The sequence below is a fragment of the Paenibacillus sp. y28 genome (genome assembly GCF_037137075.1).
Taxonomy (GTDB): Bacteria; Bacillota; Bacilli; order Paenibacillales; family NBRC-103111; genus JBBBNV01.
This window is the reverse complement of the sequence record NZ_JBBBNV010000021.1, coordinates 1-87,087: the sequence shown is the minus strand read 5'-3', so window position 1 is coordinate 87,087 and position 87,087 is coordinate 1. Positions and strand designations below refer to the sequence as shown.

Genomic DNA, 87,087 nt, shown 5'->3' with positions numbered 1-87,087 from the left:
CTGGCCTGGTAGGCCGCGATCCGCTCGCTCCATATGGCTTGCAGATTCATTTCCAATTTAGAATCCATCCTCTCGTTAGCATGATGGATTCATTATGAGGGATTGCTTTGCCTACGAACAGGTGGGATTGGTTTGACGCTTACGTACTTTCTCATCTATCGTCTGGGGAATCTTCATCTCCTTCATCGTCTGACTAATGAGATTCAGATAGCCTGCTGCATAAATCGATTCGATCTGGATATTCGGGTTCATCTCGTTTCCTCCGTACGTTATAGACTCTACAGAGGTATTCGACATCTTTTCTCGTTTTCTTTTATTTCTTTTTCACATTGCTCAAGGGTGCGAAATGTCAGATCGACCGGATCGCCACGAGTGAATTTGAATCCAACGAACTCGATCTGCTGATCAAGTTGTTGGCCTATAACTTGTTCGAGCGCTTCAAACGCGATTGCTGCGAACCGGTGCATCGGGGATATACGATTGCCCGATTCCGGCTGGAATTCTTTCATTGCGCGGCAACGCTCGTTCGGCATAGTCGCACTGTCGTGCTCAAGCTGGTCAAGGATTTCGCAAGCCGCCACGCTTGGAAGCGAATCGAAGCCAGAATCGAAGCCAGAATCGTTCAACTGGAATGAAAATTGCTAACATTTTACATGGAAAACGACCGCGCTCCTTCACTGGGGAGGGGGAAGTTATATCCATGTGGACAATTCTCCGAATTATCGTTGGCTATAACCCCACTTATTTACAGTCAATCCACCGCTCTTGGACGGCTACCACCACGTTCTTATGAGCTTTCGAAATTCAGGTTTAATTATATTATATTGAAACAGCAAGAAATCTGGGTAGCCGTTATTATCCCCGGGCGGTGGGGATTATACAGATCATTGGAGCAGGAGGATTTTTTCGGTTACCTTCAAGCACTAGGGAAATTGACGGACCTTTATCACCATTTATACAAAAATATTTACGAGGGGCTGGAATCGAAGCGCATAATAAAATTTCTTTATTCAAGCTTGCATGGGATTTGATAGGGAGTCCGCTTGCTTCCCGTCATGAATTATATGAACGTTTCTACGCAGGAGATCCTGCAAGAAATTTGGCGAATCAATATATAATTATAAACTCAGACCAGCAAAAGTTTATTCAAAAAGTAATGGCGGCAATGAATTAATATAGGGCTTCCGCAAGAAATTCCTGCCGCATCCACGAATAGTCCCTGCCTGTTCAAGTTGATGATCGGTCTCATGTTAGTTGTGCTGACCAACTGGCTGGTAAAAGGCGAAAAAATTCGGCTAAGAGGGCGTATTTTGACCCCGTGCTTCCAGGAGCGCTTATTTCAAGCCTTTAGCTATATGCTGCTTGGCCTGATGACTGACTGCCGTGAAAATCGCCGTCGTTCAGATTCGTATTGTGTACCTGTTTCGCCAGAAGCATTTTGCCAAGGGTGCTATGGTCGCTTCCATTAAAGGATACAACGGGATATGATGCAGGAAAGCTCTCATTATGCTATAGTTTAGGGAACAAAGAAGGAATCCCATTTTGGTTGGTGAGTAAAATATACTTCGAGGTATATCCTCTCCCTCCCCTCCGCATACTACTGTAAAAAGGAACATTGTGGAGGTATGGCCATGATGAAGCAGGATGAGGAAATGCATCAGGAAGAGCCGCTGGCGCCTGGGCGGGGAATTATGCTAGGGCTCGTGGTAGGTACGCTGATGTGGGCAGGAATTATTGGCGGGGTTGTTTATTTGATGAAATAGATCGTTCTTGATGTAAGCTTTAATGAAAATTCGGTCATTGACCTATTTATATCGGTACAAAAAAAGGATGTTCTTCGGAATGTCTTTTTTTATTGAATGGAGGAATTTTATTTGTGTATTCGAAGTGACAGGGTTCCGTCAAGTGTAAGCATAGGTACGAATTGTTCCTGTTGTCGTCGTGTGCGGCTCCAGCTCGCAGCGTGCTGTGGCTTCGCCATGATGAAAACCGGTCGGAAGAAGAGCGTCCATGTCCATTGTATGGAAGCGGGGAACTGTTTTCAAACTGCTCGTCACTCTTGTCTGCATATTTGGCCAAGTCCTCTCATAGACATTACCAATCGGTGAAAATGCTTGAGAGGGGATGCGAGGATGAAGCGGCTCACGTGGTTGCTGTTGGTGGTGATGGTAGTGGGAACGGTTTTGGCTGGCTGCGGGAAGAAGAGTGCGGATGATGTGGTGAATGCACTGGATGGGGTTGTCGGCAAGATGGAGAGCTATTCGGCGGTAGGCCGGATGACGCTGCAGACAGGGCAGGAGCCGCAGGAGTACGGGGTGGAGGTTTGGTATCAGAAGCCGCACTATTACCGGATTGCGCTGACCAGCGAGCAGAAGGACATTACGCAAATTGTGCTCCGAAATGATGATGGGGTGTTCGTGCTGACACCGCATCTGAATAAAATGTTCCGTTTCCAAAGCGATTGGCCGGAAAATTCCGGACAGGTATACTTGTACCAGTCTCTGGTGCAGAGCATTTTGCTCGATTCCGAGCGGCAGTTTACGGTGGACCAGGACAAATATGTGTTTGATGTAGCGGCCAATTATCAGCATGGCATGCTGGCCCGCCAAAAAATATGGCTGGACCGTAAAACGTATGCACCATCTCATGTCGAGGTGTCCGATGATCAAGCGCAGGTGGTGGTCAAGGTTGATTTCACGGACTTCCAGTTCGGGCGAAAGTTTGATCAAGATTCGTTCGACATGGAGCGCAATATGACAAGCTCGCGCTTGCAAATGCTGCCGGCGATGGCTGCAGCCGGTGTGGAGCCGGTCCAAGCGGAGGCGGGTAACGCTGCTGCCGGCGGTACCGGTGCCGGGGCGGCAGGGACTGCAGCCGCAGGAGCTCAGGCTGCTAACAGCCAGACAGCTGCGTCCGCAGCAGGAGGCGCTTCGGCCGGCACGCAAGCAGGCGGTAAAGCGACGGCTCCGTCAGCCGGAGGGAGCAGCCAATCGGCAGTAAATGGCCAGGCGGGCAAGGACACGGCCGCAGGAGCTGCAGCCGGCGCTATGGGCGGACTGCAAACAGGCGGTTCGGGCGGCATACAAGGCACGGGAGCAGCTGCAGGCGCGCAAAACGCCGCTTCGAGCGGAGTAGCTCCAGGCCAAAGCATCGGAGTAGGAACGAATCCGCCTAGCGCGGCTGGGATAGGAGCAGGGGCTGCTGCCGGAGCCGTCTCAGGTTCCAAAGCGGCTGCGGCCGGTGCGTCGGCCGCACAGCAAGGCTTCGGTGTCATTGATCCGGCCTACATTCCGTCAGGCGTGAAGCAGGCCCAGATTTCGGACATTAAGTTCGGTGAAGGCAGCGGTGTTCTGCTGCGTTATTCCGGCAAATACAATTATTCGTTGCTTGAATCTCGCCCGAAGGATCGAATGGTGATGTCCCAGTACGGCGAGGGTGTAGATCTTGGCTATACGGTGGGGGTTTTGACGGGAGAAGAGCAGAAAACGCTGGTTTGGACCTTTGACGGAGTAGAATACCGGCTGTCCTCCAGTGATTTGCCGATAAGAGAAATGATTAAGGTGGCGCAATCGGTTCAAGGGCAGGTTGGGAAATAACCGGAAGCAGCGAGTGAGGATTTCCTCGGCATTGACGGAAAAGTATAAACTCAGGCTGGATGAGGTGAAAGCGAGCCGCATCGAACTAGCGTCTGCGATACACGCAGCTTGCAGCGCCAGCCGCACGCAGTTCCAGGCGCGCGGTTGCGGCGTTACGGCGATTGGCGAACGTATCCCAGGGGCGTTACGGCGCAAGCTCATTTATAAGAGGTATTGGATGGATGCTCAGCCGGGCGGCATTGAATACGATGAGGCATTGTGCGGTGGAGAGGAATGCACCCTAAGTATGCTCGACACTGCGCAGCAGCAGCTTATTGGTGCAGACCGGCCAAGAAAAAGCGCCTAATACCGCGCAAAGCGGAGTCCGGGCGGGCTGGGCGCTGATATGTAAATGATGCCAGCCTGATAAACCTCTCTCCTTCATTGACAGCCTGCTGGGAACGGATTAACATAATCTTATTATAGAAGAAGGAATCCCATCGTGCGGCGCAGTTGGCCGAGGCGGTGGGATTCCCGAATTTTTGAAGAAGGTGACGGGAGTGGAGCGGTTTTATCGCGCGACACGGGTGGAGGTCTCACTTGATGCGCTGGCGGGGAATTTGCGGGCGTTTCGGGAAGTGCTGCCGGTCGGGATGAAGACGATGGCAGTGGTAAAGGGGAATGCATACGGGCACGGAGCCGTGAAGGTGGCGGAGGAAGCGGTCGCCTGCGGCGTTGATTATTTGGGGGTCGCTTTTTTGGATGAAGCGCTGGAGCTTCGTCAAGCGGGGATTACGGCGCCGGTGCTGGTGCTCGGATTCACCGGGCCCGAAGGGCTGGATGTGGCCCGCGATCACGATGTAACACTAACTGTCTTCACGGACGAGGTGCTGGCAGCTCTACAGCAGATGCCGGAAGAGTCGCATAAGCTGAAAATTCATGTGAAGCTGGATACCGGCATGGGCCGGATTGGGCTGCATGAAGAAGCTACGGCGGTTGATTTTATACAGAGGGCGATTGCGTGCCCGGGGGTAGAGGTCGAAGGCCTGTTCACGCACTATGCCTGTGCGGATGAGACCGACAAAAGCTACACGCTGGAGCAGCACCGCCGGTTTCAGGCCATTGTGGACCGGTTTGCACAGCACGGCCGCAGGTTCGCGCTCCTGCATGCAGGCAACAGCGCGACAGCGATTGATATGCCGGAGCTGTCTTTTAATATGGTGCGGCTTGGAATCAGCATGTACGGCATGTACCCGTCCGAAGAGGTGAACAAGAGCCGGATTGAGCTTCAGCCGGTGCTCTCCTACAAAACGCGGGTAGTGATGGTGAAGACCGTGCCGCAGGGGACGGCCATTAGCTACGGGGCCACATACCGGGCGGCGGGGGAGGAGAAAATTGCAACGCTGCCGGTCGGATATGCGGACGGCTTCTCCCGTATGCTCAGCGGCAAATGTGAGGCGATTGTGCGCGGGCGGAGAGTGCCGGTAGTAGGTCGAATCTGCATGGACCAATGCATGCTGAACGTGAGCGGCGTGCCGGATGTTCAGCCGGGTGACGAGGTTGTGCTGATTGGCCGTCAAGGGGATGCGGTTCTTGCAGTCGAGGAAGTGGCCGCTGCCCTGGGAACGATCAATTACGAGGTGACCTGCATGGTATCGAATCGGGTACCCCGGGTATATATCCGGGACGGCGCTACGGTACAAACGGTCAATGGGCTTTGGAAGTGAGCGGGGAATTTGAACGATGATATAGAAGCTCCGAATGCAGGCTTTGCCGTCGCGGGGGGATTGAGGTGCTTCCTCGGCGCGGTGAAGGCTGCTTTTTCCTTTTCCTGCGCTTCTGTGATGTGTTTCCGCAGGCTGAATCGGTTTTTGTATATCTGTGCTGAAGAGCCGCAGGACAAGGGGGAACATTTTCCACGAGGGAAATAAAATTTGTAAAAAGGATTTCCAAAACCGACAGCGAATAGATATACCATAAGGAAAAGGTGTCGGAAAATGGCACATTCCCTCGAATTCTGCTTCGGGGTGAAATGCAGCATATCTGCTATACGCAGCGCATAGACTAATTTTGTATAAAATGGTTGGCCTAACAGCATAATGTTACTAACGGTTGGGTAAGTTCTGGGGGTGCGAGATTGGTGTCCAATGTGCATAATACGAAACGGATCATGATAAGTCTGCCCGAATATCTTCTTCAAGAAGTGGACGGCATTGTGGAGAAGGAGAATTCGAATCGCAGCGAGTTTATCCGCCAAGCGATGAAGCTTTACTTAATGGAACGCAAAAAGCGGTTCTTGCGGGAGTCGATGCAGCGCGGGTATATGGAAATGGCCAAAATTAATCTGCACATGGCTTCGGAAGCGTTTTTGGCGGAGGAAGAAGCGGACGATACCCTCGATCGCTTGGTTAGTGGGGTGTGAACTTTGATTGTAAAGCGTGGCGACGTGTTTTTTGCGGATCTTTCCCCGGTGGTCGGTTCGGAACAGGGAGGCGTTCGGCCTGTATTGGTTATCCAGAACGATATTGGAAATCGGTTTAGCCCAACAGTGATTGTGGCAGCGATTACGGCTCAGATCCAAAAAGCAAAGCTGCCAACGCATGTGGAGATTGATGCCGAGACGCATGGGTTTGACCGCGATTCGGTCATTTTACTTGAGCAGATTCGCACGATCGACAAGCAGCGGCTGACGGACAAAATTACTCATTTGGACGAAGAAACAATGCGCAAGGTTGATGAGGCTTTGCAGATTAGTGTCGGTCTGATAGAATTTTAATTGAAGAGCGATGAAGGCAGACGAGGGTGAGACAGCTCTCGTTTTTTCGTTGCCGGATAAGCTGCTGCCAGATGCTTGTAATCTTGATTCAGTACCGCTGTCGGAAGGGAAGCTAAAGGCCAAAGGGGATGAAGCTATGTCGGAGAAAAATATCGCGAATACGCCGGATGAAGCTGTTGCTGTTATAGAGGAGCTTACACCGGGGCTGAAAGCGGCGCTCGAAGAGCGGATTATGAAGCAAATCGCCGCGGAGCTGAAGCTGGCTGCCGGGAAAGTGAAGACGACCGTCGGTCTTCTGGATGAGGGCAATACCATTCCGTTTATTGCCCGGTACCGGAAGGAAATGACGGGGGAACTGGACGAGAATCAGCTGCGGGATATCGAGGAGCGGCTTCAATACCTGCGCGGGCTGGAGGAACGCAAGCGTGAAGTGATACGGCTCATCGGCGAGCAGGGGAAGCTGACGGAGGAGCTGCGGGCGTCGATTGAACAAGCGGTGAAGCTTCAAGCGGTGGAGGATTTATACCGGCCGTATCGGCAGAAGCGGAAAACGCGGGCGAGCGTGGCGAAGGAGCGGGGGCTGGAGCCGCTTGCGGCATGGATGATGACTCAGCCGCGGTCCGGAGATCTCCTGGCGGAAGCGGCAGCCTATGTCAATGAGAGCAAGGGCGTGGCGTCGCCGGAGGACGCCGTACAAGGCGCAATGGACATCATCGCCGAGAATATTGCTGACGATGCCAAAATCCGGACCTGGGTGCGCAGATATACGCAGGAGCAGGGTACGCTTGTGACGGAAGCGAAGGATGCGGAGCAGGAATCGGTTTACGAGATGTACTACGCGTACCAGGAGCCGGTGCGCAAGCTTCCGCCGCATCGGATACTGGCAATTAATCGCGGGGAGCGGGAGGATGTCCTGAAGGTCAATTTAACGGTTCCTGCGGATCGAATTCACGAGTACATCGGCAAGCAAGTATTGAAAGGGCCGTCTATAACGAAGGATACGCTTACGGCGGTTATTGAGGACGCATACAAGCGGCTGATTGCCCCCTCCATCGAACGGGAGGTTCGCGGAGAGCTGACAGAGAAGGCGGAGGAGCAGGCGATTGAGATTTTTGCGGAGAATCTGCGAAATCTGCTGCTGCAGGCGCCTGTCAAGGGCCAAACGGTGCTTGGCGTAGACCCGGCTTACCGGACGGGCTGTAAGCTGGCGGTTATTGACGATACCGGCAAGCTGCTGGAGGTGGCGGTCAGCTATCCGACCCCGCCGAACAATAAGGTTGCCGAGGCGGAGGCGCTGTTTGATAAGCTTATTGGCTCTTATCAGGTGAGTCTTATCGTAATCGGGAACGGTACCGCTTCACGGGAGACGGAGCAGTTCGTGGCCGGAGTTATCGCGAAGCAGAAGGCGAAAGGGCGCTCCTTGCAGTATTTGATTGTCAATGAAGCCGGTGCAAGCGTATATTCGGCGTCCAAGCTGGCGCAGGAGGAGTTTCCGAAGCTGGATGTGGCGGAGCGCAGCGCAGTTTCGATTGCCCGCAGGCTGCAGGACCCTCTGGCCGAGCTGGTCAAAATCGATCCGAAATCTATCGGTGTCGGACAGTACCAGCATGACGTGTCGCAAAAACGTTTGGAGGAAAGCTTGAAGGTGGTGGTTGAGTCGGCGGTCAACCATGTCGGCGTCGATCTGAACACAGCTTCTCCGTCACTTCTAGCCTATGTCTCGGGCGTCAATGCAACGATTGCCAAAAATATTGTAAAATACCGTGAAGAAAACGGAAAATTCGTCTCCCGTCAGCAGCTGCAGAAGGTGCCGCGTCTTGGCGCCAAAACCTTTGAGCAGTGTGTCGGCTTTATGCGAATTCCGGAAGGGGACAACCCGCTGGATAAGACGCCGATTCACCCGGAATCGTATCGCGTGGTGGATCAGCTGTTCAAGGAATTGAAGCTGCAGCTGAACGAGCTCGGGTCGAAGGATCTGAATGACCGCTTGAAGCAGCTGGAGCCGGAATCGCTGGCTGTGCAGCTTGGCGTTGGTGTTCCGACGCTTCGCGACATCCTGGACAGCCTTATGCGTCCGGGCCGCGACCCGAGGGAGGAGCTGGAAGGGCCTATTTTCCGGACGGATGTGCTGCAGCTGGAGGACTTGAAGCCGGGTATGGAGCTTAAAGGAACCGTTCGCAATGTGATTGATTTCGGAGCTTTTGTCGATATCGGGGTCAAAAACGACGGTCTGGTCCATATTTCGCAGCTGAGCAGCTCGTTTGTGAAGCATCCCCGGGATGTGGTTTCCGTCGGGGATACGGTAACGGTCTGGGTGCTGAGCGTGGATATGGGCAAGGGGCGCGTCAGCTTGACGATGAAGCAGCCGTAAGGGGTAGCTGGAAATAACAATAAGCAGCGCTTCCGGTATAAACGGGGGCGCTGCTTATTTTGTCAGCAGATCAGCTGTATTAACGGTTGGTGTAATTGACCGGATGACCTTCACCGTCTCGAAGGCTGGATTTGGTGCGGTAAAAAAACCAGCAATCGTTCAGCAGGCGAATTTGCCGGCGGTCTTTTTTCAAGAATGCCTGGGTCAGCTGGTTGCACAGCCATTTTGGCATAAGCCTTATCCCCTTTCCCTCTGGATGCCGTTAATTTCATCATATGGGCATCTGCGGAAACGGGTGCAGGTCCTACTCGAATTTTGTCGTCCGGTCAGGCTGGCTCAGGCGCCTGGAGGGGTATGCAGGGCAGGCTCATAGCCCCCTCTGATGCAGCTATTCTAGAACTTATCTTAAAAATCTGCAGATGATGTACGGCACCAGGCACATCACATCATGCTGCTGTGAGCAGGGCTTGTTATAAATGCAGTTCCTCTTCATACCACTGCTCCAGCTGGGCCTGCAGCGCCCGGATTTCCGTCAGCAGGGAGATCAGCGGATAAGCGGGCTCCTGAATGGAAGCGAAGGAACGCTCCAGCTCATTAATGTAGTCCAGGCCGTTTTGAATGTGCAGTGCTTCATCATGGAGCTCCAATTCATCACATTCGGCAATAATGTGCGGAAGCTGAGGGACACGTTCAGCTGTCAGCTTGCCGATTTCTTTGTGCAGCCGTTTAAACAGCGCGCTTAGCTGGTAAGCATGGGTGGCTGGCATTTCAACAAAATCGATACGGCTTCCTAGCTGAAGCACGTTGTAGCGCATAGTGGGCATTGTGGGTCTTTCTCCTCTCCAAGTGCAAGTGACACAGAACTTCTACTTGACAGTGTAGCGGATTGTACGGTACAAATTCAAGTGAAGAATTGTGTAGGAAAGGGGACTGGCCGTGATGGCGGATCAAATGGATGACCGGCAGCTGCAGGAGTGGGTAGAGCGAGTCTCATTGGAGTCGTTTGGTCGGCCTTTTCTGCACCGGGCAACCTTTAACCGGCGGCTTCGCTCGTCGGGAGGGCGGTATTTTACAAGAAGCCATAATATTGATATTAGCTGGCTCCAGTATGTTACCCATGGAGCGGAGGAAGTCGAACGCATTATTAAGCATGAGCTGTGTCATTATCATTTGCATCTGGCCAAGGGCGGATACCAGCACCGCGATTCGGATTTCAAGGAATTGCTTGCAATTGTAGGCGGCAGCAGATATTGCCAGCCCATCGCCGCCGTAAAGCGGACCGAGCCATACCGGTACAGGCTGGAATGCACGAACTGCCAGATGGTATATATGCGCAAGCGCAAGCTGGATATTAAGAAATATGGCTGCGGACGCTGCCGCAGCAGGCTGCGTCTTATTCCGCTATCCCCCCAGGATGGAACATCGGGCCCCGATGTGAAATCGGGTAAATGCGCCAGCGACCAAGAAAGGGCGGGTCAAGCTAGGAGCGCCAAGTAAAAGATTTGGATAATCTCCGCATGTGTATGCTTCATCGGGAGCAGGAGCGTGGAGCCGAGTGTACCAAACGTACAAACGTACAAACGTACAAACGGCGGCACCTTGCCCTAACACTGGGTGGAAATTAGGTGGAGGTTAGGTGGAGATAGAAGACTTGACGAAGAAATTCCTTCATGATAAAATCGTAAGTGTTGTTCCCTGATAGCTCAGTTGGTAGAGCACTCGACTGTTAATCGAGTTGTCACAGGTTCGAGTCCTGTTCGGGGAGCCATTTCTTTTTCTTGGAGAGATACCCAAGTGGCTATAAGGGGACCCTCTGCTAAGGGGTTAGACTGCGTAAGTGGTGCGAGGGTTCGAATCCCTCTCTCTCCGTATGATGTAAGCATAAACCGCCAAGAGCGGTTTTTTTAATGCCTCAAATTCAGGGGCAAGGCGCGCGCAGCTCCCAGTGCGCGGTGTTTCGCTGCATGACGGCGGTCGGTCGACCACAGCAGCGGCGCGATTGTTGAAGCACAGCGTTTCACCCCGTTATGTCAAAAGGGGCTATCGTGTACAATCCGAAGCAGTCTGGCTTTATATTTTGATGCCGGCAGCACCCTTGCTTATGGATTCGGATAGGGTAAGGCTCCCGCTCAACGAAGAGGCCTTGAGTGAATTGCTAGCAGACGTTTTCGGCTATTTTTACCACTTGCCAAGCCTAATTTCATACGCTATAATAACACTTGTCGCCTTAAGAGTTGTATGTTCTGAATAAGGCCCGTTGGTCAAGGGGTTAAGACACCTCCCTTTCACGGAGGTAACAGGGGTTCGAATCCCCTACGGGTCATCAATATTGTTACGACTTTGAAGCTACGAGCCATTAGCTCAGTTGGTAGAGCACCTGACTTTTAATCAGGGTGTCGTAGGTTCGAGTCCTACATGGCTCACATTATATACTGTGCGGTTGTGGTGGAATGGCAGACACGCTATCTTGAGGGGGTAGTGGGCTTACGCCCGTGGAGGTTCGAGTCCTCTCAACCGCATCATGATGAAAGACAAAACAGTCTCGCTTCGGCAGGGCTGTTTTTTTGTGCCTATACATCAGAACCCAGAGCCTCTATCGCTATGTACAGGCGTGTGCGGCGAACGGATCGGATGGGAGCTTGGATACCATAGCCGGCGGCGTTCCCTGCGGAGTGATGATTGATGCCGGGAGACAATCGGATCACGGTTCGATATTACTCCATAACGAGTCCGATGATGATGAAAGGCTGGGTGGGCACAGGAACGGTCAAGCTGTTTGGCGTTATTGCCGAAGAGGCAGGAGAAGGACTGGCATTTAATTGCATTGCTGTGCACAAATAGAAGACGCTGCAGGCTCAAGGGGGATGGCTGATGCAGTAAGGACCTCCAGCGCCGCATTCAATGCGGACATTCTGGAGGATTATTTGGTTTATTTGGTTGGTGTGGATTTGTGCGGATTATATTTTTGTAAAATGGACAATCTTGAGTTATAGTGACCTTCAAGAGGAAGATAAAGGGGTAAGCAAGCAAAACAATACAAGCCAAAAAGGTTTCGACAAAATGAATGAATCCTCGATTCAATGGATGTCGTACAATTCGTGTTGTTCGACACAGACAAGGGAGGTATACAGACAAATGACTTTGCCGGTAACATCACTCTATCTCTCCGAAAACCTAGACTTGGACCTTAAAGACGTAGACCTGAAGAAGTTTACCGATGAGCAGATTATTAGTATGTTCCTCAGCATCTGCGAACGTTCAAAATATACACTGCGTAATTATACGAATGCGATTCATCAGTTCCAGCAGTTTATTGCTCCCAAAACGCTGCAGGACGCGACATGGCGGGAGATCGAGGCTTTTAAGATTGGGCTTATGAAAGGCTTCTGTAGCAAAAGCAGCCGACCGCAGGCACCAGCGACTGTATCGAATCTGATCGCCCCGCTGCGTTCATTGTACCGATGGGGGAGCGATCCCAACATTGGGCTGTTTGCGCACAATCCGACAACGTGTATCCGAAGCCCAAAGGTGCGCGTGAACAGCAGCCAGCATTATTTGACCAAGAAAGAGGTGGTGCGGCTGTTTGAGCAGCTTTACTTACAAGGAGAACGGGATTATCTGGTGGGAGTTACCTTGGTTTTATTAGGCCTGCGGGTGTCCGAGCTGGTTGCTATCCGGGTCGGAGATTTTCATACGGACCCGCTGGAAACGTCGATGTGGCTTACCGTGGTTTATGGAAAAGGGGGGAAACAACGGGAAGTGAAGGTGCCGCAATCCTTGTGGAACATTCTTCACGGCTTTATTCTTAAAACCCGGAAAGGGCGACAGCAGCGTCTATTCCCAATCAGTGTCAGACAGGTGGAACGAATCATTCAGACAGCACGGGAACAAAGCGGCCTGGAGAAGAAATTGACACCTCACTGGCTGCGGCATACGAATGCAACGTTAGCTCTGCTTAACGGGGCTTCTATTCAGCAGGTACAGGAGATGCTTGGACATGCCCAAATCAATACGACCCAGCGGTACATACATACAGTAGAGCAAATCAAGAAAGCGGCTTCCGATTATGTTGAAGATTGCCTGAAGGAATATATCCTTTAGCACTTTATTTTCAAATATATGGTAGTGTGAACCTAAACATTATGGTAGTATGGGAATCAGATATTGTCGAAATACATCGTTTTTTTATATAATCATGTCGAACAACACGAATTGTACGACATCTATTGTACATGAATATTTATTTGCTCGCTTGACTTATTGTCAAGAGGGGAACGATCCACCTTCCTCCGTTTTAGGAGGGCTTTTGTATCATTTTGACTATGACATGGGGGTGAAGGTGGAAGGGGAGCGCTTCTTTATAGGCGAATATGGATTCACTCGGTTTCATGGCTTAGAGGCAGACGCAGTACAGAATATGACAACGGGGTGGGGAATATGTGGTTTCTTAATTTGAAAACATCAGTAAAGTTGATTTCTTCGTTTGTCTTGTTGGCGATGATTCTGGCTTTTGTCGGTGTGTTTGGACTGAGCAATATGGATAAATTGAATCAGAGCATGGATAAAATGTACAGAAATAATTTGGTTCCGATTCAAATGATAGCGGAAGCCCAAGTTTCGTACCAGCGAATCCGGATCAATCTGCGTGATATGAATATGGCCGATACTGCGCAGGAAAAGAAAGGATATCAGGAAAGAGCAATCATGTTCCGCGATCAGACGGAATCGAATATCAGTCATTATCGCCAAACGGAGCTGACTCCGAAGGAGGATGAGAAGCTGAAGCAGTTTACTCCGGCCTGGCAAGCATATACAAAGGCTCTGGACAATGCCATTCAGGTGAGCAATGCGGGAAATGAGGCGGAATTCAGGGCGCTGCTGAACGGGGAATTGAAGGAAAAGGGCGACATTGTCAATAACCTATTGAATGAGTTAATTGAGATAAACAATCAACTGGCTGAAGCTGCCAATCAAGCTTCCGACAAAGAATATGAGTCTACCCGGAATGTGACCCTGACCATTATTGTCATTTCGCTTCTATTTAGCATTGGCTTTGGTTATTTCATTGCACAGGTGATTTCCCGTCCATTGAACCGGATCGTGGAGTTGGTCGCCAAGGTGTCGAATGGCGAGCTGCGGGAGACGACGGATATCCGTACGAAGGACGAGGTAGGGCGTCTGGCTGTCTCGATTAACGATATGGTGCTCAAGCTCCGCGCGACGGTCAGCGGCATTACGGGTATGGCCCAAGGCGTGGCTGCGGCAGCCCAGCAAATCTCTGCAAGCACGGAGGAAATCGCCGGTGTCAGCACGAGTCAGGCTACTGCCGCCCAAACCATCAATGAACTGTTTAAGGATTTGTCCATTGCGGTTAATTCGGTCGCCCGGAGTGCGGAGCAGGCTGCGGATTTTTCCAATTCAACGGTCAAAATCGCCCAGAACGGCGAAGAGATCGTCCGGACGTCTGTGGAGGGCATGAATCAGGTGAACGTTCAGATGGCCCGTTTGGAAGAGGATTCCCAAAAAATTGGGGATATCATCGAGGTAATCGATGATATTGCGGACCAGACGAATCTGCTCGCGCTGAATGCCGCGATTGAAGCTGCTCGGGCCGGGGATCAAGGCAGAGGCTTTGCTGTTGTTGCCGACGAGGTGCGTAAGCTGGCAGAACGGAGCAGTGAGGCCACCAAGCAGATTACACTCATCATTAAAGGAATGCAGGAGAATACCCGTCAAAGCGTCAAATCGGTAAATGACGGCGCGTTATCCACCCGCCAATCCGGAGAGGCGTTTGGGAGCATTGCCGCTATGGTGAATGAGACTGCTCAAAAGGTGATGGAGATTGCTGCGGCCAGTGAAGAGCAGGCGGCACAATCCTCAGAGGTGCTGATTGCCGTCGAAAGCATTTCCGCTGCAACAGAAGAGTCGGCGGCTAGCAGCGAGGAGACCGCGGCGACGGCCCAGTCATTGGCGGAGCTGGCGGAAGGGCTGAACCAATCCGTCTCGTTCTTCAAAATCAATTGATCTTCGATCGAAAAAAAGAAGGTGCTCGCATGAAAGTGACTCCTCAGGATCAATATGTTGAGGTGGGGCTAGACAACGAACGCTATGCGATTCCAATTGGCGATGTCCGTGAAATTATTCGAATGATGCATATTACGGTGCTTCCTCGCAGTAAAGCGTATTTGAAGGGCGTTATTCACTTGCGAAACCAAATCATTCCGGTTGTCAGCCTGCGTCTCCGACTAGGCCTCCAGGAGCACGCGGCAACCAAGGCAAGCCGGATTGTAGTAGTGAACTTCCGCAATGAGCTGGCTGGACTTATTGTGGATCAGGTGCATCGGGTCTCATTTATTCCTGATGTCGGGCCGCCGATGGATGGATACGGCCGCTCCGGAGAAGGGGGGGGCTTTGGGATGGCGCGGACCGATGCAGGGCTGGTGAGCATCCTGAGTCTGGACCGTATTCTGGGTGAGTAAACAAGAACCTGCCTCCAGCGAGGCATGGGGATATTTCCGGTAAGTGTAATCAGACCAAGGTCTCCAACACCACGGTACACGTGGGAGTGGAGACCTTGTTTTCTATCCCCTGCTCTCTTGCCAGAGAGAAATGCTGTTCCTGCCTGGCATACCGGCGTCCTTCTGATTCTCTAGTCAGAGGAGGGGCCTTTGCCCAGCGCAGCAAAGCGATTTGTCTGGGCGCGCGGTGCTGTTTTTGTTACAATAGCCATATATGTTTCTTTGCAAGCTAAGCCTGTCCGGCCAAGGAACAACCAAGCGAGGCGGTCATGCCCGGAACAGCAGCGGAACAGTAGTGGCGGAAGCGGGACGGAACAACACACGCCCGTGCGAAACGAAAAGGAGAGCGGCAATGAAAGAGATTTATCATGCGTACCAGCATGGGTATGAATTGTATGTAAAAAGCGGCGGCAACGGATTTCACGTCGTACATGTGCCGTTTGCCTCAAGCCGGGGGGAGACGGTGCTTCACGTATTTCCGACCGCTGTGGAGGCGGTTGCCGCGGCAAAGCGGTTTCCTGAGCTGGAGCAGACAGCCAGAATAAGAGGCTTTGTGCTGGAGGGGGGACGGTTTGCTCATTCGGATGGCCGGTCAGTGGACGTGTCTTTCGCCATGGACCCCAGACTCACCGTAGAGCAGTTCAGAGCACTGTTCTCGCAATGACCCAGATGTAAAATGACAAGCCCTGGCCGGCGGCCGGCTGCATCGGAAACGATGACGTCGGTGTTCGGGCGCAGGGCTTCTTTTTTGTAAACAGCGTTATTTTTCCAGCAAATCCCGGTAGGGGGTATAGTCGATATTCTCGCGGTTCAGAAACTGAATCAGGCTTTTGTAATCACGCTTGGGCGTTGCCAGAATGTAGCCTTGAATGCAGTGCTCCCGCGTAACCTCCGGGTCCCCGCTTTCCAGTGCCACCTGGCCGATTTTGGCGGCGATGGAGTGACGGGCGATGTCCCGAAAAGCGTTCGGCACCGGAGAAACAAGCTTCTCCAGAAACGCTTTGCTTTCATCCGTCCACATATGCCGTGACTTGTCCACGTAGTAGTTTTGCCAGTCCAGCTTGGACTTCCCGTCCGCCATGGGGAGAACCTTGAAAAATTTGCGGAACATGAAATAACCGCCGATGGACATGAAAAAAAGCAGCACACAGCCCCAAAATATTAGAAACAGCATAAAGCCGCCAGATGCTTCCATGGATAAAACTCCTTTCACTCGCACTCCTCCAAATTATACCGCATTTCTAGATTTATTTCGAGTTTGCAGGTACAATGAGACGTATGGCTATCAGCATGTCGTATAGCTATCTTACGATAAGGAAGGAAGTAAACGATGCTAAAAATCGGTTCGCACGTTTCGTTTTCGGACAAGGGATTGCTGAATGCGGCAAAAGAAGCGGAGTCTTACGGCTCCAGCACATTCATGATTTATACCGGCGCGCCGCAAAACACCCGCCGAAAACCGATCGAGGATCAATATATTGAAGAAGGCCGGGAAGTAATGGCCGGACAGGGCATTGATGAAATTGTCGTGCACGCGCCTTACATTATTAATCTCGGTTCCTATAAAGAGGATACGTTCGAGCTGGCGGTCCGGTTCCTGCAGGAGGAAATCCGCCGCACAGCCTTTCTCGGGGTACAAAATATTGTGCTTCACCCGGGCGCTTATACGGATAAGGATGCCGAGTACGGCATAAAACGTATTGCAGAGGGCTTGAACGAGGTTATCGCGGGGACGAAGGAATGTGATGTCAACATCGCGCTGGAGACAATGGCGGGGAAAGGGACGGAGATTGGGCGAAGCTTTGAGGAGATCGCCTCCATCATGGACCAGGTGGAGGATAACCGCCGGTTGACCGTCTGCCTGGACACCTGCCACGTTCATGATGCGGGCTATGACATCGTAAATGATATTGACGGCGTACTGGCCAAGTTCGACCGGACGGTAGGTCTGGACCGGATAGCGGTTGTCCATTTGAACGACAGCAAGAACATGCGCGGCGCCGGCAAAGACCGTCATGCGCCGATTGGATCGGGCTGGATTGGCTTTGAGGCGATGCACCGTATCGTTCACCACGATGCTCTTCAGGGCCGCCCGTTTATTCTGGAAACACCGTGGATCGGCAAGGAAGACAAAACGGTCCGTCCGATGTACGAAGCGGAAATAGCGCTGCTGCGCGGCGATGTTGAGAAGCGGTTCGGCGGTGAATTTCTGGAGGATGTTGAGCGTTTGCAGCATTTCTTTACGAAGCAGGAAGTGGATTACCGCCAGTTCGTGCTGTCTACCTGGGAGCTGCTGAAAACAGACGCCAAGGCTAAGAAGGCGGACGGGCGCGAGCCGATGGAGCGTTTGTATGATCTCGTGGCAGAGCACCGGGTGCTGGCGGAGCGCAGCGAGGAGCAGATTAATCAGCGCTTGACCGCCTGGTTTGCAGGCAAGCAATTATTTCAATAGGACGTTGTTCATGGAGCAGGACGATTTGATGTCCGAATGGGCATCGATCAGTGCCGCGTCTCGGACGTATTCCCGATGCGCGGCAGGCTTCACGGGCTTGGCACAGAAAGGATAGAGACAGATGAGCGAGAAGAAAACGAACGGAGCCGGGGAAGAGCGGGCACGCATGCTGCTTTCTTGCCCGGATCAGCCGGGAATTGTGGCAAAGGTGTCACGCTTTTTATTTGATGCAGGGGCCAACATTGTACAGTCCGATCAGTATACGATGGACCCTGAGGGCGGCATGTTCTTTATCCGCATTGAGTTTGATCTGACGAATCTTGCAGACCGTCTGGAATCGCTCGAACGTGATTTCTCCGTCGTTGCGGGGGATTTGAAGGCGGAGTATACGATTTCACCCGCGGCACGCCGCAAGAAGCTGGCCGTTCTCGTGTCCAAGGAGGATCACTGCCTGCTGGAGCTGCTCTGGCAATGGAAGGCGGGCAATCTTCAAGCGGATATTGCGATGGTCATCAGCAACCATGAAGACATGCGTGAGGCTGTGGAAGCCTTCAACATCCCGTATCATTATATTCCGGTAACCCCGGGAACGAAGCAGGAAGCGGAGGCGCAGCAGCTGGAGCTGACCGTCGGGCAGGTGGATGCAGTGGTGCTGGCCCGGTACATGCAGATTATTTCCCCAACCTTTATCGAAGCGTTCAAAAATCGCATGATTAACATCCATCATTCCTTCCTTCCGGCGTTTGTAGGCGGCAAGCCTTATGCGCAGGCCTATGACCGCGGGGTCAAAATTATCGGAGCAACGGCACACTACGTCACCGAGGAGCTGGACGGGGGACCGATTATTGAGCAGGATGTGCAGCGGGTCAGCCACCGTGACAATGTCACCGACCTGAAACGCATCGGCCGCCATATCGAGCGGATCGTACTAGCCCGCGCTGTTGCATGGCATGTGGAAGACCGGATTATTACTCATCATAACAAAACCGTTGTGTTTAATTAAAAGCGGTATGCGGACAGCGTTCGGTTGAGCAGGGGACGGGTAAAAACCGAACCAAAACCGAACGTTTGTCTTTTATAAATGTTTATTGTATGGATTGTAAAATATCTTTATGATGTTGTTTCATGGAAATGGTGGAAAAGCGGGTTTTCAAATGGTACAATAGGGCAATGAATTGAAAATCTCATCATTTGCACACGTGAACAATTTTAGGAGGAATTATAAGAATGACGGTAGCTAATAAAACGATCGATCAACTCTCCATCGACACCATTCGTACGCTTTCTATTGATGCTATTCAAAAGGCAAACTCCGGTCACCCGGGCATGCCGATGGGCGCAGCTCCGATGGCATATGAATTGTTCGCAAAATTCATGCAGCACAACCCATCCAACCCGAACTGGATTAACCGCGACCGTTTCGTTCTGTCCGCAGGACACGGCTCGATGCTGTTGTACAGCATGCTGCACCTGAGCGGCTATGACCTGTCCCTGGATGAAATCAAAAACTTCCGCCAATGGGGCAGCAAAACTCCGGGTCACCCGGAAGTAGGCCACACCGCGGGCGTTGACGCTACAACCGGACCACTCGGTCAAGGCTTCGGTATGGCTGTCGGTATGGCCATGGCAGAGGCTCACCTGGCTGCAGTTTACAATAAAGAGAACTACAACATAATCGATCACCACACTTACGTCATTTGCGGCGACGGCGACCTGATGGAAGGGATCTCCTCCGAGTCGGCTTCCCTGGCCGGTCACCTCAAGCTCGGCAAGCTGGTTGTATTGTACGATTCAAACGATATCTCCCTTGACGGCGAATTGAACCTTTCGTTCTCCGAGAACGTTCAAACCCGTTTTGAAGGCTACGGCTGGCAAGTTCTGCGTGTAGAAGACGGCAACGATCTGGAAGCTCTGCACAAAGCGATTTTGGCGGCTCAAGCGGACTATCGCCCGACACTCATCGAAGTAAAAACGGTTATCGGCTACGGCAGCCCGAACAAAGCAGGTAAAGGCGGACACGTAGGACCGCACGGCTCCCCGCTGGGCGAAGAAGAAGTGAAGCTGACGAAGCAGGCTTACGGCTGGGACGAGAACGCTCATTTCCACGTGCCGGATGAAGTTCGCGCTCACTTTGCGACAATTAAAGAAGCAGGAGCCAAACAAGAAGCCGCTTGGAACGAGCAGTTCGCAGCGTACAAAAAAGCATATCCGGAGCTGGCACAGCAATTCGAAACAGCCATCAACGGCGACCTGCCGGAAGGCTGGGACAAGGATATTCCGGTTTACACGCCTGCTGATAAAGGCATGGGTACCCGGAACTCGTCCGGTATCGTGCTGAACGCAATTGCAAACCATGTTCCATCGCTGATCGGCGGTTCCGCAGACCTGGAGTCCTCCACAATGACTCACATGAAAGGCCTGGGACAACTGACTGCGAAGGATTACAGCGGCCGCAACGTATACTTCGGCGTGCGTGAGTTCGGAATGGGCGCTGCAGTGAACGGTATGCTTCTTCACGGCGGTCTGAAAGTATTCGGCGGTACGTTCTTCGTATTCTCCGACTACCTGCGTCCGGCAATCCGCCTGGCCTCTATCCAGAACGTGCCTGCAATTTATGTCTTTACACATGACAGCATCGGCGTAGGCGAGGATGGCCCGACTCACGAGCCGATCGAGCAGCTTGCTGCGCTGCGCATCATTCCGGGTGTCACGGTTCTTCGTCCGGCGGATGCGAATGAAACGGCTGCTGCATGGAAATATGCGGTCAGCAACAAACAAGGTCCGGTTGCTCTCGTCCTGACACGTCAAGCTGTTCCGAATCTGGAAGGCACAGACAAGCTGGCTCATGAGAACATTTCCCGCGGCGGATATGTGATCTCCGATGCTGCTAATCCGAAGGCGCAAATTATCGCTACCGGCTCCGAGGTTTCCCTGGCTATCGACGCTCAGAAGAAATTGGCTGAAGAGGGCATTGCTGTCCGTGTTATCAGCTTGCCGAGCTTCGAGCTGTTCAACAAGCAATCCCAAGAATACAAGGATTCCGTCATCCTGCCGGGCGTTAAAGCACGTCTCGGTGTGGAAATGGCCCACTCCTTCGGCTGGGATCGCTTCGTAGGCGACCAAGGCGCGGTGCTTTCCATCGACAAGTTCGGTGCTTCCGCTCCAGGTCCGGTTGTTATCAAAGAGTACGGCTTCACGGTTGAAAACGTAGTGGCGAAGGTTAAAGCACTGCTGTAATCGCGGCTTGAAGCGTTTGTATATTTAACATAGAAAGGCCCGAACTACCGTTCGATAGCTTCGGGCTTTTTCTTTACATATTTTAAAGGAGCTGTCGTTGATGTCTCAATTCGATCAAGTATCCGTTGTTACGAAAGCGAACATTTATTTCGACGGAAAAGTAACGAGCCGCACGGTATTGTTCGCAGATGGAACGAAAAAAACGCTTGGTATCATGATGCCGGGAGAGTATGAATTCGGTACGGATTTGAAAGAGCTTATGGAAATTCAAGCCGGTGAACTGAGCGTACTGCTGCCGGGCGAGAGCGAATGGAAGCAAATTAGCGGAACCGGGGAGTTCATTGTTCCGGCTAATGCCAAGTTCAAGCTGAAAATCGAGACGGTTACCGACTATATTTGCTCGTATTTGGCGGAGTAATAACGTTCCTCCGGACCGAAGGCGGCATCGTTGGCAGCCATGATAGCTGCATGACAGTATGGACCAAGGCAAGGGCGGCGGCTGGTATGGCCGATTGCAATAAGCAGTCTCAGGCTGTGATTCTAGCTTCAGGGGATGTCAAAAGAGGAAGCGGCTGGCTCAGCCGCTTCCTCTCTCCTAAGGACGGAATTATGCTCAGGCAAGCTGCTCAAGATGCAGTGCGATGTACTGCTCCAGCTTGCTGCGGTATACTGGCGGCAATCCGGCGATAATACAACCATAATGAAAACCATCGGCCTCTGACTCAATCCGGATGATTTTGGCTGTAATGGGCGGAAGCTCAGCCTCGGACGGGAAATGGATGACGATAAACATGTCTTTGGCCAGCGGAAACGTTGAGGCGATCTGAATGCCGCTTTCGGACAAATCGTGCAGCACGCCGTCAATGTTTTGGCCGGAAAAGGCGCCTTCCTTCTCCCATTGGTAGACAGACAACTGGAGCTGAATGTTCAAAGTGACGCGCATATTGCGGCGCCGATCTGTCACATTGGAGGGATAGCTGCTGTTGACCTTGGCGGCGGCCTGCTCGACCCGGGCCCCCATCCATTCTTCATAGCATTGGATGACCCCGCACAAATCGTCAGCCGGATTGGACTTCGTGAAGCCCATGGAGAAAATGTTTTGGGCCAAATTCAGAAGCGGCGTCGTTACTCCCATTCCGGAGTTGAGGATGCTGGCCAGACGCAAGTCCTTATGCATCAGCTCTAAGGAAAACTGGGTGCTGAAGTCGCGGTTGATCATTTTCTCGCCCTTCAGCTCGGCCTGCTTGCTGGCCGCACCGCCGGACTGGACAATTTCCAGGAAATCAACCGGATCAAGCCCGGCTTTGGCCGCCATCGACATGCCTTCACATAGGGCCAGCGCGTTGATACCGACGATCGTGTTATGTGCCAGCTTGGCGTAGGAGCCGGAGCCTGAAGGACCCATATAGATGACCTTTCGGCCCATGGCTTGCAGGTAAACCTCATTGTCCTCCAGAACCTCACGGTCACCGCCGACCATAAACAGAAGCGTTCCGCTTTCGGCAGCCGGCTTGCTGCCTGTTACAGGAGCATCCAGGAAGTCGACGTAGTGGGCTTGCAGCTCACGATACAGCTGCTGGCTTGTTTGCGGGGCGACGGTGCTGCTGTCGATGATGGTCAGGCCGGGATGCAGGCCTTCCATAATGCCTTGCTCGCGGTGAAATACATCCAGCAGGGAGTCGTCGTTGCTGAGCATCGTCATCAACAGCTGTGACGAACGGGCGGCATCTGCAGGGGTTGCGGCGATTTTGGCGCCCATGCTGACGAGTTCCTCCGCTTTGGCGGCGGTGCGGTTGTATACCGTTACTTCAAAGCCGTTTTTAAGCAGGTTGCGGGCCATTGGCAAGCCCATGACACCGAGACCGATAAATGCGATGGTTTTCATTGCTTCACCTCATTAGCTGTTTTATTTCTTCATCTTACATGAATCGATGGCGCTTTGAAAGCTGGAGCCTGCCAGCATGAACCAGTTTTACCTATAGACCAGTCTGATAACCGGAAGGAGTTTGAGTAGAATGAGTTTGTTGAAATTTGATTACAGCCGTGCGCTGACATTTGTAGGCCAGCATGAGGTCGATTATTTTGGTGCGCCGGTGCGCCTTGCGCATGATCAGCTCCATCAGGGGACAGGTGCAGGCAACGACTACCTTGGCTGGATTGACCTGCCAACCAATTATGACAAAGAAGAGTTTGTCCGTATTCAAGAGGCGGCAAAACGCATTCAGTCCGACTCGGACGCGCTGGTAGTTATCGGAATCGGCGGCTCATACCTTGGCGCCCGCGCAGCGCTTGAAATGCTGACCCATTCGTTCTACAATGTCCTGCCTAAAGGACAACGGAAAACGCCGGAAATTTATTTTGTCGGCAACAATATCAGCTCCACCTATGTGACTCATCTGCTGCAGGTGCTGGAAGGCAAGGATGTGTCCGTGAACGTCATCTCCAAATCCGGTACGACGACGGAGCCGGCAGTCGCATTCCGTCTGTTCCGTGACCTGCTGGAGAAAAAATACGGCAAAGAGGCTGCACGCAAGCGTATCTACGCGACAACGGACAAAGCGCGCGGCGCACTGAAAACATTGGCTGATGCGGAAGGCTACGAATCGTTTGTAATCCCGGATGATGTAGGCGGCCGTTATTCGGTGCTGACTGCTGTAGGTCTTCTGCCAATCGCAGCAGCAGGCATTGATATCGAAGCGATGATGCAGGGCGCTGCCGATGCGTCCCGCGCGTATGCGAACCCGAATCTGGCTGAGAATCCGAGCTACCAATATGCGGCTGTTCGTAATGCCTTGTACCGCAAGGGCAAAGCAATCGAAATCATGGTCAATTATGAGCCATCGCTGCACTTCGTATCCGAATGGTGGAAGCAGCTGTACGGCGAAAGCGAAGGCAAGGATTTCAAGGGAATTTACCCGGCCTCCGTTGATTTCTCGGCAGATCTGCACTCCATGGGACAATTCATTCAAGAAGGTACGCGCAACCTGTTCGAGACCATTATTCAAATCGATCGCGTTCCGGAAGAAATCGTCATTGGCCAAGACGCAGAAAACCTGGATGGACTGAACTTCCTGGCGGGTAAAACAATGGATTTCGTGAACAAAAAAGCGTTCGAGGGTACGATGCTCGCGCATACAGATGGCGGCGTGCCGAATCTGATCGTAACCCTGCCGGACATTTCTGCGTATTCGTTCGGTAACATGGTGTATTTCTTTGAAAAAGCGTGCGGCATCAGCGGCTACCTGCTGGGTGTGAATCCATTCGACCAGCCGGGCGTAGAAGCGTATAAGAAAAACATGTTCGCGCTGCTCGGCAAACCGGGCTTCGAGAAGGAAAAAGCAGAGCTGGAAGCACGCCTGAAAGGCTAAGCTCGCTCGATATATACGAATACCAGCCGGATTGCTGCAGCTGCAGCCCGGACCCGGACCGGGGAGCGGAGCGCAGGTGTGCGCAGGCTCCCCGGTTATTTTTTCAGGAAAACGAATGTGGAAGGGAGGAGAAGATATGCTTCAGGAGTATAAAACCGTCAAGCAGCAAGCCTCCGATGAAATTGTGATTAAAAAATCGCGGTTTATCGGCCATGTAAAACCGGTAGTCACTGAGGAAGAGGCGATCGCCTTTATTGAAACCATCAAGAAGGAGCACTGGTCGGCCACTCATAACTGCTCCGCTTATGTCGTGGGGGAACGGGATCAGTTTCAGAAGCAGTCGGATGACGGGGAGCCGAGCGGTACAGCAGGCAAACCGATTCTTGAGGTCATCAAGAACCAGGGCTTGAAAAATGTCGTTGTGGTCGTGACCCGCTATTTCGGCGGCATTATGCTCGGCGCCGGCGGACTCATTCGGGCGTACACCGACGGCGCCGTCGCCGGCTTGGCGGCGGCTAAGCCGATTCGGCAGGTGCTGCATCGGGAGGTGCGTATCGCTATCGATTACACCTGGCATGGCAAGGTCGACAACGAGCTGCGCGGACGCGAAGTGCTGACCGGTCCGACGGAATTCACGGACAAGGTTACGGTCCTCGCGCTGCCGCTGGCAGCGGAGGCGGAGCGGTTCGCCGCCTGGATGACGGACTTGACGCAGGGTCAGGCTCAAATTGAGCTGGGCGAGGTGAAGTACGTCGAGCATCCGGTGGAATAAAATCGAAGCCTGCCAGGCGCACGGCTAATCTTACCCGGTTTTTTCGGCAAGTGCCATGCGGGTCGCCCTCCAATCCTACAGCGGAAGCACTGTGCATTGGAGGCTGCTCTCGTGGAATGTCCCACATGCACTGGACATTCCACGAATGGAATGATGTCATGATGTACATGTACCACTGAAGGATTACTGCATCAAAAGCCAAGGCCCGGGAAGCATTGTCCCGGGCCTTGGCTTTATTTTTCTAACCTTCTTCATATTGTCACTATCAATCTCTCTAACGTCGGCTGGAAGCTCCAGCCGGATGCGTAAAGTGCTGCCTATTCATCCTGCTCCATCCGCAAGTAATGGTCGTGCTGTAAAGGAATCGGAATACTTTGAAGCAGGGACGGGAAGGAATGGGGATTCATTCATTCCTTCTTAAAGGCGGCTGTTTGTATACAAACGAACATAGGCTCTGACTGCTTCGTTCCTCGGCGGCACTGCCTTTAGGTTTAGAATCAAGCTGCAATCAGACGACGAGCAGCCGGTTATTTTTTTGTGCTCAGGTAGCTGTCGAATTGTTTTTGCTTCTCGGCAATAATTTTGTCTTGGCCGGAGGCCTTCAGCTTCTCCATGTATTTCGGCAGCACGGTATCGGGCTCTACCGAACCTGTATCCAGACCCGGATCGAACTCTTTGACAATGTTCGCTGCGGCGGCGACTTCCGTCTTGACCGGTTCGGCATTGAAGGTGAAGCCGAGGCCCGGCGATTTTTTGGCATCCTTATTAAACGCGCGGAATTGTTCCCATTTCTTCGGGTCCTCGTTATCCCAGATGTAGTTCAGGAACTGGCTGCCGAACTGCCATGCTGCACCTGGGGAGTAGCCTTTGTACTGCGGGCCTGCTTTAATGATGTCCCCCGAGGTTTTGACATAGTGCGTGCCCTCAATACCGAAGTTGAGCAAGTTGTTCAGCTCTTTGTCGGTGTGCAGCAGATTGATAAATTGCATCGCTTTGGCCGGATCGGCGGAAGCGCTGGAAATGCCAAGCATGGAGCCTGCGGTTTCACCGGTCGAGATGGTGCGCTCGGTCATGTCGATTTGCTTCAGCTTGCCCTGCAAGCCGATCACGCTGGCCATTTCGGCATCCTTGCCCGGCTTCAACGAACCGGTAATCATGAAGACGTTGCCGGCCTTCATCGCATCCTGCCCGGAAAGCGGAGTGGTGGCGGCATCCTTGTTCACGAGTCCCTTTTTCATCAGGTTACGTGTGGCATTGACGATCTCCTTGTAGCGCGGAAGCTCATATTTCGGCACGACCTTGGTGCTGGTATCATCCTTCAAAATCACGCCGGGAATTGTCGAATCGCCGAGATAATCGTACTGGGAGAAATAGTGGGAGTTCAGGTTATCCCCGTCCCGCAGGAAAAGCGGAGTCAGCTCGGGCTTTTTCTCTTTGACGGCGCTCAGCACCGCTTCGAGATCTTCAATTTTTTTCACCTTGGACATGTCAAGGTTCAATTCCTTGGCGATATCCTCGCGGTATATGACACCGCCCTGTGCAGCCAGCTCTTTGTTGGTTGGTACGCCGTAGTTTTTACCGTTGATTTTGGCTCCTTCCAGGAAGATCGGATCGAGGGAATCGGTGATGCCTTTGCCGTACTGTTTCAGCAGGTTCCCGTGTTTCGGGAGGCTGTCGTCATTCAACGGGAGAAAAGCACCCTTGGATACATTAATCGCATGACCATTCCACTGGGCGGTAAAAATAATGTCCACCGGCTCGCGTGAGGCAATCATGAGGTTGATTTTGTTTTCCCATTGGCCCCAGTCAATCGGCATAATGTCCAGCTTCGCATTTAAGGTCGACGCCAGCTTCTGGTTAATGGCTTCTTCGATTTTGGCCTCATCGGCCTGGGGGCTTCCCGGGTACACAAGCTTGATGGTCGCCAGCTGTTTATTTCCATCGCCTGCAGCCGCCGGCGTGCTTTGGCTGCCTGTGGAGCTGGTGGAGGTGTCGCAGGCGGACAGCATCATGGAAGCGGTAAGCATCATAATGCAGGATAACGTTCCGATGCGCATGGTCTTTTTCACAGAATAAATCCCCCTATCACAAAGTGAAATATATGCATGACACCGGCGTAGCCGGGTGCTGCCTCAATGGATGGACTGCTTCGCATCAGCCTTTGACGGCCCCGACGGTCAGGCCTTTTACGAAGAAGCGCTGGAAGAACGGATAAGCGAACACAATCGGGCCGATACCGAGAACCGCCATCGCCATACGTACGGTTTCCGTCGGCAGATTCATGATGCCTCCGCCCTGGCTCATGCCCTGCGCGGCCTGGATGTTGGTCGTCAGGAACTGAATATCCAGCATCGTTTTATACATGAGAAATTGCAGGTTGACGTTTTTGCTGCCTGTAATGAAGACGAGGCTGAGAAACCAGTCATTCCAGTAGTTCAGCATTTGGAATAACGCGACTGTAGCGAGCACGGGCATGGATAACGGCAGGACGATTTGGGCAAAAATCCGCAGCTCGCTGGCGCCGTCAATTTTGGCTGCCTCCAGCAGCGGGACCGGAACTGTCGTTTCGAAGAAGGTCCGCAGGATGAGCACGAAGAAGGCCGACACGAGCAGCGGGATGACGAGCGCCCATAACGAATTTTTCATATCCAGCAGCTGGGTGTATACGAGATACCACGGCACGAGACCGCCGTTGAACAGCATCGTGAAGAACATGAAGAAGGAAAAGAACCGGCGGTGCGGGAAGTCGGTCCGTGAAATCGGGTACGCATACAGCGCCATCATCAGCAGACTGAGTGCGGTGCCGCCTACGGTGATAAGCACAGAGATGCCGAAGGAGCGGACGATTTGCTGCCAGTCCTTAAACAGAAACACGTAAGCGTCGAGGCTGAAATTGCTCGGCCAGAACGTGTAGCCGTCAATGATGATATCCCGCTCAGAGCTGAAGGAGACGGCGACGACGAGCAGCAGCGGCAGGATGCAGCAGGCCGAATACAGCAGAAAGAACGAATTGACGACCAGATTGGCCGGACGTGACAGCGCATTCGGTCCTGCGCTTGGCCGGGGGGATGCTTTTACCGCGCTGCGCTTGGTTTGTGGTTGAAGGGTGTTCAAGCGTTTCTCCTCCTGTTGAAAGGTTGGTGAATCCTCCGGCCTTGTTTTTCTCCGGACGTTTAAAACAGGGCATTTTCTTTGCTGACTCTGCGGACCAGCAGGTTCGAGCCCATGACCAGCAGGAAGCCGACAACCGCCTGATACAAGCCGGCTGCAGAGGACATACCGATGTCGCCCATGGTGAGGAAGGTTTGATACACATAGGTGTCAATGACCTGGGTTGTCGGATAGATGGCGCCTGCATTCCGAGTGACCTGGAAGAACAAGCCGAAGTCGGCATAAAACATCCGGCCGATTTGGAGCAGTGTCATGACGACCATGACGGGCACAAGCAGCGGGACGGTTATGCTTTTAATCTGCTGCCATTTGGAGGCGCCGTCGATCAAAGCGGCTTCGTAATATTCCTGATCGATGCCGATTATGGCTGCCATGTAGATAACGGTGTAATAGCCGATGGATTTCCACGTGTTGACGATCGGAAGAATGTAAGGCCAGTACTTCGGATCGGAGTACCATTCAATGATATCGCTGCCGAGCAGCGGCAGCAGCGTTTTGTTCAGGTAGCCGTGCTCCGGGCCAAGGAAGCCGAATACCAGATAGCTGACCACGACCATGGAAAGGAAAAACGGCAGGAACATGGCGCTTTGATGAAATTTGGATAGCCATTTGCTGCGCATTTCATTGAACATGATGGCGAAGGCGACGGCCACCACCAGGTTCAGCACAATAAAAATAAGATTGTAGCAAATCGTGTTGCGGGTAATGATCCAGGCTTTCTCGGTGGAAAACAGATAGGTGAAATTGTCCAAACCAATCCACGGGCTGTTCCAAATGCCCTGAGCGTAGTTGATGTTCTTGAAGGCGATGATGACTCCGAACATCGGCAGGTAGTTGTTGAAGAGAAGAACGAGGGAGGCTGGCAGCAGCATCAGATAAAATATCCAATATTTGCGGATCGTTCTTTTCCAAGATAGGTTCATCGTGCCTGTCTCCTTTTTGTCTATCCCCGGATTGCAGAGGATAGCTGCTGAACGGATATTTCCTTGGGGATGCCGGGCAAGCCGGAGGCCTGGGAGAATGCCTGCCTTATACACAGCCTGCCGCATCCGTATATTCATTGTAGCTGCCTGGGTCACCCTTTTTCTGCCAGTGTCGTGACCTGATGAACACGAATGTGACTTTCTCAAAGAACAAAAAGCTGCATACCGGACGATTAGTCCTGATGCAGCTTCCGGTAATCCTGCGGAGAGAGGCCGGTAACCCGTTTGAACATTTTGGCGAAATGGGAAAAGTGTGTGTAGCCGACCGCTTCGGCAATGCTGCTAATTTTATCGTGGCTGCCGGACAGCCGCCTGCGTGCTTCCTCCATCCGGGTTTGCAGTGCAAACTCCGAAAGCGAGGCACCGGTTTCCTTCTTAAACAGCCGGGACAAATACGCCGGATTCAAATAGACCCGGGAGGCCAGCTCCTCCCGGCTTAGCTCGGTATGCAGCTGCTCGGTAATCAGCTGCTTCACCTTGGCGATTACTGCTGAATCGCTTTTGGCGCAGCTGCCGAGATAAGCGGTGAACGCTTCGGCCAGCCGGATGACCCAGACGCGCAGCTGCGGCACGGAGCGGGCCGGGGCCGGACTGTCCGGCTTCAGCTGATCGGGGAGCAGGCCCCGTACGGACAGTCCTTTTTTGAGGGCGACTTGGTACACGGCATGGAGCAGGCTGAAATACAGCGCCTCCAGCGATTCGGCATCCCCGTCTCGTTCAAGGATGTCCATATGGCTGTCGAGGCGGGCCAGCACCTCGGCAGTCTGACCGGATTCCAGCAGCGGAATCCAGTCGGTAAACAAGGGGAAGGGGGCCGGTGCCGCGCTGCCGCCGGTTTTCTCTTCTTGCAGGCAAACGACGTCGGCTGTGCCCGAGATGTTGCGGCGCTCGGCCTCCAGCAATCTATGGACCGCCTCCGGCAGTCCGGCCGCTGTGGCGGATTCGCCGATATAGCATGAAATTCCGCAGTAGAAGTAGCTCCGGCACGCTTCGATGTATTCCCGGCAGCGCCTCTTCAGAACGTCCTGCGGCAGCAGCGCTTCAGGTGCATCCGGCAAATACAGCAGCACCAGATTGTAACCGCCGCTCCGGTGCGGGAACACACAGCCCGGATACTCATGCAAAATAAGCTCGCCTGCCGCCTTGCGCAGGGCGTATTCCATAATGTCCTCATCCTTGGCGCTCCACTCCGCCTGCCATGCCTCCACACTAAGCAAGATGGGCAGCAGCTTGCTGCCGGCAGACAGCGGCAGCTCGTATGTGCCGTAATCGCGCTCCAGCCTTTCCTGCAGCGGCGGAATACGACCCTCCAGCACATCGAGCCAGAACCGCTCGACCAAGGACGGCAGCTGATCCTGCCACTGCTTGTAGTAGGACTTGTACATTTCATTCCACTGCTGCTGCTCCCGCTCGGCCTGCAGCTTCTGAATGGCGCCGGCGACAATCTGCTTCAAGTGCGCGTGATCGACGGGCTTCAGAATATAGTCGTAGCTGCCGAGCTGAACGGCTTTCTGAGCATAAGCGAAGTTGGCGTGGCCTGTCAGGAAAATCGTCTCCGTACCCGGAGAGTGCTGCTTCACCCACGACAGCAGATTCAGTCCGTCTTCTCCGGGCATTTCGATATCGGAGATTACGATATCCACCTGCTGCTCCTTCAGCAGCAGCTTGGCTTCCTCTACATCCAGCGCCTCCAGGACCAGACCTACATTTAGATCATTCCAGTTAATGCCCCGGGTAATTCCGCGCACGGCAATCGGTTCATCATCCACGACAAGCAATCGGTACATACGGTATCCTCCTTAGGCTATTCAAGACGATACGGCCTTGTCTGCTTCAAGCGGCACAGCCGGGAGAGGAAGCAGCAGACGGACCTCTGCGCCCCCGCCTTCCCGGTTGCTGAACTGCACCTCTGCGGCCTCGTCAAACTGCATTCTCAGCCGGTGCAGCACATTCCAAATGCCGATATGGTGCTCTGCGGACTGGTCGTAGTACGCCTGCGAATTCAGCTCGGCCAGCAGCTCCGGCGGGAAGCCCGGCCCGTTATCCGTGACGCAAATGAGCATAAACGGCGCGGGCAAATCCGGCGCGGGGCCGGCTGTAATCTCGATACGGAACGGACGGCGGCGGGATTTGAAGCCGTGTACCACCGCGTTTTCTACAAAAGGCTGGATGAGCAGCGGCGGAATGAAGAAGCCTGCATAGTGATCGGGCATCTGTACGTCATAGGACATCATGTCGGGAAAACGCAGCAGCTGGATGTCCAGATAGTTGCGGATATGCTTCAGCTCGTCGGCCAGCGTGACGGTGCTCCGGTTGGACAGCATAATAAACCGGAAATAATCCGCCAGATGCAGGGACATGTGCTGCACGGCCTTGTAGTCCTGCAGGGCGGCCAGATTATAGATGATGTTCAGGCAGTTCATATAAAAATGCGGGTTGATTTGAACCTGCAAATGCTTGAACTCGGCCTTCTGCACCCGCAGCTTTTCTTCATACACGCTGATTTTGAGATTCTCGATGTGGCGGGCCATCTCATTGAAGGTGCTCAGCATGAAGTCAAACTCAGAGGAGGAAGAGGTGCCGGGCGCTAGCCGGACATCCAGCCGACCCTGCCCGATCCGGCGCATGCCGCGTATAATTTGCGCCATGGGGGTCAGCAGCACCCGCTGCAGAAAGGCCAGAAACAAAATAAGCACAAAGCCGACGACAAGCGGAATGATGTAAATCGTCTTTTGCAGGTAGGGCAGGTTGCGCAGCATGTTGTTCTCGGCCACGATGAGCGTATACCGGATATCCGCATAATCGGACGTTTGGCTGACGAGCAGGAAATGCTCCTCCGTGTCCGAAGCCTGAGCCATTTGGTAAGGCGTATCGGGGGCTTCAAGCTTGTATTGCAGATGATCAAACCGCTCCGGCGGGAAAAACTGCGTGGTCAGCGGGGTACCGTTCAAATCGGTAATCAGCACGCCGCCCCCTTCTCCGACATCCCAGCTGCGAAGAGGCAGGGCCAGACTGTCGAGCCGGATGAAAGCCCCGGCGACCATACCTTCGCCCATCTCCATAAACTGGGTGAGCAGCTTCTGATCGCCTGACTGCAGAATCAGCCACTTTTTACGGAGCAATCCGGCTTCACTGGAAGGAAGGGCCTGGTCCACCAGCCGGCGCAGCGTATCCGTACGCTCGTAATAGAAGTTGTTTTCCTGTGTCGCCAGCAGGATGTCCTTGTTGGTCCGGGAGTACAGGAAGAGGGAATTGACGGTGCTGTAGTAGCCGATATCGGTCAAATATTTATTTAACAGCCGCTGTTTGGCGAGCACATAATCGTCCGAACTCGGAGGAAACGCTTTCATGACAATCAGGTCCGGATCGCGCTCGAGCCGGAACAAGTAATAATCAAATTCACGCAACATGTTATCGGTTCCCTTTACATATTCGGTGAGCAGCTTGCTGTAGTTTAAAGAAATTTGGTCCCGCACTACACCGGTTGCGTACATGTTGTGGTAAAGCAGGAACAATACCAGCGGACCGATAACGAGCAGAAAGCCGATGACAATCTTGAAACGGACAGAGCGGCGGACGTTCATGATAACCCTCCCGATGGCAGACGGGATGCCTGCTGTTAGCTGCTGATAAGCTTGACCAGGAACTGTCTTTGGCGAGGGCCGTCGAATTCGCAGAAATAAATGCCCTGCCAGCGGCCCAGAACGAGCCGTCCTTGGTCGATAATCACCGTTTGCGAGGAGCCGGTCGTAATCGCTTTTAAATGAGCTGCGGTGTTCCCCTCAGCGTGGCGGTAACGCGGATGCTCCCAGGGGTATACTTCATCCAGGCGCAGCAGCACGTCATGCTTGACATCCGGATCGGCGTTCTCGTTAATCGTAATGCCGGCTGTCGTATGCGGGCAGTACACGACGGCGATGCCGTCGGTGACACCGCTCTCACGAACGCAGGCGGCTATCCGGCTCGTTACATCGATCATCTCATCTCGGGTATGGGTGGATAGTGAAAATGATTTTAACATGGATACGAGTCACCTCTTTCAAAACAATAGTAACCAATTTCATCAAAATAATCTAATATTTTGTTGGAGCGGCGCTGCTCTGGGGATTATCAGGTATGCCCTAATGATTATGAGGAGCGGCGGGCAGGCATGTCTGGACGCAGGTTTGCTCTAGAAGAGTACTTCTGCCTTCAGGATTGTGGACGGTCATGGGGGGAGAGGTTATTTTAGAAAATAGGGAAGGGAAGCTGGAAGCAGGGCCTCGTTCCGGTTCGAAATGGAAGCAGGCCTGAATCGAAAGGCATGTCTACTGCGGGCTTCTAGTTTATCAATGATATCTTGAACTGAATTCATGAAGGAGGGGCTGAAGCGTTGGCACAGACAGCGTACTATCCGCCGATGGGCTGGAACAGCTGGGATTGCTTCGGGGCCAGTGTGACCGAGGAGGAAGTGAAAGCAAACGCGGATTATATGGCGGCGCACCTGAAGCCGTTCGGCTGGGAGTATGTGGTGGTTGATATCCAGTGGTACGAGCCGGATGCGGATTCCGCGCAGTATCGTCCGTTTGTCCCGCTGCAGATGGATGCTTACGGGCGTTTGATGCCTTCGGTCAAGCGGTTTCCGTCGGCTGCGGACGGTAACGGCTTTAAGCCGCTGGCGGACTATGTGCACGACAAAGGATTGAAATTCGGCATTCATATCATGCGGGGCATTCCGCGCCAAGCGGCCCATGCGGATACTCCGGTGCTGGGCACGGCATTCACGGCTAGGGCCATTGCCCATACCAATTCCATCTGCCCATGGAATACGGATATGTATGGCGTTCATCCTTTCAAGCCCGGAGCGCAGGAATATTACGATTCCTTGTTCCGGCTCTACGCGGCGTGGGGTGTTGATTTCGTCAAGGTGGACGACATCGCGCAGTCAAAGCTGTATGGCTACCACCGCAAAGAGGTAGAGCTGATTCGCAGCGCCATCGACCGGTGCGGCAGAGAGATGGTTCTCAGTTTGTCGCCCGGCCCGGCTCCGGTTGAAGAAGGGCTGCATTTGCAGCAGCATGCCAATATGTGGCGGATGACCGACGACTATTGGGATGATTGGGAAGACCTGTACGCGATGTTTGAGCGGTGCCATGCATGGGCGCCGTTTGCAGGACCGGGCCACTGGCCGGATGCGGATATGCTCCCGCTCGGGCACATTGCGCTGCGCTCCGGGGAGCGGGGCGCAGGCGACCGCTTTACCCGGTTTACCCCGGATGAGCAGCGGACGATGATGACCCTGTGGTGCATCTTCCGTTCGCCCCTGATGTTTGGCGGCCATCTGCCGGACAACGATCCTTGGACATTGTCTCTGCTCACCAACGGGGAGGTGCTGCGGCTGCTGAAGCACAGCTATGGGAACCGGCAGCTGTTCCGCCAGGGGGATCGGATTGCTTGGACGGCCAAGGATGAGGATGGCGGCACGTACGTGGCGTTGTTCAACACCGGAGCTGCGGAAACCGAGGTCGCTGTGGAGCTGGACTGGCTCGGTCTGGGAAATGCGAAGCCTTCCGCAGTGCGGGATTTATGGAACCGGACCGATGAGCCGGAGCTGCCGGGAACGAAGCTGGCGGCGCTTGTCCCGCCGCATGGATGTAAACTGTATAAGGTGATTCCTTAATAACGAGAGCGAGATCCGGGGGATCAGGAGACTCTGGCCGATGCCGGCCGATGACGGAGAAGAACATGCAAGGAAGGGGGCGGACAGGCTTAATGCGGTCTGCCCCTTTTGATTAAAGGATAAACGAAAGGAACTGATGCGCAAATGTACGTGTTCTCTTATTTCAAAACCGATGATGAGGCTATGTATTTGGCAACCAGCAGCGATGGGCTTGCCTGGCAGGAGCTGAATGGAGGCAAGCCTGTTCTTCGCTCTGTGGTCGGTACCGGCCAGCTCCGGGACCCGATGGTGTACCGGGATGCCGAAGGGACCTTCCATGCCGTTTGGACCGATGGCTGGCGTTCCCAGTCTATCGGTTACGCCCGCTCCGCCGATCTGCTGAACTGGACCGAGCAGCGGCTGCTGCCCGTCATGGAAGCCTTGCCCGGCACACAGAACACATGGGCTCCGGAGGTGTTTTGGGATGCGGCTCTCGGCAAGCACCGGATAATCTGGTCCTCGACAGTGCTGAAGGAAGGGGAGGCGCCCCCAAAAGATCACCGGATTTGGTCTGCCGTCACAGCTGATTTCCAGGAATTTTCCCCGGCTGCCGTTTTCTTCGATCCTGGCTATAACGTCATTGATGCGAACGTAACGGACATCGGAGACGAATATGTGATGCTGTTTAAGGATGAACGGGGCACGAACACCCCGGATACGGATTATAAAGCGCTGCGCTCATGCCGTTTTGGCAAAAGCGGTCTGGACCGCCCCGAGATGACGGCGATATCGCCTCTATTGACGCCGCGGCTTACCGAAGGGCCGGCCTTGTTCCCTTTGACAGGGGAAGGAGAACGGGGGTGGGTCCTGCTGTTCGATTATTTCGAGTCCGAGCATTACGGCGTATGGTTTACCCCGGATTTGATTCATTGGGAGGATTGGTCGAAGCGGGCCTCGCTTCCCACGGCCCCCCGGCACGGCCATGTGCTGACCATGAAGCCTCAGTGATAATCCCCAAGGATTATCCTATCTTCCGTATGGATTATCCGGCGGCGAAAAAGGCGGAGAAGCGAGTCCTGGCGCGGCTTGTCCGGCGATTATCTGCCGCAGGGATTGTAGACGCGCATCCCTCCGGTCCGGTACGTTAGAGTTACCACAGAAAAAGAACAACACAGATGGATATTGGGGAGGGATGAGAGATGCAAGCGGTTTCGACGAAGAAGCAATCGCTAACGCAATCCAAACGAGCTATTTTTAACCGCAGGCTTAAAAAGCATAAATGGTTTTACTTCATGCTGGCGCCCGGTTTACTGTATTTCATTATTTATAAATACATCCCCATGTGGGGCATCTTAATCGCCTTCCAGGATTATCAGCCGTTTCTTGGCATTCTTCATAGTAAATGGGTTGGCTTTAAGCACTTTGAGGCTTTTTTTACGGATGAAACGTTTTGGACGCTGTTCCGGAACACCTTCCTGCTGGCGGTCTATAACATTTTGTTCTTTTTCCCGCTGCCCATTATCATTTCCTTAATGCTCAACGAGGTCCGCAAGGAAGCGTTCAAGCGTGTGGTGCAGACCTTCGTTTATATTCCGCACTTTGTTTCGTGGGTGGTTGTGGTCGGGATTAGCTTCCTGTTCCTCTCTTCCGAAAGCGGCATTGTGAATTCGATGCTTACCGGCGCAGGCAAGGAGCCGATTAACTTCCTGCTCAGCGGGGAATGGTTCCGGACCCTGATTACATCACAGGTCATCTGGAAGGAAACCGGATGGGGAACGATTATTTTCCTGGCGGCCTTGGCCGGGGTTGACCCGCAGCTGTATGAGGCCTCCAAGATTGACGGCGCAGGGCGCTGGCGCCAGATGTGGCATATTACGCTGCCGGCGATTCGCAGCACGATTATCATTTTGCTTATTCTCCGGATCGGGAACTTCCTGGACACCGGCTTTGAACAAATTTTCCTGATGGTCAATCCGATGAACCGCGAGGTTGGGGAAGTATTCGATACGTATGTGTACAGTATGGGGATTTCACAAGGGAAATTCAGCTATAGTACCGCAGTCGGGGTATTTAAATCGATGATCGGCCTGATTCTGGTTATTGGGGCCAACAAGCTGGCCAAACGCTTTGGGGAAGAAGGCATTTACTAACGGAAGGAGGCCCCTTTATGGTAGACAAAAGCATATCAAGCCGGGTGCTGGATATCGTCAATTATACGCTGCTCACGCTCATTGCCGCCGCGTGCGTGCTGCCCTTCATTTACATTCTGGCTTCGTCCTTAACCGCTCCAGAGGAGCTGATCAAGAAGGGCTTCATCTTATTCCCGACCAAATTCTCGCTTGTCGGCTATGAATACGTGCTGTCGACCGATATTATTTTATCCAGTCTGGGCGTGTCGGTGTTTATTACTGTCGTCGGGACGCTGATGAATCTGCTGTTTACGGCTCTTATGGCTTATCCGCTGGCCCAGCGGGAATTGATGGGGAACAAGCTGATTATGAAGCTGATCGTGTTCTCGATGCTGTTCAGCGGCGGCATGATTCCGACCTATCTGGTCGTCCGATGGACAGGGCTGCTTGATAGCCTTGCCGCCCTGATTATCCCGGGCCTGGTCAGCGCGTTTAACCTGATTATTATGCGCAACTTCTTCCAGCAGCTTCCTGACGGGCTGGAGGAGGCGGCCCGGATTGACGGCTGCAGCGACATCGGCATTTTGTTCCGCATCGTGCTTCCGCTGTCCGCGCCGGTGCTTGCTTCGTTATCCCTGTTCTATGCGGTAGGCCACTGGAATGCATACTTTAGCGCCGTGCTGTACATTAATGAGAATACATTATGGCCTATCCAGGTTTGGCTGCGGCAAATTGTTATACTCTCACAAGGGGGGATTGGAGATTCGACGCAGTTCGGTGACGACTTTGTGCCGCCGCCGGCCGAGACGGTGAAGATGGCGGTTATTGTACTCTCCACGTTGCCGATTCTGATTGTTTACCCGTTTTTGCAAAAGCATTTCGCCAAAGGCGCGCTGCTGGGGTCTGTGAAAGGCTAATTCCATGAGAAAGAGGAGATTTCGTATGAAAAAGAAAGCACCGCGTATGACGACCAAATTGCTCACGCTTGCTTGCGTCACTTGCTTGACCGCCTCCCTGCTGGCCGCTTGCGGTCCTAAAAAGGAAGCTGCCGACACCCAGGCTGATTCGAGTAAGCCGCTTGAGCTGAATATTATGATGATTCAACAGCTGGCGGAGCCTCCCAAAAAGGACAACGCCTCGATTAAGAAAATTGAAGAAATCACCAACACCAAGCTGGATATTACATGGGTGCCCGGAGCAGGAAGCGCCTATGATGATAAAGTAAGCGCAACGATAGCTTCCGGGAAAATGCCTGATGTGCTGCTTATCCGTAAAAATAAAGAGTCCGCCATGCTCAATGCCCAGATGTCCGGCGTATTCTGGGATTTGGCCCCCTTCTTGAAGGAGACGAAAAATTTAAGCAAAATGAGCACGGTCGCTGTTGAAAATGCCAGCATCAACGGGCAGCTGTTCGGGATTCCGCGGGAGCGTGTCCTGTCGCGGTACGGCATGATTTTCCGCAAGGACTGGCTGGATAATCTCGGACTGCCGGTGCCGAAAACGGCGGAAGACATCTACAATGTCGCAAAAGCATTTACGAACAATGACCCGGATAAGGACGGCAAGAACAATACATTCGGTATCCAGGAAGACAGCGTGATGGAGCTTCTGAAGCAGCTGACGATTATGAACGGCGGTCCGAATGCCTGGGGGCTGAAGGACGGCAAGGTGACCCCGGACTTCATGTATCCCGAGTTCAAAACCGCGCTGGATTTATACCGTAAAATGGTGAGCGAGAAGCTGATTAGCTCGGACTTCCCCATCGCAAAAAAATATGAATACTTCAATCAGGGCAAAGCCGGGATGTACTTCTCCGTTATCGACGATGCGGCAACCCGTCATATCGATATGCTGAAGCAGGACCCGAAAGCGAAAATTGATGTAACGCAAAATTTCGAAGGAGCACAAGGACTTCGCACGCGGGCAACCTTTGGCTATGATTCCCTGATTGCCATTCCGAAGCAAAGCGTGACCAGCGAAGCAAAAGTGAAGCAAATCATTGCCTTCCTCGATCAGATGGCGGAAGAGCCGATTCAATCCATGCTGATGTATGGTATTGAAGGCACGGATTATACCGTTGAAAACGGCAAGGCCAAAATAATATCCGGTGCTGCGGGCAGCGGAGACCTGAAGAACTTCAAGTGGAATGACCCGATGGTGGGGATGTCGATTACGAAGACCGAATTGGAGCAAAAAATCGATAAAATTTTTGTAGACAATAAAAATAACGCGGTGGTCGATCTTAGCGCCTCACTGTTGTCTGACACGAACACGCAAAAGGGCAACGACCTCAAAAAAGCTATGACCGACGCGATTACACGGTATGCCTTCGGCGAGCTGGATGAAAAAGGCTGGAACGACGCCGTAGACAAATGGCGCAAGAGCGGCGGAGACAAAATTATCGAGGAATTTACGGCCGATTACAACAAGAATAAAGGCAAATAACCTGCAATGCAACAGGAAATCCGCCCGGCCTCACCGGCGGGTTTCCTGCCTTTTCATTCATCCCGCAATCGCCAAGCTGTCCGCCTCATCCGGGAATCGGGTGAGCATGGGGCGGTTTTTTGGCCTATCTCCGCGCTGTCCTTGCTTGATAAAGCCCGTAACCACGCTTCAGAATCAGCATCTGCCCTAATGATTATAGACGATATTTATGGTGCAAGCTAAGCTGGGATACAGGACACGTGTTTGTATTCTGTTCCTGTATTTTTTATAATAGCCCAAACAACCAAATTAATGAGGGATCACGATGTGGAAATCCAAATACTTGCGCAAATTGATGATATTCAGCATGATCCTTGTTACGCTTCCGGTCTTTTCTCTCGGCTTTCTTTCATATTACAAAGCAAATCATATCATCCAAGACAAGGTGATCCAGGGGAATATGCAGGTATTGGAGCAAACTCAGCTGAAGGTGGAGCAGCTGCTGCAAAGCATTGATGCCTCGATGATGCAGTTTATGAATACCTCGCTCATCACGCTAACGATAGGGTCGGATCTGGATTACAGGGATTTTGCCAAAATATATGAAGTGGCGGAGGGCGTGCATAAGCTGCAATCCTATGATTTGGGGATTGAGGAGGTTCAACTGGTCAGCTTTGCCGGGCAGTGGTATTTCAATCGCACTGGCTATAACCGCTTGTCGACGAATGAGGAATTGAAAGGGTTTACAAGCATGGCGTCTATTCCGGTCACCTCCCAGTGGCAGTCCGATCAGGAAGCCTCCAAGGTCCGGTTAATCAAGAAGCTTCCGCTTAATGTAATGAATAATCCAGTCGGATTACTGGTAGTTACAATACCGAATTACCGTTTGCAAAAGCTGGTCCCGGCTGTAAACGGAGACGTTCAGACCGTCATTCTGGATGAGGACTACCGGCTGCTTACCGCCGTGGATCAGCCGGTGTTTCCGGCCGCCGTGATGGACCGGATTATGGCGCATTTGAAGGCAACTCCGGGTGACCAAGGCTTTGAGATGCTGGACATCAACAAGCAATCCATCGGAGTAAGCTACCGCACGTCCTCCTATAACGGCTGGACCTACGTTTCGATTGTTTCCATTGCCGAGATTACGAAGGAGTCCCGGGCTATCGGCTGGTATACGGTATGGATTTGCACCGGCATTTTTGTTGTGCTGCTGCTGCTTTCACTTGTAGGGCTGCGCAAAATCTATATGCCGATTCGCAGAGTATTTGAAGTGGTCGTCGGTGCCGACCGGTCCGGTCCGGACAAATCGCAGGACGAGCTGGTTGTCATCGGTGAGCATATCCGGACACTGCACCATTCCCAGACCCAGCTGCTGGATCAAATTCAGGGCCAGAAGCGGCAGCTGAAGGAGTTTTTCATCAGAAAGCTGCTGCTCGGCGAGATCGGAACGAAGGAAATTGAGGAAAAAGCGGGCCAGTATCATTTTACACTGGATGGCGAAATGTTGTGCATCGTTACGGTGCAGATTGACACATTTGCCGGAACCCGGTTCCGTGAGACCGACCGGGATTTGCTGATGTTTGCGGTCTCCAACATCGTGATGGAGCTGTTCCCGGAGCAGATCCGGTTCGATCCGGTCGTTCTGGGAGGCAACCAGGTTACAATCTTTAAGCTGAAGGAGGAATCGCCGGAGGCTGCAAAAAATGAAGTGTTTACCTGGGCGGAGATGCTTCAGTCGACCGTAAAAGGGATTTTGGGCCTGAGCATCAGTATTGGCATTAGCCGGTTTCATTCGCGTCTGCCCTTGGCGGAGTCGGCCTACAGGGAGAGCCTGGAGGCATTGAAATACAGAATCCGCTTCGGCGAGGAGGCGATTCTGTTCCTGGAGGATGTGCTGCCGGATTTCAAAGTGATTACGATGTATCCGGAGTGGATTGAGAAGCAGCTGATTGAGGCCTTGAACGTGCCGGACCTGGACAAAGCGAGCGGTCTGCTGCACGAGTTTCTAATCATGACCTTGAAGGAAACGACGAGCCATCAGGAATACCAGATGCTGCTGTTCAGGCTGTTGACCGATTTAATCCGCGAGGTCCAGAACGCCGGGGAGCAGCTGCCGATGACCAAAGGAGATGACCGGGAGCTGGTGGAGCAGCTGTTCAGTCTTCGGACAGTAGAAGATGTGGAGCACTGGTTTATGGTCAAGGTGCTGGAGCCTATCGTTTCGGTGCTGGGCAAAAAGTGGGATTCCCGCAACAAGAACATTTCCGAGCAGATGAAGGATATTATTCATGCCGAATTTGAATCGGAGCTGACACTGGATGTGTGCGCGGCTCGCCTCAATTACCATCCCAATTATTTGAAGGCGGTGTTCCGCAAGGAGCTGGGCATCAATTTCAGCGATTATTTGTCGCAGGTTCGGATGAACCAAGCTAGGAAATGGCTGCTGGAGACGGATATGAAAATTGTGGAAATTGCAGAACGGCTGCAATATCAAAACCCGCAAAACTTTATTCGCTCATTCCGTAAAACAGAGGATATGACTCCAGGCGAATACCGGAAAAAATATGCGCAGCTTCCCTGAGGATTATGCCATGCTGCTCTTGTGATTATACAGGACTGCAGCCTGCACGACCCGTGCAGGTTCTGCCGATCGGATTGTATACGGCCACGCCCTGAATCCTTAAAGTAGGTGTCGGAGCTTCTAAGAAGCTTTCTGACGAAAGCTTCCTTGTTCAGACCATGCTTGCATATACAGGGCAAGGCAACTACAGATCCGCCCGGCAGCCGGCGATCAAGCGATTTAAGGCCCGCTGCTCCGGCTAGGAGGAGATTAATCCGATGTTTTGGACGACGGAGAAACTGGAGAAGCAAATTGGGGAGCTGCAGGAATTACGATATCGCGATGAGAGGCCGATTCCATCCTTCCGCAGCAAGCTCGATGTAGGCGGTGACCTCGGCGCTTATCCGTCAGAGGATGGCGTATGGGAGGAGCTTCGTCCCGGGGACCGCTGGAAAGGCCGGGATCATTATCTATGGCTGGCAGCAGATATCGCGCTGCCGCTGGAATGGAAAGGCCGGCGCCTTGTAGGCCGCTTTCAGTTCGGGGATACGGTCGGGGGCAATATCGGCGGGTTTGAGTCGCTGTTGTTCCTGAACGGGCGCCCTTATCAAGGGGTGGACGCGTTCCATCAGGAGGTGCTTCTGCCCGCTGAACTGGCCGGGAGCAATGTTTCTTTGCGGTTCCGGCTCTGGTCGGGGTTAAACGGCTACGGGAAGATTCAGGTGCTGGAGCATCAGCTTCAGCAGGCAGCGCTGTGCTGGCTGGATGAGGATACCGACGATTTGTTTTATACAGCCTCGGCCATTATTGAGACGGTGAAGCTTCTGGCAGACAGCCGCCCGGAGCGGCATGATTTGCTGGCAGCGCTGGACGGGGCATTCAAGCGGCTGGACTGGTCACGCCCAGGCTCGGAGCAGTTCTATGCTTCGGTCGTCCAGGCACTGGCGGCGCTCAAGCGGCGGCTGGCGGACATGCCCAAGCAGCATGCCGTTACGGTCCGTTGCATCGGACACACGCATATAGACGTAGCCTGGCTGTGGCGGCTGAAGCATACCCGCGAGAAAGCGGCGCGGTCGTTTTCCACCGTCCTGCGGCTGATGGAGCAGTTCCCGGAATATGTTTTTCTTCAGACTCAGCCTCAGCTGTATGAATATATAAAAACAGACTATCCGGAGATTTACCGTCAAATCCGGGAACGGGTGAAGGACGGGCGCTGGGAGGCCGGAGGCGCCATGTGGCTGGAAGCGGATTGCAATTTAACGTCCGGTGAATCGCTGATCCGCCAAATTTTGTACGGGAAACGCTTTTTCAAGCAGGAGTTTGGTACGGAGTGCATGTATTTGTGGCTGCCCGATGTGTTCGGCTACAGCTGGGCGCTGCCGCAAATTTTGGTGAAGTCCGGTATTAAGGCCTTTATGACGACCAAAATCAGCTGGAACCAGTACAACCGGATGCCGCATGACACGTTTTATTGGCGCGGAATGGACGGAACCCGGATTTTGACCCATTTCATCACAACGCCGGAGCCGGGTCAGGATAACGGGGCGTTCTACTATACGTATAACGGCAAGGTGACGCCGCGTTCCGTGCAGGGGATTTGGGAGGCTTATCAAGATAAGCCGTTAAACAAGGAGCTGCTGCTGGCCTACGGTCACGGCGACGGGGGCGGCGGGGTTAACCGTGAGATGCTGGAGATGCGCCGCAGATTGGCGGAGCTTCCCGGACTGCCGCATGTTACAACCGGACGGGCGGACGATTATTTTGAAGAGCTGGCCCGGCGTGTGGAATCGACCGAGGAGTATGTGCATACCTGGGATGGTGAGCTGTATCTGGAGCTTCACCGCGGAACCTTTACGAGCCAGGCCTTTATCAAGCGCATGAACCGGGAGCTGGAGCTGCTGTACCGGGAAGCGGAATGGCTTGGCATGATGGGAAGCCTGCTGCAGGGGGATTGGCTGATTTACAGGCAGAAAGATCTGGATAAGGGCTGGAAAATCATTCTGCGCAATCAATTTCATGATATCATTCCCGGCTCCTCCATCCGGGAGGTGTATGACGATTGCCGGGAAGAGTATGCCGAAGCGGAGCGCATAGGGAGGTCCCAGCGGGATTTGGCCTCAGAAGCGGTTGCCTTCCACCCGTCCGCCACCGGTGTGACCGTATTTAACGGAGCTGCGTGGGAGCGCACGGAGCAGATATGTGTTCCCGCGCTGGACGGGCAGGAGACGGGGGGCTGGCTGGACCGCGAGGGGAAGCGGCTGGAAGCGCAGCTGGAGAACATGCAGTGGCATATCCGGGTGCCTGCCGTACCGGCTATGGGCTACACGGTTATCACATTTGCCGAAGGACAGGCGGCAGGGGAAAGACTTGCTGCCGCACCGTTCCAGCTTCGGGACAATGGAATTTCGACTCCATACTATGAGGTGGCATGGAACAGCTGCGGGCAGCTAACCCGCCTTTACGACAAAGAAGCCGGCCGGGAAGTGCTGGCTGCGGGGGAAGCGGGTAACGTTTTCCAAGTGTTCGAGGATAAACCGAAGAGCCGGCATGAAGCTTGGGATATCGATATCTACTACCAGCAAAAAATGAGGGTGATTCAGGATCTGTGCCGTGTGGAGGTGCTGGAAGCGGGATTGCTGCGTGCGGCAGTCCGGTTCGAGTGGCAATACATGAGCTCTACCATCGAGCAGACCATGGTCTGGTATGCGGATTCCAGACGAATTGATTTCCAAACGAAGGTGGATTGGCATGAGCCGCGGCAGCTGCTCAAGGCTGCTTTCCCGGTCAATGTCCGGTCAACCGAAGCCACGTACGATATTCAATTCGGCAACGTCAAGCGGCCGACACACTGGAATACGAGCTGGGACTATGCCAAATTCGAAACCGTAGGCCATCAATGGGCCGACTTGTCCGAACGGGACTACGGCGTAAGCTTGCTGAACAATTGCAAATACGGCTACGATATAAAGGACCATGTGATGCGTCTGACGCTGATTAAATCGGCATTGTTCCCCGATCCGCAGGCCGACCAGGGCGAGCATCACTTCGTTTACTCGCTGCTGCCTCATGCCGGTGATTGGTATGAGGGGGGGACTGTACAGGAGGCATGGGCATTAAACAGTCCTCTCACCTGGGTGCGCAGAACACCGGCGCGTCCGAGTTTTTCACTGTTTTCTATCTCCGCAGGCCATGTGATGATCGATGCGGTGAAGAAGGCCGAGGATCAAAATGTGGCCGTGCTGCGCCTGCATGAGTTTGCCGGCAAGCGCGGCGAGGTGACGATCAGCAGCGACTGGGGAATCCGTTCCTGGCAGGAGTGCAGCCTAATGGAAGAGCCGGAAGGGGAACGGTTCGACAATACCCCGATTCGGTTTGATATCAAGCCGTACGAGATTAAAACCATTCTCGTTGATTTCACCACAAACGAATAAACCGAAAAACGTTCTCCTCCCATAGCAGAGAGGAGAACGTTTTTTTGCTTTTTTGCGATGGTAGAAGCTATTTTTGCGATTAAAAAGTTAGGCCGCGCCCAAGTAGGATTATTCCTGCTGGGACCTGTTTCACCGATAATCATTTCTTCAGCACTTACGAAAGCCGGAGCGAAGCAAGGAAAGGAGCAAAAAGTTAAAATCAGACTATTGAAACATCATGTATCAAAAACCTGAGATAAGTGTATCGTTCAAAGATGAATGTTTTTTCCTGGAAGGAGGAAGCAGGGCTGTTAAATCAGCCTCTATGTAACCGCTTATCAGGTGTTTATGCTGAACGATCCGGGCTCAGGGCAGGCTGTTGTTGGAGTGTGCTGTTCCTTCCTCTTGCAGCCTGCATAAGAAAGGCCCTATATGCTTTACCGCGGCTCGACATAAGAGGACAGCAGGCCGTCCTCATGCAAAGTGAAGAAGGAATCGACGATGTCCGGATCGAACTGTGCGCCCTTTTGCTCGTCCAAATACTGCAGCGCTGCAACGGTCGTCCATTTTTCTTTGTATGCCCGCTTGGAGGTTAGCGCGTCGAATACATCCACTACGCTTACAATTCGGGCTTCGACGGGAATTTTTGTTTCCGACAGGCCGTGCGGGTAACCTAGGCCGTCCCACCGCTCGTGGTGGTAAAGGATAATGTTTTTGGCCGTAGCCAGCTCGTGCTCGAACAAATCGTCGTCCAGCTCCGCAAAAATTTTGCTGACGATGTCAACGCCGATGAGGGGATGCATTTCAATAATTTTGCGCTCGTAATCCGCCAGCGGACCGGGCTTGTACAAAATTCCTTCGGGTATGGCGGACTTGCCGATATCGTGCAGGATGCTGGAATGTCCAATCCGGGCGATCCGGGCGGCGGATAGGCCAAGCTCCATCCGTTCATTATGTCTTGCAACGAGCAGCTCGGAGAGCTTCTGCACACGGTTCAGATGAGATTCGATCCCGGGATCGCGAATTTCACAAGACACGGCGAGTACGCGCAGCAGCGATTTCTGAATGGAATCGACCCGCTCCTCCGCTAAATAAAAGCCGCGGTTCAGCCGCTCGAGCTCCCGGAATATGCCGACATAGAACACGCCATCGTCCAGCTCGAACGGGGTAATCGTGATCGAAGAATGCCACAGCTCGGCGCTGCGCTTCTGATTCGTAAAGACGCCGGACCACGTCTTGCCGGCACGAATCGTCTGCTTCATGCTGGCGAACGTTTCTTCCGGTGTGTACACGGTACGCAGAATTCCGGCTTTTTTGCCTACAATTTCATCCTCCAGATAACCGGTAATGGTTTCATAGGTCCGGTTGACGGCCAAAATGCGGTGGTCCGCATCGGTAATAATGACCGCATCCCCGAGCTTCAAAAAGGGTTGAAAGACTGGATTAATCATACTTTACCTCAAGCTTCACTTAAAATTTAATCACGCTGATGGGTTGTAAATTGTAAATCATGCGTCCGTATGGCGGCGCCGCGCGGCTGCCTGCTGTCATGGGAAGCTGCACGTATGGAGAGCCGCAATGTACGAAACGCCGTTCTACACGATTCCGTTTTTGCCCTTGTCACGGGCAATGATGACGATTGATGTTGTCACATGTAATCATAACAGATTTAGGTTATAGCGGGCGGAATTCCATAGATACTGTCGCAAAAATGTAACAAACCGGACCGCGCTTTGCGAAGAGAGAACACCCGCAAGCCGCCAAAAAGGAGGGGCGTATGGCCCCTCCTCGCAAGTGAAGCTTTATTGTGTAGGTTTCGGAGTTGCTGCGCATCCGCCGGCTTATACGCCGGAATAGGCCATGAAGCCGCCATCCACAGGGATGGTCGTTCCCGTAACGAAGCCGGACATGTTCTCGTCCGCAAGCCACAGCAGCGTGCCGAGCAAGTCCTCCGGCCGGCCGAAGCGGCGCATCGGCGTATGGGAAATAATTTTGCCGGAGCGCTCTGTCAGGGAGCCGTCCTCCTTCAGCAGCAGCTTCTCATTCTGCTTGGTCAGGAAAAAGCCCGGCGCAATGGCATTTACACGAATGCCGCTTTCCGCCAGATGGACGGCCAGCCATTGGGTGAAATTGTTAATTGCTGCTTTGGCGGCGCTGTAGGCAGGAACCTTGGTCATCGGGGAAGGCGCGCTCATGGACGAAATGTTGATGACGGTCGTTCCCGCGCGGCCAAGCATGTGCTTGGTAAAAATCTGGGTCGGAATCAGGCTGCCGACGAAGTTCAAATCGAGCACGCTGCGGAAGCCGTCCACACTCAGTCCGAAAAAGGTAGTGATGTCCGGATTGTCCAGATCCTCCGGCTTGAAAATTTCATTCGTCGTATTGGCGCTGGGGTGGTTGCCGCCCGCCCCGTTAATCAAAATGTCGCACGGCCCGAGCTGTGCGAGCACCTCGGCTGCAGCCTGCTGCACGCTCTCCGGCTTCGTTACATCGCAGGCGAAGGCAGCGGCCGTACCGCCGGCAGCCCGGATTTCGGCGGCAACTTCAGCTCCTTTTTCCACGGTTCGGTTCAAAATCGCGACGCGCGCGCCCTGACGGCCCAGCTCAATTGCCATCGCCCGGCACAATACGCCGGCCCCGCCCGTAATGACAGCTACTTTCCCCTGTAGAAAAGAATGCTTCGTTAGTTCGATCATGCCTGGTTCGTCTCCTTTTCTGCCGCAGCCTTGCGGTATGCGTCCCAAAGTCCCCACAAATACATCATGCCGAGCGCCCGGTCGTACAGGCCGTAGCCGGGGCGGCACTGCTCATCCCAAAGGTGACGGCCGTGGTCCGGCCGGCAATAGCCCTCGTAGCCCTCCTCATGAAACGCCTGAACAACCCCGGCGATATCGACGGTTCCGTCCTGGGTGCGGTGTGAGGTCTCGATGAAATCCCCGTTCTCGTACACGCGGACGTTGCGGATATGCGCAAACGGAATACGGCCCGCAAATTCATGAATCATGGCGATAATATCGTTGGCGGGATTCGCGCCGAGCGATCCGCTGCACAGGGTTAGGCCGTTGTACGGGCTGTCGTGCAGCTGCAGGAAGCGCCGGATATTGTTCTGGCCCGTCATAATACGGGGCAGTCCGAAGATCGGCCATGGCGGATCGTCCGGGTGAATCGCCATTTTGATGCCGTGCTTGGCCGCGACCGGAATAACCTCATCCAGAAAATATTTGGCGTTCTCAAATAACTGCTCCTCGGTAACGCCCTGGTATGCTTCAAACAGCGAGGTCAGATGCGCCAGACGCTCCGGCTCCCAGCCCGGCATCGTAAATTCCGGATTTTCATTAATTACTTTGACATGCTCGGACAGGTTCAGGTGCGCCACTTTGCTTTTTTCATAAAACAGCGCCGTCGAGCCGTCTTCCAGCGCTTTGTGCAGATCGGTGCGGACCCAATCGAACACGGGCATGAAGTTATAGCAGATCACCTTCACGCCCACCTGGGCGAGCTTCGCGATGGTTTTCTTGTAGTTGTCGATGAACAGATCCCGGCTGGGCAGCCCGAGCTTGATATCCTCGTGAATATTGACGCTCTCCACGACCTGCATATGCAGTCCCGCCTGATCGGCTTGTGCTTTAATAGCGAGGATTTTGTCCATCGGCCATTCTTCACCGGCCGGGACGTCATGGAGCGCCCAGACGATGCCTTCGACACCGGGAATTTGTTTAATCTGGTTTAGCGTAACTGTGTCATTGCCCTCACCGAACCATCGGAATACCATTTTCATAAAGGGAGCTTCGCCTCCGGTTATTTGAAATAGGTGGGATATTTTTGCTTCAGCAGCGCCTGATCGGCAATGGTGAGATGCAGATGCTCCGTCATCAACTGCTCCGCCTGATCGGCGTGCTGCAGCCGGATGGACTCGACCATTTGCAGGTGCTGATTATACAGTTCGTCCCAGTGGTGATCGTCGGCCAGCCGCAGGACGCGGGTCCGGTTCAAATGCACATTGATTTGCTGAATTACAGCCCATGTATTGCTTTTGTGGCAGCCTTCAAAAATGGTGCGGTGAAACGCCTCATCCAGCTCGAACATCTTCTTGTCGTCTTCCTCTTCGATGCAGGCCTTCTGCTGGGTGAGGTTCGTTTGAAGCGCCAGGAGGTGCTCCGCCGGAAAAGCGCCGCAGGCCAGCCGGATGACGGCCCGCTCCAGCTGCTCCCGCATGAACCGGGCTTCCTCCGCCAGCTCCAAATCAATCAGCGACACGAAGGTGGCCCGCTGGGGATATACCTCCAGGAGGCCTTCCTGGGACAAGCGGACGAAGCTTTCCCGCACCGGCGTCCGGCTGACGCCGAAGCGTTCGGAGATGTCCTTTTCGGATATGCTCGCTCCGGGCGGCAATTCAAGACGAAGAATCTGATCCAGCAGCGCCGCATACACGGCATCTCGTGTGGAGGCGGGCTGGGGCTTTACAATCATGCTCACGTGTTCACCTCCGGGAAGGGTTTATAAAAATTATACTACCATACTTGTATGGTAGTATGGAAGGCGCAAAAAAAGCATCTGGTTTCAAGTAAGGAACAGATGCGTTATACCGGTTCGTTCCTTCGGTCAATCCGGGAAAAACGCTGCGGGACAAGTCGGTTTGGTGTCATTTGGTGTGATTTGGAGTAATTCTAACATTCATGGGCTTGAACCCGGAAAAGCTGGTAAAATGAACATCGTATCGTAGTAGAAAGCGAATTCAAAAGTCAGACCACCGGTCTGAAAGCATATGCAAAGGGGAACTGACAATGACGAAAACAGCTTTGCCGCAAACGATGAAAGCAGCGGTTATGCCGCAGCCGGGAACTATCATCATTGAAGAGCGTCCGGTGCCGCAGGTCAGGGCGGATGAGGTGCTGATTCAGGTGATGGCGGTCGGGGTGTGCGGCTCGGATGTGCATTACTATGAGCATGGCCGTATCGGGCGGTTTGTTGTAGAAAAACCGATTATTCTCGGTCATGAATGCGCAGGGGTCGTTGCCGCCGTCGGGTCACGCGTTACGCGGCTGCGTGAAGGCGACCGTGTCGCGGTTGAGCCGGGAGTCACCTGCGGCCGCTGCAGCGCCTGCAAGGAAGGGCGGTATAATCTGTGCCCGGATGTACAGTTTTTGGCTACACCGCCGGTAGACGGAGCATTCGTTCAGTATATGGCGATTCGGGAGGATATGGTGTTCCCGATTCCGGACCATCTTTCCTTTGAGGAGGCTGCCCTGAACGAGCCGTTCTCGGTCGGGATTCACGCGGCCAAGCGGAGCCGTCTGCAGCCGGGTTCGACAGTGGCTATTATGGGAATGGGGCCGGTCGGGCTCATGGCGGTTGCTGCCGCCAAGTCCTTCGGCGCCAGCCGGATTATTGTGACCGATCTGGAGCAGGTGCGTCTGGATGCGGCAGCGCGTCTTGGTGCCACGCATACGATCAATGTCCGGGAAGAGGATGCAAATGAGCGTATCCGGCAAATCACGGGCGGTGTCGGCGTAGACACAGCCTGGGAAACGGCGGGGAATCCCCGGGCGCTTCAGTCCGCCCTGTATTCGATCCGCCGCGGGGGCAAGCTGGCTATCGTCGGGTTGCCCGCCCAGGATGAAATTCCGCTGAATGTTCCGTTTATTGCGGATAACGAAATCGATATTTACGGTATTTTCCGTTATGCCAATACGTACCCGAGCGGGATCGAATTTCTGGCGTCCGGCTTGATTGATACGAAATCGCTCATCACGGACCGGTATCCGCTGGCTCAAACTCAGGCTGCCATGGAGCGGGCCATTCATAATAAGAGCGGCAGCCTGAAGGTAATGGTGTATCCGAACGAATAGCAGTTTCATGAAGTAAGAATGCAGCGGTGTCCGGTTCCGGATGCCGCTGCATTTTTACTTCACGATTGCTCCGCTGCGATACGCATGCGCATCTGTGTACAGTTTTAGCTCCGGCCGGACGATGAAGCGGGCACTGTCCTTTTTTGATGATCGGCATTGGGACATGGCAGTATCCGATATAGAGGGAGATAAATGTCGAAATCAGGGTAATTAATGCTAAAGGACCTGTTCAATAAGTGTTCGTCCTATTTGAGAACCGCGAATTCGGCGGTGACGAAGACGGTCATGGTTAATTTAGCTATTTTTCAAGATTAAAAAGAAGGACTTTAGTACCAGATGTCGAAATGCTTCTTTATTCCATTGCGGTATTTGTCATTTTTTGTACAGTTCCTGTCATGACAGGTGAGAACGAAGACGGCGGCTATGGTGTGGAAGCTTGTATTTGTAGACAAAAAGGAGAGGAATTATGAACAAAGCACGATCAACAAAGGAGTCCCGGTTAGGAGACGGTCTGAAACGAGGAACGGTGGTTCTGGCAAGCGTCTCCTTGATCGCGTCCAGTCTGAGCTTGCCCGGATGGGAGACAAGCAAAGCGCACGCAACCGCCTCCTCAAGCCCGTCGCTGTTATTGAACATCCGAACCGATCGGACGTACAGCCCGGGCACGATTGGGGGTTACAATGCGGATACCGGCCTGTCGGCGAAGACGGTGGTGGATTCCAATGCACTGGGCTTTGATGGCTTCGCCTCGCAGGTGTATTCCTACAACGGCAAGGTGTACGGACTCCTGACGCCTGCAGATAACAGCAGGGGCGGCAGGTTTGGAAGCTTCGACGGTACCCGCGTCGAATATTTGGATTCGGAACGGCTCGACAATGCCCAGCGGTTTGCTGAACTGAACGGGACGCTGTATTTTCTCGCTACGGATTTGGAAAGCAGCATGAACTTGTATGCGTACGATACGGTGAACAGCGTCTTGTCCAAGGTAAGCGGCGACGCCGACAGACCGTCGGTATCTACAGGAGTGGCGGTATATAATGGCCAAATCTATTATATGACCGATCAGTATCTTGTCCGGTGGACCGGATCGGCCGTCGAGAACGTCTGGACCTTGTCCAGCCCGTATAACGGTATTACGGGAGCAATGACCGTTCTGAACGGGGAACTTTACTTCGCAGTCACCTCGCCTACCCTTGATCCCGGATCCAATCATCTCCACAATAACGAGATTTTCAAATATGACGGCTCCAGTGTAAGCCAGGTGACAGACCGCGATTCGAATATCAACAATTATGCCTCAGTCACGATCCCCAAGATGATCGCGTACAATAACAAGATTTTCTATAGCGGCGAAAATCCGAATAATGTCTTTACCGATCCGGGGAACGGGAAAAACTGGCTGATATCGACGGATGAGAACGGGAACGAAACAACGGAATTCGAAGCCGGCGATGAGAATGGCGGCGGATATGTATTCGACATGTGGGTGGTGGACAACCAGCTTTATTTTTCCGCCAGAGTGGGGAATTCCTATGTGAACGATCTGTATCTCTACGATTCGACAGGAAATGCGACGAACCTCACGAATTTCACGGAAGAGGGCATCGCGATAACGAATGTGATTGAGTATGGCAGCGATCGGTACGTTACGACCATGAAAGGGCTTTACCGGATTGAGCCGACGAGTAACGCGCTCACCCCTATTTCCAGCTTCCCTGCCCTGAGCTCAACCGATGATCTAAGTGAAACGTTCGGCCAAGGGGCCTTCATCTTCGATGGCCCGCTGGCCCCGGTTGTCACCAATCTTCATGATTTGCTGGCGGTGCTGCCGGGCGGATCGGCCTCTATCGCGGCCAACGCCGTGGTATCCGATATTGATTCTGCATCGCTTGCCTCAGCCTCGGTGCGGATTAGCAGCGGCTTCTCTGCGGGCGATACGCTCTCGTACACGCAGGCCTATGGTATAGCCGGCAGCTTCGATGCCAATACCGGCGTATTGTCCCTGTCAGGCACGGCGACGGCCGCCGAGTACCAGGAGGTGCTGCGCAGTGTCGTCTTCACAGGCGGAAGCGAACCCGGAGACCGGGAGGTTGTGTTTGCGTTGGAGGATAGCGAGAGCAATCTTTCCTGGAGCGAATCCCCCTCGGCCGTAGCCACCGTGGCCGTGGCCCCGAGCGCGGGCACGATTACCAAGGTTGAATTCGATACCGCTCCGGACGGGACGGATAACGACTATGCTCAATCGGTTCCGATTAGCGAGCCGAATTTGCAAAATCTGCTCATCGAGGTGTCATCGAGCTCCAGCTCCTACGGGCTTACTTACTCGGACAGTACCAAGTCGCTGTATATCTCACCGGATTTATTGGATATGGACAAGCCTGACACGCTGGTCATCCGATCTCAGAACGGAGCGGCGTTTGATCTGCAGGGCCTGCGCTTTACGGACACCTATAGCGGGATGTACAGCGAGCTGCGCTTCACTGGCTTCGAGGAAGGAGCTACGGTGGCGCAGAAGGATCTGTATGTCAGCCCTTATGGCCCGCAAACGACGCTGCTGCTTGGCACGGAATTCGACGAGGTGGACGAGGTGCAAATGCAGCTTGTCGGCAGCTCGGCGCAGTATGGCACAGGCATCGGCGGTCTGATCGATGATATATTCCTCTTCAGCAGTCAACCCGGACCGATGCTGTCCGCTACCAGCTATAGTCCTGCCGACGGCGCGTCCGGGGTGGATGCAGCGTCTAATCTGTCCATTGGCTTTGCCGAGCCGGTAACAGCCGTATCCGGGAAAAATTTGACCATCCGCCAAGGCTGGGACGATCAGATTGTGGAGACCATTCCGGTGAATGATATAAACCGAGTCACGATTTCCGGCGCGGACGTGACCATTAATCCGGATCCTGAGCTGCTGTACGGCAGCGACTATTATGTTCTTATTGACGGCGGCGCGTTTGCGCCGGTATCCGGCAGCGCGCTGTACGGCGGTGTTGCTGACCAGACGACGTGGAATTTCACTACGGAGGTTCGATCAGAGGTAACTGCCGCGAATTCAACGGCGCTCCAGGCTTATTTGAGCAATTCGACCGTGTCTACGATTAACCTGATCGCTGATGTAAGCTATGCGATAACGGGTGTGGATATCGATCGGGCTTTGACCGTAAACGGCAATCAGGCCGAGGTGACTGTATCTGCCGGTATTCCTGTAACCTCCGCCTCTGATGCCGGTCTAAGTTATTATGGCGATGGCGTGTTTGATGTAGGACCGGCAGGCAACCTGGCTTTGAAGGATGTGACCCTGCGCAACGGCAGCAGCAAAATTATGACCGTCATCAACGTGCAGGATGGCGGACAACTGGAGCTCGACAACTCGAAGCTGAAGGATTTCTTTGGCGAAAATGACGGAAACCAGCCGAACCGAGGTTTTTCGTTCGCCATTCACACCGATCCGGGCAGCGGCAGCCAGGTGACGATCACCGACAGCGAGATCGACGAGTCCAACGCCTTCCGCAACATGATAGACGTTCGCGGAGGAATGGTTACAGTCCGGGGCAACACGCTGAAGGGCACGCAGTATCCGGACCGGCTGCGGTTGTCCGACGGATTTGAATACGGTATTTATTTATACGGCGGATCAACCGTTATTGAGAACAATACGATAGCTGGCTTTGATTCGTCTAGGAATAACAACTATGCCAGCGCGGCAATCGGCATTGTCGGGTTTTACGATACGACCTTATCCGTAACCGGAAATACGCTGACCAACAGCAGCGTCGGGCTCAGCTTGACGAACCACTATCCGGGCGTCAATCCGAATGCGATTACGACGATGAACACGTACGCGATGAACCAGCCGGATACGGCGGGCAAGGGAAGCTACAGTGTCTCGAAGCAGAATACGTTCAGCGGCAACGGGGCTAACGTGTATTCGGAGATGGCGTTCTATACCAGACCTTATACGTACCGCGATCCGCAGCTGAGCGTGACGGCGGTGACCTACGATAGCGTGACGGTGGCCTTTCCGAAGCCGGGAGCCAGCGCGACATCAGTGAAGCTGCAGCTTTCGGAGGATGAAGGCGACAGCTGGCAGGACGCAGTCACCGGCACGCTGACTGGAGATTCTGCCGGAGCCACGGCGACAGGGCTGGACGCGTCAACAAGCTACCTGTTCCGGCTCGTGGTGGAAGGCGGCTCCTATTACGGCTATTCCAACTTCGCGCCAGCGACGACACCGACGAACGCGGATGCAGCCCATAATACGCTCGGAGCGTCGCCATCTACGGTACAGGCAGGCTCCCCGATTACGCTGACCGCTACAGGGGATCGTCAAGGGGCCAACTCGGCTGTTATAGGAGACGAGCGGTATATTCCGGTCAACTGGCAGTCTAGCGAAAGTGGGCAATCTGGCGTGTTCAGCTTCTCTGGAGCCAGCTATACTTCGACGTATACGCCTGCTGCCGAGGGCGGCTACACCGTTACGGCTACGTTCGAGAAACAGGCATGGGACGGCACGGTGTGGCAGGTGGTTAACGGATCTCAAGATACCAAGACGGCTTCGGTCACTGTGACGGCGCCTGTCGATGCGGCTACGCCGAGCATCAGCGCTGAGCCTCAGGATCGTGCAGCAGTTCAAGGCGATATGGTGACACTGTCGGTCACGGCTTCCGTCGGTGATGCGGGCCAACTGACTTACCAGTGGTACAGCAGCAGCACGGACAGCAATACCGGCGGCATCCTGATTGCGGGAGCCACGGGCTCGACCTATACGGTACCGACATCGGCGGCAGGCGATGTGTACTATTATGTGGTTGTGACCAATACGAATACCGAAGTGCCCGGCCAGCAAACGGTCACCGCGACCAGCCGCGCTGCGAAGGTGACTGTGAGCCAGGCCCCGACGTATGGGATTGCGCCTATCGCGGATCAGACAGCAGCGGTCTTGAGTGTGGGCTACGCATCCGGTACGCAGGAAACAATGACGATTACGTTGACGAACACAGGAACGAGCAGCCTGACGAATCTGTCGGCGGCTCTCAGCGGCACCGGGGCATCTGCCTTTGATTTGACCCCGCCGCCTTCTACGCTTGGCGCAGAAGCCGCTCCTGCCAGCTTTACGGTTCGCGCCAAGGACGGCTTGTCCGCAGGGACCTATACTGCGACAGTAACCGTATCTGCGGATCATCTGACACCGGTAACGTTCACGGTGACGCAGGCGGTTCAACTGCTGAATGCGCCGGCGAACCCGCAAGGCTTGACTGGCGTGAAGGGGGACAACTCGGTCATACTGAACTGGAACACCGTGACCGATGCGACCTACTACTATATTTATATGGCGTCCGTATCCGGCGGCTATTCGGAACCGCCGCTGGCGACAGTGACCAGCGCGACCTATAGTATCAGCAATCTGACGAATGGAACGTCCTACTATTTCATCGTCAAAGCCGGCGGAACCGGCGGTGTGAGTGCGGCATCTAATGAAATCCATGTAATCCCGGCTACGGTTCCGTCTGCACCGACCGCGGTAACGGCCGTAGCGGGTGACAGGCGGGCAACCATTACCTTCACCGCGCCTCAGAATACTGGCGGAAGTGCGATTACAGGCTACGAAATTACGATTTCGCCGGGATCGACCGTCATTTCAGCGGATGCCAGCCCGGTGACGATTACCGGCCTGACCAATGGCGTTAGCTACACGTTTACCGTGAAGGCAATCAATGATATGGGCAGAAGCGACGCTTCGGAGGCCTCCAATGCCGTCATGCCGAAGGATTCATCGAGCAACGACTCCAGAAGTTCTTCGGGTTCCGGATCGAGCTCATCGGGAACCGTCAGCTCGATTGAGGTTCTGGTCAACGGCAAGGCGGAGAATGCGGGAACGGCTTCTACAAGCGAGCGCAGCGGACAAAATGTGCTGACCATCAGCGTCGATCAGAAGAAGCTGGATGATAAGCTCGCTGCCGAAGGTCAAGGCGCTGTGGTAACGATTCCTGTCCAGACGAGCTCTGATGTCGTTATCGGCGAGCTGAATGGCCAGATGATCAAGAACATGGAAGACAAGCAGGCCGTTCTGGAGCTGCGGACCGCTCAAGCGGGATACACGCTGCCAGCGGGCCAAATCCAGATTGATGCGATTTCCGCACAGCTCGGATCATCGATCCCGCTTGCGGATATCAAAATCCAGATTGAAATTTCATCCTTGTCCGAAGCTGAAGCGAAGGTCGTTGAGAGTGCGGCCGCCCAAGGCTCCTTTGAGGTGGTTGTGCCTTCGCTGGAATTCACGGTGACCGCTGCTCATGACGGGAAGGTCATCGAAGTGACGAAGTTCAATGCCTTTGTAGAACGCACGATTGCGATCCCGGATGGTGTGGACCCAGGTAAAATTACGACCGGCGTTGTGGTTGAACCGGACGGAACGGTACGCCATGTGCCGACCAAGGTAACGCTCATCGACGGCAAGTATTATGCCAAGGTGAACAGTCTGACCAACAGCACCTATTCGATTGTGTGGCATCCGATCGAGTTCCGTGATGTGGCGGGGCATTGGTCACAAGCCATTGTCAACAACATGGGCTCCAGGATGGTGATTAACGGCACGGGCGAAGGCGTGTTTAGCCCGGATGCGGATATTACCCGCGCTGAATTTGCTGCTATTCTCGTACGCGGCTTAGGGCTTCGCCTGGACAACGGAACGCCAGCGTTCAGCGATGTTCAAGCCTCGGATTGGTACAGCAAAGCTGTGATCACGGCTCAAGCCTATGGTCTTATTGAAGGCTTTGAGGACGGCACGTTCCGACCGGGGGACCGGATTACCCGTGAGCAGGGTATGGCAATGATTGCCAAAGCAATGAAGCTGACCGGCTTGAAGGCCAAGCTGTCCGGACAGACAGCGGGTGAGCTGCTGAGCTCGTACACCGACGGTCAGGAAGTAGCCGGCTGGGCGCAGACCGCAGCTGCCGATGTGCTGAAGGCCGGCATCGTATCCGGCCGAAGCGATGCAAGGCTGATGCCGACAGCGCACATGACCCGCGCTGAGGTAGCCGCTATGCTCCAAAGGCTGCTCCAGGCTTCCGACCTCATCTAATCACGGCCCGCCTGCCAGCCAGGCAATCAATAGCAAAAGGGGGCTCCTTCTTGTCCTAGAAGACAGGAGGGACCTCTTTTTTTGATTTAGGGGGGCATCTGATTGCATGTTGATTGACTTTAATGAAAGTGCTTGTGATGGGGGATATCAAGCTCTTCGCGCCGCGGGCAGCTTCCAGCGCGCGGTGTCTCGCTGCATGACAGCGGTCGGTCGACCATATAGCTCAACCCGTTCTGTTGGACAAGCGGGGAATTCGAATTGTGGGACTGAAATTTTTTGAAATGGATTTCAATATTGAGGCAGGAGCCAGTCAAGCTGTGGGCTAGCGGATAACGGGAAGCGCCAGGAGCTGAACGCGTTCGTCAGTCCGAATGCGGCTAATATCGATGCGTGTACTAACCTCTCATTCAATCGGAGGCCTGTCCTTTATGGTTGCGGAAATTGTCTGGCCGATGCTTGTATAAAACCCCCAGCTCGTGGAAAAAGTAACAATAAAGCGTTTTCCTCATACAGCTGCACCTGCTGTCCGGATGTACACGAAGTTGTCACGTAATGTTCATGGGATGCTAAGGCTCCCCTAAGCTTATTTTAAGGTTGGTCAGGTACGATGGATTCATCAGGAAGGGAGCGAAAGCAAATGATTCTGTATCAATTGGCCAAATGGATGGAGGAACGGATGAAGCTGGTGCTGCGAATCCGGGAATCAAAGGGCAGTATTGAGCATTTGCTGGAGCAAAAGCGGCAAGTGGAGCAGCGGATGCTTGTGCAGACGAGACGATGGCTGGAGCCGGGCGATCTGGGAATGCTGGCGGAAAAGGCACCGGTGCAGGCCGAGGTGATTCCGTTTACACCGGCGGAAGAGGCGTTCGAGCCGTACTTCGATATCGACTGGGCGGAAGCGGCAGAGCAGCAGGCAGCGGTTCAATAATTGGGTTCTTGTGTACCCGTTCATACAGATTAAGAAGCATTCGATCCGGCTTTAGCCTGGGAAGAGATCGGATGCTTTTTTTGTGCTGCTTCTGGCAGCCGATCCTGCCAAGGGAACCAACGGGACGGGACTGGGAGGAGCCGTTGAAATGGTCCCCGTCCAGGCGGATTTTCAAAAATTAGCGGCTCAAAGTAGAAAAATCTGGATGCGTGCGGCAAGCAGTTTCCCTATCCCGGCGGGAGGCGCACGGTTTTTCATCATGCCAGCGGGTTTGTCTGTGCTGACTTTTGATGTACAATAGGAATAGTGTAGACCGAGAAAAATGGAGTTGGCCTGATATGAATGTCGTCCTCGCGACCTTAAACGCAAAATACATCCACACCTCGCTTGCGCTGCGCTGTTTGAAAGCGTTCTGCGAGCCGGAAATTCCGGTTGAAATTGTGGAATATACGATCAAAGACCCGGCTATGAACGTGGTGTCCGATTTATTTTCACGGGCGCCCGATGTGCTCGGCTTCTCCTGTTACATCTGGAATATGGAAGAAACGATCCACATCATCCGCATGCTCAAAAAAATCCGGCCCGAGATTCGCATTGTGCTCGGGGGGCCGGAGGTGTCGTACGATACCGATTATTGGATGGAACGGCTGCCGGAGGTGGATTTCATCGTCATGGGCGAAGGGGAGGAAACCTTCAAGCACCTGCTGCAGGAGCTGGCCACCACTCGGAAATATCATTTCGTCTATGGCGCCGCGTACCGGAAAGGCACGGAGGTTATCATTAATCCGCCCCGGCCGAAGCTGGACCTGAACATGATTCCGACGCCGTACCGGTTCGCCGAGGATGTGCCGAGCCTTGCCAGCCGTGTCGTTTATTTCGAGACGAGCCGCGGCTGTCCGTTCAGCTGCCAATTTTGTTTGTCCAGCATCGAGGTCGGCGTGCGTTATTTCGATATTGAGCGGACCAAGCAGGATATCCTGTATTTGATTGACCAAGGGGCAAAGCTGATTAAGTTCGTGGATCGGACTTTTAATATTAAGCGGGACTATGCGCTGGAAATATTCGAGTTTCTCATTAATAACCACCGGGGCTGTGTGTTCCAGTTTGAGATTACGGCGGATATTATGCGGCCGGAGGTGCTGGATTACTTATCCGAGCATGCGCCGCCGGGTATATTCCGTTTCGAAATCGGAGTGCAGTCCACAAATGATGCAACCAATGAACTGATTCAGCGCCGGCAAAATTTCGCCAAACTGAGCCGCACTGTAACCAAGGTGAAGGAAAGCGGCAAAATCGACCAGCATTTGGATCTAATCGCCGGGCTGCCAGAGGAGGATTACGCATCGTTTCGCAATACGTTTAACGATGTGTTCGCTCTTGGGCCGGAGGAGCTTCAGCTTGGCTTCCTGAAGATGCTGCGCGGGACGGGAATGCGCCGGGATGCCCACAAGTACGGCTACTTGTATATGGACAACTCGCCGTATGAGATTTTGGGCAATGATATCCTGCCGTTTGCGGATATTGTACGTATCAAACGCGTCGAGGACGTGTTGGAGAAATACTGGAACGCCCACCGGATGGATCACACGCTGGCCTTTTTAATCCGGGAGGAATTTACATCGGCCTTCGATTTCTTTCAGGAATTCGGCGATTACTGGGAGGAGCGGGGCTGGCAGCGTATCGGCCATCAGCTGGAGGACCTGTTCACCCGACTTGAGGCGTTCCTCATCCACCGCGGCACGAAGCGGTTGAATCTAATCCGGGGGCTGATGAAGCTGGATTATTTCCTCAACCATAAGTACAAGCCGCGCAAGGTGTGGTGGGACATCTCCCTCGATAAAAGCGGGCAGGCCGGCATGCTGCGGCTGCTGGCGGAGCGCCCGGAGCTGGTATCCGAGCCGTTCGCCCGGCTGCGTCTGGCGGAGAAGGATTTGCACAAGCATGTGATGCTGGAGCAGGTTCCGTTTGATTTGGAGCATTATTTGGCTGATGGACAAATCACGGAGGGGACCTCCTCGGTCCTGATTGCCCATTTCGATCCCGGTACGGACAAGAAGGCGGATATCTATGCACTGCCTGTGGAGCGCTTGCGGGCAGAGGAGCTGACCGTATAAGCTCAAACACGGCCTTTCTCATTACTATGTCTTATTGGTCGAGCTTTACTCAGATAAATGCAAGCGCACAATGAAAATGAATCGAACAAAAGAGGGTGTCCCCAAAGTAAACTGCTCCCCACACAGTAGACAGGTGAACTAATAAAAACCTGTTCTGTATGGAGAGCATAGCACTGGGGGAACACCCTCTTAAATTATGTGCTGAACAGCGGACGACTCCGTCAGGAATAAGCTTCGCCCGCCCGCTTCAAAGCCTGCAAAACAGGCAGCCGGTCTGAACGATGCGGTGCAGACGGGTATTTCTTGCTGTTACAAATCGGCATCCGTCTCCACCAGTTGCTTCAAAGCAGACAGCTTGTCGTCCCAATAGCGCTCAAAAAAGGCGAGCCACTGCTTAATCTCCGCCAGAGGCTCCGGCTGGAGCATGTACCGCGTTTCCCGGCCAACCCTCTGACGGCTGACAAGACCGGCCTCGGCAAGCACATGCAGATGCTTGTTAATGGCCGTGCGGGTAATCGGGAAGCAGTCCGTAATCGCGGCAATCGGCATTTGCTTATCGGCCAGCAGGGTCAGCAGCTTGCGGCGGGTCGGATCGGCGATAGCCTGGAACACATCATGCTTTAACGCAGGGGCAGTCATCTACGCTCCGACATATGGAGCAAGACGCCCGTTTATGAGACCGTCCCAGCCGCCGTTCATAATCTCGCGGATGATGGTGTGCGGCTGTCCGAATTCGGTCATCTTCTCCGCATCCCAGCCGCCATGAATCAGAGTGAACTCTGTTTTCCCTTCTTCTACGGCTTTCAGCTCGAACGTAATGCGCCAATCCTTGCCCCAGTCAAAATCAATCCGGTTCGGCGGGGCGATGTCAGTGACCTTGCAAGGCGAATCCCCGAATTGTCCGGTATGGATGACGAATTCATGGCCCTTGACGGGCTCGAAGGTGTTCGGCATCAGCCAGGCGGCAATTCCTTCCGATGTGGCGACAGCCTTCCATACTTTTTCAATCGGAGCTTGAAGAATAATGGTTTTCCGGATGTCCGGCAGTGTTCCTTGAGATGGCATGATGAACCCTCCTGAGAATATTTGTGACACCTAATAGTGTTAAAACTAATAATAACACCCTATGGTGTTATAAATCAATGCAGAAGTCCTGATATGTAAAAAATGAACACTCCTGATTGATCCGGCAGCAGCCCCGGTCCGGTATATACCGGATAATGACGAAAGCTGTAGTACATGTGATCTCCATATTTTGTAGTGTATCCTTGCTGTGACTAAATTTATCCGCTTTTATGAAGCCAAGATGATTGTCAGCCCGGCCAAGGTATAGCACAATGATAACATCGGGCTTACTGCATGTGTGAATGGGCATATCTGCTGACGAATGAAAGAAAGGAAAATGAACAGATATGGATGCGAAACAGCAGCAAGGGGCATCAGACAATGCCCCGAGAAATCCGTTTTCTAAGCTTGTGGAGGTTCTGATTGTGTCTACAAAGCTGGGTCTCACCTCTTTCGGTGGACCTGCTGCACATCTGGGTTACTTTCATCAGGAGTATATACGCCGCCGAAAATGGATGGATGAGCAAAGCTACGCCGATCTTGTCGCCCTTTGCCAATTCCTCCCTGGTCCGGCCAGCAGCCAGATTGGAATTGGAATCGGCATGGCAAGGGCGGGGTTGTGGGGTGGACTCATCGCCTGGCTAGGCTTCACTCTGCCTTCCGCCGCCGCGTTAGCGGCCTTTGCCTTCCTGCTTCATGGCTTTGATCTTGCGGGCGCAGGGTGGATTCATGGTCTGAAAATCGTAGCGGTCGCCATCGTCGCCCAAGCTGTTCTTGGAATGGGCCAAAAGCTTACGCCCGATCGGGAACGGGTTACAATCGCCGTCCTGGCCGCTGCGGCTGTGTTATTGTGGCATACGGTCTATAGTCAAGTATTTATTATTATGGCCGCCGGTCTGGCCGGCTTGTGGCTGTACCGGAAAAAAGCCGCAGCTGCGGCACCGGACCTGCCATTTGCAATCAGCCGCACCTTTGGCGCCTGTTGTCTGGCCTTGTTTGCTGCGCTGCTTATAGCGCTTCCGCTTCTTAGACAAGCGGGGGACGGGGAGGCTAGCTGGATCGCGCTGTTCGACAGCTTTTACCGCTCCGGTTCATTGGTGTTCGGCGGGGGGCACGTCGTGCTTCCGCTGCTGGAGAGAGAGGTTGTTCCAACCGGCTGGGTTAGCCAGGAGGATTTCTTGACCGGCTACGGGGCAGCGCAAGCAGTGCCCGGACCGTTATTTACCTTTGCCAGCTACATTGGCGCTATGGCTGGAGGTGTGCCGGGAGCGGCTGCTGCAACATTAGGCATTTTCTTCCCGGCTTTTCTTCTTGTTGCCGGTGCGCTGCCGTTTTGGAATGGGCTGAGAAAAAATCCGAGGCTTCAAGGCGCGTTGACGGGAATTAACGCAGCGGTGGTTGGGATTTTGCTGGCTGCTCTGTATGACCCGCTATGGACTTCCGCCATCCTGAGCCCGATGGATTTTGTACTTGCAGTTATTTTGTTTGCGATGGCGGTCTTTTGGAAGTCTCCGCCTTGGCTGGTGGTTTTAACGGGCGCTGCGGGCGGAGTATTGCTCGGGCTAGTGTGATGCTTGGCGAGGTTCGACCGGCTGCTGCAACGGGAGCTGGATTCGCGCGCGTGAGACAAGCTGTTTGCGTAATGGCGGAATAGCTGCTCTGCTCCAAGGAGCGCGACAATGCGCTCCTGACGGCACAGGTTGCCGATACCGGGTCCAGTTCCGGCAACCCGGAGCCGCCTTCTAGCTTCGAATGAGGGCGATGTACTGCTGAAGTAAGGGCTTGAAGAAGGTTTTAGCCGAGAGCCTGCTGCCGGATACGGGTTCATCGAATGTGCTGCTGAAGAATCGGCAACACTCAAGCAATGTCGGCGGCCAGCGTGTTCAGCGGTCCGGGGTCGGCAGCGAGAGGCAGCACATCGTACACGGAAATGGGAAACATCGGGAAGCCGACATAGTAAGGCGTAATTTCATACAGCGGAAAAAAAAGCACCAGCGCCTTATCGGCCAAATAGTAGCCCTGATCCGGACGGATGCCCTTGAAATCGCCAAGTGTCGGAATATTACGCTGCTTGATTTGCTGGGCGACCTGAGCCGACAGAACGGCGGCATAATCGCTTCCCGGCTTGAACAGGTCGGACAGGGCATAGCTTTTTCCGGTGGCGGTATCGAACGTGAGCGCCTTCAACACCGTATTCCCGTGCGCCATCGGATACGAATAGGCGTAATTGCTGAGCGTCAGGCTGAGCAGCCCGCGCTCATTCGTTTTGATTTCAAAGCGGCCGATCATGTCCAGATGGGTTCCGGTCTGCACCTGAAGCTGCTCCCGCTGCAGCTGCTGCACCGCATCGATAATCATCCGGTTGATGTGCTGTTCAGCTTGGCGGTTCGCCAGACCTGTGACTTGCGGATAGTAAATGGTAATCCTGCCCTGCCGGTAGACTTGGGTCCGGATCGCGGCTGGCGGATGAAATACTGCCATGGGTCAGCCTCCTATCGGTATGTTTACTGCTTTAGCCTATGCAGGCGAAGCCCAAACGGTTTCTCCGGCCAAGGGGAATGAGCGGACTTAGGGGTGTTCTAGCCACAGGTAGTCCGTATGAGCGGACTGGCGCTAAACGGTGCTTTGCAGACACTTGTTTCATAGGCACAGCCAAGTTTATTCTGAAGCACGGAAGAGGCTTCGTCCTGTCGATTCCTCCATGCGTTCTGCCCAAAGAAGAACCATGTCATAGACAAGCCACAAGCTGAATTTATGTAGTTGATTTGAAGATTTCTTCTTGCTTTCTAACGGCAAGCAAACAGGTCCCACGGGTCGCAATATTGCAACCCGTGGGACCTGTTTACGCTTTGCGTGGTTTAGAAGCTTACGGCAAGTAGCTCCGCAGCACCGTCATTTGGCCTTCCAGCGCATACTCGCCGAGGCTGGCTGGAATGAGCAGGCAGTCGCCTGCCTTAACCTCCACACGCCGGCCGCCGGAAACGACTTCGCCGCTGCCCTCGCAAATAATGTGGATGACGAAGCTTTCAGGGGAAGTGCTGAGCTTCCACTCTCCGTCGACAATGCCCTTTTCCGTCACAAAATACGGCGATGCCGCCAATCGAAGCCATTGCTGCGGCCCGTCGATATGCGTTTTCATCATCGTAGCGCCGGCGCCTTCATAGGCGGTAACGTTCAGGGAGTCCTCAATGTGCAGCTCCCGCGGCTTGCCGTCCAGACCCGGACGGTTGTAATCGTACAACCGGTACGTCGTGTCGGAGTTTTGCTGAATTTCCGCAACCAGAACGCCTGCGCGCAGCGCATGTACAGTACCGGCCGGAATGTAGAAGGAATCGCCGGCTTCGACCGGGACCTCCTGCAGGCTGTCCATAATTCGGTCTTCCGCCATAGCCTCGGCCAGTGATTCACGGGTAACGCCCGGCTTTAAGCCATAAATAATCGTTGCGCCCGGCTTGGCGTCGAGGATATACCACATTTCGGTTTTTCCCAGCTCGCCGGCCGGCAGCTTCTCATAATCGTCGCTTGGATGCACCTGGATGGACAGGTCGTCCTGGCAATCCAGCAGCTTCACCAGCAGCGGGAAACGGACCGAAGCATCCTCGGAATAGCCCTTGCTTCCGAACACCTCGCGGCCGTACTGCCCGCGAATCCGGTCCAGCCCCCAGCCGGCCAGCTCGCCGTTTACGACGGTGCTTGTGCCGTTGGCATGATCGGCAATCGTCCAGCCCTCTCCGATAACGCCATCGGGCAGCTCAAGCCCGAAGCGCTCCAGGTTACGGCCGCCCCATACGCGTTCCTTCATCTCCGGTTTAAAAAGCAACGGGTACAATGTCATCGTTCTGTCTCCTCATCCTTCAAAATCAACTTCAACTTTCAATTCTGGCTCTGGCTAACCGAAGAGCTATCTCACTTCAACGGCAAGCACATAAGGCGGTTTATTCACCTGGTTCATAAATTGATACTTTAATGCCTGATACTGCTTTTGCGGCAGGGACGAGGCCCAATCGGCCACGGCTTCCGCTTCCGTATCGCCGCCCGGATGGCCGGGATAGACGACAATCGTCAGCACACCGCCCGGCCGGAGCAGCTTAAGCGCTGCCTCTAGGGCGGGAATGGTGGATTCCGTCCGGGTAATGACGGCATGATCCTGGCCGGGCAAATAACCCAGATTAAACATCACCGCGGCAATTTGGCCATGCAGCTGCGGGGGCACCAGGGCCAGCAGATCGGCATGGCTCCCATGGATCAGAACAACGCCGGGAAATTCGGGGAAATCGCGGGCGAGCCGCTCCTGCGTTGCCCAAAGCGCCGCTTCCTGAATATCTACACTGTACACGGTGCCCGAGCCGGCTACCAGCCTGCTTAGAAACAAGGTGTCGTTGCCGTTGCCTGCCGTGGCGTCGATGACGGTGTCCCCGGGCTGAACACGGGCCTGCACAAGCTGATGGGCAAAGCTGAGAATCGAGGTGAATCCCACGTGACCTGCGCTCCTTTCTTCAAAGTCAAACCGCCCGCCTTAACCGGTCAGAGGGCCTACGCCTGTCTGAACTGTCCGGTATCGCCGGCCTGCTTGTTCAGCAGAGTTGTCTGTTTCTGGAATCCATGCAAGATATCAAGCGCTGCATCGTGTCTGGCGTACGTCAGACACGATGCGCGTCTATGCTTTTCATTTCGTTCCGCGCCAAAATTTGCCCTGCCACGTATCCCGGGCTTTCAGCTCTGCGTCAATGGCATTCAGAACTTCCCATTTCTTCAGGCTCCACATCGGACCGATCAGCAGATCGCGCGGAGCATCTCCGGTGAGGCGGTGGACAATCATGTCTGGCGGCAGCAGCTCCAGCGTATCGACGACAAGCTTGATGTACTCATCCTGCTCCAAAAAACGCAGCAGCCCGGCTTCGTACTGCTTGACCATCGGTGTTTTGCGCATCAGGTGCAGCAGATGCACCTTGATGCCCTGAACATCCATTTGCGCCACGGCCTGCCCGGTCTCCAGCATCATTTCATGAGTTTCGCCGGGAAGACCGTAAATAATATGGGCACAGGTGCGGATGTTATGCTTGCGCAGCTTGGCGACGGCGTCAAGATAGCACTGTGTGTCGTGGGCCCGGTTGATGAGCTGCGAGGTCGATTCATGCACGGTTTGCAGGCCCATTTCCACCCACAAATACGTGCGTTCATTCAGCTCCGCCAAATATTCCACCACATCGTCGGGCAAACAGTCCGGCCGGGTGGCGATCGACAGCCCGACTACGCCGGGCTGCTGCAAAATGACTTCATAGTATTCGCGCAGCTCCTCTACAGGGGCATACGTATTCGTATAGGCTTGGAAATACCCGATGTATTTGGCGTTCGGCCACTTTTGATGCTGGCGGTCACGGACACTGTTGAACTGGGTGACCAAATCGTCCCGGCGGCTTCCGGCGAAATCGCCCGAGCCTCTGGCGCTGCAGAAGGTGCAGCCCCCGGTTGCAATGCTGCCGTCCCGGTTCGGACAGGTGAAGCCGGCATCAAGCATAACCTTGAACACTTTATCGCCGAAATGCCGCCGCATTTCATAATTCCAGGTGTGGAACCGTTTGTCCGCCCACAGCAGGGGCTCGGCAGCGAGTGTGTGCTGATTCAGATTCATTTCGTAAACTCCTTGTCGCAGGACGGGGCTAGGCCCTCCCGATAGCCTGTTTCACAAAATCAGACGCTGTTATTATTGTAGTTCATCCGGGGCGAAACTTCCACTTGTGCAGGATTATTTCATCCGGGCGGCGGCAGAAGCTTGTACATTTTTTTATTTAAAACTGGAAAAAATTTCGCGCGGATTTATGCGTTTTCACTTGCAATACCTAACACTATATGTTATATTAAAACCAAGGAAATTCAGTACTTTCCCAAAAATGTCGCACCTGTATTCATAGTTTTTCTTTGCTAGGGTAAACTGGTAAAAAAACTTATTTTGAGGTGATGATCATGTTGAAAGAAATTACAATACCAAACGGGGAACAAAAAATTACTGTCGAATTGACCTTGAAAGAAGCATTGGCCTTGACCGGCGGCGCCCGCTACGGCCAGCAAAATGAAGTCGTGCTGAACGCACGCAAGAAGCTGAGACGCACGGTTGAGGAAACTTTGATTCCGGAACACAGCAATATCGATTACCACGTTCTGGAGCATTAAGCATTAAGCATTAAGCATTAAGCATTAAGCATTAAGCATTAAGCATTAAGCATTAAGCATTAAGCATGAAGCATTAAGCCTGAAGTTTTTTTATCCGAAGTGAATCATTCCCCGCCTGAATATACGTCCCGGCAGCTTCCCGCATTTTTCGCGAGAGGCTGCCGGGATTTTTTGCGCTGCGGGGTGGCATTGTGCCTGCCTGCAGTTGTATAATCGAACGAGGACTAAGACGACTGATACGAGGAGATATGCTGCTGTGCGTTTACGTGGAAGAAAAGGAATATTGGAAGCGCTGGAGAGCCAGCCGGAGCTTGTGATTTTGCAGCCGGAGCAGCACAAGGGCCGCTGGCATGAGCTGTTCGGCAACGGCAAGCCGATCTATGTGGAGCTGGGCATGGGCAAGGGCAAGTTCATTAGCGAGATGAGCTGGCTGTACCGGGAAGAAGCCAATTTTATTGGCGTGGACATGTACGATGAGCTGATCCGCCGTGGCGCGGAGAAAGCGCGCAAGCTGTGGAACGAGCAGGCCGGCACCGAGCCCCAAAATTTGCGGCTCGCCCGTTTTAATATTGAAGCGCTTGAAAATGTGTTTGCGCCGGACGAGCTGGAACGGGTATATCTGAATTTCAGTGATCCGTGGCCTAAAAGCAAGCATGCGCGCCGCCGGCTGACCCATTATAATTTTGTCGATAAATATCGGAGCGTGTTGAATGAGCGGGGACAAATTCATTTTAAAACCGACTCCACCAGCCTGTTTGAGTTTTCCTTAAATTCGTTTTCGGATATGGGGCTTCAGATGCGGAACATCACGCTTGACCTGCACCGTGAAGGGCCGGCTGAGAACAATGTGATGACCGAATACGAAAGCAAGTTCGTTTCCCGCGGGATGCCGATTTACCGCTGTGAGGTCCTCATCGGGCCCGCTGCGCTAGAAGCGCACCGGCAGCAGCTGGAGGCTGTACGGAAGAAGCCGGTTCCGGCCGCTGAAGTGTAATTACCGGCGCTCAAGCCCTGAGAAAGACGTAAAAGTAAAGCCGCCAGAATACCTGCTACACAGTGATAGGCTCCACCTTGCAGTAAAACCGTAAACAGTTTTTTTATTTCAACTGTCTACCATATACCATACATAAGGGGAGCGCTTCACGGGGGCTGTTCCGGTGGCTTTTTAACTTGTGTAAATACGCGAGGCTTTTCGGACACGTGTCCGAAAGCCTCCGGGCGGCTGGTCGAGCTCCGCGTTTACCCCTGCACGAAATGCAATATGGCCCGGGAGCAGCTTACCGGATTGTAGGGCATGGGCGTGTGCCGCCGGCTAGTATCCGGCTCGGACCGGTCTGGATATTCGGCTAGCAGCCGCTCGAACGATTGATGAACAGTACGGGCGGACCGAATCTGATCCCCGAAGCCAAGCTGCTGAAAATAGTGGCAGTTCTCCTCTTCCTGGCCGGGAATCGGATTATAGAACAGCATCGGAAGCCCTTTAGCGAGCCCTTCCGTGCAGGTCATGCCGCCCGGTTTTGTAATGAGCAGATCTGCGACCTCCATCCATTTGTCGATTTCCCTCGAAAATCCCAGGAGCCGGATGTTCGGATGGTGAAACCGGGAATCTCCGGCTAATCTGGCCCGCAGCTTCTCATTGCTGCCCAGGCAAATTACAAGCTGAATCTGCTCCCGCCAGCAGGTCATATCATAGAACCACTCCTCCGGCTGAACCATTCCCCAGCCGCCGCCCATGACAAGCACGGTAGGAATGGGCTTCAGCCCGAAGCGGCTCCGCAGTTCTTCTTTGTTGTGGGATTCCCAGAAGCTCGGATGAACCGGAATACCGGTCACTTCCACCTGATCGGCGGGCACGCCCCGGCGCAGGAGCTTGGTCTGGACCTCCTTCGAGGAGACCAGGTACTTGTTCACTTCACGGCTAATCCAGGCGCCGTGGGCATCATAATCGGTAATGACTGTATAAAGCGGTATGGCGAGTCCGCATCGTTTCAGACGGGAAATTACAATATTCGGGAACGGATGGGTGCAGACGATCGCATCGGGATGAAGCTGACGGATGACAGCCGCCGCCTGCGCGTAACAAATCCGATGAAGCGCGAGCTGGCTAAGCCGATTCAATGATTTTTTATACTGCTTGCGGTAAACATAGCCGTACAGCCTTGGCTGCGATGTAACCGTTTTGCGGTAGGCCGAGAAAATCAGCGGAGCCAGCGTAGGGTGGAGAAAGGCCCCGAGCTCCATCACCTTCGTTTGCAACCCCGGGGAAAGCTGTCGCATTCCGACAGCAAGCGCCTGTGCGGCCCGCGTATGTCCAGCGCCGAAGCCTTCGGACAAAATCAGAATTCGTTTTTTCCTCAATTGGACGTCACCCATCCTGTCTGTATATCGGTAAGATAAAGACGCATCACCGGCGCTTTGTAACCAATATACCCAGTTTATGCTATCCCAAAACGGCGGCGGAGATGAAGCCGGCCGAAGAGCCGAGCGCCATGCCGACCAGACAGTCGGAAGGGTAATGAAGGCCGAGATACATCCGGGACAAGCCGACCAGGGTCGCCAGCGGAAGCAGAGCGGCGGCAAGGCCGGGGTGAAGGAGAGAGAATGGCACGACCAGGGAAAATATAGCAGTCGTATGTCCGGATGGGAAGGAATGATCGGCCAGCGGATTTCTGCCGGTTTTCGTTTGAGGCCATACCTGATACGGCCTTAGCCGGGGAAAAGCCCTTTTGCATACCGCGACAGGCACATGGCTTGCAGCCAGGGCGGCAAGAGCCTGCCAGCCGGCAAGACCGACGGCCCCTTTTCCGGCGATCCCCAGCACCAGAGAGCTGGCGATCGTAAAGGTGGCCCCGCCCAAATGGGTAGCGGCCGAGAAAAACGTATTTAAAGCGCGGTGATGAAGCCGCTGGTTTACCCACATAAACATGCGCTGTTCATGAGCGCGGAGCCAGACGACAACACGGTTCATAGAAGAATCGCTCCTTTCGGGCCTAAGCCGCGAACAAGATTGCTTTATAAATGATCCGGAGAACTACAAGCTCATTGTACCGGGCGATTGTTAAAGCAGAATTAACTTCGGGATAAAAAAATAATAAACTTCTGGGGCAGCTGCCACATAACTGCAACTGTTTCGAGGACGAATACGTACATAAGGGTAGGGCGTCATGGGTCTGCCCTGCCTTGCGCCGCAGCCTGCGCAGAGGCCGTCATAGATGCTGATACTGATGCCGAAGCTCAAACTCGGGATGCTGCAAGCTTGTTACAGAAAGCCCGCACAGAAAGGTCATCCCGGCGCCCGGCCGTGCGCTCGGCTGTTAAACAAGCGCTTCATTGCAGTGGCCGGAACAGCTTCTGTCCATGGCGTTGATGTCGAATAAAGGGCGCTGCCGCCCCAATTGACGGCAAAATGGTTAATTGGTCGGGCGGGTATTAGGACCTTCATCCGGTTGTTATTCCGCTTTCCGGTGGTCTATAATGGACAACATTGGCAGGCTGTTCCAACCTGGACGGCTAAAAATGAAGCAATTGGATGAAAATAAGACATAATAGGCCTAGCACGCATCTGTCTGCCGCTTGTATGGAGAAATGTAAGGAAATTTCCTGGATCCGGGGCTGGTAAAGCAAATATCGCCTTTGACAAATCCATGGAAAGGGAGGAAAATCAGTATCGGCTGCAGCAAGATGCGGTGAAGGACACAAAGCCGGAAAAACCGGCGAAGCATATGTAGAGAGAAAAAGAAAAAATGGGTCTTTAAAAAGGGGGCATTGGCAAATGCTGGACATGATCGTAGTGGCTGTGCAGGCTTTACTTGCGCTGCTCGGAGGGTATCAGCTGTTTCTTACGTTTTTCGGCTGGCGCCGCAACAAAGCATCGATGCAACATTCACCGCAGAAAAGATTCGCCATTCTGGTGGCTGCTCACAACGAGGAGCAGGTCGTTGGCGCACTGCTGGAAAATTTAAAGAAGCTGGATTACCCGAAAGAGCTGTACGATGTGCTTGTCATTTGTGACAATTGCACCGACCGTACCGCAGATATTACCCGCGAGCTGGGGGCGATTGCCTGCGAGCGCAGCAACCCGACCCTTCGCGGCAAAGGCTATGCTATCGAATGGATGCTGAAGCAGCTGTGGAAAATGCCGAAAGCCTACGACGGCGTCGTCATTCTGGATGCCGATAACCTCGTAAATCCGGATTTCCTGCAGCATATGAATAATGATTTGTGCTCGGGCAAACGTGTAATCCAGGCTTATCTGGATACCAAGAACCCGCACGATTCCTGGATTACCGAGGCGTATGCCATCACTTATTGGTACTGCAATCGCCTGTGGCAGAACCCGCGCACGAACCTGGGGCTGGCCAACTTTCTGGGCGGTACCGGGATGTGCTTTGAAGCGGCGCTGCTCAAAGAAATGGGCTGGGGCGCAACAAGCCTTGTGGAAGACCTGGAATTCACCGTCCGCTGCGTACAGCGGGGAATCAATCCGTATTTTAACTACGAGGCCAAGGTTTACGACGAGAAGCCGCTTACGTTCAGAGCGTCGGCCCGCCAGCGTCTGCGCTGGATGCAGGGGCACTTCGAGGTGGCTCGCCGCTACTTCTTCCCTCTGATGTGGCAGGGGCTCAAGGAGCGGAGCTGGGCCAAAATCGACACCGCCATTTACAGCTTGAATGTATATAACGTGCTGTTCAGTTTTATTTTCAGCGCTATTCTTTGGGGGGATGCGCTTATGCCGGGAACGAACCATTTCACCTCCCTGTATGAGCACGTGCCGCAAGGCCTGGTCGCAACACTGACCATTGTCATTTACTTGCAATTCCCGCTGGCGCTGCTGCTGGAAAACGTAAGATCGTGGAAGACGTACTTGTCGCTTATTATGTTCCCGCTTTACCTGCTGTCGTGGTATCCGATTACGCTGCATGCCTTTTTTACCCAGAACAACAAGCAGTGGAGCCATACCCAGCATACCCGCGTCATTCGTCTGGAGGACGTGCAGAGCAAGCAAGTCAGCTAAATACAGAAAAGCCCGGTGTCCACGTTGACACCGGGCTTTTGGTTGTGTTATAGTAATCTGTATGTGAAACAAAGCAGAAGCGCCCGCTTCTCACCTGCCGACATTGCTCGTTGGCTGGTTCATGAGTTATTCTTTTTCACGCCATGATACATATGGGGCTTGATGAGAACTTGAGATGTGGGCGCACGTATGCTCGCATCTTTTTATTTTGGATGAAAACAGCTTATTTCGGAGGTGGAGCATTATCAGTAAGGATCATATGATTAACGAAGAGATTCGTGCCAAGGAAGTTCGCCTTGTCGGTTCGGACGGGGAGCAAATCGGCATCAAATCGATTCGGGACGCGTTGCAGATGGCCGCAGACAGCGGGCTCGATTTGGTTAACGTGGCGCCAACCGCGAAACCGCCGGTATGCCGCATCATGGATTACGGCAAATACCGCTACGAGCTGCAGAAAAAAGAAAAAGAAGCGCGCAAAAATCAAAAGATTGTGGAACTCAAGGAAGTGCGGTTCAGCGCTACCATTGACGAGCATGACTTTCAGACGAAATTGCGCAATGTCGTTAAGTTCCTGAATGAAGGGGACAAGGTCAAGTGCAGTGTCCGTTTCCGCGGCCGGGAAATTACGCATGCCTCCATCGGGCAGCGGGTGCTCGAGCGTGTTGCCAAGGAAGTTGAGGAAATCTCGGTTTCCGAGCGCAAGCCGAAGCTGGAAGGGCGCAGCATGATTATGATTTTGGCGCCGAAACAACAACAATAGTTCAAATAAGCAGGAGGTAAGCATTATGCCGAAAATGAAAACACACAGCAGCATCAAAGACCGTTTCAAAGTGACTGGAACCGGGAAAATCACCCGTTACAAAGCGTACAGAAACCACTTGCTGCTCGGTAAAAGCGCAAGACAAAAACGCAGCCTGCGCGGCACGTTCATCATGGAGCCGGGCGATGTAAAACGCATCAAGCAACTGATGCACAAATAAGAATTTCTATTTCGAACAATATTTTTAGGAGGTCAATACTATGGCAAGAGTAAAAGGCGGATTCGTTACCCGTCGTAGACATAAAAAGATTTTGAAGCTGGCGAAAGGTTACTTTGGCGCGAAGCACCGCTTATTCAAGATGGCGAATCAGCAAGTGATGAAGTCCGGCATGTATGCATTCCGCGACCGCCGTCAAACAAAACGCAACTTCCGCAAATTGTGGATCGTGCGTATCAACGCGGCTGCCCGCACGAACGGCCTGAGCTACAACAAATTGATGTTCGGTCTGAAATTGGCCGGCATCGAAATCAACCGCAAAATCCTTGCTGATCTGGCGGTTAATGACAGCAAAGCATTCTCCGATTTGGCAGCAGCTGCAAAGCTGAAGCTGAACGCGTAATAATTTAAGAAATCATGTTTTTTCGGGGGACGAACGAATTGGCTGGAAAAGGCCTTGACGAACGTCCCTCGGCTATATATAATTGATTGTATTCATAAGCAATGTATTACTGATATCGGCTATGAAGAGGACGAAGTATTAAGGGCTCTTATGTCTCAGAGAGCAAAGGATTAGCTGAAACCAATGCCTTAATCCCTTAATGACGAGCTCACCTCGGAGCTGTTTTCCTGAACAGCAGTCACGCTGAAGGCTTTGCTTTTGGCGATGTGATTGGCCAGTAGGGAAAATCGGAGTGGCACACGTTACGGTGCCAAAGGTTAAGCCGGCGCAAATAGCGACGCTTGCTAGCAGCGGAAGCTTGTGCTTTCATTCGGCTTTGACCTATTGAGGTTATGTATCGTGAGATACATGACAAACTTGGGTGGTACCACGGAAGATCAACCCCTTTCGTCCCGCAAGATGCGTATATTCGTGTCCGGGATGAGAGGGGTTTTTTGTATGAATTTGGAGGACAGGGCTGTGACGGGCGCGCCCGCTGCGCTTGAGATTCCGTTTCATCTTATAACGGGCCAGATTGCCGGTTTTCACAAATCGAGAAGGAGGTACACTTATGAGTGTTCAAGATCGCCAGTTGGTTCAAGGTGTAGACCGCGAAAAGCTGCTGCAGCCGGATATGCTGACCGGTTCGGAAGTATTGCTGCGCAGCCTGTTGTTGGAGGGCGTAGATTGCGTATTCGGTTATCCGGGCGGCGCAGTGCTGTACATTTATGACGCCATGCACGGGAATCCTGACTTTAAACATATTTTGACCCGCCATGAGCAAGGGGCGATTCACGCTGCCGACGGCTACGCCCGTTCCACAGGCAAAGTAGGGGTCTGTATCGCAACATCCGGCCCGGGGGCAACGAACCTGGTCACAGGGATAGCGACGGCTTACATGGATTCGGTGCCGCTGGTGGTCATCACCGGTAACGTCGCGACCAGCGTGATTGGCACGGATGCATTCCAGGAAGCGGACATCACCGGCATTACGATGCCGATCACGAAGCACAGCTATCTGGTACGCGATGCCAAGGACCTGCCGCGGATTATCCGCGAAGCGTTCCATATCGCTTCGACGGGCCGCAAAGGGCCGGTACTGGTGGACATTCCGAAGGACGTCTCCAATCAGACCACCCGTTTTGAGTTTCCGGATTCCGTAAGCATCCGCGGCTACAACCCTACCGTTCAGCCGAACAAGCTTCAGGTGGACAAGATGCTCAAGGCGCTGGAAGAAGCGGAGCGTCCGCTCATTCTGGCTGGGGGCGGAGTTGTATACGGCGGAGCGTCGAAGGAGCTGCTGGAATTTGCCGAGAAGGGCGGCATTCCGGTAACGACCACCCTGCTTGGTCTGGGCGGCTTCCCGAGCGCTAACGACCTGTGGGTCGGTATGCCGGGCATGCACGGATCGGTAGCATCGAACTATGCGCTGCAAAATTGCGATTTGCTCATTGGCATCGGCGCCCGCTTTGACGACCGGGTAACGATGAAGGTGGACGGCTTCGCGCCGAAAGCGAAGCATATCGTGCATATCGATGTAGACCCGGCCGAGGTCGGCAAAATCGTCAGCACGTCCATCCCGGTAGTCGGCGATGTGAAGGCGGTACTGCAGCTGGCTAACCTGAAGGTGAAAAAAGCGAATTCCGAAGCTTGGGTCGCTGAAGTGCAGCAGAAGCGGAACGATTTCCCGCTGCGCTATGCGGATTCGGAGACGGAGCTCAAGCCGCAGTACGTCATTGAAATGATTAATGAAACGACCAAGGGCGAGGCGATCGTAACGACCGACGTAGGCCAGCATCAAATGTGGGCTGCGCAGTATTACCGCTTCAATCATCCGCGTTCGCTGATTACATCCGGCGGCCTTGGCACGATGGGCTTCGGCTTCCCGTCCGCTATCGGCGCGCAGGTGGCTCATCCGGATCGTACGGTCGTTTCCATCAACGGGGACGGCGGCATGCAGATGTGCTCTCAGGAGCTGGCGATTTGCGCCATTAACAACATCCCGGTCAAGATTGTCGTGATTAACAATCAGGTGCTCGGAATGGTGCGCCAATGGCAGGAAATCATTTATGATAACCGCTACAGCCACATTGACCTGGCGGGCAGCCCGGATTTTGTAAAGCTGGCTGAGGCCTATGGTGTCAAAGGCTTGCGCGCAAGCAACAAGGAAGAGGCAAGCCGCGTATGGAAGGAAGCGCTCGACACCCCCGGTCCAGTGCTGGTCGAGTTCGTTGTCCGCAAAGGAGAGAACGTCTACCCGATGGTCACTCAGGGCAATACGATCGATGTCGAAACGATGATAATGGGGGATTCGGAATGAGTGCGACTAGAAAACATACCATATCCGTTCTTGTAAATAACCAGCCTGGCGTACTGCAGCGTGTATCCGGCCTGTTCGGACGCCGCGGCTTCAATATCGACAGCATCACTGTGGGGGCCTCGGAGGAGCAGGGGCTCTCCCGGATGATTGTAGAGACGTCCGGTGACGAGAAAACACTGGAGCAGGTGTCCAAGCAGCTCTACAAGCTGATTGATGTCATCAAGGTCGTAGACCTCAGCTCCAACCCGATGGTGGCCCGTGAGCTGGCGCTGATTAAGGTCAACGCCGATCCGGGAATTCGTCCGGAAATTCTCGGCGTCGTGGAAACCTTCCGCGCGGCCGTAGTCGATATCGCGCCAACGACGATTATTGTACAAGTTGTCGGCGATACCGACAAAATCGATGCGATGGTAGAGCTGCTGAAGCCGTATGGCATTCGCGAGCTGTCCCGCACCGGTGTAACTGCGATGACCCGGGGAATGAAAGGCTAGACTTTACCCGGCGAAAGCGAAAGCAAGCTGCTCGGATGCAGGCACGAGCTGCATAAAGCGTCATTAATTTTTCCCCACTATGAGTGGGGGTTTGAGCGAGAGGCGGGCACTGCCTTCATTCAAACGCCCACTCATGGGGTTTTTAAAATCAAAGGAGGCAATTCATTCATGGCAGTAACAATGTTCTACGAAAAAGATGCAGACCTCAGCGTATTGAAAGGCAAAACGATTGCAATTATCGGCTACGGCAGCCAAGGACATGCCCAAGCGCAAAACCTGCGTGACAGCGGTCTGAATGTCGTTATCGGTCTTCGTGAAGGCAAATCCTTCGAGCAAGCGAAAAACGACGGCTTCGAGGTTCTGTCCGTTGCTGATGCAACCCGCAAAGCGGATGTTGTACAAATCCTGATGCCTGACGAGACGCAAGCTTCCGTATACAAAAACGAAATCGAGCCGAACCTGAAACAAGGCGCAGCTCTTGTATTCTCCCACGGCTTCAACGTTCACTTCGGACAAATCGTACCGTCCGCAGACAAAGACGTATTGATGGTTGCACCAAAATCCCCAGGTCACATGGTTCGCCGTGTATACGTTGAGGGCTTTGGCGTACCAGGGCTGATCGCTGTTCAACAAGACGCTTCCGGCCAAGCGCAGGCTATCGGTCTGGCTTATGCTAAAGGGATTGGCTGCACACGTGCAGGGGTTATCCAAACTACATTCCGTGAAGAAACTGAAACCGACCTGTTCGGTGAGCAAGCAGTTCTTTGCGGCGGTACTTCCGAGCTGGTAAAAGCTGGTTTCGAAACGTTGATCGAAGCAGGCTACGAGCCGGAAATCGCATACTTCGAGTGCTTGCATGAGCTGAAGCTCATCGTTGACCTGATGTATGAAGGCGGTCTGGCTTCCATGCGCCACTCCATCAGCAACACGGCTGAATACGGTGACTACGTAACCGGACGCCGCATTATCACGGAAGAAACCAAGAAAGAAATGAAAAACGTGCTGTCGGATATCCAACAAGGTAAATTCGCACGCGACTTCATCTTGGAAAACCAATCCGGCCGTGCATTCCTGACTGCAACCCGCCGTCTGGAATCCGAGCATCCCATCGAGCAAGTGGGCGGCCAGCTTCGCGGCCTGATGCACTGGATCAAGAAGTAAGCTGTTATAGTCTAACCAAGCCCGGTACGCCGGCTGCCTGAGAACCGGTATGGAGCGGAGCTGTTAAGTGAAGCCCCGTACGGCCGAAGGCGGCCAGCTGCCGGTCTTTATTGTGAACCGTTCTGCCCTTCTCGCTGCAGCTGCAGCCGGAGGCAGAGCGGTTCATTACATATTAAGCAAGGAAAGTCATAGGCTGGCCGGGAGGGATTCTCCCGGCCAGCCTCTTTGCAGCAACAGCGCGCATCCACAAGCAGGACGGTGGCGTTCCTGAGGAAGCTGCGATTGGCAATGTCTCCCTCGATGCGATCGATAAGGTGGATTGACAAGACGTCAGGCGAAGAGGCTGAACTGGACGATTACACGATTAAATCGGTGTCGCACGGGAAGGATATGCTTGGCGAGGTGCATGTGGTGCTGAATTAGAACGATGTGTCTGCCCAAGACCGCGGCATGAGCACAGATATCCTTGAAGCCAGCACGAAAGCGTACATTGATGCGGAGAACCGTTTGTTTGACAAGTGCAAGAGAGGCAGCCTCAAACGCTCCGACAAATTTGGATCTAATAAACTGCCGGAACGGACGCTGAGATAGTCGAGTGCGAGTATTCGGGTTTTGGGCTTCCCCTGCGGATTCAGGCAGTTGTGAAGTTAGATGTACAGGTTCAAAAAAAATAAAATCCCCTGCTTTCGGTGAGCATTCACTGAAGCAGGGGATTTTGTTTTGCTCCGGATAAATAAGATCGGTATTCACTATAACCCGCGGCAAGCATGGATCTGAAATCAGAGTATACTTCCTTGGTGCAGCGGGAAGCCATAGTGAGTACAAGAGGCGCGCCAGGGATTTGCATGGCGTGATCCATACATATAAGCGTACCGGCAGCCATGGCGTAACCCGGTGACGCATTATCTGGAAGCGACGGCTTGTTCTTCCCGGTGCGGCCCCGAAGCGGCAGGCTTCCAGAGGCGGTCCAGAATTATAACGAGCATTGTGCCGAACAGCAGGCTGTTGCCCGCAATATATTGCAGGACGGAAGGCAGTCCTGCAAAGGCTTCCGCCGGGAACGACATCAGGCCGATGCTCAGCAGCAAAGTCATACCGAAGATGGTTAGCTTGCGCTGGTCCGGATGATCCTTCAATAGGGATTGAAAAGCCAAAATAATCATCTGCACCAAGGAAGCCATCAGCACGGCGTTCGCTACGGGTCCCGGCAGCAGAGCCAGCCAGCGGACGAGTCCCGGCGCCAGGGAGATAGCAACCAGACCGGCACAGGCGATTAGAAAAGGCAGGCGCCGCGATTGCTGGGTGAGCCGGATGAACCCGGCGGATACCGGCAGCGGAACGATGCCGACGGACGAGAAGGTTGAAGCGAGCAGATGGGAAATGCCGCCCCCGATGCCGCCCCGGTCGATGGCTTTTTCCAGTGTAAGCTTCGAGTCAGGAGCGACCTGCTGTACGGCCGAGACGGCTGCAATGCTGTTGGACACCAGCGTAAGCGTGAAGAGCATGCTCATGATCAGCACGCCGGATTCCAGCCGCGGCATCCCCCACGCCCACACCTCCGGCAGCTGCAGGAGCGCTCCGCCTGATGAGAAGCCGGGGGGCTGCTTTCCGAGCAGGGCGAATACGGCCCAGCCGGCCAAAATGCCGGTAAGCACAGCGTAATTTTTTAGCCAGCTGAAGCCCTTCATGGAAATCAGAATGACCAGGAAAAATACGCCGAAGGCGATGAGTGCCGTGCCGTAATCCGGCTGTCCGGCGTTCCCTTGAATACCGGCCATTCCTTTAATAAACACACCGCTGAGCTGCAAAGCGAGTATGAACAGGAAGGTGCCGGTGACGAGCGGGGTGAACAGCGCCAGCAGCCGGCGCATCAGGCCGGTCAGGCCCAGCACCAGCAGCACGATGCCTGCCGTAAGCAAGCCTCCCTGGATGAATTGCAGCGCCTCCTGCATGTCCTGTCCCTTATGGACCGCTGTGCCGGCAATCATCACGAAGACGCTGACCCAGGACCCGGCCGGGCCTTCAGCCAGCGGCAAACGGTGGCCGATCCAGCCTTGCAGCAGCGAGCTGACCCCTACCACGAAGAAGGTCCGCTGCAGGAGCGAGGCGATTTCATCCGCTGAGAGCTGAAATACACTGCCAATGACAATCGGCAGGGCGACGGAATTGGCAAGTAAAAAAATAAACCATTGCAGCGTACCGAAGCAATCACGTAGTTGTTGTTTATTCATGCTGTCACCTTTCTGTAAGCGTCCGTGCGGTCCGCTTGGCCGGATGGGTCGTCCCATAACATAAAGGAGCCCGATACCGGTGATGCGGTCTGAAGGCCGTTCTCATCCAGCGTAACGCCGCGTACGAGGAGCTTGCGCGCTTCGCGGCAGAGCGCTGGTATATCAAGTTTTGGCTGAATACAGCGCCTTACGTGTAGAGTCAGTTTTATGCTACCATGGTAGCAGCTATATGAAAAATATTAATTTCATTGGTTTTCAATATTATTTTTGTATGGAAAGGAGGGCTTGTGATGGATATTCGGCAGCTCCGCTATTTCATCGCAATCGCCGAAGCGAAGCAAATAACGGCGGCCGCCCATAAGCTGCATATGGCGCAGCCCCCTTTAAGCCAGCAGCTGAAGCTGATGGAGCGGCAGCTTGGCGTAGCCTTGGTGCAACGGCACGGCAAATATTTGGAGCTGACGGAGGCCGGCCATATTTTGTACCGGCATGCCCTGACCATTACGAAGCTGATGGAGCAGGCGGAGCAGGAGGTACAGGAGAGCGAAGAAGGGCTTCGAGGCAAGCTGTCTATCGGCATTAATACGATCTCCGACGAGGCGTTGCCTCAGGTGCTGCTGCAATTTCAGGAGCAGTATCCGCACGTCCGCTACAAAATACAGCAGAATGAATCCAGTCAGCTCTGCAAGCTGCTTCGCGAGCGGGTCATTGAGCTGGCGCTGGTCCGCCTCCCGATTCATCTGGAGGATTTTGCGGTCATGCATTTGCGGACGGAGCGGTTTTATTATTTGTGTCCGGCAGGAGGCCCGGCCCTGTTAGATGAGGCTGCCTTTGCCCAACTCGCGGATTACCCGCTGATTATGCCGAGCATTGAGGGCCTGGGTCTGTATCATATGATTCTGGATGAGCTCGCCCGTCACCAGCTGGATCCGGAAATTTTGTGCGAGTGCTCGGATGTCAGCGTATTGCTGGAGCTTGTGGCCGGCGGCTTTGGGGCTGCTATTGTACCGGAGGGAATGATGAGGCTGGTTAAAAATTACCCGATTCGGATGTGCCGAATCCAGGATTTTGCTTTGACGGCATCTTCCGGCGTCATCTGGCTGAAGCATCATCAATTGTCCAAAGCGGCCGAACGTTTTCTTGAGCTGTTGAAGCTCCAGCAAAGCTAATCGCGGCAGCGCGGCATCAAGAGGATGAGATTGCCGCAGCTTGAAGGGGCGCAATGCCGTTTGTATAGTTGAACGCTATGATAGCAGGCTGTAGGCGAAGGCATATACGGAATTGGGGAGAACAGACTCGTCCGCAGTCCGGCGTGAATACAATCGGTGCCGAGATGTGCCGTTTTGCGAAGGGGGATGACGATGAGGGGATTGCTGGCGCTGCTGCTCATTATTGCGCTTGCCGGATGCACGGAGCCGGAGTGGAAGCAATCGGAAGCGGCCGGGCTTCTGCTGCAAAAGGGATACCGGTTAATCGCGTACGAGGGACAGGTGCAGAGCTACGTGCTTACCAGAGAGAAGCTGACAGAGCTTCCGTACATGGTGTACTGGGGCTTGCAGCAGGCAGAGCCTGCCGATTACATCGGCAAAACCATCGAAGTGGAGAAATTTATAGTGCGCAAGCATCCGTTGTCCGAGGGCAAGGTCGATGTGTTTGTTTATACGGTGGAGGGCAGGCCTGTCGGCGGTACGTCCTATCCCCATAAGGCCGTACTGGCGGGAGGCTACTGGTCGCTGGAAGGCCGGACGCTGGAGGAAATCCAAGACAAGCCGTTCCAGGAATGGAGACTGGATTGGGCGAAGAAGTATGGACCCGGTGAAGGCGCGGAGTCCGGCTCTGAAGCGCTGAACGGGGGCCAATAACCGGTAGAGCTATTTTTGGAGTAACAGGAAAAAGGAATCTAAAGAGCTGAGCTAGCCGGGGAAGCTTGTTTCTGAACGGTGGTCCTGGCAGAAGCGGGAGCCGGAGGGCTCGACGGGCCTAAGCCTGGGCTGGGGCGGAGAAGGGCCGCGAAGGCGTAGTGCGGCTTCCAGCAGGAACTAACCGTACGCGGCTTCTGGCCAGCGGTGTGGCGCCGTATGACGATGGTCCGCTGCCTGTCATGGTTTATAGGGATGTTTTACACCGACGATACTCGTCCGATGAGGACATAAAAGGCTGCACACCTCCGCATTCAAGCGGTGAGGGTGCAGCCTTTTGCAGCTGAAGCGAAGTTATTTTGCCGAGATTGGCGAGCGTTTGTTTATTATTCCGCTGTTATCATGGGCTTCACCTGATTCAAAAGAAATGGCGGAGCCGCTATTTGGGCGCGGAATGCCTGCGTCTTACTTGGTTTGCAGGAAATGCTTGAACACGTTGGCCAACGTATTCATGCCGCGAACCATCGTGTCGTCATCAGCAAAGGTGTAGTTCAGGCGAAGCGTATTGCGCTTCGGCTCCTGAGCAAAGAACGGCGTTCCCGGCACGAAGGCTACGCCTTCCGTCACGGCGTGCTTCAGCACCGCTTCGGCGTCCAGGAATTCCGGCAGCTCTACCCAGAAGAACATGCCGCCCTTCGGCTCGCTGAATGTCAGCCCCGGGATATTGTGCTCGCTGAGCAGGCTGTACATCAGCTTCATTCTGCGCTTGTACTCGTCACGAATCGTAGTAATATGCGCGTCCAGGTCAAAATGGCACAGCAGCTGATACAGGGCTTGCTGGTCCAGTGTGCTGGAGTGGAGGTCGGCAGCCTGCTTGGCCCGCGTCATCATGCCGATTATCCGCTTATCTCCGATCACCCAGCCGGTGCGTACGGCAGGAGCGACGGTTTTGGAGAAGGTGCTGGTATATACTACGTGGCTGTCATCCGGGCTTCCGGCCAGAGAGAACAGGCTGGGGAAGCTTTCCCCGCTGTCGAACTTGATTTCCCCGTACGGATCGTCCTCGAAAATAAGCACGCCGTGCTTTCGGCACAAATCCACAATGCCTTGGCGGCGTTCCAGGTTCCATACTCGTCCGGTCGGATTGGAGAAGGTGGGGATGACATACACCAGCTTCGGTTTATGCTTGATGATTTTGGCTTCAAGATCGGCGAGATTCATGCCGTGCTCGTCCCCGTCTACCTTCACAGGATGCGCCTGGGCGCTGCCCAGCACCTGCAAGAAGGCCAGATAGGTCGGGTCCTCGACGAGAACGACATCGTCCTTGTCCAGAAGCACACGGGTCAGCAGATCAATCGATTGCTGGGAGCCGGTTGTCAGCAGCATGTGATCCGGCGTGACGTGCATGTTTTTGCGGGCCATCCGGGCACACAATTGCTCACGGAGCGGGGTGAAGCCTTCGGTCAGGCCGTACTGCAGGGCGCGCGGCCCTTGATCCATTACCCGGTTTAATGCATCGCGCATCGCCTGGACCGGGAAAAACTGCTCTGCCGGCAATCCGCCTGCAAAGGAGATGACCGAGTTGCCTTGGGTAAGCTTTAAAATTTCGCGGACAGCGGAAGATGTCAGCCCGCGGGTTGCTTGGGAGAATACGAAATCCATGTGCGGCCTCCTGGTTGGTATCCCGCATCAGTCGGGACAGTTCATAATAGGTACTGCTTAGTAATCACATTCCCCCATTTTATCATAGTTTTAAGTAAAAGGGAGTGGGTGCGTAGGGGGGGCGACAGCGGCTTCGATGCTCCTGACAACCATCCCGGTAAATGGTACCAGAAGAACGGTATGCATATGCTTGAGCCTGCTTGCTTCAGCGATTGCTTTGGAGCATATAACAGGCGTGATGGCAGCCCGGGAGGAAGGCGAACTGTCCAGTGAAAGGGCTTTTGGGGGCTGATTAGCGAGAGCTATGGCCGCCTCGGGCTCCCCATGTCCGCGCATATGATGCCAATAATAGCTGTTTTGAAAAAGAAGGGAGGCGGCGATTCCAAATGAGATACGATGCGCGAAATGAGCAGCGGATTGCCCTGCTGCACCCGACCGTAGCCGCCCTTGCTCGCCAGCTGCTGCAGCTGGTGGAGGCTGAGGGGATGGACGTGCTTATCACGCAGACGCTGCGCACAGTGGAGGAGCAAGACGCCTTGTATGCTCAAGGCCGTACAGCAGCCGGCGCTATTGTCACCAACGCCAAAGGGGGTTACAGCTACCACAACTATGGGCTGGCGCTGGATTATTGCTTGGTCAATGCAGATGGCAGTGCATCCTGGGTGGTCAATTCGGATTGGCGCCGAGTTGCGGAGCTTGCCAAAGGATTTGGCTTTGCCTGGGGAGGCGACTGGACCAGCTTTGTCGATTACCCGCACCTTGAATATACATTTGGTTTGAGCATTGACGATTTGCTGGCTGGCCAACAGCCGCCAGAGCCGGGGGAGGAAGAAACGGACAGGGTGCTGAGTTTTGAGGCAGACTGGCAGTGGAAGCAGCTTGGGGATGCGCTCGACGGGCTGTATCATAGGGGGCTGATTTCAGATTATACCTGGGCGGAAAAGGCATACAACAGGAAGCTGACCGTCTCGGCGCTGGACTGGTTGAATATCATTGTGCAGGCGAGGCAGGCTGGCGTAGGGGTGTAAAATAAACCATGTCTGGTGCGAATGTGAAGCTCACATGATTTTCCCGGATCATTCGCACCGCAGCTTTTGTCGAATTATGTAGTATTTCAATGGCTTGCTAAAAAGTCAAGAATTGATTTATACTTTTATGGAATGAAAGTTATATAAAATGGGTGTAATTGATGCTCTACTGATATGAATGGTGCTTAATATCGTTTCGCACCTTGTATAGGTGCGTGGATTGAAACCTCGCCGCTAATGTCGCCGTCTACAGCGGCGTTGGTCGCACCTTGTATAGGTGCGTGGATTGAAACAAACATGAGCTGGATGGGGGTCATACCAGTACTGTGTCGCACCTTGTATAGGTGCGTGGATTGAAACTAAGGAACAGCTCATCGTATTTGGCTGGCGTGGCAGTCGCACCTTGTATAGGTGCGTGGATTGAAACCGGAGAAAGTCCTTAACGGATTGCTCCAATGGGTCGTCGCACCTTGTATAGGTGCGTGGATTGAAACGTTGAACCAAAGCTAGAACAAACGAATGTTCAAATGTCGCACCTTGTATAGGTGCGTGGATTGAAACCTTTGATCCCCCTACCAATTAAATAATCGTAATGTCGCACCTTGTATAGGTGCGTGGATTGAAACCGGGTGAAGGAGGTCACGGACAGCACACTGGCCCGTCGCACCTTGTATAGGTGCGTGGATTGAAACTGTGGTGCGTCAGTGCCACGACCAAGGACATCGGTCGCACCTTGTATAGGTGCGTGGATTGAAACATATTCCGCAAGGTCAGAAACTAACATCCATTCGTCGCACCTTGTATAGGTGCGTGGATTGAAACAGTGGAAGCGTAATAGGTTTAACTACGTTACCTGTCGCACCTTACATACGCGCAAGGACTGACAGCAATTAGCCCGGTCTCTCAAAAACACGCCCCCGCCAGCAAGGAGCCGGTTGGGGCATTTATGGGTATTCAATTCCTATACCATCTTCAAACCAAACCCAATGCCATGCCGCCTAAGCGTACCGGCCGCTTATAGACGTCAACCGTCTCGAAGACGCCCGACTATGTGGGATAGTGATATCAAATCCGGAAGCACCGATTGAACGGCTCAGAGGGCTAATCCTCTTGAGCTGGTTTGTTTGGGGACGGATTGGGGACGAACTGCGTATTTGTGTGGTTAATTCATATCGATTGTGAACGGAGCCCGAGCATGAAAAATCTTGATGCACAAGGGTTTGCTTAAATTATTATCTAGTGCTTAAAATCTCAAATACCTCAACGTTAACAGGTTAATCTTACCAAGCGATGTGATACACTGAAAGCACGAA

The 87,087-nt window shown here is 53.7% G+C and carries 70 protein-coding genes, 5 tRNA genes, 2 pseudogenes and 1 CRISPR repeat array; of the genes and pseudogenes, 52 read left to right on the top strand and 25 right to left on the bottom strand.

Annotation, left to right across the window (positions count from 1 at the left end; all coding sequences use genetic code 11):
• Window positions 1–111: 111 nt before the first annotated feature.
• On the bottom strand, window positions 112–252 hold the full coding sequence (locus WBG83_RS16375) for a hypothetical protein (protein ID WP_336746258.1): 141 nt from the start codon (window positions 250–252) through the stop codon (window positions 112–114).
• A gap of 101 nt (window positions 253–353) precedes the next feature.
• Here WBG83_RS16375 and WBG83_RS16370 point away from each other — a divergent pair.
• From WBG83_RS16370 to WBG83_RS16330, 9 genes and pseudogenes are all read left to right on the top strand, one after another.
• Window positions 354–635, top strand: a pseudogene (locus WBG83_RS16370) (transposase); the annotation flags it as partial.
• Between the two features lie 185 nt (window positions 636–820).
• Window positions 821–1,174, top strand: a pseudogene (locus WBG83_RS16365) (4-hydroxyphenylacetate 3-hydroxylase C-terminal domain-containing protein); the annotation flags it as partial.
• Window positions 1,175–1,631: 457 nt separating this feature from the next.
• Entirely contained in the window at window positions 1,632–1,763 is a 132-nt protein-coding gene (locus WBG83_RS16360) for a hypothetical protein (RefSeq protein WP_336746257.1), read from the top strand.
• Between the two features lie 369 nt (window positions 1,764–2,132).
• Window positions 2,133–3,596 carry an outer membrane lipoprotein-sorting protein gene (locus WBG83_RS16355; RefSeq protein ID WP_336746256.1) on the top strand — a complete coding sequence of 488 codons (1,464 nt, stop codon included), beginning with the start codon at window positions 2,133–2,135 and terminating at the stop codon, window positions 3,594–3,596.
• 31 nt (window positions 3,597–3,627) lie between these two features.
• Window positions 3,628–3,942 carry a hypothetical protein gene (locus WBG83_RS16350; RefSeq protein ID WP_336746255.1) on the top strand — a complete coding sequence of 105 codons (315 nt, stop codon included), beginning with the start codon at window positions 3,628–3,630 and terminating at the stop codon, window positions 3,940–3,942.
• A gap of 193 nt (window positions 3,943–4,135) precedes the next feature.
• The gene (alr, locus tag WBG83_RS16345) at window positions 4,136–5,302 is read left to right on the top strand and encodes an alanine racemase (RefSeq protein WP_336746270.1); all 1,167 of its coding nucleotides are present in this window, start codon (window positions 4,136–4,138) and stop codon (window positions 5,300–5,302) included.
• Window positions 5,303–5,715: 413 nt separating this feature from the next.
• A complete protein-coding gene (locus WBG83_RS16340; protein ID WP_336746254.1) occupies window positions 5,716–5,997 on the top strand; it encodes a CopG family ribbon-helix-helix protein in 282 nt (93 codons plus the stop codon).
• Between the two features lie 3 nt (window positions 5,998–6,000).
• On the top strand, window positions 6,001–6,351 hold the full coding sequence (locus WBG83_RS16335; RefSeq protein ID WP_336746253.1) for a type II toxin-antitoxin system PemK/MazF family toxin: 351 nt from the start codon (window positions 6,001–6,003) through the stop codon (window positions 6,349–6,351).
• Window positions 6,352–6,487: 136 nt separating this feature from the next.
• Window positions 6,488–8,722: a Tex family protein gene (locus tag WBG83_RS16330; protein ID WP_336746252.1), complete on the top strand. Its 2,235-nt coding sequence runs from the start codon at window positions 6,488–6,490 to the stop codon at window positions 8,720–8,722.
• 79 nt (window positions 8,723–8,801) lie between these two features.
• On the opposite strand, the gene cmpA is transcribed toward WBG83_RS16330, so the two are convergent.
• The gene (cmpA, locus tag WBG83_RS16325) at window positions 8,802–8,954 is read right to left on the bottom strand and encodes a cortex morphogenetic protein CmpA (protein WP_336746251.1); all 153 of its coding nucleotides are present in this window, start codon (window positions 8,952–8,954) and stop codon (window positions 8,802–8,804) included.
• A 238-nt stretch (window positions 8,955–9,192) separates the two neighbouring features.
• Complete coding sequence (locus WBG83_RS16320) at window positions 9,193–9,546, bottom strand: hydrolase/acyltransferase (protein WP_336746250.1); 354 nt, start codon at window positions 9,544–9,546, stop codon at window positions 9,193–9,195.
• A 127-nt stretch (window positions 9,547–9,673) separates the two neighbouring features.
• Between WBG83_RS16320 and WBG83_RS16315 the strand changes: the two genes are divergently transcribed.
• The 12 genes from WBG83_RS16315 to WBG83_RS16260 all read left to right on the top strand — a co-directional run bounded on the left by WBG83_RS16315 (window position 9,674) and on the right by WBG83_RS16260 (window position 15,904).
• Window positions 9,674–10,219, top strand: coding sequence for a SprT family protein (locus WBG83_RS16315; protein ID WP_336746269.1), 546 nt, complete (start codon window positions 9,674–9,676; stop codon window positions 10,217–10,219).
• A gap of 195 nt (window positions 10,220–10,414) precedes the next feature.
• Window positions 10,415–10,490, top strand: a tRNA-Asn gene (locus WBG83_RS16310).
• A gap of 12 nt (window positions 10,491–10,502) precedes the next feature.
• Window positions 10,503–10,591: transfer RNA gene (locus WBG83_RS16305), tRNA-Ser, on the top strand.
• A 382-nt stretch (window positions 10,592–10,973) separates the two neighbouring features.
• Window positions 10,974–11,045 (top strand) — tRNA-Glu (locus WBG83_RS16300).
• A gap of 27 nt (window positions 11,046–11,072) precedes the next feature.
• Window positions 11,073–11,145 (top strand) — tRNA-Lys (locus WBG83_RS16295).
• A gap of 13 nt (window positions 11,146–11,158) precedes the next feature.
• A tRNA-Leu gene (locus WBG83_RS16290) sits at window positions 11,159–11,241 on the top strand.
• 163 nt (window positions 11,242–11,404) lie between these two features.
• Window positions 11,405–11,563, top strand: coding sequence for a hypothetical protein (locus WBG83_RS16285; protein ID WP_336746249.1), 159 nt, complete (start codon window positions 11,405–11,407; stop codon window positions 11,561–11,563).
• Window positions 11,564–11,586: 23 nt separating this feature from the next.
• The gene (locus WBG83_RS16280; protein ID WP_336746248.1) at window positions 11,587–11,715 is read left to right on the top strand and encodes a hypothetical protein; all 129 of its coding nucleotides are present in this window, start codon (window positions 11,587–11,589) and stop codon (window positions 11,713–11,715) included.
• Between the two features lie 142 nt (window positions 11,716–11,857).
• Window positions 11,858–12,823, top strand: coding sequence for a tyrosine-type recombinase/integrase (locus tag WBG83_RS16275; protein ID WP_336746247.1), 966 nt, complete (start codon window positions 11,858–11,860; stop codon window positions 12,821–12,823).
• A gap of 351 nt (window positions 12,824–13,174) precedes the next feature.
• Window positions 13,175–14,746, top strand: coding sequence for a methyl-accepting chemotaxis protein (locus WBG83_RS16270; protein ID WP_336746245.1), 1,572 nt, complete (start codon window positions 13,175–13,177; stop codon window positions 14,744–14,746).
• A gap of 29 nt (window positions 14,747–14,775) precedes the next feature.
• A complete protein-coding gene (locus tag WBG83_RS16265; protein ID WP_336746244.1) occupies window positions 14,776–15,201 on the top strand; it encodes a chemotaxis protein CheW in 426 nt (141 codons plus the stop codon).
• Window positions 15,202–15,592: 391 nt separating this feature from the next.
• A complete protein-coding gene (locus tag WBG83_RS16260) occupies window positions 15,593–15,904 on the top strand; it encodes a hypothetical protein (protein WP_336746243.1) in 312 nt (103 codons plus the stop codon).
• 96 nt (window positions 15,905–16,000) lie between these two features.
• On the opposite strand, the gene WBG83_RS16255 is transcribed toward WBG83_RS16260, so the two are convergent.
• The gene (locus WBG83_RS16255; protein WP_442955847.1) at window positions 16,001–16,435 is read right to left on the bottom strand and encodes a DUF2621 family protein; all 435 of its coding nucleotides are present in this window, start codon (window positions 16,433–16,435) and stop codon (window positions 16,001–16,003) included.
• A gap of 135 nt (window positions 16,436–16,570) precedes the next feature.
• Between WBG83_RS16255 and WBG83_RS16250 the strand changes: the two genes are divergently transcribed.
• The 4 genes from WBG83_RS16250 to ppnP all read left to right on the top strand — a co-directional run bounded on the left by WBG83_RS16250 (window position 16,571) and on the right by ppnP (window position 21,347).
• Window positions 16,571–17,692: a deoxyribonuclease IV gene (locus WBG83_RS16250; protein ID WP_336746242.1), complete on the top strand. Its 1,122-nt coding sequence runs from the start codon at window positions 16,571–16,573 to the stop codon at window positions 17,690–17,692.
• 121 nt (window positions 17,693–17,813) lie between these two features.
• Window positions 17,814–18,695, top strand: a complete 882-nt coding sequence (gene purU, locus WBG83_RS16245; protein WP_336746241.1) for a formyltetrahydrofolate deformylase — start codon at window positions 17,814–17,816, stop codon at window positions 18,693–18,695.
• 224 nt (window positions 18,696–18,919) lie between these two features.
• Complete coding sequence (gene tkt / locus WBG83_RS16240; protein WP_336746240.1) at window positions 18,920–20,929, top strand: transketolase; 2,010 nt, start codon at window positions 18,920–18,922, stop codon at window positions 20,927–20,929.
• A gap of 100 nt (window positions 20,930–21,029) precedes the next feature.
• A complete protein-coding gene (gene ppnP, locus WBG83_RS16235; RefSeq protein WP_336746239.1) occupies window positions 21,030–21,347 on the top strand; it encodes a pyrimidine/purine nucleoside phosphorylase in 318 nt (105 codons plus the stop codon).
• 195 nt (window positions 21,348–21,542) lie between these two features.
• On the opposite strand, the gene WBG83_RS16230 is transcribed toward ppnP, so the two are convergent.
• Window positions 21,543–22,814, bottom strand: coding sequence for an NAD(P)-binding domain-containing protein (locus WBG83_RS16230; RefSeq protein WP_336746238.1), 1,272 nt, complete (start codon window positions 22,812–22,814; stop codon window positions 21,543–21,545).
• Window positions 22,815–22,944: 130 nt separating this feature from the next.
• Here WBG83_RS16230 and WBG83_RS16225 point away from each other — a divergent pair, with 130 nt between their 5' ends.
• Window positions 22,945–24,297, top strand: a complete 1,353-nt coding sequence (locus tag WBG83_RS16225; RefSeq protein ID WP_442955846.1) for a glucose-6-phosphate isomerase — start codon at window positions 22,945–22,947, stop codon at window positions 24,295–24,297.
• Window positions 24,298–24,433: 136 nt separating this feature from the next.
• Window positions 24,434–25,069 carry a YigZ family protein gene (locus WBG83_RS16220; protein WP_336746235.1) on the top strand — a complete coding sequence of 212 codons (636 nt, stop codon included), beginning with the start codon at window positions 24,434–24,436 and terminating at the stop codon, window positions 25,067–25,069.
• A gap of 527 nt (window positions 25,070–25,596) precedes the next feature.
• Here the strand turns inward: WBG83_RS16220 and WBG83_RS16215 are convergent.
• The 6 genes from WBG83_RS16215 to WBG83_RS16190 all read right to left on the bottom strand — a co-directional run bounded on the left by WBG83_RS16215 (window position 25,597) and on the right by WBG83_RS16190 (window position 33,244).
• Window positions 25,597–27,138, bottom strand: coding sequence for an ABC transporter substrate-binding protein (locus tag WBG83_RS16215; protein ID WP_336746234.1), 1,542 nt, complete (start codon window positions 27,136–27,138; stop codon window positions 25,597–25,599).
• Between the two features lie 85 nt (window positions 27,139–27,223).
• Window positions 27,224–28,183 (bottom strand): carbohydrate ABC transporter permease, encoded by a 960-nt coding sequence (locus tag WBG83_RS16210; RefSeq protein WP_442955845.1) that lies wholly within the window; start codon window positions 28,181–28,183, stop codon window positions 27,224–27,226.
• Between the two features lie 59 nt (window positions 28,184–28,242).
• The gene (locus WBG83_RS16205) at window positions 28,243–29,163 is read right to left on the bottom strand and encodes an ABC transporter permease (RefSeq protein ID WP_336746233.1); all 921 of its coding nucleotides are present in this window, start codon (window positions 29,161–29,163) and stop codon (window positions 28,243–28,245) included.
• Between the two features lie 233 nt (window positions 29,164–29,396).
• Window positions 29,397–31,010 carry a response regulator gene (locus WBG83_RS16200; protein WP_336746231.1) on the bottom strand — a complete coding sequence of 538 codons (1,614 nt, stop codon included), beginning with the start codon at window positions 31,008–31,010 and terminating at the stop codon, window positions 29,397–29,399.
• Window positions 31,011–31,031: 21 nt separating this feature from the next.
• Window positions 31,032–32,807: a sensor histidine kinase gene (locus tag WBG83_RS16195; protein ID WP_336746230.1), complete on the bottom strand. Its 1,776-nt coding sequence runs from the start codon at window positions 32,805–32,807 to the stop codon at window positions 31,032–31,034.
• Window positions 32,808–32,842: 35 nt separating this feature from the next.
• On the bottom strand, window positions 32,843–33,244 hold the full coding sequence (locus tag WBG83_RS16190; RefSeq protein WP_336746229.1) for a secondary thiamine-phosphate synthase enzyme YjbQ: 402 nt from the start codon (window positions 33,242–33,244) through the stop codon (window positions 32,843–32,845).
• A 378-nt stretch (window positions 33,245–33,622) separates the two neighbouring features.
• Here WBG83_RS16190 and WBG83_RS16185 point away from each other — a divergent pair, with 378 nt between their 5' ends.
• The 7 genes from WBG83_RS16185 (at window position 33,623) to WBG83_RS16155 (ending at window position 45,405) form a co-directional block, all read left to right on the top strand.
• Entirely contained in the window at window positions 33,623–34,882 is a 1,260-nt protein-coding gene (locus tag WBG83_RS16185; protein ID WP_336746264.1) for a glycoside hydrolase family 27 protein, read from the top strand.
• A gap of 144 nt (window positions 34,883–35,026) precedes the next feature.
• The gene (locus tag WBG83_RS16180) at window positions 35,027–35,869 is read left to right on the top strand and encodes a glycoside hydrolase family 43 protein (protein WP_336746227.1); all 843 of its coding nucleotides are present in this window, start codon (window positions 35,027–35,029) and stop codon (window positions 35,867–35,869) included.
• A gap of 191 nt (window positions 35,870–36,060) precedes the next feature.
• Window positions 36,061–37,011 carry an ABC transporter permease gene (locus WBG83_RS16175; protein ID WP_336746225.1) on the top strand — a complete coding sequence of 317 codons (951 nt, stop codon included), beginning with the start codon at window positions 36,061–36,063 and terminating at the stop codon, window positions 37,009–37,011.
• 17 nt (window positions 37,012–37,028) lie between these two features.
• On the top strand, window positions 37,029–37,907 hold the full coding sequence (locus WBG83_RS16170; protein WP_336746223.1) for a carbohydrate ABC transporter permease: 879 nt from the start codon (window positions 37,029–37,031) through the stop codon (window positions 37,905–37,907).
• A 25-nt stretch (window positions 37,908–37,932) separates the two neighbouring features.
• Complete coding sequence (locus WBG83_RS16165) at window positions 37,933–39,435, top strand: extracellular solute-binding protein (RefSeq protein ID WP_336746222.1); 1,503 nt, start codon at window positions 37,933–37,935, stop codon at window positions 39,433–39,435.
• Between the two features lie 304 nt (window positions 39,436–39,739).
• Window positions 39,740–41,995, top strand: a complete 2,256-nt coding sequence (locus WBG83_RS16160; RefSeq protein WP_336746221.1) for a helix-turn-helix domain-containing protein — start codon at window positions 39,740–39,742, stop codon at window positions 41,993–41,995.
• A gap of 257 nt (window positions 41,996–42,252) precedes the next feature.
• Window positions 42,253–45,405 carry an alpha-mannosidase gene (locus tag WBG83_RS16155; protein WP_336746220.1) on the top strand — a complete coding sequence of 1,051 codons (3,153 nt, stop codon included), beginning with the start codon at window positions 42,253–42,255 and terminating at the stop codon, window positions 45,403–45,405.
• 416 nt (window positions 45,406–45,821) lie between these two features.
• On the opposite strand, the gene WBG83_RS16150 is transcribed toward WBG83_RS16155, so the two are convergent.
• The 4 genes from WBG83_RS16150 to WBG83_RS16135 form a co-directional block, all read right to left on the bottom strand.
• A complete protein-coding gene (locus tag WBG83_RS16150; protein WP_336746219.1) occupies window positions 45,822–46,835 on the bottom strand; it encodes an HD domain-containing phosphohydrolase in 1,014 nt (337 codons plus the stop codon).
• A 390-nt stretch (window positions 46,836–47,225) separates the two neighbouring features.
• Entirely contained in the window at window positions 47,226–48,080 is an 855-nt protein-coding gene (locus tag WBG83_RS16145) for an SDR family oxidoreductase (RefSeq protein WP_336746218.1), read from the bottom strand.
• Complete coding sequence (gene uxuA / locus WBG83_RS16140; RefSeq protein WP_336746217.1) at window positions 48,077–49,162, bottom strand: mannonate dehydratase; 1,086 nt, start codon at window positions 49,160–49,162, stop codon at window positions 48,077–48,079. Before uxuA ends, WBG83_RS16145 begins: the two co-directional genes overlap by 4 nt.
• Before the next feature lie 20 nt (window positions 49,163–49,182).
• Complete coding sequence (locus WBG83_RS16135) at window positions 49,183–49,854, bottom strand: GntR family transcriptional regulator (protein WP_336746262.1); 672 nt, start codon at window positions 49,852–49,854, stop codon at window positions 49,183–49,185.
• 314 nt (window positions 49,855–50,168) lie between these two features.
• Here WBG83_RS16135 and WBG83_RS16130 point away from each other — a divergent pair, with 314 nt between their 5' ends.
• From WBG83_RS16130 to WBG83_RS16115, 4 genes are all read left to right on the top strand, one after another.
• A complete protein-coding gene (locus WBG83_RS16130) occupies window positions 50,169–51,233 on the top strand; it encodes an NAD(P)-dependent alcohol dehydrogenase (protein WP_336746216.1) in 1,065 nt (354 codons plus the stop codon).
• Between the two features lie 466 nt (window positions 51,234–51,699).
• Complete coding sequence (locus WBG83_RS16125) at window positions 51,700–58,311, top strand: S-layer homology domain-containing protein (protein ID WP_336746215.1); 6,612 nt, start codon at window positions 51,700–51,702, stop codon at window positions 58,309–58,311.
• Between the two features lie 637 nt (window positions 58,312–58,948).
• Window positions 58,949–59,239, top strand: coding sequence for a hypothetical protein (locus tag WBG83_RS16120; RefSeq protein ID WP_336746214.1), 291 nt, complete (start codon window positions 58,949–58,951; stop codon window positions 59,237–59,239).
• A gap of 338 nt (window positions 59,240–59,577) precedes the next feature.
• A complete protein-coding gene (locus WBG83_RS16115; protein WP_336746213.1) occupies window positions 59,578–61,353 on the top strand; it encodes a B12-binding domain-containing radical SAM protein in 1,776 nt (591 codons plus the stop codon).
• A gap of 309 nt (window positions 61,354–61,662) precedes the next feature.
• On the opposite strand, the gene WBG83_RS16110 is transcribed toward WBG83_RS16115, so the two are convergent.
• Window positions 61,663–61,992, bottom strand: coding sequence for an ArsR/SmtB family transcription factor (locus WBG83_RS16110; protein ID WP_336746212.1), 330 nt, complete (start codon window positions 61,990–61,992; stop codon window positions 61,663–61,665).
• Window positions 61,993–62,418 (bottom strand): SRPBCC family protein, encoded by a 426-nt coding sequence (locus WBG83_RS16105; protein WP_336746211.1) that lies wholly within the window; start codon window positions 62,416–62,418, stop codon window positions 61,993–61,995.
• Window positions 62,419–62,765: 347 nt separating this feature from the next.
• On the opposite strand from WBG83_RS16105, the gene chrA reads away from it, so the two are divergent.
• The gene (gene chrA, locus WBG83_RS16100; protein WP_336746210.1) at window positions 62,766–63,989 is read left to right on the top strand and encodes a chromate efflux transporter; all 1,224 of its coding nucleotides are present in this window, start codon (window positions 62,766–62,768) and stop codon (window positions 63,987–63,989) included.
• Between the two features lie 286 nt (window positions 63,990–64,275).
• Here chrA and WBG83_RS16095 read toward each other — a convergent pair whose 3' ends face one another.
• The 4 genes from WBG83_RS16095 to WBG83_RS16080 form a co-directional block, all read right to left on the bottom strand.
• Window positions 64,276–64,899 (bottom strand): DUF3298 and DUF4163 domain-containing protein, encoded by a 624-nt coding sequence (locus WBG83_RS16095; protein WP_336746209.1) that lies wholly within the window; start codon window positions 64,897–64,899, stop codon window positions 64,276–64,278.
• 385 nt (window positions 64,900–65,284) lie between these two features.
• Complete coding sequence (locus tag WBG83_RS16090; protein ID WP_336746208.1) at window positions 65,285–66,253, bottom strand: type I phosphomannose isomerase catalytic subunit; 969 nt, start codon at window positions 66,251–66,253, stop codon at window positions 65,285–65,287.
• Between the two features lie 66 nt (window positions 66,254–66,319).
• Window positions 66,320–66,895, bottom strand: coding sequence for a tRNA (mnm(5)s(2)U34)-methyltransferase (locus tag WBG83_RS16085; RefSeq protein WP_336746207.1), 576 nt, complete (start codon window positions 66,893–66,895; stop codon window positions 66,320–66,322).
• A 189-nt stretch (window positions 66,896–67,084) separates the two neighbouring features.
• Window positions 67,085–68,050 (bottom strand): TIGR01212 family radical SAM protein, encoded by a 966-nt coding sequence (locus WBG83_RS16080; protein ID WP_336746206.1) that lies wholly within the window; start codon window positions 68,048–68,050, stop codon window positions 67,085–67,087.
• Window positions 68,051–68,382: 332 nt separating this feature from the next.
• Here WBG83_RS16080 and WBG83_RS16075 point away from each other — a divergent pair, with 332 nt between their 5' ends.
• Both WBG83_RS16075 and trmB read left to right on the top strand, forming a co-directional pair.
• Window positions 68,383–68,589 (top strand): hypothetical protein, encoded by a 207-nt coding sequence (locus WBG83_RS16075; protein ID WP_336746205.1) that lies wholly within the window; start codon window positions 68,383–68,385, stop codon window positions 68,587–68,589.
• 256 nt (window positions 68,590–68,845) lie between these two features.
• A complete protein-coding gene (trmB, locus tag WBG83_RS16070; RefSeq protein WP_336746204.1) occupies window positions 68,846–69,583 on the top strand; it encodes a tRNA (guanosine(46)-N7)-methyltransferase TrmB in 738 nt (245 codons plus the stop codon).
• Window positions 69,584–69,828: 245 nt separating this feature from the next.
• Here the strand turns inward: trmB and WBG83_RS16065 are convergent, their stop codons facing one another.
• On the bottom strand, window positions 69,829–70,947 hold the full coding sequence (locus WBG83_RS16065; protein ID WP_442955844.1) for an MGDG synthase family glycosyltransferase: 1,119 nt from the start codon (window positions 70,945–70,947) through the stop codon (window positions 69,829–69,831).
• 82 nt (window positions 70,948–71,029) lie between these two features.
• Window positions 71,030–71,557, bottom strand: a complete 528-nt coding sequence (locus tag WBG83_RS16060; protein ID WP_336746201.1) for a phosphatase PAP2 family protein — start codon at window positions 71,555–71,557, stop codon at window positions 71,030–71,032.
• Between the two features lie 804 nt (window positions 71,558–72,361).
• Here WBG83_RS16060 and WBG83_RS16055 point away from each other — a divergent pair.
• The 8 genes from WBG83_RS16055 (at window position 72,362) to WBG83_RS22650 (ending at window position 79,417) form a co-directional block, all read left to right on the top strand.
• Window positions 72,362–73,603 (top strand): glycosyltransferase family 2 protein, encoded by a 1,242-nt coding sequence (locus WBG83_RS16055; protein ID WP_336746200.1) that lies wholly within the window; start codon window positions 72,362–72,364, stop codon window positions 73,601–73,603.
• Window positions 73,604–73,862: 259 nt separating this feature from the next.
• Window positions 73,863–74,363, top strand: a complete 501-nt coding sequence (infC, locus tag WBG83_RS16050) for a translation initiation factor IF-3 (protein ID WP_336746260.1) — start codon at window positions 73,863–73,865, stop codon at window positions 74,361–74,363.
• 25 nt (window positions 74,364–74,388) lie between these two features.
• Complete coding sequence (gene rpmI, locus WBG83_RS16045) at window positions 74,389–74,583, top strand: 50S ribosomal protein L35 (protein ID WP_336746199.1); 195 nt, start codon at window positions 74,389–74,391, stop codon at window positions 74,581–74,583.
• A gap of 40 nt (window positions 74,584–74,623) precedes the next feature.
• Window positions 74,624–74,983 carry a 50S ribosomal protein L20 gene (gene rplT, locus WBG83_RS16040; protein ID WP_336746198.1) on the top strand — a complete coding sequence of 120 codons (360 nt, stop codon included), beginning with the start codon at window positions 74,624–74,626 and terminating at the stop codon, window positions 74,981–74,983.
• Window positions 74,984–75,593: 610 nt separating this feature from the next.
• Window positions 75,594–77,342 carry a biosynthetic-type acetolactate synthase large subunit gene (gene ilvB, locus WBG83_RS16035; protein WP_336746197.1) on the top strand — a complete coding sequence of 583 codons (1,749 nt, stop codon included), beginning with the start codon at window positions 75,594–75,596 and terminating at the stop codon, window positions 77,340–77,342.
• The gene (gene ilvN, locus WBG83_RS16030) at window positions 77,339–77,833 is read left to right on the top strand and encodes an acetolactate synthase small subunit (RefSeq protein ID WP_336746196.1); all 495 of its coding nucleotides are present in this window, start codon (window positions 77,339–77,341) and stop codon (window positions 77,831–77,833) included. Before ilvB ends, ilvN begins: the two co-directional genes overlap by 4 nt.
• 168 nt (window positions 77,834–78,001) lie before the next feature.
• A complete protein-coding gene (gene ilvC, locus WBG83_RS16025; RefSeq protein ID WP_336746195.1) occupies window positions 78,002–78,994 on the top strand; it encodes a ketol-acid reductoisomerase in 993 nt (330 codons plus the stop codon).
• 288 nt (window positions 78,995–79,282) lie between these two features.
• A complete protein-coding gene (locus tag WBG83_RS22650) occupies window positions 79,283–79,417 on the top strand; it encodes a hypothetical protein (RefSeq protein ID WP_442955843.1) in 135 nt (44 codons plus the stop codon).
• Window positions 79,418–79,896: 479 nt separating this feature from the next.
• Here the strand turns inward: WBG83_RS22650 and WBG83_RS16015 are convergent, their stop codons facing one another.
• A complete protein-coding gene (locus WBG83_RS16015) occupies window positions 79,897–81,225 on the bottom strand; it encodes a purine/pyrimidine permease (protein ID WP_336746194.1) in 1,329 nt (442 codons plus the stop codon).
• A 290-nt stretch (window positions 81,226–81,515) separates the two neighbouring features.
• Between WBG83_RS16015 and WBG83_RS16010 the strand changes: the two genes are divergently transcribed.
• Entirely contained in the window at window positions 81,516–82,394 is an 879-nt protein-coding gene (locus WBG83_RS16010) for a LysR family transcriptional regulator (protein WP_336746193.1), read from the top strand.
• 192 nt (window positions 82,395–82,586) lie between these two features.
• Window positions 82,587–83,087 (top strand): hypothetical protein, encoded by a 501-nt coding sequence (locus tag WBG83_RS16005; protein ID WP_336746192.1) that lies wholly within the window; start codon window positions 82,587–82,589, stop codon window positions 83,085–83,087.
• A gap of 462 nt (window positions 83,088–83,549) precedes the next feature.
• Here WBG83_RS16005 and WBG83_RS16000 read toward each other — a convergent pair whose 3' ends face one another.
• Window positions 83,550–84,746: an aminotransferase-like domain-containing protein gene (locus tag WBG83_RS16000; RefSeq protein ID WP_336746191.1), complete on the bottom strand. Its 1,197-nt coding sequence runs from the start codon at window positions 84,744–84,746 to the stop codon at window positions 83,550–83,552.
• A 386-nt stretch (window positions 84,747–85,132) separates the two neighbouring features.
• Here WBG83_RS16000 and WBG83_RS15995 point away from each other — a divergent pair, with 386 nt between their 5' ends.
• Complete coding sequence (locus tag WBG83_RS15995; RefSeq protein WP_336746190.1) at window positions 85,133–85,774, top strand: M15 family metallopeptidase; 642 nt, start codon at window positions 85,133–85,135, stop codon at window positions 85,772–85,774.
• Between the two features lie 195 nt (window positions 85,775–85,969).
• A CRISPR array of direct repeats spans window positions 85,970–86,596; the repeat unit is 32 nt; unit sequence GTCGCACCTTGTATAGGTGCGTGGATTGAAAC.
• Window positions 86,597–87,087: the final 491 nt, after the last annotated feature.

Bases quoted from the DNA above. Each gene is read 5' to 3' on its own strand.
- WBG83_RS16375 (WP_336746258.1), bottom strand. From the start codon at position 252: ATGAACCCGAATATCCAGATCGAATCGATTTATGCAGCAGGCTATCTG.
- WBG83_RS16360 (WP_336746257.1), top strand. From the start codon at position 1,632: ATGATGAAGCAGGATGAGGAAATGCATCAGGAAGAGCCGCTGGCGCCT.
- WBG83_RS16355 (WP_336746256.1), top strand. From the start codon at position 2,133: ATGAAGCGGCTCACGTGGTTGCTGTTGGTGGTGATGGTAGTGGGAACG.
- WBG83_RS16330 (WP_336746252.1), top strand. From the start codon at position 6,488: ATGTCGGAGAAAAATATCGCGAATACGCCGGATGAAGCTGTTGCTGTT.
- cmpA (WP_336746251.1), bottom strand. From the start codon at position 8,954: ATGCCAAAATGGCTGTGCAACCAGCTGACCCAGGCATTCTTGAAAAAA.
- WBG83_RS16320 (WP_336746250.1), bottom strand. From the start codon at position 9,546: ATGCCCACTATGCGCTACAACGTGCTTCAGCTAGGAAGCCGTATCGAT.
- WBG83_RS16315 (WP_336746269.1), top strand. From the start codon at position 9,674: ATGGATGACCGGCAGCTGCAGGAGTGGGTAGAGCGAGTCTCATTGGAG.
- WBG83_RS16285 (WP_336746249.1), top strand. From the start codon at position 11,405: ATGCCGGGAGACAATCGGATCACGGTTCGATATTACTCCATAACGAGT.
- WBG83_RS16280 (WP_336746248.1), top strand. From the start codon at position 11,587: ATGGCTGATGCAGTAAGGACCTCCAGCGCCGCATTCAATGCGGACATT.
- WBG83_RS16275 (WP_336746247.1), top strand. From the start codon at position 11,858: ATGACTTTGCCGGTAACATCACTCTATCTCTCCGAAAACCTAGACTTG.
- WBG83_RS16265 (WP_336746244.1), top strand. From the start codon at position 14,776: ATGAAAGTGACTCCTCAGGATCAATATGTTGAGGTGGGGCTAGACAAC.
- WBG83_RS16260 (WP_336746243.1), top strand. From the start codon at position 15,593: ATGAAAGAGATTTATCATGCGTACCAGCATGGGTATGAATTGTATGTA.
- WBG83_RS16255 (WP_442955847.1), bottom strand. From the start codon at position 16,435: ATGGAAGCATCTGGCGGCTTTATGCTGTTTCTAATATTTTGGGGCTGT.
- WBG83_RS16250 (WP_336746242.1), top strand. From the start codon at position 16,571: ATGCTAAAAATCGGTTCGCACGTTTCGTTTTCGGACAAGGGATTGCTG.
- purU (WP_336746241.1), top strand. From the start codon at position 17,814: ATGAGCGAGAAGAAAACGAACGGAGCCGGGGAAGAGCGGGCACGCATG.
- tkt (WP_336746240.1), top strand. From the start codon at position 18,920: ATGACGGTAGCTAATAAAACGATCGATCAACTCTCCATCGACACCATT.
- ppnP (WP_336746239.1), top strand. From the start codon at position 21,030: ATGTCTCAATTCGATCAAGTATCCGTTGTTACGAAAGCGAACATTTAT.
- WBG83_RS16230 (WP_336746238.1), bottom strand. From the start codon at position 22,814: ATGAAAACCATCGCATTTATCGGTCTCGGTGTCATGGGCTTGCCAATG.
- WBG83_RS16225 (WP_442955846.1), top strand. From the start codon at position 22,945: ATGAGTTTGTTGAAATTTGATTACAGCCGTGCGCTGACATTTGTAGGC.
- WBG83_RS16220 (WP_336746235.1), top strand. From the start codon at position 24,434: ATGCTTCAGGAGTATAAAACCGTCAAGCAGCAAGCCTCCGATGAAATT.
- WBG83_RS16205 (WP_336746233.1), bottom strand. From the start codon at position 29,163: ATGAACCTATCTTGGAAAAGAACGATCCGCAAATATTGGATATTTTAT.
- WBG83_RS16200 (WP_336746231.1), bottom strand. From the start codon at position 31,010: ATGTACCGATTGCTTGTCGTGGATGATGAACCGATTGCCGTGCGCGGA.
- WBG83_RS16195 (WP_336746230.1), bottom strand. From the start codon at position 32,807: ATGAACGTCCGCCGCTCTGTCCGTTTCAAGATTGTCATCGGCTTTCTG.
- WBG83_RS16190 (WP_336746229.1), bottom strand. From the start codon at position 33,244: ATGTTAAAATCATTTTCACTATCCACCCATACCCGAGATGAGATGATC.
- WBG83_RS16185 (WP_336746264.1), top strand. From the start codon at position 33,623: ATGGGCTGGAACAGCTGGGATTGCTTCGGGGCCAGTGTGACCGAGGAG.
- WBG83_RS16180 (WP_336746227.1), top strand. From the start codon at position 35,027: ATGTACGTGTTCTCTTATTTCAAAACCGATGATGAGGCTATGTATTTG.
- WBG83_RS16175 (WP_336746225.1), top strand. From the start codon at position 36,061: ATGCAAGCGGTTTCGACGAAGAAGCAATCGCTAACGCAATCCAAACGA.
- WBG83_RS16170 (WP_336746223.1), top strand. From the start codon at position 37,029: ATGGTAGACAAAAGCATATCAAGCCGGGTGCTGGATATCGTCAATTAT.
- WBG83_RS16165 (WP_336746222.1), top strand. From the start codon at position 37,933: ATGAAAAAGAAAGCACCGCGTATGACGACCAAATTGCTCACGCTTGCT.
- WBG83_RS16160 (WP_336746221.1), top strand. From the start codon at position 39,740: ATGTGGAAATCCAAATACTTGCGCAAATTGATGATATTCAGCATGATC.
- WBG83_RS16155 (WP_336746220.1), top strand. From the start codon at position 42,253: ATGTTTTGGACGACGGAGAAACTGGAGAAGCAAATTGGGGAGCTGCAG.
- WBG83_RS16150 (WP_336746219.1), bottom strand. From the start codon at position 46,835: ATGATTAATCCAGTCTTTCAACCCTTTTTGAAGCTCGGGGATGCGGTC.
- WBG83_RS16145 (WP_336746218.1), bottom strand. From the start codon at position 48,080: ATGATCGAACTAACGAAGCATTCTTTTCTACAGGGGAAAGTAGCTGTC.
- uxuA (WP_336746217.1), bottom strand. From the start codon at position 49,162: ATGAAAATGGTATTCCGATGGTTCGGTGAGGGCAATGACACAGTTACG.
- WBG83_RS16135 (WP_336746262.1), bottom strand. From the start codon at position 49,854: ATGATTGTAAAGCCCCAGCCCGCCTCCACACGAGATGCCGTGTATGCG.
- WBG83_RS16130 (WP_336746216.1), top strand. From the start codon at position 50,169: ATGACGAAAACAGCTTTGCCGCAAACGATGAAAGCAGCGGTTATGCCG.
- WBG83_RS16125 (WP_336746215.1), top strand. From the start codon at position 51,700: ATGAACAAAGCACGATCAACAAAGGAGTCCCGGTTAGGAGACGGTCTG.
- WBG83_RS16120 (WP_336746214.1), top strand. From the start codon at position 58,949: ATGATTCTGTATCAATTGGCCAAATGGATGGAGGAACGGATGAAGCTG.
- WBG83_RS16115 (WP_336746213.1), top strand. From the start codon at position 59,578: ATGAATGTCGTCCTCGCGACCTTAAACGCAAAATACATCCACACCTCG.
- WBG83_RS16110 (WP_336746212.1), bottom strand. From the start codon at position 61,992: ATGACTGCCCCTGCGTTAAAGCATGATGTGTTCCAGGCTATCGCCGAT.
- WBG83_RS16105 (WP_336746211.1), bottom strand. From the start codon at position 62,418: ATGCCATCTCAAGGAACACTGCCGGACATCCGGAAAACCATTATTCTT.
- chrA (WP_336746210.1), top strand. From the start codon at position 62,766: ATGGATGCGAAACAGCAGCAAGGGGCATCAGACAATGCCCCGAGAAAT.
- WBG83_RS16095 (WP_336746209.1), bottom strand. From the start codon at position 64,899: ATGGCAGTATTTCATCCGCCAGCCGCGATCCGGACCCAAGTCTACCGG.
- WBG83_RS16090 (WP_336746208.1), bottom strand. From the start codon at position 66,253: ATGACATTGTACCCGTTGCTTTTTAAACCGGAGATGAAGGAACGCGTA.
- WBG83_RS16080 (WP_336746206.1), bottom strand. From the start codon at position 68,050: ATGAATCTGAATCAGCACACACTCGCTGCCGAGCCCCTGCTGTGGGCG.
- WBG83_RS16075 (WP_336746205.1), top strand. From the start codon at position 68,383: ATGTTGAAAGAAATTACAATACCAAACGGGGAACAAAAAATTACTGTC.
- WBG83_RS16060 (WP_336746201.1), bottom strand. From the start codon at position 71,557: ATGAACCGTGTTGTCGTCTGGCTCCGCGCTCATGAACAGCGCATGTTT.
- WBG83_RS16055 (WP_336746200.1), top strand. From the start codon at position 72,362: ATGCTGGACATGATCGTAGTGGCTGTGCAGGCTTTACTTGCGCTGCTC.
- infC (WP_336746260.1), top strand. From the start codon at position 73,863: ATGATTAACGAAGAGATTCGTGCCAAGGAAGTTCGCCTTGTCGGTTCG.
- rpmI (WP_336746199.1), top strand. From the start codon at position 74,389: ATGCCGAAAATGAAAACACACAGCAGCATCAAAGACCGTTTCAAAGTG.
- rplT (WP_336746198.1), top strand. From the start codon at position 74,624: ATGGCAAGAGTAAAAGGCGGATTCGTTACCCGTCGTAGACATAAAAAG.
- ilvB (WP_336746197.1), top strand. From the start codon at position 75,594: ATGAGTGTTCAAGATCGCCAGTTGGTTCAAGGTGTAGACCGCGAAAAG.
- ilvN (WP_336746196.1), top strand. From the start codon at position 77,339: ATGAGTGCGACTAGAAAACATACCATATCCGTTCTTGTAAATAACCAG.
- ilvC (WP_336746195.1), top strand. From the start codon at position 78,002: ATGGCAGTAACAATGTTCTACGAAAAAGATGCAGACCTCAGCGTATTG.
- WBG83_RS22650 (WP_442955843.1), top strand. From the start codon at position 79,283: ATGTCTCCCTCGATGCGATCGATAAGGTGGATTGACAAGACGTCAGGC.
- WBG83_RS16015 (WP_336746194.1), bottom strand. From the start codon at position 81,225: ATGAATAAACAACAACTACGTGATTGCTTCGGTACGCTGCAATGGTTT.
- WBG83_RS16010 (WP_336746193.1), top strand. From the start codon at position 81,516: ATGGATATTCGGCAGCTCCGCTATTTCATCGCAATCGCCGAAGCGAAG.
- WBG83_RS16005 (WP_336746192.1), top strand. From the start codon at position 82,587: ATGAGGGGATTGCTGGCGCTGCTGCTCATTATTGCGCTTGCCGGATGC.
- WBG83_RS16000 (WP_336746191.1), bottom strand. From the start codon at position 84,746: ATGGATTTCGTATTCTCCCAAGCAACCCGCGGGCTGACATCTTCCGCT.
- WBG83_RS15995 (WP_336746190.1), top strand. From the start codon at position 85,133: ATGAGATACGATGCGCGAAATGAGCAGCGGATTGCCCTGCTGCACCCG.